Here is a 113,033-nt window from a genome sequence, read left to right as displayed (position 1 = left end):
CCCAGTGCCTCGTCCGGCGGCCGGCCAAGTACCGCGCCTATCGTTCGGCTCGGGTGACCATCGGCCGGGGGCTGAGCCCAGACCACACGCTTGCGTGTGTGCAATGGAAGCGCAGCTGATCGTTGCCCATGAGCGGGATGGACAGTGACCTGCTGCGGCATGACGCCCCCACCAGACTCAGTCTCTCGCGGCTGCTCGACGAGATGCTTGCAGACGAGCGAGGAGCCCAGGGTTGATAGGGCCATGAGCGAGTGATTCTCAGCGACGTTTTGTGGTTGGTTCGCTCCGCCGCCTGATGCGTACATCACTTGAGGAGTGGATTTCGGTCTCTCCTGTGGTGAAAGCCGCTTTGCCTAAGCGCGAACCAAAGGAACATTTCTGGTTAGATGTGGCCGACCAAATTCCTCACTTTGAGCCAGAATCCTACATTGTCAGGGAAATAGTAAGGCTGGAACCTCGACCGCAGAGGTTGCGCAGCGACGGAGGCAAGATGTCTCCCCCCCGCGCCGTCAAGACATCCTCTGGCGCGCCCCAAAAAGCCAAGCTTCCTCAGCTCCATGAGAATGAATTCCTGCTTGGCAAGATTCCGAGCTGAGCGGCTTTCACTCAAGCCGCATAGTGGCTATCAAAGTGCCATGTAGACGATTGAATAGGGTTAGCGAAAACATAAGCTCAGCACCGGTTTTTACGACGCATGGGGCAACCCGAAATCTGAAACGCGGTTGCCCCATGGATCCCTAGGGTGTCTGTCTAACCTGGCGAGAGACGGCAGCCTCTCATCCGGATTTACCGTTAGCGAGGCGGCTGAATGAGGGCGACGTAGGTGCAGAGAAGGGTGATGAGGATGCTCGTGATGGTGATTGTGTTGGCGTAACTGGAGAGGAATGCTTCCATGTTGGTTTTTCGGTAAGGGCACCTTGAAGATTGCCTAGGTTAAAAAACCTTTTCAAGCTCACGATGAGGCCTGGGCTAGAACATTACCGGCCCGAAAGCAGACGCTTTGAAGCGCGGGTTTGAAGCTTCGAATGAGCGACCTGATATTCCGAACCCCTAGCTATGAGGCGTTCAGAGCGAGTGAGTCAGTCGCATCAATTTCGAAAAATTCGCATTTATTTCGAAAACCTACAGCTACCCCCCACCAGCGCCGGGCCGGACGCGGAGTGGTGGGGGTGGCGAAATGGGCGCTGCGGCCAACTGCTCAGCGGGGCATGCCCGCTGACCGATTGGATAGCCGCTACCTCCAGCGCCTCGTGCTCGTCCAGCGGCGGCAGCAGCCCGGGCAGGCGGCTGGCGAGCAAGGTCTTGCCGGTGCCCGGAGGCCCCGTAAACAGCAGGTTGTGCGCCCCGGCTGCAGCCAGCAGCAGTGCACGTTTGGCGGCCAGTTGCCCTTGCACCTCGCTAAGGTCCGGGTAGGGCTGTTGGTGCAGGATCAGGCCGTTGGCGGCATAGGGGGCGAGTGGCACCTGGCCGTTCAGGTGGGCGACCAGCTCCAGCAAGTGCCCGACGGCATACACCACCAAGCCGCCGGCCAGGCTGGCTTCCTCGGCATTCTCCCGGGGCACCACCAGCGCCCGGCCTGCTTCGCGTGCCGCCAGTGCCGCGGGCAACACACCCTGCACCGGGCGCAACTTGCCAGACAGCGCCAGTTCGCCCAGGCATTCGAACTCGGTGAGGGTGGCGCTGGGTACTTGGCCGTCGGCAGCAAGGATGCCCAGGGCAATGGCCAGGTCATAGCGCCCACCGTCCTTGGGCAGGTCGGCGGGGGCGAGGTTCTGGGTAATGCGCCGCTGCGGGTAGTTCAGCCCGGAGTTGACGATGGCGCTGCGCACCCGGTCCTTGCTTTCCTTGACCGTGGTTTCCGGCAGGCCGACCAGGGTGAGATGAGGCAGGCCATTGGCCAGGTGGGTTTCGACGCTGACCGGCGGTGCCTGCACGCCCACCTGGGCGCGGCTGTGGACGAGGGCTAGGGACATGGACGCTCCGTTGTCGCTGAAGAGGGCCGCTTCCTGCGGCTGTGCAAGCATAGCGAGGGCGGCCCGGGCTAGGGCGAGAAGTGTGCGTCGTGGTTTTTCAGAGTAGGGGTTCGGCGCCTGCAAGGCGCGCTAGAAGAGCAGCAGCGCAGGGTCTGCGCTGGGGGGCTGCGGTCACTTATCCTGCGGGTCTGGATTGAACCGTGCTTCTAGCTCGGCTACCTGTTTTTCCAGGGCTTCGAGGCGCGCACGGGTACGTGCCAGCACGACCATTTGGCTGTCGAATTCTTCGCGGCTGACCAGGTCCAGTTTGCTGAAGGCACCCTGCATCAGCACCTTGAACTGGCTTTCCAGTTCGGCGCGAGGCTGGGCAGTATCGCCGCTAAATAGGCGCGAGGCCTGGTCGCTCAGGGCGTCGAGAAGGGCTTTGGGCGCGAGCATTGGGCTGTCCACTGAGGCTAAGAATGGCCGGCAGTGTAGCACGCACATAGGTGCATTCGAGCCGAGCGCTGGCGCCTACCTCTGCACATTTTTCGAGCAGCGCGCCAGCGCGGTGCGCACCGAAATTGTGCATGTTTTCCATGCTGGCGACTGGCCAATCCCGACTAATTCACATAACTCGCTGTTTTTCGGAGCTTAACCGGAACTGGCAAGGTTTCTGCAAAGACCAGTACGAGCCATGCACTGATGCAGTTCCTTGTGACCAGGCAGTGCGCACGCGGAGCCGGATGCCGACGACGCGTTACAAAGCCAAGCGCTGCGCTTAGACTTGAGACGGGTTTGTTTTCCTGGGGCAAGTCCACCAAATCGGGAGAGAGTTTCATGAAGCTAGTCACAGCCATCATCAAGCCGTTCAAGCTGGACGACGTGCGCGAGTCGCTGTCGGAAATCGGCGTGCAGGGCATCACCGTCACCGAAGTCAAAGGATTCGGTCGGCAGAAGGGCCACACCGAGCTGTATCGCGGTGCTGAATACGTGGTCGATTTCCTGCCCAAGGTGAAGATCGATGTCGCCATCGACGACAAGGACCTTGATCGGGTAATCGAAGCCATCACCAAGGCAGCCAACACCGGCAAGATCGGTGACGGCAAGATCTTCGTGGTGAATCTGGAGCAGGCGATCCGTATCCGTACCGGCGAAACCGATACTGACGCGATCTAAGCAGTAAAAAAGCCTCACCAAACCCAACGCCCCAGGAGAAAACAACATGACTCTGCGTAAGATCGCAGGGCTAGGAGCCCTATTGTCCCTCGTAATGCCCGGGCTCGCCCTGGCTGAGGAAGCAGCTGCCCCAGCGCTGAACTCCGGCGACACCGCCTGGATGCTGACCGCAACGGCGCTGGTGCTGTTCATGACCATCCCGGGCCTGGCCCTGTTCTATGGCGGCATGGTGCGTTCCAAGAACGTGCTGTCGGTGATGATGCAGTGCTTTGCTATCACCGGCCTGATGAGCATTCTGTGGGTCGTCTACGGCTACAGCATGGCCTTCGATACCACGGGTATGGAAAAAGGCGTGCTCAACCTCAATTCGTTCGTCGGTGGTTTTTCCAAGGCATTCCTCAGCGGCGTCACGCCGGGGAACCTGACCTCGGCCACCGCACTGTTCCCTGAAGCGGTATTCATCACCTTCCAGATGACCTTCGCCATCATCACCCCGGCGCTGATCGTTGGTGCCTTCGCCGAGCGCATGAAGTTCTCCGCGATGCTGGTGTTCATGGGCATCTGGTTCACCCTGGTGTATGCGCCGATCGCCCACATGGTGTGGAGCGGTGACGGCGCGTTGATGTGGGACTGGGGCGTGCTGGACTTCGCTGGCGGCACCGTGGTGCACATCAACGCCGGTATTGCAGGCCTGGTGTGCTGCCTGGTGCTGGGCAAGCGCAAGGGTTACCCGACCACCCCGATGGCCCCGCACAACCTGGGCTACACCCTGATGGGCGCAGCCATGCTGTGGATCGGCTGGTTTGGCTTCAACGCAGGCTCTGCCGCCGCCGCCAACGGCACTGCTGGCATGGCCATGCTGGTGACCCAGATCGCTACCGCCGCCGCTGCCTTGGGCTGGATGTTCGCCGAGTGGATCGGCCACGGTAAGCCGAGTGCGCTGGGCATTGCCTCGGGTGTGGTAGCCGGCCTGGTCGCCATCACCCCGGCTGCAGGCACTGTGGGCCCGATGGGCGCGCTGGTGATTGGTCTGTCCTCGGGCGTGATCTGCTACTTCTGCGCCACCAGCCTCAAGCGCAAGCTGGGCTATGACGACTCGCTGGACGCCTTCGGTGTACACGGCATCGGCGGTATCGTCGGCGCCATCCTCACCGGTGTGTTCGCAGCCCCGGCGCTGGGCGGCTTCGGTACTGTCACCGACATCGGCATGCAGGTTTGGATCCAAGCCAAAGGGGTAATCTTTACCGTGGTCTATACCGCCATCGTCACCTACGTGATCCTCAAGGTGCTGGATGTGGTTATGGGCCTGCGGGTCAACGACGAAGAAGAGTCGGTCGGCCTCGACCTGGCTCAGCACAACGAGCGCGGCTACAACCTGTAACTGCGACGCGGTAAAAACTTGCCCGGCTTGCCGGGCATTTTTTTTGCCAGTTTTTTAGCATTTCCTGCACTGCAAACGGTTTATCCGACACGTTCGCGACGTAGGTAGAAAACTTACAAGTCGTAAGGCGTTTATGGTGCTTTGCTTTTTCCACGGGCGCGCTAGAATGCGCGCCGAAGGGTGTTTGACGCGCAGTGCACACACTTCGCCAGCCTTTGCTAGGCTTGCCAATAGCGTGTGGCCAGCAGGGGCTAATGGATTTTTCAGGTCCTGCCAGGAGCAGGGCCTGCTGGGTGCCACCTCCCATCAGGAGCGCCGCCCCTAGGGCAGTGGCCTAACCCACGGCCAGTTGAATTTTCACTGGTGGCTGCCGGTCTACGGCTGCACTGGTCTATAACCAACCTGCTTTTCGCAAGTCATGAGGTAGAACATGAGCGACGACGATCTGGAAAACGACGACCTCGAAGTAGGCGACGAAGATGAGGCTGATGAGGGCCTCGAAGCCGCGGCTGACGACGGCGCCGAAGACGCTGGCGATGACGACAGCAGCCCGGCACCCACTGCCAAGGGCAAATCCAAGGCGGCTGTCTCGGTAGACGAGATGCCGAGCATGGAAGCCAAGCAGAAAGAGCGTGATGCCCTGGCCAAGGCGATGGAAGAATTCCTTTCTCGCGGTGGCAAGGTGCAGGAAGTCGAGGCCAACGTGGTCGCTGACCCGCCCAAGAAGCCGGACAACAAGTACGGCAGCCGCCCTATCTGAGTGGCTGATCGCAAAAAGCCCGCCGTCGCTGCGGGCTTTTTTGTGGGCGTCAGGAAATAAGAGATATTTCCCACAAGAAAGGAGGGCGCATCTGATGGATCTTATTTGCGCCGCCAGGCAAGCATCACGCTTCCATTTTGCAGAACCGCCTGGGTTCCCCTTGATAGCCATGATGATCATTTGGCATCGCGATCTGTCATTCATCGCTATGGCGAGTTACGGGCTATCGCGCAACGGTACTTCGAGGGGGAGGACAAGTGGCAGATCAGTGGAAAGTCTTGGCACTGGCAACCCGTCCTTCCTTTTGAAACCTATGAACACCGAGAAAAGAAATGATGTCCTCGGGACGAAAAGCAGAGGGTTGGGTATTGCGGTTTTGGGGAGGGCTGGATGTCCTTTATCTATTGCTCTACATCGTAGGTAGTATCGGCGTGGACATTTCCCGGTGGTTACGGACTTGCAGAACATGCTGGGCATTTGGAGCGAGCACTACAACCCGTGGTTGATGTTCGGTTTGATTGTGATTTCAGAGTTCATCAAAGGGGGCACGTTGATATGGTCCCCGCGTCGCCAAAGCATGCATCGAAGGTTTGCTGGAAGTTGAGCAAGGCTGCCCACCATCCCTGAAGCGTTTTGTGTGGCCTGTACCGGCCTATTCGCGGGTAAACCCGCTCCCACAGGGACCGCGCAGGGCCTGAGAGCAGCGGTGAGTCTGTGGGAGCGGGCATGCCCGCGAATGGGCCGCAAAGCGGCCCCTGTCAGCGCCAGCGCGCGAGGATGTCGGGCAACTGCGACAGGCGCTGGATCTCGGCATCAGGCGCCTGTTCGCCTAGCCACGCCTTGCCCTGCGGGTTGAACCACACCGCGCGCAGCCCGGCGCGCTGGGCGCCGGCAATGTCATCGCCTGGGTGATCACCGATGTGCACCGCCGCGCTGGCGTCCACATCGCCACGGCGCAGGGCTTCCAGGAACGGCGCCGGGTCTGGCTTGCCGATACCGAGGTCCTCAGCACACAGGGCAAAGCGGAAGTAGTCCGCCAGCCCAAGGCGGCTTACATCGGCATTGCCATTGGTGACTACACCCAGGGTGTAGCGATGGCGCAGGATCTCCAGCACCGGCTGCACCTCGGGGAAAATCTCCACCTGGTGGCGGGCGTGCAGGAACACTTCAAAACCTTCGTTGGCGAGTTCTTGCGCCTGTTTCTCGCTGTAACCGACTTCTTCAAGGGCATGGAACAGCACCCGCCGGCGCAGGGCGCTGATACGGTGCTTGAGGCCGGGCTCGGCCTGCACCAGGCGCTCCCGGATGGCGAACAGGTGCTCCACTGGCACGCCACCAAGGATCGGGGCGTTGGCTTCGAGCCAGTCGCGCAATACGACTTCCGCGCTGGCAATCACCGGCGCGGTGTCCCACAGGGTGTCGTCGAGGTCGAAGGTGATCAGCTTGATGCTCATGAGTCTGTGCCTTTGCTGCGTTTGGCCCGAGGGTGGGCGCTGTCGTACACCGCGGCCAGGTGCTGGAAGTCCAGGTGGGTGTAGATTTGCGTGGTGCTGATGTCGGCATGGCCGAGCATCTCTTGCACCGCACGCAGGTCCTGGGACGATTCCAGCACATGGCTGGCGAAGGAATGGCGAAGCATGTGTGGGTGCAGGTGCTGGCCCAGTTCGCGCTCGCCGGCCGCCTTAACCCGTTGCTGAACGGCCCTTGGGCTGATGCGGTTGCCTTGGCGGGTGATGAACACCGCGCGATCGCGCGGGTTGCCCGTGCCGCGCAGGCGGTACCAGGCCTGCAGCGCCTCGCGCGCCTTGCGGCCAACCGGCAGCACGCGCGCCTTGCCGCCCTTGCCCAGCACCTGCACCAGGCCGGCGGCGAGGTCGAGGTGATCGAGGTCGAGGTTGGTCAGTTCGGAAAGGCGCAAGCCGGACGAATAGAACAGTTCGAGGATGGCCTGGTCACGGCGTGCGATGAACTCGTCGTCGACGCCGCCATCGAGCAGCTGCAGGGCGCGGTCGGTGTCCAGTACCTTGGGCAGCCGGCGTTCGCCTTTGGGTGGGCTCAGGCCGCTGGCCGGGTCGTGCTGACACAGGCCTTCACGGTTGAGGTAGCGGTACAGGCCGCGCACCGCCGACAGTAACCGCGCCAGGCTGCGCGCCGACTGGCCATGGTGATGCTGGCGGGCGATCAGCTGGCGCAACTGCTGGATTTGCAGCGCCTGCCAGCCGGCGATGCCATGTTCGTTGCAGTAGGCGACGACCTTGGCGAGGTCGCGACGGTAGCCCAGCAGGGTGTGCTCGGACACCTGGCGCTCGTTGCGCAGGTGGGCGCAATAAGCCTCCAGCTGGCGTTCCATCAGCGTACCGAGCGTAGGGTCTGGGTAACGCGTGGCACAACACGGCCGAGTACTTCGGCGATGTAGCCGAGGAACAGGGTGCCGACGCTGCTTTTGTAGTGTTGCGGGTCACGGCTACCGATCGCCAGCACCCCATGCAGGCCCTGGTATTCCAAGGTAGCCACGGCGCTGGAGCCCACTTCCCGGCGTTGTTCTTCGCCGAACAGGAAGGCCAATTCGTGTTCGCGCAGGTTGCCACTGACCGTTTTGCCGCCGCCCAGCAGGGCGCCGATGGCTTGCTGGGCTTCGGCGTTGCTGACCCAGCGCCCAACCGGTGCGACGTTGTCGCCGAACAGAATCAGGCTGACGAAGGGCACCTGGAATTCCTGGCGCAGGCTGTCTTCGACCGCCATCACCACTTCTTCCAGGCTGCCGGCATCGAGCAGGTCGAGGATCAGCCGGCGGGTCTTGTCGAACAGCCGGTCGTTGTCACGCGCTACGTCCATCAATTGCGACAGGCGATGGCGCATCTCGATGTTGCGGTCGCGTAGCAGCTTGAGCTGGCGCTCCACCAACGACACGCTGTCGCCACGCTGGTGTGGGATGTGCTGTTCGACCAGCAGTTCGTCGTGCTCGGCAAAGAAGGTGGGGTGGGCGCGCAGGTAGGCGACTACCGCCTCGGCATCGAGGTCAGCGGACTGCTGGGGTACAACGTTGGGCTGATCGGTCATGGCGGTTACTCGTTTAGAGACGAACCTGTCCTTCGTAGACGCGTACGGCCGGGCCGGTCATCAGCACGGGCTTGCCGGGGCCGGCCCATTCGATGTGCAGGCGGCCACCGGGCAGGTCGAGGGACACCGGGGAGTCCATCCAGCCTTGGCTGATCGCTGCCACGGCGGCGGCGCAGGCGCCGGTGCCACAGGCCTGGGTTTCGCCGGCGCCGCGTTCCCACACGCGCAGGTTGGCGCGGTGGCGGTCGATGACCTGCAGGAAGCCGGCATTCACCCGCTGCGGGAAGCGTGGGTGGTTTTCGATTTTCGGGCCCAGCTCATGCACGGGGGCGCTACGCACGTCGTCGACACGCAGCACGGCATGCGGGTTACCCATGGACAAGGCGGCAATCGAATGCACTTGGCCGTCGACTTCCAGGGGGTAGCTCAGCGCCTGCTCGGCGGCGACGAAGGGGATATCGGCAGGGATGAAGCGCGGTGGGCCCATGTCGACACTGATCTGGCCGTCGTTCTGCACGTCCAGCTCGATGATACCGCTCTTGGTTTCCACGCGGATGCGCTTTTTCGCGGTCAGGCGCTTGTCCAGTACGAAGCGGGCGAAGCAGCGCGCACCGTTGCCGCATTGCTCGACCTCGGAACCGTCGGCATTGAAGATGCGATAGCGGAAGTCCACTTCTGGGTTGTTCGGCGCCTCGACGATCAGCAACTGGTCGAAGCCAATGCCAGTGTGGCGGTCACCCCATTGCTTGGCGTGCTTGGGCTGGATGTGCGCGTGCTGGCTGACCAGGTCGAGGACCATGAAGTCGTTGCCCAGCCCATGCATCTTGGTAAAACGCAGTAGCATGGGCTTACTCCGGCAGCAGGCTTTCGCCAGCGTACAGTTCGGCGATGGTCTCGCGGCGGCGTACTTCGAAGGCCTGGTCGCCGTCGACCAGGATTTCAGCGCAACGACCACGGGTGTTGTAGTTGGAACTCATGACAAAACCATAGGCGCCTGCGGACTGGACGGCCAGCAGGTCACCTTCGGCCAGGTTCAGCACGCGGTCCTTGGCGAGGAAGTCGCCGGTCTCGCAGATAGGGCCGACCAGGTCGTAGGCACGGCCTTCACCTTCACGCGGGGTGACCGCGCTGACGCCCATCCAGGCCTGGTACAGGGCCGGGCGGATCAGGTCGTTCATCGCCGCATCGATGATGGCGAAGTCTTTGTGTTCGGTGTGTTTGAGGTATTCCACGCGGGTTAGCAACACGCCAGCGTTAGCCACGATGTAGCGGCCTGGCTCGAACACCAGGGCCAGCTCACGGTCGCCGACGCGCTCGCGGATGGCCTTGATGTAGTCGGCCACCAGCGGCGGCTCCTCATCGCGATAACGCACGCCGACACCGCCACCCAGGTCGAGGTGGCGTAGGTAGATACCGCATTCGGCCAGGCGGTCGACCAGCACTAGCAGGCGGTCGAGGGCGTCGAGGAACGGCTCGACGGTGGTCAGTTGCGAACCGATGTGGCAGTCGACACCGACCACTTCCAGGTTTGGCAGCTGCGCGGCGCGCACGTAGATGGCCTCGGCGTCGGCGATGGCGATGCCGAACTTGTTTTCTTTAAGGCCTGTGGAGATGTACGGATGGGTGCCGGCGTCGACGTCCGGGTTGACCCGCAGCGACACCGGGGCAACCTTGCCCATCTCGGCGGCCACCACTTGCAGGCGCTCCAGCTCGTCGGTGGATTCGACATTGAAGCAGTGCACGCCGACTTCCAGGGCGCGGCGCATGTCGTCGCGGGTTTTGCCGACGCCGGAGAACACCACGCGGTCGGCACGGCCACCTGCGGCCAGCACGCGTTCCAGCTCACCGCCGGAGACAATATCGAAACCTGCGCCCAGGCGCGCCAGCACGTTCAGGACGGCCAAGTTGGAGTTGGCCTTGACCGCGAAGCACACCAAGTGCTCGGCGCCTTGCAGGGCGTCGGTGTAGCTGCGGTACTGGGCCTCGATATGGGCGCGCGAATACACGTAGGTGGGGGTGCCGTAGCGCTCGGCAATGGCCGACAGGGCTACGCCTTCCGCGAACAGCTCGCCGCCGCGGTAGTCGAAAGCGTTCATCTGAATTCCTTACTGCTCTGGCGTCTGCTCGGGCTGGATAGGCTGCTCTTCTTGCGGCTGTACGGCCGGAGCGTGCTGGTGCTGATGCGATTTGTGGCTGCCTTTGCCATCCTTGCCGTCTTCCGGAAGGTACAGAGGGCCTTTCTGACCGCAGGCCGATACGAGGCAGGCAACAGCGACCAGCGCCGCGAGCGAGGAAATCAGGCGCTTCATGGGTGAAATCCTTTGAAATATGCAGTATTGCGCCCGAGTATACCGAGCGACCGGCGGCTTGCCTATGCAAGGGCCGGTCCGCCGGGCGGGGGGCGAAAGCCGCAAGCTTCAAGGTTCAAGCGGCAAGAAAAAGCTGTCGGGTGTACGCTGAGCTTTTTCTAGTTGCTTGCAGCTTGGGGCTTGCAGCTTGCAGCTGGCGCTTTGCGCCCGTATCTTGCCCGGCTTGCCTGTAACGCAGCCAATTTTGAGGTTCCTGTAATGAGTTTGAGTGAAGCGCGTTTCCATGATCTGGTCGACGCGACCCAACAGGCCCTGGAAGACCTGTTCGACGAGAGCGGCATGGACCTGGACATGGAGAACTCCGCTGGCGTCCTCACTGTCAAGTTCGAAGGCGGCGCTCAGCTGATCTTCAGTCGCCAGGAGCCGCTGCGCCAGCTGTGGCTGGCCGACCGTTCCGGTGGCTTCCACTTCGACTACGACGAAGAAAGCGGCAAGTGGGTGTGCGAGAAGAGCGACGAGCTGCTGGGCGAAATGCTCGAACGTATCGTGTGGGAGCGAGCCGGCGAGAAGCTGGACTTCGACGAGATCTGACATGAGCAGCGCCCAGGCCCGGCCACCCAAACCGCTTTACAGCAACGTCAGCCCCGCCGTGCCATCGCCATGCATTAGCGTTTGCCGGCTGGACGACCAGCGCGTCTGCACCGGCTGCCACAGGCATGTAGAGCACATTCGCGAATGGCGTGCAGCCGATGACGAGCGGCGCCGGCAGATTTGCCGCGAAGCCCAGGCCCTGCGCGAGCAGCGCTAAGGCACACTGAGCGCAGGGGCTTGAGTATTTGCCCGGCTGTGGTAGTGTCGGGTTCTGCGTCGGTGACGCCATAGCCTTCTCAAACCCCGCCCTTGGGCGGGGTTTTGCTTTATTTGTACATTGAAAATTACCATTTCAAAGGAGCCTGACTGGACCATGAGCACCAAGCCTTCCCTCATCCTCACCCGATTGGACGTACAGCGTCTGGAGCGTCTGATCGACAGCCTCGACGAGAGTACGCCGGGTGTGCTCGCCCTGCAGGACGAGCTGGACCGCGCCGAGCAGGTGGTCGGTCACGAGGAAGTGCCGGCGGGTGTGGTGACCATGAACTCGCGCGTGCATTGCCGTGAGGAAGCCAGCGGCAAGGATTATCACCTGACCCTGGTGTACCCGAAGGATGCCGGGCCGGAAGGCAACGTCTCGATCCTGGCGCCGATTGGTTGTGCGTTGCTTGGGCTGTCGGTGGGCGAACAGATCGACTGGCCGGCACCGGGGGGCAAGACCCTCAAGTTGAAGCTGCTGGAAGTCGAGTACCAACCGGAAGCGGCGGGCGATTTCGACCTGTAACCCGGGGGCGGCTTGGCGGCCCTTGTGGGAGCGGGTTCACCCGCGAAGAAGGCAACGCGGTGTATGGCACCGGCTCCGCCGGTGTTCGCGGGTGAACCCGCTCCCACAGGTACCGCGCTGGCCTCTGGCCCTGGTTAATCCTTCGGAGCGGCCCCGGTCATTCGCTCAGAACCTGCTCCAACCCCTCATTCAGCGCCTGCTCAAGCTCCCGCTTGTAGCGCAGGTACACCTGCGTCGACCCCGACTGGTCATCCAGCATCTCGGACAAATCCAGGTCAGTGATGTAGCACCGGTAGTGCCTGTCACCGCGCCGCTGCCCAATGATCTGCCGAGCCACCACCGCATACAGCTGATCGCCATGCTCCAGCTCGGAAAACTCCTGGTGGTCGCAGTACAGCGTCACATGCGCAGCACCCGCCACCCCGGCCTGGATAATGGCCTGCACCTCGTAGTAAGCCTGGTCGCTGCCTTCGAACGGGGCCGGACGCGGCTCGGTGCTGCGCGCCTTGCCTGGGCCGGAAGGCAGCAGTTGTGTGTAGTGGATGTCCAGCGAAGCTGGCTGCAGGGTGTCCAGCGGCAGCCGGGCATCGCGGCGCATCACCACCGAATGCAGAAAGCGCTGTAGCGGCATCAGCAGGTGGGCTTCGTCGTGCAGCGGCAGGCGCTGTTGCCACAGGGCGTTGTATTCATCCAGTACATACAGCTCGGCCCAACTGCCTTGCAGGCGATAGAACACCTGGATGCACGCCGGCCGGCCTTGTTCCAGCACCAGGCGCAGGTCGTGGTCCAGCAGGGCGTTGGCATCCAGGTACAACGGGCTATAGGCGCTGCGTTCTTCGCCCAGGTAAGCCACTAGCGCCTCGTGCTCGGCCAAGCTTGTCAGGCCGACATGCCCGGGCAGAAGCTCCAGCACATGGGTGTGCTGGGCCACCTGCAGCAGGTAGCGATGGTTCAGGCCCTGGTCCAGCAGCAACTGCACGGTGTCGAAAATTTCCTCCACGCGCTGGCCGATGGCCTGGGCGCGGCTCTGGCAGAAGCAACGCACCCGTACCCTCGGCCGGTGGCCGCGCAGCACGGGGCTGTTAAGGAAGTCGCGCAGGCAGCGCACCAGCGCGTGCTCGCCGTCATAGCGCTGGACCAGCACCTCGTTCCAGCTGTTGAGGTTGACCTGGTCCAGGGTCAGCACCAGGTTCTCGCGTACGCCCGCATAGCTCAACGAGTCGGTGCGCTCGGTCGTCATCAGGATGTTCAGGTCACGGTGGTGGCGCAACGGGTCGATGGCGACGTTGACCAGCAGCAGCACTTCGTCGGCAACACTCGGTTGTAGCAGGCGCACTTCGCTGACGGTCGGCAAGGGCAGGGGGATGCTCTGTTGCAGGCAGCCCAGCAGGTTGAACAGTTCGAACTCACTGAGGTCACTGACGCCGGGGTGCAGTGCCAGCCGCGTGCTGTTGTCGATAACCCCATTGCGGTGGGCCCAGGTCAGCAGTTCGAGTAGCTCGCGGCAGCGTTTCAGTGGGCTGAAGTGCTCCACTTCATGGGGGCCCAGGTTGCCGGTGTACAGCTCCCACTGGTAGCTGCCGGGTTCCTTGCGATTGAACGCCTGGGCCAGGGTCAGGGTGCCTTCGGCCAAGTCTGGGGCGATGCCGGGGTTGATTACCTCGACCTTGCCGGCGCGGCGCTCGAAGGCCGCGTACAGGCGCCGGCCCAGCACATTGAGGTCGCGCTGGTCGGCGCGGCTGCTGGCGTTTTGGGTGCGGGCGAACTGGCTGAGGAAGCGATAACTGTGGTTCAACTCGGCCACCAGTTCGCGGCGCTCGACGGCAACTTGCTGCACTTTCCATTGGCTGCGGCTGTCCAGCAGCGCCAACTGGTGCTCGTCCCAGCCCCATTCGTCGGCCAGGCGCTGCAGCAGCCGGCGTTGCCAGCCATTGGCCCGGCTTGGGTCGCTGAGTTTCTTGTTCACCTTCAGGTACAGGCTGCGCCGTACCAGCTCCAGGCGCGCGGGTTCGCCCCGCTGCAGCAGGTAGCGTTCGATGCGCCGGTACACCATGACATAGGGGTCCAGCTCGTCGAGGTCGAGTTGGCCTGCGAATACTGCTTGTTTGTAGTCCAGGCTCAGGCAGCGCACGGCGGGGTGTTCACTGGCGTAGGCCTCGGTCAGCAGCAGCTTGAGCAGCGACTTGTAGGGCGAATCGATGCCTTTGAACAGTTGCCACAAACCGGCGCCGACGAACTCGCCGGGTGGAATGTGCGCCAGGTTGCCAAGGTCGAGGGCGTCCTGGCTACGGATGAAACGCTTGGCCAGCAGGGTCTGGGTGTACGCGTGGTACTGGTGTTCCTGGTAGACCGGCACCAGCCACCACAGGGGTGTGCGCCCTGCCAGCCAGATAGTGGTGCGGTAGAACTCGTCCAGCAGTAGGTAATGCTGGGTGGTGCCGCAATCGTCAGAGCCGAGTTGGCCTGCGCGTTGGCCTTGGGCGAAGCCTTGCGTGTCGATCAGAAAAAAATGCGCCTCGGCCCCCAGGCTGGCCGCCCAAACCTCCAACAGCTGGCACTTGCGGCGCAGTTCGTCGAGCAGTTGCTCGGGCAAGCCGGGTGCATGGCACACCCAAAGGTCCATGTCGCTGTGCTCAGCCTGGGCCAGCGAGCCCAAGCTACCCATCAGAAACAGGCCGTGGATCGGCCTAGGTGGGTTGCCGTGGCGGGCCTTATAGGTGAACGAACGGGCCAGGCGCTGGGCCTCCACCACCCGTTCGCTGCTCGGCTCGAAACCCGATACACCGGCAGGGGTACTGCCAGAAACGTAGCCCGGCAATAGCGGGTGGTTTACATGAAACAGCAGCGGTAGCAACGTCAGCACCTGTTGTTGGCGCGTCGACAGGCCCTCCAGCGCCCGTTGCAACCGGCCCTGGTTAAGCCGCAGGAAACGCGCACGCAATGTCGCCAGGACCTTGCGGTCGATGCCTTCGTCCAGGTCAGGGCGGATTTCGTGGGGGTGGTTCATTGCGCACTCGGGTGGGCCAGTGGAGCTGTGGCGAGTTTAGCCTGAGTGTTGCGGTCGGATAAGCGGTAATTGCGAGATTGGCGCCATTTTCCCAACGCGCCTTGGCGGCTGCTCCAGCTTTGGCGGCACTTGAGGCATGATGGGCGCATTGAATGGATGACGAGGTTTCCGATGCGTGTGTGGATCGATGCCGACGCCTGCCCCAAGGCGGCCAAGGATCTGATCGTCAAGTTCGCCCTCAAGCGCAAGTTCGAGGTGGTGATGGTGGCGGGCCAGGCGGTGGCCAAACCGGCGTTCGCGATCGTGCGCCTGATTGTGGTGCCCAGCGGCATGGACGCGGCCGACGATTACCTGGTGGAGCACGCTGTGCCCGGCGAGCTGGTGATCTGCAGTGATGTGCCGTTGGCCGATCGCCTGGTGAAAAAGGGTGTGGCGGCGCTGGACCCGCGCGGGCGCGAGTTCGACGCGCGCAACATGGGGGACCGGCTGGCGGCGCGCAACCTGTTTACCGAGCTGCGCGAGCAGGGCCAAGTGGGGGGAGGGCAGGCGCCGTATGGTGAGCGCGATAAACAGGCGTTTGCCAATGCGCTGGACCGGATCATTTCGCGCCTGTCCAAACCTTGAACTGCCTCAGCAGCAGACGCTCCCACATCGACCCCACCAGATTTTGGCGGTGATGTAGGGCTGAGGCTTATTCGTGCGTCAGCTCCAGCACCCGGTCGACCAGTTTATAGATGCCGCCAGCCGCTTCACTGATCGACTTGGCCTCCATGTACGCCGGGGTAGTCACCAGCTTGCGCTGAGGGTCTTCGACAATATCGTGCACATCGCACTCTTCATGGGTGCCACCCATTTTCTCCACGGCTGCCGCGGTGCCGGCGTCAGTACCAATGGTGCACACCACGCCTGGCCCGTAGATTTTCGCCGCCAGTGCTGGCGAGATGCAGATCAGGCCCACCGGCTTGCAGGCGTCGGCAAAGGCTTCGGCCAGGGCCAGCACGTCCGGGTTGACGCTGCAGTTGGCACCTTCCACGGCAAAGTTGGACAGGTTCTTCGCCGCCCCGAAACCGCCCGGCACGATCAGCGCATCGAAGTCTTCGGCCTTGGCTTCACGGATATCCTTGACCTCGCCGCGCGCAATGCGCGCCGATTCCACCAGGACATTGCGCGACTCGGGCATTTCCTCGCCGGTCAGGTGGTTGATCACATGCATCTGCGCAATGTTTGGCGCGAAGCACTGTACCTGCGCACCACGCTGGTCGAGGCGCAGCAGGGTGATCACGCTTTCGTGGATTTCGGCGCCGTCATACACGCCACAGCCGGAAAGAATCACCGCTACTTTTTTTGTCATGCTAGTTGCTCCAGTTTCGAGGCGTTAAATGTCCTCTAGTTTGGCAGATGTCGCCATAGGGATTGCCGCGGGTGCGGCCTAATCTTGGTGGATATTGCCTGAGGTCATGCCCATGGACCTGATACTGCTGGCCGTACCGTTCTTCTTTGTGCTGATTGGCGTGGAGCTGCTGGCCGACCGTGTGCGTGGCCAGCGCAACTTCACCTTGGCCGACTCGATCAACAGCCTGAGCACCGGCGCGCTGTCGACCAGCACCGGGCTGCTGACCAAAGGGGTTGGGCTGGTAACCTATACCTTGGCGTTCGAGCACCTGGCGCTGTTGCGCCTGCCGCCGCAGGCGTGGTGGGTGTGGGCGCTGGCCTTTGTGCTGTACGACTTCTGCTATTACTGGCTGCACCGCCTTGGCCACGAGCGCAACGTGTTGTGGGCCGCGCACTCGGTGCATCACCAGAGCGAGGAGTACAACCTCACCACCGCGCTGCGCCAGACCAGCAGCGGGTTCATTTTCTCGTGGCTGTTTTACTTGCCGCTGGCACTGCTGGGCGTGCCGCCACTGGTATTCATCACAGTGGCATCGCTCAACCTGCTTTACCAATTCTGGGTGCATACCCGGCACATCCCCAAGCTGGGCTGGCTCGAGTGGGTGTTGATCACGCCATCCAACCATCGCGTCCACCATGCGCAAAATCCTGCCTACTTGGATCGCAACTACGGCGGCGTGTTCATTCTCTGGGACTGCCTGTTCGGCACTTTTAAAGAAGAAGACCCAGCCGAGCCGGTGGTGTTCGGCGTGACCACACCGTTAGCCAGTTGGAACCCGCTGTGGGCCAACCTGCAGTTTTATGCCCAGCTCTGGCACGATGCCCGGCGTGCCACCAGCCTGTGGGACAAGCTGCGCATTTGGTTCATGCCCACGGGCTGGCGCCCAGCCGATGTGGCAGCACGCTACCCGCAGGCCAAGCAGGACCTGGCGCTGTTTCGCAAGTTCGAGGTTGCCCTGGGCCGCGCGCAGCAGGTTTACGTGGCGGCGCAATTCGTGGTTTACGTGGCACTGGGCAGCTATTTGATGGACGTGGCCGAGCGTGTGCCAACAGCTGCGTTGGTGCTCGGTTGGTCGCTGATGGCATTTGGTTTGTTGGTACTGGGGGCGTTGCTGGAGAATCGGCCCTGGGCCGCGCGCTTGGAGCTGGCGCGGCTGCTGTTGAATGCACCGGCACTGTACCTGGCCGGCGCACTGGGCTTAGTGACGGTCGCGGCGCTGGCCTGGTTCCTGCTCGTGGCTTACAGCCTGCTCAGCCTCTTGGGCCTGAGCCTGGTCCGCCGCCTTGCGCTCCGCGCGCAGGGTACGGAAGCGCCGCCGCAGCCACAGCAGGCCGCCCAGCGCCAACAGGCCGCCGAGCACCCATAGCTCGTAACGCTTCACGTTGCCCAGCAGGCCTTCGAGAATGGCGCCGAAGTGGTACGCGGCCGCGCCCAGGGCGACAGCCCAGACGGCTGCGCCGATACCGTTCAGCAACAAGTAGCGGCGTGGCGGATAGCCCGACAGGCCGATGGCGACTGGCATGACCGTGCGCAGGCCATAGACGAAACGGAAACTCAGCACCCAGATATCAGGGTGGCGACGGATGTGGTCCAGCGCCCGGTCACCCATCGCTTGCCAGCGTGGCCTGCGTGCGAGGATCTTGCGCCCATGGCGGCGCCCCATGAAGTACCACAGCTGGTCGCCAGCGTAGCTGCCTAGAAATGCCACCAGGCATACCAGCTTGATGTCCATGTAACCGCGAAACGCAAGGAAACCCGCAAGCACCAGGATGGTCTCGCCTTCAAAGAAGGTGCCTAGAAAAAGGGCAAAGTAGCCGAAATCCTGCAGGAATTGTTGAAGCATTTTCTGAGGTGCTGGCGAAATGAACGCGCAGCCTACCCCTTCGCGCGCATTCGGGAAAGTGTCCAAATGTGTCTCGACGTGAACAATTCCTACGCGGACAATGCCGGAAGGCACGCGCCATAGCTTGCCCCTGCGTGTAACACAGGCGTCATAATGGGCGCTTATCTTGCCGCTCAATAGATGATAGGGCGTTAACGTCCTCAGGAACGCCAGATGAATAATGAAGTGCTAACACCTGTCGCGATCAAGGATGCTCAGGAACTCCCCGAGGAGATGGTACAGACCCCGCCAGACTTGCCGCCGGCACCCCTGCCTGCCGCGGAGCCGGTGGTCGAGCCTGTGGCTCCGGCGCCTGCGCCGGCCCCGGCTATCGCCGTCCCCGGCCTGGACGACAGCAGCCTGTACATTCATCGCGAACTCTCGCAGCTGCAGTTCAACATCCGTGTGCTGGAACAGGCACTGGACGAGAGCTACCCGCTGCTTGAACGTCTCAAGTTCCTGTTGATCTTCTCCAGCAACCTCGACGAGTTCTTCGAGATCCGCGTAGCCGGCCTGAAGAAGCAGATCAATTTCGCCCGTGAACAGGCCGGTGCCGACGGCCTGCAGCCGCACCAGGCGCTGGCGCGCATCAGCGAACTGGTGCACACCGAAGTGGAGCGCCAGTACGCGATCCTCAACGACGTGCTGCTGCCAGAGCTGGAAAAGCACCGCATCCGCTTTATCCGCCGCCGTCACTGGACGCCCAAGCTCAAGACCTGGGTGCGCCGCTACTTCCGCGACGAAATCGCCCCGATCATCACCCCGATCGGCCTCGACCCGACCCACCCGTTCCCGCTGCTGGTGAACAAGAGCCTCAACTTCATCGTCGAGCTCGAGGGTGTCGACGCCTTTGGCCGTGACTCTGGCCTGGCGATCATCCCGGCCCCGCGCCTACTGCCGCGCGTTATCCGCGTACCGGAAGAAGTGGGTGGCCCGGGTGCTAACTACGTGTTCCTGTCGTCGATGATCCACGCACACGCCGACGACCTGTTCCAGGGCATGAAGGTAAAGGGCTGTTACCAGTTCCGCCTTACCCGTAACGCTGACCTGGCGCTGGACTCCGAAGAGGTCGACGACCTGGCCCGGGCTCTGCGCGGTGAGTTGTTCTCACGCCGCTACGGCGACGCCGTGCGCCTGGAAGTGGCCGACACCTGCCCGAAACACCTGTCGGACTACCTGCTCAAGCAGTTCAGCCTCAGCGAAAGCGAGTTGTACCAGGTCAATGGCCCGGTCAACCTCACCCGCCTGTTCAGCATCACCGGCCTGGACAGCCACCCCGAGCTGCAATACACGCCGTTCACCCCGGCCATCCCCAAGCTGCTGGTGAACGCCGACAACATCTTCAGTGTGATCAGCAAGCAGGACATCCTGCTGATGCACCCGTTCGAGTCTTTCACGCCAGTGGTCGACCTGCTGCGCCAGGCCGCCAAAGACCCGCATGTACTTGCCGTGCGCCAGACCTTGTACCGCTCCGGGGCCAACTCGGAAATCGTCGATGCCCTGGTGGACGCGGCGCGTAACGGCAAGGAGGTCACTGCGGTGATCGAGCTGCGTGCACGCTTTGACGAAGAGTCCAACCTGCAGATGGCCAGCCGCCTGCAAGCCGCTGGTGCGGTAGTGATCTACGGCGTGGTCGGCTTCAAGACCCACGCCAAGATGATGCTGATCCTGCGCCGCGAGCAGGGCGAGATCGTGCGCTATGCGCACCTAGGCACGGGTAACTACCACGCGGGTAACGCTCGCCTGTACACCGACTACAGCCTGCTGACCTCCGACGACGCCCTCACCGAGGATGTCGGCAAGCTGTTCAGCCAGCTGATCGGCATGGGCAAGACCCTGCGCATGAAAAAGTTACTGCACGCGCCGTTCACCCTGAAGAAGGGCATGCTCGACATGATCGCGCGGGAAACCCAGTTCGCCCTCGAAGGCAAGCCGGCGCACATCATCGCCAAGTTCAACTCGCTGACCGACGCCAAGGTTATCAAGGCGCTGTACAAGGCCAGCCAGTCGGGCGTGAAAATCGACCTGGTAGTGCGTGGCATGTGCTGCCTGCGCCCAGGTATTCCGGGGGTTTCACACAACATCCAGGTGCGTTCGATCATCGGCCGCTTCCTTGAACACACGCGGGTGTTCTACTTCCTCAATGGCGGCGAAGAGCAGATCTACCTGTCCAGTGCCGACTGGATGGAACGCAACCTCGACAAGCGCGTCGAGACCTGCTTCCCGGTAGAAGGCAAAAAACTGTTGCTGCGGGTAAAGAAAGAGCTGGAAAGCTACCTGACCGACAACACCCACGCCTGGACCCTGCAGCCAGACGGGCGGTATGTGCGTAGCACGCCGACCGGCAACCAGAACCCGCGCAGTGCCCAGGCGACCCTGCTGGAGCGCCTGAGCAACCCGGTCCTCAACGTACGCTGAGGACGAAGCCGACCCGGGCCAGCCACTCCGCCTCGTTGGCGAAGTCGGCCTGGGTCAGCTGGTTCTGCTCCAGCCAGCCCTCAGGAAACGCCACATCGAGGCTGTGATCGGCAGCCTTCAGTTCTACCTTCGGCATTTGCTGGTTGCCACGGATGTGGTGGAACAGGATGGCAAAGCGCAGCAGTACGCACAGGCGCATCAGCTTGACCCCTTCCTCACCCAGTTCGGCGTACTTGTCCTTGGGGATGTTGCGGCGGTGGCCGCGCACCAGCAAGGCCATCATCTGCTGGTCCTCGCGGGAGAAGCCCGACAGGTCGGAGTGCTCGATCAGGTAGGCGCCGTGCTTGTGGTAGTGGTAGTGGGCGATATCCAGGCCGATTTCGTGCACCTTCGCCGCCCAGCCCAGCAGATCGCGCCAGTTACCGTCTTTCAGGTCCCATGCGTCGGCCACTTGGTCAAAGGCGTGCAGTGCCTTGCGCTCGACCCGTGCGGCCTGGCCGTGGTCCACGTGGTAGCGCTCCATCAGCGAATTCAGGGTGCGTTCGCGCACGTCCTCGTGGTGGTGGCGGCCCAGCAGGTCGAACAGCACACCTTCGCGCAGGGCGCCGTCGCAGTGGTCCATGCGCTGCAGTTCCAGGGCATCGAAGATTGCTTCGAGAATTGCCAGGCCCGCCGGGAAGATGGTACGGCGGTCGGGTTTGATGCCGTCGAAGTCGATCTTGTCGACCTCGCCCAGTTTGAACAGTTTGCGCTTGACCCACGCCAGGCCTTCGGCGTTGACCTCGCCATTACCCAGGCCGCCGGCCTTGATGGCCGCGCCAATGGCGCGGATGGTGCCGGACGAGCCGATGGCTTCATCCCAGGTCAGGCGGTGCAGGGCATTTTCGATGCTCATCAGCTCCAGGCGCGCAGCGGTGTAGGCCTGGGCGTAGCGGGCTGGGGTGATCTTGCCATCGCGGAAGTAGCGCTGGGTGAAGCTGACGCAGCCCATCTGCAAGCTTTCGCGCAACAGCGGCTCGAAGCGTTGGCCAATAATGAACTCGGTACTGCCGCCGCCGATGTCGGCGACCAGGCGCTTGCCGGCGGTGTCGGCCAGGGTGTGCGACACGCCCAGGTAGATCAGGCGGGCTTCTTCACGGCCGGAGATCACCTCCACCGGGTGGCCAAGGATGGCTTCGGCGCGCTGGATGAATTCGTTGCGGTTGCGCGCCTCACGCAGGGCGTTGGTGCCGACGATGCGCACGGCGCCAGCAGGCATGCCGTTGATCAGCTGGGAAAAGCGCTTGAGGCAGTCCAAGCCTCGTTCCATGGCTTCTTCGCTGAGCATGCGCTCTTCGTCGATGCCGGCGGCCAGCTGAACCTTCTCGCCGAGCCGCTCGAGGATGCGGATTTCGGTATGGTGGGCCTTGGCCACGACCATGTGGAAACTGTTGGAGCCAAGGTCGATGGCGGCGATCAGAGACAGGTTCTTCGCGATGGTATGCGGCATTCTGTGTGTTCTCGGTCGTTAACCCGGCAATCGTGCCACGATACTTGGCTGTCGCCAACGAGCGTCACGCCGGGCTTTGATGCAAGGCAATGTGCCACTCGATGCTATGACACTTGTGTGACAGTTTCGATTCGCGGCGTCTTGCACAACTATAGTTACACTCAATCGTCCGCGGCTTCCTGTAGGAGACCGGTGCGGCTATGATGGGCAACGTTTTTTATTGCTTACGACCTTGGAGATTTCCATGAGCGACAAAATCAAACACGTCACCGACGCCAGCTTCGAAGCCGAAGTACTGCAGGCTCAAGGCCCGGTACTGGTTGACTACTGGGCTGAATGGTGCGGCCCATGCAAGATGATCGCTCCGGTTCTGGACGACATCGCTGCTACCTACGAGGGCAAACTGACCGTCGCCAAGCTGAACATCGACGAGAACCAGGAAACCCCGGCCAAGCACGGCGTGCGTGGTATCCCGACGCTGATGCTGTTCAAGAACGGCAACGTCGAAGCCACCAAGGTCGGCGCCCTGTCCAAATCGCAGCTGGCCGCGTTCCTCGACGCTCACCTGTGATACGAAAAGCCCCGCTGATGCGGGGTTTTTTTTGGCCCCAAGGTGCTGTCGGGCCGGGTTTGGTTGCCGATTCGATGGTAAACCCACGGCCGCCTTTGCGGGTAAACCGGTGCTCACAAGGCACAATTTACCCCGTCAAAACCACTAGACGCAGAAAAAAGCAAGTGTTACATTCGGCCTCGCACTGCTTCTCCAGTGCCCTCTACATGCCGTCGCCGAAGCATCCCTAATTCGAATCAGTACGCGATCTTGTCGCCATCTAGCGGCGCGGCCTCATTAAGCCAGAGCTTAATTCTCCCTTCTTACATGATTACGTCACTCCCCTTATGAACCTGACTGAACTCAAGCAAAAGCCGATTACCGATCTTTTGGAAATGGCCGAACAGATGGGCATCGAAAACATGGCCCGTTCGCGCAAACAGGACGTTATTTTCGCCCTGCTGAAGAAGCACGCGAAAAGCGGCGAAGAGATCTCGGGTGACGGCGTGCTGGAGATTCTCCAGGATGGTTTCGGTTTCCTGCGTTCGGCTGATGCGTCCTACCTGGCCGGCCCTGACGATATCTACGTCTCGCCCAGCCAAATCCGCCGTTTCAACCTGCGTACCGGCGACACCATCGTCGGCAAGATCCGCCCACCGAAGGAAGGGGAGCGTTACTTCGCCCTGCTGAAGGTCGATACCATCAACTTCGACCGCCCAGAAAACGCGAAGAACAAGATCCTGTTCGAAAACCTGACGCCGCTGTTCCCCAACAAGCGCCTGAAGATGGAAGCCGGTAACGGCTCCACCGAAGACCTGACCGGCCGCGTCATCGACCTGTGCGCCCCGATCGGCAAAGGCCAGCGTGGCCTGATCGTCGCCCCGCCGAAAGCGGGTAAAACGATCATGCTGCAGAACATCGCGGCCAACATTACCCGTAACAACCCCGAGTGCCACCTGATCGTCCTGCTGATCGACGAGCGCCCGGAAGAAGTGACCGAAATGCAGCGCACCGTGCGCGGCGAAGTGGTTGCTTCCACCTTCGACGAGCCACCAACCCGCCACGTGCAGGTTGCCGAGATGGTGATCGAGAAGGCCAAGCGCCTGGTCGAGCACAAGAAGGACGTGGTCATCCTGCTGGACTCCATCACCCGTCTGGCGCGTGCCTACAACACCGTGATCCCTAGTTCCGGCAAAGTGCTGACCGGTGGTGTCGACGCCCACGCTCTGGAGAAGCCAAAGCGCTTCTTCGGTGCCGCGCGTAACATCGAAGAAGGCGGTTCGCTGACCATCATCGCCACCGCGCTGGTCGAAACCGGCTCGAAGATGGACGAAGTGATCTACGAAGAGTTCAAGGGCACCGGTAACATGGAGCTGCCGCTGGACCGCCGTATCGCCGAGAAGCGTGTGTTCCCGGCCATCAACATCAACCGTTCCGGTACCCGCCGCGAAGAGCTGCTGACCGCCGACGACGAACTGCAGCGCATGTGGATCCTGCGCAAGCTGCTGCACCCGATGGACGAAATTGCTGCCATCGAATTCCTGGTCGACAAGCTTAAACAGACCAAGACCAACGACGAGTTCTTCCTGTCGATGAAGCGCAAGTAAGCGTTTCAGGCTGGGATTGATTGGGGCTGCTTCGCGCCCCTTCGCGGGCAAGCCCGCTCCTACGTAGGAGCGGGCTTGCCCGCGAAGGGGCGCGAAGCGGCCCCAATGCATTTTCACCCCCAAACAAAGCCCGAACGGCGCTACACTCTGCACCCCCGACCGATACGGCCAACACGAGGCTCCTGCATGCAGTATCGCGACTTGCGCGACTTCATCCGTGGCCTGGAACAGCGCGGCGAGCTCAAGCGCATCCAGGTTCCGATCTCCCCCGTCCTGGAAATGACCGAGGTCTGCGACCGCACCCTGCGTGCCAAGGGCCCTGCATTGCTGTTCGAAAAACCCACCGGCTTCGACATCCCAGTGCTGGGCAACCTGTTCGGCACTCCGGAGCGTGTGGCCATGGGCATGGGCGCCGAGTCGGTCGATGAACTGCGCGAAATCGGCAAGTTGCTGGCCTTCCTCAAGGAGCCCGAGCCGCCGAAAGGCCTGAAAGATGCCTGGTCAAAGCTGCCGATCTTCAAGAAAGTCGTGTCGATGGCGCCGAAAGTGGTCAAGGACGCGGTGTGCCAGGAAGTGGTAGTCGAGGGTGACGATGTCGACCTCGGGACGCTGCCGATCCAGCATTGCTGGCCAGGCGACGTGGCGCCGCTGATCACCTGGGGCCTCACCGTCACCCGCGGCCCGAACAAGGACCGCCAGAACCTGGGCATCTACCGCCAGCAGGTGATCGGCCGCAACAAGGTCATCATGCGCTGGCTCAGCCACCGTGGCGGCGCCCTGGACTACCGCGAGTGGTGCGAGAAGAACCCCGGCCAGCCGTTCCCGGTCGCCGTGGCCTTGGGCGCCGACCCGGCGACCATCCTCGGTGCCGTGACCCCCGTGCCGGACACCCTTTCCGAGTACGCCTTTGCCGGCCTGCTGCGGGGCAACCGCACCGAGCTGGTCAAGTGCCGTGGCAGCAACCTGCAAGTACCGGCCACCGCCGAGATCATTCTCGAAGGTGTGATCCACCCGGGTGAAATGGCCCCGGAAGGCCCTTACGGCGACCACACTGGCTACTACAACGAAGTCGACAGCTTCCCGGTGTTCACCGTAGAGCGCATCACTCACCGGCAAAAGCCGATCTACCACAGCACCTACACTGGCCGGCCGCCAGATGAGCCGGCGATTCTCGGCGTGGCGCTGAACGAAGTGTTCGTGCCGATCCTGCAAAAGCAGTTCCCGGAAATTACCGACTTCTACCTGCCGCCGGAAGGTTGCTCGTACCGCATGGCGGTGGTGACCATGAAGAAGCAGTACCCAGGCCACGCCAAGCGCGTGATGTTGGGGGTGTGGTCGTTCCTGCGACAGTTCATGTACACCAAGTTCGTTATTGTTACCGACGACGATATCAACGCCCGCGACTGGAACGACGTGATCTGGGCCATTACCACGCGCATGGACCCCAAGCGTGATACGGTGATGATCGACAACACCCCGATCGATTACCTGGACTTCGCGTCGCCGGTATCGGGGCTGGGGTCGAAGATGGGCCTGGATGCCACGCACAAGTGGCCGGGCGAGACTACACGCGAATGGGGGCGGGTCATCGTCAAGGACGAAGCCGTCACCCGGCGTATCGATGAGCTGTGGGATCAGTTGGGAATAGATTGATGCAGGTAACGTTGCAGCCGTCCGGGGCAGTGCTGGCGCTCGAACCCGGGGAACGGATCCTGGATGGAGCGCGTCGGCTGGGCTATGACTGCCCGAACAGCTGCCGCAATGGCAATTGCCATGTCTGTGCCGCGTTGTTGGTCGAAGGCCGGGTACGCCAGGACGGCCAAGTCCGCGACCACGGCGAGCTGTTCACCTGCATTGCCGAACCACTGGAGGACTGTGTGTTGCTCTGGGATGGTGTGCTGGCACTGGGCGAACTGCCGGTACGCAAGCTGGCCTGCAGTGTCAGTGAGTGCGTCGAGGTGGGTGGTGACGTCTGGCGCGTGCGTTTGCGCGCGCCGGCCGGCAAGCCGTTGCGCTACCACGCCGGCCAATACCTGATGATCGAACGCCAGGGCGGTAAGCAAGCGGCCTTCTCGCTGGCTTCCGCACCGCATGGCGGGCGCGAGTTGGAGCTGCATGTGCTAGCGCGTGAGCCTAGCGCGTTGCAATTGATTGACCAGCTGCAGCGCGACCGCCTGGCGCGCATAGAAATGCCGTTCGGCGATACTCACCTGGCCGAGCTGCCCGACGGCCCGTTGGTGTTGATCGCTGCCGGCACTGGCATGGGCCAGATGCACAGCCTGGTTGAGCATTGCCGGGCGCAGGGCTTCAAGCACCCGGTACACCTGTACTGGGGCGTACGCCGTCCCGAGGACTTCTACCAAATCGAACACTGGGACGAATGGCAGCGCCTGCCCAACCTGTTCCTGCACCAGGTGGTCAGCGACTTGTGCGGCTGGGAAGGCCGTTGCGGCATGCTGCACGAGGCGGTTTGCGAGGACATCGCCAACCTCAACAGCGTGCATGTGTATGCCAGTGGCTCGCCGAACATGATCTATGCCACCCTCGATGCCTTGGTCGAAGCTGGCATGGATGCGCATCGCATGCGTGCGGATGTGTTTGCCTACGCGCCACGCGGTTAATAACCGAAGTTTGAAATTGTGGGTATAAGGCGGTAATTGTTACCGCCTTGGCTAATAACTTTCACCGTGGTTGAAACAGTATTTCCCAGTCGTCGGAGCCGCGCATGAAACTCTGTCGCCAGGGCTTGAGTATTCCTGCATTTCTGTCCTATGGTTACTGCAAGCGCCCCTGGTACACAGGCCTTGGGCCTTTTCGTAATCGAATCTCGCTACATCCGTAGTTCACAGGGATAATGGCGGCAGCTTATGTCGGCACTTGAAAGTATGTCCTGGGAAGTTTCATATCCTCCGACACTCGACTTCGGTCAGCAACATACGCGGGACCAGTTATTCAATTCCATGAAGACGACCATGTCGCGCCATCTAGGCGGGCCGGTGTGGCTGTTCGCCTATGGTTCTTTGATTTGGCGGCCGGAGTGCAACTCCGTGGAGCGTCAACGTGCGCGCGTACATGGTTACCACCGTGGTTTGTACTTGTGGTCGCATGAACACCGCGGCACTCCGGAAACGCCCGGCCTGGTGTTCGGCCTGGACCGCGGTGGCTCCTGCAGCGGCTTTGCCTACCGGCTGGATGACAGCAACCTGGACGACTCGCTGATGGCCCTGTGGCAACGCGAGATGCCGTACCCGGCGTACCGGCCGCACTGGCTTAGTTGCCGGCTAGGCGATGGCAGCAAGGTGCAGGCCCTGGGCTTTGTGCTGGAGCGGCATCTGCCGTGCTATGCCGGGAACCTGCCAGATACCTTGCTTAGCCAGATATTGGCCAGTGCCAAGGGCCGCTATGGCACCACGCGCGACTATGTCGAACAGACCTTGAATGCCTTGCGCAGCCATCAGATGCCAGACCGCAACCTGGAGGCGCGATTTCGCCGTTGCCATAACCTGCGAGAAGTCTGATCAGCCTGCAACGGCCCCTTCGCGGGCACGCCCGCGAAGAGGCCGGAACTGTCTTACCTGGCCAGCACCACCAACTTCCCCACAGCCTGCCGTTGCCCCAGCCTCTCAATGGCCGCCCCCGCCTCAGCCAGTGGATAAGTCTGCGACACCAGCGGTTTCAACTTCCCCTCGGCATGCCAGGCAAACAGCTGACTGAAGTTGGCCGCATTGTCCTGGGGCTGACGCTGCGCAAACGCCCCCCAGAACACCCCCAGCACCGCCGCGCCCTTGAGCAACACCAGGTTGGCGGCCAGTTGCGGGATAGTCCCGCTGGCAAAGCCGACCACCAGCAACCGGCCATTCCAAGCCAACCCGCGAACTGCCTGTTCAAACAGCCCACCACCCACCGGGTCGTAGATCACGTCCACGCCCTGGCCGCCGCTCAGGCGCTTGATCTCATCGCGCAGGCTGGCCTGGCTGTAGTCGATCAGTTCATCCGCGCCGGCGGCCTTGGCTACGGCCAGTTTTTCGGCACTGCTGGCGGCCGCGATCACCCGCGCGCCCATGGCCTTGCCAATTTCCACCGCCGCCAGGCCGACCCCACCGGACGCACCCAGTACCAGCAGGGTCTCGCCTGCCTGCAGCTGGCCGCGTTGGCGCAGGGCATGCATTGAGGTGCCATAGGCCATGCCGAAGGCTGCCGCCGTGGTGAAGTCCATGCTCGCGGGGATTGGCAGCACGTTGTAGAACGGCACTGCTACCTGCTCAGCGAACGCCCCCCAGCCCGTCAGCGCCATGACCCGGTCGCCCACCTTGAAGGCACCGGCCTTTTCACCGACCGCGGCCACCACCCCTGCCGCCTCGCCGCCGGGGGAGAACGGTAAGGGTGGCTGGAACTGGTACTTGCCTTCGATGATCAGGGTGTCGGGGAAGTTGACACCGGCAGCTCGCACATCCAGCAGGATCTCATTGGTCTTTGGTACCGGGCTGGCTACCTCTTCCAGCACTAGGTCGTGCGCCGGGCCCAGGGTTTTGCACAACACAGCTTTCATCGGGCTATTCCTTTGCGGGTAGTGGCCGATAAGTGTAGGAGGGCCGCCTGTCCGGTCAACGAGCATGGCCCACCCTGATGGGCCGGCATAAGCCCGGGCTTGGGTTTGAGCGGTGTGCTGGTTAAGCTGGCGCCAATTGTATTGAGGAGCGAATTCGTGAAAGCGTGGATCTTGATGGTACTGGCGCTGTTGCTGCCGGCTGCGGCCATGGCCGAGGAAGCCAAGGAAGGGGCGCCCAAGGTTGCCTACATCAGCCTGAGCCCGCCCTTTGTCGGCAACTATGCCCTCGACGGCGGCCCGCGGCTGCGCGTGTACAAGGCCGACGTGGCGCTGCGCGTGACCGGCGATGAAGCCGCCAAAGCGGTGCAGCACCACGAACCGTTGATCCGTAACCAGCTGGTGGCGTTGTTCACCCAGCAAACGGTAGACAGCATGAGCAATGTCGAGGCCAAGGAACATCTTCGCCAAGAGGCGCTCAAGCAGGTGCAGCAGGTAATGGAAGCAGAAGAGGGCAAGCCGATCGTTGAAGACCTGCTGTTCAACAACCTGATCGTGCAGTGACCGGCAAGCCGGCTCTCGCAGGTGCGGCCAATCCGGACTGCGGCACGATCCCTGTGGGACTAGAGCCTTGTTCAGGACGCCAGGCTACGGCGAAACCGGGCCAGGGCCACGCTGAAGAACACCAGGCCGATCACGGCCAGCGCCAGGATATCCGGCCACACCACCGTCCACCCGGCATCACGGAACAGGATCGCTGCGCCAAGGCTGACGAAGTGCGTCGACGGCGACCCCTGCATTACCCACTGCAGCCACTGCGGCATGCTGTCCAGCGGTGTGCTGCCGCCGGACAGCAACAGCATCGGGATAATCACCGGGATCGCCAGCAGGCCGAACTGCGGCGTCGAGCGCGCCAGGGTGGCAAGGAAGATGCCCAGTGCGGTGCTGGCGAACAGGTACAGCGCAGTCACCGCCAGGAACAGCCCCATAGAACCAGACAGCGGCACACCCAGCGCGCCCTTGACCACCACCACCAGCGAAATCCAGGTGCAGATCACTACCACCAGCGCGTTGCTGGCGATTTTCGCCAGCATGATTTCCAGGGCGGTCAGTGGCAGTACCAGCAGGTGGTCAAGGGTGCCATGCTCGCGTTCGCGCAGTAGCGCGGTGCCGGTGAGGATGATCGCCAGGATGGTGATGTTGTTGACGATCTGGATCACCGCCAGGAACCAGCCACCTTCCAGGTTGGGATTGAACAAGGCCTTGGCATTGATCGCTACAGGGCTTTGGGTGTTCGTCCGCTGGCTGTAATCGAGTAGCTCGCGCTCGAAGATGCGGCCGATGTAGCCGGCGCCCATGAACGCTTGGCTCATGGCTGTGGCGTCGACGTTTATTTGCAGCTCGGGCGAGCGCCCGCCCAGCAAGTCGCTTTGGAAGTTCACCGGCACATTGATCACGAAGGTGTACTGGCCGCTGTCCATGGCCTGGTCCAGGCGCTCTGAGGCCAGTGGCACGGCGGGCTGGAACTCGGGCGGTTGCAAAGCTTCGCTTAGCTTGCGTGAAAGCAGGCTGTGGTCTTCGTCCACCACCGCGACGCTGGCGTTGTGCACGCCAATCACCGAGCCCGCTGCCGGCATGTAGATCGCCACGCTGAAGGCATACAGCAGGAACAACAGCAGCACGCTGTCGTGGCGCAGGCTGGTCAGCTCTTTAAGGCCCAGGCGCAGGGTGTGGTTCAGGCGCGACATGTCAGGCCTCCTGCTTCTTCAGCATGGCCAGGCTGAGGCCGGTGAATACCACAAAGAAGCTCAGCAGGATCAGGCATTGCGGCCACAGTTCGCGCAGGCCCAGCGCCTTGGTAAACGTGCCGACCGCGATGTCGAGGAAGTAGCCTGCCGGGAACAGCTGGCCCATTACTGCTGCCGCGCCGTCCAGCGACGAGCGTGGCACGATCAGCCCGGAAAACTGGATGGTCGGCAGGCTGGTGATGATCATGGTGCCCAGGATCGCCGCGATCTGGGTACGGGTGAAGGCCGAAATCAGCAGGCCCAGGCTGGTGGTCGCCAGTAGGTACGCGACGCCACCACAGGCCAGGGCCAGCACGCTGCCCTTGAGCGGCACGGCGAACAGCCAGCGGTTCATCGCCAACAGCAGCGCCAGGTTGACTAGGCTCACGGCCAGGTAGGGCATCTGCTTACCGAGCAGGAACTCCAGGCGGGTGAGGGGCGTGGCGTAGAAGTTGGTGATGGAGCCGAGCTCTTTCTCGCGGACGATGCCCAGCGCGGTGAGCATGGCCGGTATGAAGGCCAGGATCAGCGCCATCACCCCCGGGCCGATGGCGTTCACGCTGACTACGTCCTGGTTGTAGCGGAAACGGGTTTCCAGGCGCACCAGGTCCTGGCGTGGCTGCGGCTGTTGGCTGAGCGCTGCCAGGTGCTCGAGGTTGGCCTGGTGTACCGCTTCCACATAGTTGCGGCTGGTTTCCGCCCGGAACGGCATGCCGCCGTCGAGCCAGGCGGCCACCACCGGCTGGCGCCCGGCGTAAAGATCGCGGCCAAAGCCGGGCGGAATCTCCAACGCCAGTTTGATTTCCGAGCGTTGCAGGCGCTGGTGCATTTCACGGGTATCGCGGATGGGCGCTTGTTCGGCGAAATAGCGCGAGCCGCGGAAGGCTTCGAGGTAGGCCCGGCTTTGCGGGCTCTGGTCCTGGTCGTGCACGGCGAAGGCGAGGTTTTCTACATCCAGCGAAATGCCGTAGCCGAAGATCACCATCATGAACATCGCGCCCAGCAGGGCGAAGGCCAGGCGCACCTTGTCGCGCAGTAGCTCCTTGCCCTCGCGGCTGGCTACCGCCAGCAGACGACGCAGGCTGAAACCCTGGCGCAGCGCCGGTGCAGGCGTGGTGGCTTGCTCCAGCACGGTGTTGGCCGTGGCTTGTGGTGCCAGCTCCTGGGCTTGTTCCAGGCAGCGCACGAACGCGTCTTCCAGGGTGTCGCACTGGTACTGGCGCTGCAGTGCACTGGGTGTGTCGCAGGCCAGTACCCGGCCGGCGTGCATCAGCGAGATGCGGTCGCAGCGCTGGGCTTCGTTCATGAAGTGGGTGGAGAGGAAAATCGTCACGCCCTGCTCGCGTGACAGCTCCACCAGCAGCCGCCAGAAGTCGTCGCGGGCGGCCGGGTCGACGCCGGAGGTGGGTTCGTCGAGGATCAGCACTTCAGGGCGGTGCAACACCGCCACCGCCAGCGAGAGGCGCTGGCGCAGGCCGAGGGGCAGGGCGCCGGACGGTTGATCGGCGATTGCGCCCAGGTCGAAGCGTTGGATCAGCTCATCGATGCGCTGGGCGCTCTCGGCCTGGGGCAGGTCGAACAGCCGGCCGTGCAGGGCCAGGTTCTGCCGGGTGCTGAGTTCGCCATACAGCGAAAAACTCTGCGACATGAAGCCGACCCGCTTGCGCGTGGCCAGGTCGCTGGCATCCACCGGGCGGCCGAGCAAGCTGGCGTTGCCCTCGCTGGCCGGCATCAGGCCGGTGAGCACTTTCATGGTGGTGGTCTTGCCGCAGCCGTTGGAGCCGAGGAAGCCGAAGATCTCGCCGCGGCCAATGGCGAAACTGACCTTGTTTACCGCTGTGAAGTCGCCAAAGCGCAGGGTCAGGTCGTGGGCCTCGATGGCGACCGGGCCGTCAGTGGCCGGGCGCGGCGGAATACTTAGCGGCTGGTGTTCAGCCTTGCCTGCGCCCTGGTAATGGGTGAAGGCATCGTCCAGCTTGCCGCTGGGGGTGACCGCAGCCAACTCGCGGCTGGGGCCAGCGGCCAAAAGGCGACCGCCATCGAGCATCAGGCAATGCTCGAACTGTTCGGCTTCTTCCATGTAGGCAGTGGCCACCAGCAGGGTCAGTTGCGGGCGTTGCGCGCGAACCTGCTCGACCAGCTCCCAGAAGCGTCGCCGTGATAGCGGGTCGACGCCAGTGGTCGGTTCGTCGAGGATTAGCAGGTCTGGCTCGTGGATCAGTGCACAGCACAGCCCCAGCTTCTGCTTCATGCCGCCCGACAGCTTGCCCGCTGGGCGTTCGGCAAAGCGCTGCAGGTCGGTGGCCTGCAGCAGGTTGGCCATGCGCTGCTCGCACTCGCGGCGGCCCAGGCCGAACAGGGTGGCGAAAAAGCGGATGTTCTCGCTGATCGACAGCTCCGGGTACAGGTTGTTGCCCAGCCCCTGCGGCATGAATGCCACTTTCGGGTACAGCGCCGCGCGATGGCGTCGCTGGCGGATGGAGCCACCCAACACTTGCAGTTCACCCTGTTGCAGGCGCTTGACGCCGGCGATAAGCCCCAGCAGAGTCGATTTACCTGCCCCGTCAGGGCCGATCAGCGCGCAGCGGGTGCCCGCCGGTAGGCTGAAGCCGAGGGGATGCAAGGCCACCAGGTCGCCATAGCGGTGGCTGATGCCCTCGGCCAGCAGTGCCGGGGCGTTCATTGCAGGTTAGCCGGCCAGTCCACCTCAGCCGTGCGTACGTAGCCGGCACCTGGCATGCCCGGTTTGGCCTGCGGTACGGCGCTCGGGTCGGTCAGGCGCAGCTTGACCCGGAACACCAGCTTTTGCCGCTCGTCACGGGTTTCTACCTGCTTGGGCGTGAACTGGGCCTTGGCCGCGACAAACGCTACCTTTGCCGGCAGCGCCCGCTCGGGCAGGGCGTCGAGCACGATGCGCGCTTGGTCGCCCACCGTTAGCTGGCCGCTGGTGGAGGCTGGCAGGTAGAGGTTCATGTATTGGTCGCTGGGGTCGATCAGCATCAATACCCGGCCCCCGGCTCCCAGCACTTCACCGGGTTCGGCCAGGCGCAGCTGGATGATGCCGTTTATCGGCGCGCGCAAGCTGCTGTCGTCGATCTCGCTGGTAAGCTGGGCCACCTGGGCCTCGGCGGCACCGATGGCGGCCTTGATTGCCGCTAGCTGAGCACGGGCGGCGACCACGGCGGCGTTGGCTGTGTCAAAGCGCGCCTGCTGCTGATCGAGCAACTGCTGGCTGGCGTATTTGCGTTGGAAAATCTCGCGTACGCGCTTGAGTTCCTGGCTGGCAAGTAGCAGTTCGCTCTGGCGCAATTGTACGCTGGCCTGCGCGGCAGCGTAGTTTTCGCGGGCGCGCAGTACCTCGGCTTCGGCCTGGCTGCGCTGGGCTTCCATGGTGCGGGTGTCGATACGTGCCAGCAATTGGCCGCGGGTGACCTTGTCACCCTCATCGACCAGCACTTCAGCCAGGCGCCCGGGGATTTTGCTGGCGATTTGCACTTCGGTGGCTTCGAGGCGGCCGTTGCCCATGCTCAGGCCTTCGGGCAACTGATCGTGCAGCGACTTCCAGTACCCTAGCCCACCGGCGGCCGCTAGCAGGGCGATCAGCGCGGTGGCGAAGATTCTGGGGGCGTATCGGTTCATCGTTCTGCATCCTTGCGGTCGTGCACACTGCATCATGGCCTGCGGCCATGTGTGGCGTGTTGATATCGGTCAAATCGATGACTGGGTCTGCTTTGCAGCCCATCGCCGGCAAGCCAGCTCCCCCAGGGACAGCACATGGCTGCCGGCCGCAGGGCGGCCCCATTGGTTTATGACCTTAGCCGCAGTTTCAACGCAACGCGACAATCACTGCCCATTGCTCTGGCGTCACCGGCATCACCGACAGGCGGCTGCCCTTTTGCACCAACGGCAGTTCAGCCAGGCCGGCCTGCTGTTTCAACTGGCCCAGTTCCAGCACCCGTGGCAGGGTCTGTACATGGGCCACATCCACCGCGCTCCATGGGTTCTTGTCGACCGTGGCCTTGGCGTCGTAGTAATGGCTTTGCGGGTCCAGCGCGGTTGGGTCCGGGTACGCCGCGCGGGTGATGCGGGCAATGCCGGCGATGCCCGGTTGCGGGCAGCTGGAGTGATAGAAGAAGAACTCATCGCCAACGCTCATGGCCCGCAGAAAATTGCGAGCCTGGTAGTTGCGCACGCCGTCCCAGCGCGCTTCGCCGAGCCGGCCGAGGGCTTCGATGGAGAGCTCGTCAGGCTCGGATTTCATCAGCCAGTAGGCCATGGATGCTGCTCCTGAAAAGGTTTGAAATAACCTGTTGCACGAAACCGACAGCCGGTTGGCGTCAAGGTTTGCTTGCAGACGCAGGTTGTCGGAAAATGCGCCCCGTTTAAAATGCGATGCTCCGGCGGTGCTCACAAAATCGCCGAGCTTGAACAGTTTGCCTGGGGGGCAATCTTCGATGAATCAACGTAAAAAGCCGGATCTGCTGTGGATCCTGGTGTTTATTTTTGGCTTGGGTGTGGTTACTACCGGTTATGCGCAAGGGTTCCTGGAGCGCAAGCAGGATAACGCCTACCAGCTGCCGGTCGACGCCAGCCAGCCACAACGTTGATGCCCCCACTGGCGCCGTTCAACGCGGCGCCAGGTACCAGCCACGGTCCGAGACCGTCCCTTGCAGCGGTACATCCCAACTGGCCTGAGCCAGCCGCTCGACCTTCTGGCATTCATGTGCCAGCCCCAGCAGCAACGGTTTTTTCCAGGTCTTACGACGTCCCTGGTAGGCCAGGCTGCGATCATAGAAACCACCGCCCATTCCCAGGCGCCCGCCCACTTCGTCGAAACCGACCAGCGGTAACAGGATCAGGTCCAGCGACCAGATCGGGCGCTGGCGCTTGCGCTCGGTGACCGGCTCGGGAATGCGAAAGCGGTTGGGTTTGAGCTTCTCGCCCTGCTCGAAGCGCTGGAACACCATGCGCGTGCGCGGCCAGGCATGCAGCACCGGCAGGTAGGTGTGTTTGCCACGGCGCTGGGCTTCACGCAGCAGCAGGCAAGGGTCGATTTCGCCATCGTTGGGCAGGTACAAAGCAATGTGTCGGGCGCGGCGGAACAATGGGTGCTGCGCCAGCTGGCGGTACAGGCCAAGGGTAGCCTGGCGTTGCTGGGCAGGGGTAAGGGCGCGGCGGGCATTGCGGAGCTGGCGACGAAGCTGGGGGCGGGTGAGCGGCACGGTGTCGGTCATGGCACGGGCGATCCCAGGTGTGCTGGCAAACAGCGTAGGCCAAAACGAAATGCCCGCCGGGGAGGGCGGGCAAGAATTCAGGCTCCCCGATAAGACCGCTATCGGTGTAGCCCTTGAACCCGAAAGTTCAAGGTGGAGATTGCAGGGGGCGTTAAGGCTTTCCGTCGGGCGGACATGCACACCGGCCCCAGCGTGCAACCCCCGTGGTTGTGCGTATCGGCTCAGGGACATAACCGACTGGCGCATCCCCCAGGGAGTGGCGCCAGTATACCAATCTCAACTGATTTTGGTATCCGTGTCGTCGGACAAAGCTTTATCCACACGATCCAGCAGGTCGCGCACCTGTTCGCGGTTGGTGCCGCTGACCGGGGCTTGGGCGCGATCTTCCTGGCGGTGCAGCATCTCGTGGGTAATGTTCAATGCCGCCATGACCGCGATGCGGTCGGCGCCAATCACCTTGCCGCTGCTACGGATCTCGCGCATCTTGCTGTCCAGGTAACGCGCGGCGCTGACCAGGTTGTTGCGCTCTTCCGGCGGGCAGATGATCGAGTATTCTTTGTCGAGGATCTGCACGGTGACGCTATTGCTTGAACTCATGAGTCTTGCTCCAGAGCCTTGAGGCGTAAGATCATCGACTCGACCTTGCGCTTGGCGATCTCGTTCTTTTCGATGAGGTGGGCGCGCTCTTCGCGCCAGGATCGTTCCTGAGCTACTAGGAGTGCATTTTGCCGTTTTAGTTGCTCGATGCGTTCGATCAGCAACTCGAATCGGCTCATCAGTGCCTGCAGGTCGTTCTCTTGCGTGGGTTGCACTCGATTCGCTCCATCGTTGACTCACCTTGCGATGATGCCTCGCCCAAGGCCGCGACGGCCAGTGCCGATGGTCTTGGCGCGCCTGGCGGTGCTAGGATACAAGGTCTCCATTCTAGTCATTGCGCCGTCTGGCGCCTAGCAGCCCATGCCCAATACCCAATCGCCCTACATCGCTTTCGCCATGCTGCTTTCCAGCAATGGCCACCCTGTTACCCCCGCCGAACTGCACGGCCTATTGATCGGCCGCAGCTGCGCCGGCGCTGGTTTCGATGCCGAAGGCTGGCTGGCTGACGCCGCTCAGCTGCTGGAAACCGAACCCGGTGACACCGTACGCAACGCCCTGGTCGGCCTGCAGGAAATGGTCAAGGGCGAGCTGACCAGCGACGACATGGCTATCGTCCTGCTGCTGCCTTCCGACGACGCCGCTTTGACCGATCGCGCCACCGCGCTGGGCCAGTGGTGTCAGGGCTTCATTACCGGTTTCGGCCTGAACGCCGGTGGCAAGGACCTGTCTGACGAGGCCAAGGAAGTGTTGCAGGACCTGGTGGCCATTTCCCAGGTTCAGGAAGCCCTCGAAGAGTCCGAGGATGGTGAGAGCGACTACATGGAAGTCACGGAATACCTGCGTGTGGCGCCCCTGCTGCTGTTCTCCGAGCTGGCCAAGCCGGCCGCCCCCGCGCCCAAGCCATCGCTGCACTGATCAACCGGGGGTAGCCTGCCCATGAGCCACATTCCCAAGGCCGAGTATGCCCGTCGGCGCAAGGCGCTGATGGCGCAGATGGTCCCCAACAGCATCGCCATCCTGCCCGCCGCTGCGGTTGCCATCCGCAACCGCGACGTCGAGCACGTGTACCGCCAGGACAGCGACTTCCAGTACCTCAGTGGCTTCCCTGAGCCGGAGGCGGTGATTGCGCTGATCCCGGGGCGTGAGCATGGCGAATACGTGCTGTTCTGCCGTGAACGCAACCCCGAGCGCGAACTGTGGGACGGCCTGCGGGCCGGCCAGGAAGGTGCGGTGCGCGATTTCGGCGCCGACGATGCCTTCCCCATCACCGACATCGACGAGATTCTGCCCGGCCTGATCGAGGGCCGCGAGCGGGTCTACAGTGCCATGGGTAGCAACCCCGAGTTCGACCGCCGGCTGATGGACTGGATCAACGTGATCCGCTCCAAGGCGCGCCTGGGGGCTCAGCCGCCGAACGAGTTCGTTGCGCTGGATCATCTGCTGCACGACATGCGCCTGTATAAATCGGCTGCGGAAGTGAAGGTGATGCGCGCCGCCGCAAGCATTTCGGCGCGGGCCCACGTGCGGGCCATGCAGGCCTGCCGGGCCGGGCTGCACGAATACAGCCTGGAAGCCGAGCTGGACTACGAGTTCCGCAAGGGTGGGGCGAAGATGCCAGCCTACGGCTCGATCGTCGCGGCTGGGCGTAATGGCTGCATCTTGCACTACCAGCAGAATGACGCCCCGCTCAAGGATGGTGACCTGGTACTGATCGACGCCGGCTGCGAGATCGACTGCTACGCCAGCGACATCACCCGTACCTTCCCGGTCAGCGGGCGGTTTTCGCCCGAACAGAAGGCCATCTACGAGCTGGTGCTCAAGGCGCAGGCGGCGGCGTTTGCCGAAATCGCCCCCGGCAAGCACTGGAACCATGCCCACGAGGCGACCGTAAAGGTTATCACCGAGGGCCTGGTGGAGCTGGGCTTGCTGACCGGTGAGGTGCAGGCGTTGATCGACAGCGAGGCCTACCGTGCTTTCTACATGCACCGTGCCGGGCATTGGCTGGGCATGGATGTGCATGATGTGGGCGATTACAAGGTGGGCGGCGAGTGGCGGGTGCTTGAGCCCGGCATGGCGCTGACCGTCGAACCGGGCATCTACATCGGTGCCGACAATCAGGCCGTAGCCAAAAAGTGGCGCGGCATTGGTGTAAGGATCGAGGACGACGTGGTAGTGACCAGGCAAGGTTGTGAAATCCTCACTTCGGGCGTGCCGCGCACGGTCGCCGAGATCGAGGCGCTGATGCAGGCCGCCCGCAAGGACGCGGCATGAATCGGGTGAACCTGGCGATCATCGGCGGCGGCCTGGTGGGTGCCAGCTTGGCCTTGGCCCTGCAGGCCGGGGCCAAGGCACGTGGCTGGAAGATCCTGCTGATCGAGCCGTTCGCCCCCGGCGACAGCTTCCAGCCCAGCTACGATGCGCGCTCGTCGGCGTTGTCGTTCGGTACCCAGCAAATCTATCAGCAATTGGGCCTGTGGCAGGCCATTGGCCGCCGCGCCGAGCCGATCCGGCAAATTCACGTGTCCGACCGCGGCCGCTTCGGCAGCACCCGCCTGGATGCAATGGAAGAAGGCGTGCCAGCGCTGGGCTACGTGGTGGAAAACGCCTGGCTGGGCCAATGCCTGTGGCAAGGGCTGGACAGCGAGGTGGTGAGCTGGCGCTGCCCGGCAGAAGTGGCCTCGATGCAGGCGATCGAAGGCGGCTACCGCCTGCTGCTGAACGACGACACCGCATTGGAATGTGACCTGGCGGTATTGGCTGACGGTGGCCGCTCTGGCCTGCGCGAACAGCTGGGCATCCATGTGCGCCACACGCCTTACCAACAGAGCGCATTGATCGCCAATATCACCCCGGGTGAGGCTCACGGTGGTCAGGCCTTCGAGCGTTTCACCGAAGAAGGCCCCATGGCCTTGCTACCGCTGCCGGAAAACCGCTGTGCACTGGTTTGGACTCGCCAGGGCATGGACGCGCGGCGCCTGGCCGATATCGACGAGCGCAATTTCCTCCGCGAGTTGCAGGGCGTGTTCGGCTACCGCCTGGGCGCCTTGCGCCAGGTCGGCGCGCGCCACCTCTACCCGTTGTCATTGATCGAGGCCCAAGAGCAGGTACGGCCGCACCTGGTGGTGCTGGGCAACGCCGCGCACAGCCTGCACCCTATCGCCGGCCAGGGCTTCAACCTGTCGCTGCGTGACGTGCAGGCGCTGGCCGAGGCGCTGCTGGCCGGCCCGCAGCAGCCTGGCGACCTGACCACGCTGCAGGCCTACCACCAACGCCAGCGCCTGGACCAGGCCCTGACCATCGGTTTTTCCGATCAGGTCACCCGCCTGTTTGGCAGCAGCCAGCCGTTGCTGGCCGCTGGGCGTAACCTGGGCCTGCTCGGCCTTGATCTGCTGCCACCGGCCAAAAGCTGGTTTGCCCGGCAGGCCATGGGCCTGGGCACTCGCCCCGATCCGCGGGGGCGCGCATGAGTGATGACTCGCGCCGGCTAGCGCGCCGGGCGCGCCTGTTGCGCTGGCGGCTGAACCTGTTCCCGCCGTACTTCGGTGCCGGTATCCGCGTGCAGCACATCAGCCCAGACCTGCGCAGCGTCAAGGTGGCGATGAAGCTGACCCGCTGGAACCGTAACTACGTTGGCACCCAGTGCGGCGGTAGCCTGTATGCGATGGTCGACCCGTTCTACATGCTGCTGCTGATCGAGCAGCTGGGGCGTGACTACATCGTCTGGGACAAGGCCGCCAACATCGATTTCATTTCGCCGGGCAAAGGCCCGGTGTATGCCGAACTCCACGTCGATGACGCGCTGCTGGACGACATTCGCCAGCAGACCGCCACCGGCAAGAAGTGCCTGCCGCGGTTGCAGGTCGATATCCGCGACGGGGCTGGCGAACTGGTGGCGCGGGTCGATAAAACTCTATATGTGCGGCTTAAGCCGCAAGCGAGGCTGGCGTAAAGCATGGAAATGCGCGCAGATCTGTTGATTGTCGGTGCCGGTATGGTCGGTAGCGCCCTGGCCCTGGCGTTACGCCACAGCGGCCTGCAAATCCTCTTGCTCGACGGTGGCCCGCTGTCGGTCAAACCGTTCGATGCTCAGGCCCCGTTCGAGCCGCGCGTCAGCGCGTTGTCGGCGGCCAGCCAGCGTATCCTTGAGCGCCTTGGCGCTTGGGACGGTATTGCCCAGCGGCGTGCCACACCGTACTCGCACATGCACGTGTGGGATGGCAGCGGCACCGGCCAGATCCACTTTTCGGCTGCCAGCGTGCATGCTCAGGTGCTCGGCCACATCGTCGAGAACCGAGTGGTGCAGGACGGCCTGCTGGAGCGCCTGCATGACAGCGATATTGGCCTGCTGCCCAACGCGCGGCTGGAACAGCTGCGCCGCTCGGGTGACGAATGGCTGCTGACCCTGGCCGATGGCCGCCAACTGCGTGCGCCACTGGTGATCGCGGCCGATGGCGCCAACTCGGCGGTGCGGCGCCTGGCCGGTTGCGCAACCCGTGAGTGGGACTACCTGCACCATGCCATCGTCACCAGCGTGCGCTGCAGCGCCGGGCACCAGGCTACGGCCTGGCAGCGGTTTACCGATGAAGGGCCGTTGGCGTTCCTGCCGTTGAGCCGCGATGGCCAGCAGGATTGGTGCTCGATCGTTTGGTCGACCACGCCGGAACATGCCGAGCAGTTGATGGCGCTGGATGAAACGACCTTCCTGAAAGCCCTGCAGCGGGCGTTCGAGGGCCGCCTGGGGGAGGTGCTGCAGGCCGACCCGCGGATGTGCGTGCCGCTGCGTCAGCGCCATGCCAAGCGCTATGTGGATGAAGGCCTGGCGTTGATTGGCGATGCCGCGCACACCATTCACCCGTTGGCTGGGCAGGGCGTGAACTTGGGCTTTCTCGATGCCGCAGTACTGGCCGAAGTGTTGGTCAATGCCTGCGAGCGTGGCGAGCGGCTGGCGGATGTGAAGGTGCTGAGCCGTTACGAGCGGCGGCGCATGCCGCACAACTTGGCACTGATGGCCGCGATGGAAGGGTTCGAGCGGTTGTTCCAGGCCAACCCGTTGCCGTTGCGCTGGTTGCGTAACAGCGGATTGAAGCTGGTGGAGCAAATGCCGGAGGCCAAGGCACTGTTTGTGCGGCAGGCACTGGGTTTGAGTGGTGACCTGCCCGAATTGGCCAGAACTTGAGATTGCTGGGGCTGCTGCACAGCCCCCTTTGCAACATCCAGTAACGGCTAGGTAGATGAGTCGGAAAATGGGATTCACTACCATTCGCACCTCTCATATGATCCGAGGAGTGCTTTCCATGTTGCCACGCAAGCCCCTACTGGCCGCCCTGGCCCTGACCCTGTTCGGCGGCACCGCCCAGGCGGCGGATGAAGTGGTGGTGTACTCCTCGCGCATCGACGAGCTGATCAAGCCCGTGTTCGATGCCTATACCGCCAAGACTGGGGTCAAGATCAAGTTCATCACCGACAAGGAAGCCCCGCTGATGCAGCGCATCAAGGCCGAGGGCGACAACGGTGTGGCTGACCTGCTGCTGACTGTCGATGCCGGCAACCTGTGGCAGGCCGAGCAAATGGGCATCCTGCAGCCGATCAAGTCCGACGTCATCGACCAGAACATCCCGCCGCAGTACCGCGCTTCGTCCCATGACTGGACCGGCCTGAGCCTGCGCGCCCGCACCATCATCTACTCCACCGAGCGGGTCAAACCGGCGGAACTGAGCACCTACGAAGCTCTGGCTGACAAACAGTGGGAAGGCCGCCTGTGCCTGCGTACCGCGAAGAAGGTGTACAACCAGTCGCTGACCGCCACCCTGATCGAGACCCACGGCGAAGCGAAAACCGAGCAAATCGTCAAAGGTTGGGTCAACAACCTGTCCACTGACGTGTTCTCCGACGACAACGCCGTCATCCAGGCCATCGAGGCCGGCCAGTGCGACGTGGGCGTGGTCAACACCTACTATTACGGGCGCCTGCATAACCAGAACCCGAAAATGCCGGTGAAGATTTTCTGGCCCAACCAGGCTGACCGCGGCGTGCATGTGAACCTGTCGGGTATCGGCCTGACCAAACACGCGCCACACCCGGAGGCGGCGATAAAGCTGGTGGAGTGGATGACCGGCGAAGAGGCGCAGAAGCTGTTCGCCGACATCAACCAGGAGTTCCCGGCCAACCCCAAGGTCAAGCCATCGGACGAAGTGGCGGCGTGGGGCAGCTTCAAGGCTGACAGCATTGCGGTGGAAATCGCCGGCAAGCGCCAGGCTGAAGCCATTCGCTTGATGGATCGGGCTGGCTGGAACTAAGCGCCAAGCTTTATCCTTTCGGGGCCTGCAAGGGCCCTTTCGCGGCGGTTCGGCGTTCCGATGAACCTGCTTCTACAGGAATTGCACAGGGTTCAGCATTGTGCGGTCCCTATGGGAGCGGGTTTACCCGCAAACGACCGCGCAGCGGTCGCCATCGCACTTGAGATTTCAAACTTGCCCCACACCCCCCAACGCCGCTGGTACCTCCCGGTCTCCCTGATCGCCGCCCTGGTGCTGCTGCCCCTGAGCGTCCTGCTGTTGTCTTGGCAATCGATCGACTTGCAGATCTGGTCGCACCTGCTCGACACCCAGATGAGCCGCCTGCTGGGTAATACCTTGGCCTTGGTGGTGGGTGTGGGCATTGGCGTCACCGTGCTCGGCGTCAGCCTGGCCTGGCTCACCAGCCTCTGCGAGTTCCCTGGCCGGCGCTGGCTAGACTGGGCGCTGATGCTGCCGTTCGCCATCCCCGCCTACGTGCTGGCGTTCGTCTTCGTCGGCCTGCTGGACTTCGCCGGCCCGGTGCAAAGCGTGCTGCGCGAGGTGTTTGGGCCCATGCGCCTGCCTCGCGTGCGCTCCACCGGTGGGGTGATCACCGTGCTGGTGCTGGTGTTCTACCCCTATGTCTACCTGTTGGCGCGCACGGCCTTCCTGGCCCAGGGCAAGGGCCTGATGGAAGCGGCGCGGGTGTTGGGGCTGTCACCCCTGCAGGCGTTCTGGCGCGTGGCCCTGCCGATGGCGCGGCCCGCCATTGGTGCCGGCATCGCCCTGGCCCTGATGGAAACCCTGGCCGATTTTGGCGCCGTGGCGGTGTTCAACTTCGATACCTTCACCACTGCCATCTACAAGACCTGGTACGGCTTCTTCAGCCTGTCCAGCGCGGCCCAGTTGGCCAGCCTGCTGTTATTGGCGGTGATGCTGGTGCTGTACGGCGAGCGCCGTGCCCGCGGGGCCAGCCGCAGTGGCCACGAGCGGCCACGAGGGCAGGCGCTGTACCACCTGCGCGGGGCCAAGGCATGGCTGGCCAGTGGCTGGTGCTTGTTGGTGTTCGCCTGCGCTTTCGTCATCCCGCTGCTGCAATTGCTGGCGTGGTTTTGGCAGCGTGGCAGGCATGACCTGGACGAACGTTATATCGGCCTGGTGCTGCACACCCTGTACTTGGGCGGCATGGCAGCGCTGGTCACGGTCTGCGTGGCGCTGCTGCTGGCCTTTGCCCGGCGCCAGGCGCCCACGGGCGGTATCCGCACCGGGGTGGGCCTGGCCAACCTGGGCTATGCCTTGCCCGGTTCGGTGCTGGCCGTGTCGATCATGCTGGCCTTCAGCTACCTCGATAACCAGCTGGTCATCCCGCTGTCCAGCTGGCTGGGCGGTGCAGGCAAGCCGCTGCTGCTGGGCAGCCTTGCCGCCTTGCTGCTGGCCTACCTGGTGCGTTTTATCGCGGTGGCTTACGGGCCACTGGAGAGCAGCCTGGAGCGCGTTCGCCCGTCGCTGCCCGAGGCATCCCGTAGCCTGGGCGTCAGCGGCGTAGGTTTGTTTTTCAAGGTATATCTGCCGCTGCTGGTGCCTGGCGCCCTCAGCGCCGCCTTGTTGGTGTTTGTCGACGTGCTCAAGGAAATGCCGGCCACCTTGCTGATGCGCCCGTTTGGCTGGGACACCTTGGCAGTGCGGGTGTTCGAGATGACCAGCGAAGGTGAGTGGGCGCGTGCCTCGCTGCCGGCACTAAGCCTGGTATTGGTCGGTTTGCTGCCAGTCATCGGCTTGATCCGCCGTTCGGCTCGTCGACCCGGTCACAGTTACTGAGGATGCCAGCTTGCGACCTTGCGGCTACAATGCGCGGCATTCGCGCGGCGGGTGTTAGTAACAAGAAAAGCTGACGACCCAACGTCATCGACCGCCGCCGCTTCGCCACGCCCGGAAGGAGAAACCCATGGGACAGCGCACGCTTTTGTATGACCTGCACTTGGCGCTAGGCGCCAAGACGGTCGATTTTGGTGGCTGGGACATGCCCCTGCACTATGGCTCGCAGGTCGAGGAGCACCATCAGGTACGCAGCGACTGCGGCGTTTTCGATGTTTCCCACATGACCGTGATCGATGTTGACGGCACAGATGCCACCGTTTGGCTACAGCGCTTGCTGGCTAACGACGTGGCCCGCCTCGACGATGCCGGCAAGGCGCTGTACAGCCCTTTGCTGCACGAACAGGGCGGGGTGATCGACGACCTGATCGTGTACCGCACGGAAACCGGTTACCGCCTGGTCACCAACGCCGCCACCCGGGCCAAGGTGCTCGACTGGCTGCAAGTGCAGCGTGGCGGTTTTGCCGTGGGCTTCCAGCACCGCAATGACCTGGCCATCCTTGCCATCCAAGGGCCACACGCCCGCGAAAAAGTCGCCGCCTTGCTCAGCCCCTCGCGCGCCGCGCTGGTCCGTGAACTGCGCCCGTTCGAAGGCATTGCCGAAGGCGATTGGTTCATTGCCCGCACCGGTTATACCGGTGAAGACGGCCTGGAGATCATCATCCCCGGCGATCAGGCCGTGGCCTTCTTCAACGACCTGGTCGGCGCCGGCATCGCCCCCAGCGGCCTCGGCGCCCGCGACACCCTGCGCCTGGAAGCCGGCATGAACCTATACGGCCAGGACATCGACGAAACCCACACCCCGCTCACCTCCAACCTGGGCTGGAGCATTGCTTGGGAGCCGGCCGAGCGCGACTTCATCGGCCGCGCCAGCCTGTTGGCGGAAATCGAGCAAGGTGTGCAGGAAAAACTGGTCGGCCTGGTGCTGGAAGAGCGCGGTGTGCTGCGCGCCCATCAGGTGGTCCGTGTTGCCGGGATTGGCGAAGGGGAGATCACCAGTGGTAGTTTCTCGCCTACGCTGAGCAAGTCCATTGCCCTTGCACGCGTGCCCATGGCCACCGCCGACCGGGCCGAGGTGGAAATCCGCGGCAAGTGGTACCCGGTGCGGGTGGTCAAACCGACCTTCGTGCGCCACGGCAAGATCCTGATCTGAACAATTATTAACCGGCGGGCGTACCGCTGAGCCAATCGAGGAATTCAAGACATGAGCAATATCCCCGCCGACCTGCGTTTTGCCGAAAGCCATGAATGGGCCCGCCTGGAAGCCGACGGCACCGTGACCGTGGGTATCAGCGACCACGCCCAGCAAGCCCTGGGTGACGTGGTGTTCGTCGAGTTGGCCGAAGTCGGCAAGGTATTCGAAGCTGGCGAAGCTGCTGGCGTGGTCGAGTCGGTCAAGGCCGCTTCGGACATCTACGCCCCGGTTGCTGGCGAAGTGATTGCGGTCAACGAAGAGCTGGCTGACAGCCCGGAGTTGCTCAACGAACAACCTTACGAGTCGTGGATCTTCAAGCTGAAGCCAAGCAACCCGGCCGAGCTGGACAAGCTGCTGGATGCTGCTGGTTACGCCGCCGCGATCGGCGAGTAAGACCGCGTCGCCTGCTTTGCGGCTAAAGCCGCTCCTACAGGTACTGCACTGAATTCGAAGCGGGTGCAGTACCTGTAGGAGCGGCTTTAGCCGCGAAGAGGCCGGACCTGCAAGCAACTTTCCCCGCAGAATCGGCAATCCCTTCCTAGACTTGTAAGTCTCCATGAGAGCTGGTCGAGGAAGAGAGCGTCGTCATGTCCCAGTCGCCATCCCTGCATCAACTGCAAGAGCTCAACCCATTCCTGCGCCGCCACCTCGGCCCCGATGCCGCAGAGCAGCAGGCCATGCTCAATGCGCTGGGCGTCGCCAGCCGCAGTGCGCTGATCGAGCAAACCGTACCGCCAGACATCCGCCTCAATCGCCCCCTCGACCTGCCAGCGGCGCTGGACGAACAGGCCGCCTTGGCCAAACTGGCCGGCTACGCCCAGCAGAACCAGGTTTGGACCAGCCTGATCGGCATGGGCTACCACGGCACCATTACCCCCACGGTCATCCTGCGCAACGTGCTGGAAAACCCCGGCTGGTACACCGCCTATACGCCTTATCAGCCCGAAATTGCCCAAGGCCGGCTGGAGGCGCTGCTGAATTTTCAGCAAATGGTCATCGACCTCACCGGGCTGGCCCTGGCCAATGCCTCGCTACTTGACGAAGCCACCGCCGCTGCCGAGGCCATGGCCTTGGCCAAGCGGGTAGCGCGCAACAAGAGCAATGCTTTCTTCGCCGACGAGCACTGCCACCCGCAGACCCTGTCGGTGCTGAAGACCCGCGCCGAGGGTTTTGGCTTCGAACTGATCGTCGATTCTGTGGATAACCTGGCCAAACACAGCGTGTTCGGTGCCTTGCTGCAGTACCCCGATACCCACGGCGAGGTGCGCGACCTGCGCCCGCTGATCGACCATTTGCACAGCCAGCAGGCCTTGGCCTGTGTGGCCGCCGACCTGCTCAGCCTGGTGGTGCTGACGCCGCCCGGGGAGCTGGGCGCCGATGTGGTACTGGGGTCGACCCAGCGTTTTGGCGTGCCAATGGGCTATGGTGGCCCTCACGCGGCCTATTTCGCCTGCCGCGATGACTACAAGCGGGCCATGCCGGGGCGCATCATTGGCGTGTCACGCGATGCCCGCGGCAACACTGCCCTGCGCATGGCCCTGCAAACGCGCGAGCAACATATCCGCCGAGAGAAGGCCAACTCCAACATCTGCACGGCCCAGGTGCTGCTGGCCAACATTGCCGGCTTTTACGCGGTGTACCACGGTCCCGAAGGCCTGCAACGCATTGCCCAGCGCGTGCATCGGTTGACCTTCATTCTGGCCGCCGCCCTTGAAGCCAAGGGCATCCCGCGCCTCAACCAGCATTTTTTCGACACACTTACCGTGGATGTCGGTGGTGCCCAGGCGGCCATTATCGAAAGCGCCGAAGCCGCGCAGATCAACTTGCGCATCCTCGGCCGCGGGCACCTAGGCGTTAGCCTGGACGAGACCTGTTCGGAGCACACGGTGCTGCGCCTGTTGGATATTTTCCTGGGGGTGGACCACGGCTTGGATATCGCCACACTCGACCAGTTGGCCCTGCCCGAAGGCATCCCCGCCAGCCTGGTGCGGCGCACGCCATTCCTCGCCCACCCGGTGTTCAACCTGCACCACAGCGAAACCGAGATGCTGCGCTACCTAAAACAGCTGGAGAACAAAGACCTGGCGCTGAACCAGTCGATGATCCCGCTGGGCTCGTGCACCATGAAGCTCAACGCTACCAGTGAGATGATCCCCATTACCTGGCCCGGCTTTGCCCAGTTGCACCCGTTTGCCCCGGCGGCCCAGGCCACGGGGTACAAGGCAATGATTGACGAGTTGGAACACTGGCTGTGCGCGATTACCGGCTTCGATGCCATTTGCATGCAGCCCAACTCCGGTGCCCAGGGTGAGTACGCCGGCCTGATGGCTATTACCCGCTACCACCGCAGCCGCCACCAGCCGCAGCGTACGCTGTGCCTGATCCCATCGTCGGCCCACGGCACCAACCCAGCGTCGGCGCAAATGGCCGGCATGGAAGTGGTAATCGTCGACTGCGATGACGATGGCAACGTTGACCTGGCCGACCTCAAGGTCAAGGCTCACGCAGCCGGGGAGCGTTTGTCGTGCCTGATGATCACTTACCCCTCGACCCACGGCGTGTACGAGGAGGGAATTCGCGAAATCTGCGAAGTGGTCCACCTGCACGGTGGCCAAGTGTACATGGATGGCGCCAACCTCAATGCCCAGGTGGGCTTGGCGCGCCCGGCGGATATTGGCGCCGATGTTTCTCACATGAATCTGCACAAAACCTTCTGTATCCCCCACGGCGGTGGCGGCCCGGGCATGGGCCCGATTGGCATTCGCGCTCACCTCAAACCGTTCGTCGCCAGCCACCCGGTGGTGCCGGTACCCGGCCTGGACCCTAACAACAGTGCCGTGAGTGCTGCGCCCTGGGGCAGTGCAAGCATTTTGCCGATCAGCTGGATGTACATCGCCATGATGGGCCCGCAGCTGGCCGATGCCAGTGAAGTGGCGATCCTTTCGGCCAATTACCTGGCCAGCCAGCTGGGCGTCGCGTTCCCAGTGCTCTACCGCGGGCGCAATCAGCGCGTGGCGCATGAGTGCATCCTTGACCTACGGCCGCTGAAAGCACTGACGGGCATTAGCGAAGAGGACGTGGCCAAGCGCCTGATGGACTATGGCTTCCATGCGCCGACCATGTCGTTCCCGGTGCCGGGCACGCTGATGGTCGAGCCGACCGAGAGTGAGTCGAAGGCCGAGTTGGACCGGTTTGTCGAGGCGATGCTGGCCATTCGGGCGGAAATTGGCGAAGTGCAGGAGGGCAATTGGCCTGCGGAGAACAACCCGCTCAAACATGCGCCACATACCCTGGCCGATGTGCTGGCGGTGTGGGACAGGCCCTACAGCCTGGAGCAGGCGGTAGCGCCCAGTGCTCATGTGCGTCAGCACAAGTACTGGCCAGCGGTGAACCGGGTCGACAACGTGTATGGGGACAGGAACCTGTTCTGTGCGTGTGTGCCGCTGGAGGCGTATCGCTGAGATCAGTGCTGGACTCTTCGCGGGCATGCCCGCGAAGCAGGCGACGCGGTTACTCGGCTACTGCATTCTTGGCCAGGATGGCATTGGCCAGCTCCATGTCGGAAGCCTGCATCCCCGGGTTCTCCGCGCGCGCCTGGCGAATCGCCGCTTCCAGGAACGGCCCGCGGATCGCACCTTCGCTGGCCACGAAGCTGCCGGCGTCATCCTGCGCCGCCATTACCAGCTTGTGATCCCCTGAGGTCAGGTAGCTCGATGCCGTGGTAGCACCGGTAGTCATCACGTTACGCCAGAAGGTATCGGCCATGGCCGAGCCAATAGGCAACGACAGCAAGGCAGCGGCGGCGATGGCAGTTTTGAGACGCATGTTGAAACACCTCGAAGGGTGAGGGTTGAAGATGCGCGGTTGGATCTTTTCTAGTAGGGCAAGTTCCTTGAATACAAAGGACTTTTCGTCAGCTACAGACGCGCAGCACTTCCTCGGCACGGGTCTGCCCGCAGGCCACTTTGGCTTCGCCGCAACGGCGCAGGTCTACCAGGCCATCGGCCAGTGCCTGGCGCCGTAAATCGTTCAGGTCGGCGTTCGGCCCTATCGATGCACGCAAGCTTTCGCTGGGCGTGAGCAGTTCGAACAACCCGGTGCGCCCATGAAACCCAGTGCCGCGACACGTTCGGCAAATGGCTGATGTATTTGCCTGGCAGTCCGGGCAGAGGGTGCGAACCAGGCGCTGGGCCATGACCCCAACCAACGTCGCCTTGATCAAGTAATCGGCCACACCCAGTTCCTGCAGGCGGGTAATCGCCGCGCAGGCGTCGTTGGTGTGCAAGGTCGACAGCACCAAGTGCCCGGTCAGCGCAGCCTGTACCGCCACCAAGGCGGTTTCACGGTCACGAATTTCACCGATCATGATGATATCCGGGTCCTGGCGCAGCATGGCCCGTACACCATTGGCGAAACCCAGGTCCAGGGCGGGTTGTACCTGCAGCTGGTTGAAGGCCGGCTCCAGGCGTTCGATCGGGTCCTCGATGGTGCATAGGTTGACCTGCGGCGTTGCCAGCAACTTGAGGCTGGCGTAAAGCGTGCTGGTTTTGCCGGAACCGGTGGGGCCGGTGACCAGGATGATGCCCTGGCGCAGGCGCAGCAGGCCTTGCCATTGAGCCAATTGTGGCCCCTCCAGGCCGAGCCGGTCGAAGCCGTTTTGCAACTGTTGCGGGTCAAACAGGCGCAGCACCAGTTTCTCGCCAAATGGCGTTGGCAGGGTCGATAGCCGCAATTCCACTTCGCTTCCACCTGGCAGGCGGCTTTGCAGGCGGCCATCCTGCGGCCGGCGTTTTTCCGCGACATCCATGCGGCTCAGGTGCTTCAAGCGGCTGATCAGCGCCAAGGTGACCCCAGCAGGGAAGCTATAGACGGTGTGTAGCAGGCCGTCGATACGGTAGCGCAGTTGGCCCTGCTCGCGGCGGGGCTCCAAGTGGATATCACTGGCGCGCTGATCGATAGCGTACTGCAGCAGCCAATCGACGATATGCACGATGTGCGCGTCGTCCGCACTGGCCTCAGGCTGGTGTTTGCTCAACGCCAGCAAGTGTTCGATTTCGCCCAGGTTGGCCGACTGCTGGTATTGCGCGCCCTTTACCGACTGGGCAAGGCGGTATAACGACTGGCCTGACTGGCGGATTTGCAAGGGGCTGGCCAGCACACGGCGGATCGGCCGGCCCAAGCTGCGGGCCAGGTCCGCTTGCCAGTCATCCTGATAGGGCTGGGCGCTGGCGACGGTGACGCTGGAAGCGTCGGCCGCCACGATGAGGATGCCATGGCGTTGGGCGAAGGCCGCAGACATCAGGCCGCTGGTTTGTGGCAGATCCAGTTGCATCGGGTCGATACGCAGGTAGGGTTGGCCGACTTTGTTGGCCAGCCATGGGCACAGGTGGTCCAGGTCGAGGGGCTGGCCGGGGTGTTGGCGGTCTTCAAGGCCGCAGGCAGCTATTTGTTCAAGCGGGTGGGCGCCGGGCTGGGTAGCGGCGTGCTCAAGTATTCGCAGGGTGTCGTTGGCGTGCAGGTGGTTGTCGGCGAGCAGGTTTTGCAGCACGCGCTTGAGGTCGAGTGCCGGGTTGTCTGGGGTGTGCATGGTTGGCGTCCGTGCCTGATAGGGGAGTGCTGATCAAGCCTAGCCGGGCTGGGAAAGGGTATAGGCGGTGAACGGTTTCGGGATTTTGCCGTGCCTGTGCGGGCGATGGGGCCGATAAATGGTTACACCACCGCCAGCTCTACCCGCTGCAGGTTGGTCAGGCTTACCTCGCCGACACACACCAAGTTGCGCAGTTTTTGCGCAATAACTTCGGCCCGGTGCCAGCTCAGGCCGCCGATGCCTACCTCGATATCCAGCCAGTCATGTTGCTGGCTGACCTGCACGCTGTGTGGGGTCAGAAACTGCAAGGCGAAAAGGTTGAGCACCCGGCACAGGCTGTCAGGCTCGGCCTCGGCTTGCAGGCGATAGTGCACGGTGCTGTGGGCGTTGTTGGCGGCCCAGGCGTCGGTACGGGGCTGTGCGTTCATGCTGGTCTCCGCAAAATATGGGAGAAATTTTTGCACGTTGGTGAGGGCATTTTTTCGCTATTATTTGAGGGTTTCGCGCTACTGGCGAATTAGCCTATTCAAATAATGCTGCTTTGGAGAAACAAAAATGCAAAGCGAGCTGGACGCCTACGACCGTCGTATTCTCGAATTGCTGCAAGAAGACGCTTCGCTGTCCAGCGCACAGATTGCCGAGCGCGTGGGGCTGTCGCAGTCGCCGTGCTGGCGGCGTATCCAGCGCTTGAAGGAGGAAGGGGTCATTCGCGGGCAGGTAACCTTGCTGGACCGCAAGAAGGTTGGCTTGAACACGCAGATTTTTGCCGAGGTGAAGCTGAACGCCCATGGCCGCTCCAACTTCACCGAGTTCACCGAGGCGATCCGCGGGTTCCCAGAGGTACTGGAGTGCTACGTGCTGATGGGATCGGTGGATTTTTTACTGCGTATCGTCACGTCGGACATCGAGGCTTATGAGCGGTTCTTCTTCGAAAAACTGTCGAACGTGCCGGGTATCCAGGAAGTGAATTCGATTGTGGCGCTCTCGGAAATCAAGTCCACCACTAGCCTGCCGCTGTCGCGGTGAGGCTGTTCGCGGGTTCGCCCGCTCCCACAGGATTACCACCGACCTCAAGCCCTGTGGTGTACCGGTGGGAGCATGCGACGCGCTATCAAGCCCTGAGCAGGTGCTTCCAGCCGCGGCTCTGATCCACTGCCCGAGCCTGCTCGATACGCGCTTCCAGCACTTCATCGCTGATGGGCTGTTCGGCCAGCTCATGCAGCTTCTTCAGGTCGCCGTACAGGCGGTCCATCTGTGGCGCTTCGAGCACTTGGCGGGCATGGTGCAACCAGGCCAGCAGCTGTTCGATACGCGGCAGTTGCTCGGCCAGGTCTTCCGGGCGCTGGGTGTACAGCGGCAGTTTCAGTGCCAGGCCTTCTTCGCCCAGCAGGTGCGCCAGCCAGCTGGCCAGTTGCGCCTTGCCCTGACGCTCGCCACGGCCCTTGCGCTCTGCGGTCCAGGCACGGGCCAGCAGCCAGCGTGAGGTTTCCAGCGAGAACTGGCCCCAACGCACGTCTTCCAGCTCTTCGGCGAATTGCTCGGGGGCGGCGCGGCGGATGTCTTCGTCATCGTTACCGGCCTGCACCAGCGGGCGCCAGTCTTCGAGCAAGGCATCGAGGCTGCTGCGCAGGTCGCGAGTGGCGGCGCGTGGCGCGGCCTGGCCCAGGCTGGCGGTGAGGGCGCGCAGCTCGCTCAGGCACTCGACCCAATCTTGCAGCAGGCGCCAATGGCCGTTGTGGCGGTACTGCTCAGCCAGGCGCTGGCTGCTGCCCAACAGTTGCCAGGCCAGTGCGGCGTAGGCGTCATCCACGGCCATTTCGGCTTCCAGCTCGGTGTGCGGCAGGCCCAACTCGTAGCTGTCCGGCTCCAGCAGGCGGTAGCCACGCTCGGCTTTGCTGATGTCGCAAGGCATCAGCGGCAAGCTGGCGGCCAGTTCGGCGGCCAGTTCCAGCAGTGCCTGCGGCTCACCTTCGCGCAGTTCCAGTTCCAGCTCGCAGATTTCTTCCTTGCGCTTGCCGGCGATCACGAAGCCTTGGTCTAGCGCCGCCTCGATCACCACCTTGCTCTTGCCACGGCCCCAGGCGATTTCAGCGAATTCACGGGTGAAGTCGGTGGTGAACAGCGGCTTGATGGTCTTTTTGTCCAGGTCGGCCAGTTGCTCGGGCCAGCAGGTGGCGTCGAGCTTTTTCAGGTCGAGCTTGACCTTGTCCAGCTGCCATTCGTGCTCGTTACGCTCGGAAAGCCCGGCCACGCTGGTGCCGCGGCACTTGAGGGTCTGGATGATGGCCTCGCCGTCGCGGCGCAGGCGCAGCGCGACGCGGGCGGCAGACAGCTCGCGCTCGGGGGTGTCGAAGTACTGGTTGGTCAGTTCGCGGGTCTGCCAGCCGGACTTGTTGCGCTTTTTCAGCAGAGGGTGCTCGCGCAGGGCGGCAAGGGTCTCGCGGCTGGCGCGGAGCTTGAGTTCGGTTTCTTTGTGCATCACAGGCTCGAAGGAGGGGGCGTGGTTGCCAAGGAGTTTACAGGAGTCGGCTGTCGACTGTTGGATCGTGGTGGCTTCTTCGCGGGGCAAGCCCACGAAGAAGCCACCACGGTTGCCCTGCGAACGAATGGCATTGCTATGATGGGCAACGCTTCCAAGGAGTACGCGCATGCCGTTGCCGACGCTGAAAGACCAGTTCGCCGCTTTGATCGCCGCGCCTTCGGTCAGTTGCACCCAGCCTGCGCTGGACCAATCCAACCGCCAGGTCATCGACCTGTTGGCCGGCTGGCTGGGCGACCTTGGCTTCAAGTGCGACATCCAGCAGGTCAGCCCCGGCAAATTCAACTTGCTGGCCAGCCGCGGCACGGGCCCAGGCGGCCTGGTGCTTGCCGGGCACAGCGACACCGTGCCCTATGACGAACAGTTGTGGGCCAGCGACCCGCTGAAGCTGACCGAGGCCGATGGCCGCTGGGTCGGCTTGGGGAGCTGCGACATGAAGGGCTTCTTCGCGCTGGTCATCGAAGCGGTCATCCCGCTGCTGGAGCACGACTTCAAGCAGCCATTGCTGATTCTTGCCACCTGCGACGAAGAAAGCTCCATGTCCGGCGCCCGTGCCTTGGCCGAGGCCGGCCAACCGCTTGGCAGGGCCGCGGTGATTGGCGAGCCCACCGGGCTGCGGCCGATTCGTATGCACAAGGGCATCCTCATGGACCGCATTGATATCCTCGGGCGCAGTGGCCATTCCTCAGACCCAAGCCTGGGCCGTAGCGCCATGGAGGCGATGCACGCGGTGATGGGCGAACTGATGGGCCTGCGCCAGCAATGGCAGCAACGCTACCGCAACCCGCAATTCAGCGTGCCGACCCCGACCATGAACTTTGGCTGCATCCACGGCGGTGACAACCCCAACCGCATCTGCGGCCAATGTGCCCTGGAATTCGACCTGCGCCCGCTGCCAGGTATGGATGTGGAGCAGCTGCGCGCGGCTATCCGCGACAAGCTGGTGCCCGTGGCAGAGCGCTTCGAGGTGCGCATCGATTATGCGCCGCTGTTCCCAGAGGTGCCGCCATTCGAGCAAGCTGCCGACGCCGAACTGGTGCAAGTGGCAGAGCGCCTGAGCGGTCATCGCGCCGAAGCGGTGGCGTTCGGCACCGAAGCGCCTTATCTTCAGCAACTGGGCTGTCAGACCATCGTGCTGGGCCCTGGCGACATCGCCTGTGCCCACCAGCCCGGCGAATACCTTGAAATGTCACGAATCGAGCCTACCGTGCGTCTATTGCGTGACCTGATCCGGCACTATTGCCTGCACTAAACGTCAATCGAACTGATTCGTTCCTGCCTAGAGGAGACCGCGCGTGACCGCAAGCCTGTTCCGACGATGATCCTGAACGCCCCCTGTATCGCCGTTCTCCGTCCACTTATCCACAGGCCCTGTCATGCCCGATTACGTCAACTGGTTGCGTCATGCATCCCCGTACATCAATGCCCATCGCGACTGCACCTTCGTGGTCATGCTCCCAGGCGATGGGGTTGAACACCCTAATTTCGGCAACATCGTCCACGACCTGGTGCTGCTGCACAGCCTCGGCGTGCGCCTGGTGCTGGTGCATGGTTCGCGCCCGCAGATCGAAAGCCGCTTGGCTGACCGCGGCCTGACCCCGCACTACCACCATGGCCTGCGCATCACCGATGCCGCCACCCTGGACTGCGTGATCGATGCCGTCGGCGCCTTGCGCCTGGCCATCGAGGCGCGCCTGTCGATGGACATTGCCGCTTCGCCGATGCAGGGCTCGCGCCTGCGCGTAGCGTCCGGCAACTTGGTCACGGCGCGGCCGATCGGCGTGCTGGAAGGGGTGGACTACCATCACACCGGCGAGGTGCGCCGGGTCGACCGCAAGGGCATCAGCCGCCTGCTCGACGAGCGTTCCATCGTGCTGTTGTCGCCGCTGGGCTACTCGCCCACGGGTGAAATTTTTAACCTGGCCTGTGAAGACGTGGCCACCCGTGCCGCCATCGAGTTGGGCGCCGACAAGCTGCTGCTGTTCGGTGCCGAGCCAGGCCTGCTGGACGAAAGCGGCAAGCTGGTGCGTGAGCTGCGCCCACAGCAGGTTGCCCCGCATTTGCAGCGCCTGGGCAGTGATTACCAGGGCGAGCTGCTGGACGCCGCGGCCGAGGCCTGCAAGGGCGGAGTGGCGCGCAGCCATATCGTCAGCTATGCCGAGGACGGCGCCTTGCTGACCGAGCTGTTCACCCGTGGCGGTGGCGGCACGCTGGTGTCGCAGGAGCAGTTCGAAGTGGTGCGCGAGGCAACCATCGAGGATGTGGGTGGCCTGCTGGAGCTGATCAGCCCGCTGGAAGAGCAGGGCATTCTGGTGCGTCGTTCGCGCGAAGTCCTGGAGCGGGAGATCGAGCAGTTCAGCGTGGTGGAGCGCGAAGGCATGATCATCGCCTGTGCGGCGCTGTACCCGATTGCCGACTCCGAAGCCGGGGAGCTAGCGTGTCTGGCGGTGAACCCGGAGTACCGCCATGGCGGGCGCGGGGACGAGTTGCTGGAGCGTATCGAAAGCCGGGCGCGGCAGATGGGCTTGAATACCCTGTTCGTGCTTACCACGCGTACGGCGCATTGGTTCCGTGAACGCGGGTTTGCGCCGAGTGGAGTGGAGCGGCTGCCAGCGGCGCGGGCTTCGCTGTACAACTACCAGCGCAATTCGAAGATTTTCGAGAAATCCCTGTAAGCCTGTACCGGCCTCTTCGCGGGTAAACCCGCTCCTACAGGATTCTCACCGGGCCTGAGCCTTCCGAAGGACCTGTAGGAGCGGGTTTACCCGCGAAGCAGGCGACGCGGTGCAGAATGAAAAACGCCGCCCTAGTGGGCGGCGTTTTTGCTTACACGGTATGCAGATACCAGTTGTACTCGAGGTCGGAGATCGAGTGTTCGAACTCCTCCAGCTCGCTCTCCTTGCACGCGACAAAGATATCGATGTACTTCGGATCGATGTACTTGTTCAGGATTTCGCTGTCGTCCAGCTCGCGCAGTGCATCGCGCAGGTTGTTCGGCAGGCTCTGCTCCAGCTGCTCGTACGAGTTGCCTTCAATCGGCTCACCTGGCTCGACCTTGTTGGTCAGGCCATGGTGCACGCCGGCCAGCACAGCGGCCATCATCAGGTACGGGTTGGCGTCGGCACCTGCCACGCGGTGTTCGAGGCGCACGGCGTCCGGCGAGCCGGTCGGTACGCGCAGGGCTACGGTGCGGTTGTCCAGGCCCCAGCTTGGCGCGTTCGGTACGTAGAACTGTGCGCCAAAACGGCGGTACGAGTTGACGTTCGGGCACAGGAACGCCATGGACGCAGGCAGGGTCTCGAGCACACCGCCGACAGCGTGACGTAATGCGGCGTTCTGCTCGGGATCCTCGCTGGTGAAGATGTTGTTGCCATCTTTGTCCAGCACGGAAATGTGTACATGCAGGCCGTTACCTGCCTGGCCCGGGTAGGGCTTGGCCATGAAGGTGGTGTCCATTTCATGGTCGTAGGCGATGTTCTTGATCAACCGCTTGAGCAGTACCGCGTAGTCGCAGGCCTTGAGCGGGTCTGGCACGTGGTGCAGGTTGACTTCGAACTGCGCCGGGGCGCTTTCCTTGACGATGGCGTCGGCCGGGATGCCTTGTTCCTTGGCGCCTTCCAGGATGTCCTGCAGGCAGTCGGCATATTCGTCGAGGTCGTCGATCAGGTACACCTGGGTCGACTGCGGGCGCTTGCCCGAGATTGGCGAGCGCGGCGGCTGTGGGCGGCCGTTCACGTTCTCCTGGTCGATCAGGTAGAACTCCAGCTCGAACGCGGCGCAGATGGTCAGGCCCATTTCGTCGAACTTGCTCACCACCTGACGCAGTACTTCACGAGGGTCGGCGAAGAATGGTTCGCCTTCGATCTCGTGCATGGTCATCAGTAGCTGGGCAGTGGGGCGCTTTTGCCACGGTTCGTTACAGAGTGTGTCGGGGATTGGATAGCAGATACGGTCAGCATCGCCGATGTCCAGGCCAAGGCCGGTGCTTTCGACAGTGGAACCGTTGATATCCAGGGCGAAGAGGGAGGCCGGCAGATTGATGCCTTTCTCGTAAACCTTGTGGAGGCTGGTGCGCTCAATGCGCTTGCCACGCACCACACCATTCATATCTGCAATCAGAAGGTCAACGTAGAGAACCTCAGGATGTTCCTTAAGGAACGCGTTCGCTTCGTTAAGCTGAACGGCACGCGGGGGTACCGACATGATGCAACACCTTTGTTGTTAAAAATATCAATCAAGGGGGGCTTGCAGGACCAGTCAACCGAAAAGCCATACTGATGTCAAGCCAACTCCATGATGCCCTGAAATGGCACATCTACGGCAGATTTGCTGCATATCGGGGCGTGCCATTATCCGCTATTTACGCTGGAAAGGGTGATCTGAAGCATGCCGTGTTTTATTTTTTACGCAGGAGTTGTGTAAAAAAATGAACAAGGCTAAGCTCGGTCTCAACCCAGAACACAATAATACGAGGGTCACATGGTCCGCTTGCCGCGACCTGAAAGCACTGTCTGTACAGTGCCATCGGGTACCTCCGCCGTTTTTGCAAGCTTCGTCAATGGCGTGGCCACCCTGGCCGCAATAATTGACGTTTGGCGTTTCCGGACCCGCCCTCGTAGCGGTTTACCGCCCTTCGTTTCGTCTTCCTGCCTTTCGAACTCATTACGGACACAGCTGATTTCAGTGTATCCACTGTGGCTCTGCGCGGGGGTTTTTGCTTTAGCAATGTACTCCATCCAGAATCAGTGCGCGGACCACCTTACCTCCTGAGGTATTTATGAGTAACAACCTCGACCAGCTCACCGATTGGTTGAAAGAGCACAAGATCACCGAAGTCGAATGCATGATCAGTGACCTGACCGGCATCACGCGCGGCAAGATTTCGCCTACCAACAAGTTTATCGCCGAAAAAGGCATGCGCCTGCCTGAAAGCGTGCTGCTGCAGACCGTGACCGGCGACTACGTCGACGACGACATCTATTACGAACTGCTCGACCCGGCGGACATCGACATGATCTGCCGCCCCGACGAAAACGCCGTGTTCCTGGTACCGTGGGCCATCGAGCCAACCGCCCAGGTGATCCACGACACCTACGACAAGAAGGGCAACCCGGTCGAACTGTCGCCGCGCAACGTGCTGAAAAAAGTACTCCAGCTCTACGCCGACAAGGGCTGGCAGCCGATCGTCGCGCCCGAGATGGAGTTCTACCTGACCAAGCGTAGCGAAGACCCGGACTTCCCACTGCAGCCGCCGGTAGGCCGCTCGGGCCGCCCAGAAACCGGCCGCCAGTCGTTCTCGATCGAGGCCGCCAACGAATTCGACCCGCTGTTCGAAGATGTTTACGACTGGTGCGAACTGCAGCAACTGGACCTCGACACGCTGATCCACGAAGACGGCACGGCGCAGATGGAGATCAACTTCCGTCACGGTAACGCCCTGCACTTGGCCGACCAGATCCTGGTGTTCAAGCGCACCATGCGCGAGGCCGCGCTCAAGCACAACGTGGCCGCCACCTTCATGGCCAAGCCCATGACCGGCGAGCCGGGCAGTGCCATGCACCTGCACCAGAGCGTGGTCGATGTGGCCACTGGCAAAAACATCTTCAGCAACGACGACGGCAGCATGAGCGAGCTGTTCCTGCACCACATCGGTGGCCTGCAGAAGTTCATCCCCGAGGCGCTGCCGCTGTTCGCCCCCAACGTCAACTCGTTCCGCCGCTTCCTGCCTGACACTTCAGCGCCGGTGAACGTGGAGTGGGGTGAAGAAAACCGCACCGTCGGCCTGCGCGTGCCGGACGCTGGCCCGCAAAGCCGCCGGGTCGAGAACCGCCTGCCGGGCGCCGACGCCAACCCTTACCTGGCCATTGCCGCCAGCCTGCTGTGTGGCTACATCGGCATGGTCGAAGGCATCGAAGCCAGTGCGCCAGTTCAGGGCCGTGGCTACGAACGCCGCAACCTGCGCCTGCCTCTGACCATCGAAGATGCCCTGGAACGTATGGAAAACAGCCATTCGTTGGTGCAGTACCTGGGCAAGAAATTCATTACCGGCTACGTCGCCACCAAGCGCGCCGAGCACGAAAATTTCAAACGCGTCATCAGTTCCTGGGAGCGTGAGTTCCTGCTGTTCGCTGTCTGATCAACCCTGGTGCCGCAGGAGCGCGGCTGTCGAATAACGGAGAAGCACATGAGCGTCAAAAAGCCGCAAACCCGTGAATGGCAAACCCTGAGCGGGGAGCATCATCTCGCGCCTTTCAGTGACTACAAGCAACTGAAGGAGAAGGGGCCGCGCATCATCACCAAGGCCCAGGGTGTGCATTTGTGGGACAGCGAGGGGCACAAGATCCTCGACGGCATGGCCGGCCTGTGGTGCGTGGCGGTGGGGTATGGCCGTGAAGAACTGGTGCAGGCGGCAGAGAAGCAAATGCGTGAACTGCCGTACTACAACCTGTTCTTCCAGACCGCCCACCCGCCTGCGCTGGAGCTGGCCAAGGCAATCGCCGACGTGGCGCCGCAAGGCATGACCCATGTGTTCTTCACTGGCTCCGGCTCCGAAGGTAACGACACCGTGCTGCGCATGGTGCGCCATTACTGGGCGCTGAAAGGCAAGCCACAGAAGCAGACCATTATTGGCCGCATCAACGGTTACCACGGCTCCACCGTGGCCGGTGCCAGCCTGGGCGGCATGAGCGGCATGCACGAGCAGGGCGGCCTGCCGATTCCGGGCATCGTGCATATTCCGCAGCCGTACTGGTTTGGCGAAGGCGGCGACATGACCCCGGATGACTTCGGTGTGTGGGCGGCTGAGCAACTGGAGCAGAAAATTCTCGAAGTCGGCGAAGACAACGTTGCCGCCTTTATCGCCGAGCCGATCCAGGGCGCTGGCGGCGTGATCATCCCGCCGGACACCTACTGGCCGAAGGTGAAAGAGATCCTCGCCAAGTACGACATCCTGTTCGTCGCCGACGAAGTGATCTGCGGTTTCGGCCGCACCGGCGAGTGGTTCGGCTCCGACTACTACGACCTCAAGCCCGACCTGATGACCATCGCCAAGGGCCTGACCTCCGGTTACATCCCCATGGGCGGTGTAATCGTGCGTGACACCGTGGCCCAGGTACTCAGTGAAGGCGGCGACTTCAACCATGGCTTCACCTACTCCGGCCACCCGGTGGCGGCTGCGGTAGGCCTGGAAAACCTGCGCCTTCTGCGCGACGAAAAAATCGTCGAGAAGGCGCGCACTGAAGCGGCACCGTATTTGCAGAAGCGTTTGCGTGAGCTGCAGGACCACCCGCTGGTGGGCGAGGTACGCGGCCTGGGCCTGCTCGGCGCGATCGAGCTGGTCAAGGACAAGGCCACCCGCAGCCGTTACGAAGGCAAGGGCGTGGGCATGATCTGCCGCACCTTCTGCTTCGAAAATGGCCTGATCATGCGTGCGGTAGGTGACACCATGATCATCGCGCCGCCGCTGGTCATCAGCCATGCAGAGATCGACGAGTTGGTGGAAAAGGCGCGCAAATGCCTCGATTTGACGCTCGAAGCGATTCGTTGACAGTTTGCTAGGCTAGCGATGTGACATTAAGTGGTTACAAGGGTCTGCTTTCCTTGAAACAGGGCCTTGTAACTTGCCAGACTAGCGACTGTTTCAGTCGCCGCGCGCTCTGCACCGTAGGTCCTGGCTGCTGGACAGTTGCTAAATAAAAATTCTGGAGCATTACGCATGAATAAAATGGGCAAGACGTTGCTGGCCGCCGCCCTGATGGGTGCCATGGCCTCCGCTGTTCAGGCTGAAGACAAAGTGTTGAACGTCTACAACTGGTCGGACTACATCGCTCCGGACACCATCGCCAAGTTCGAGAAGCAGACCGGTATCAAGGTCAAGTACGACGTCTTCGACAGCAACGAAACCCTTGAAGCCAAGCTGCTGGCGGGCAAGTCGGGCTACGACATCGTGGTGCCGTCCAACAACTTCCTGGCCAAGCAGATCAAGGCTGGCGTGTACGAAGAACTGGACCGTTCCAAGCTGCCGAACTGGAAAAACCTCGACCCGGACCTGCTCAAAGCCGTTGGCGATGCCAGCGACAAGGACAACAAGCACGCTTTCCCGTACATGTGGGGCTCGATCGGCATCGGCTATAACCCTGAGAAGGTCAAGGCCGCGCTGGGCGTGGACAAGATCGACTCGTGGGATGCGGTGTTCAAACCCGAGAACATTGCCAAACTCAAGAGCTGCGGTGTGAGCTTCCTGGATGCCCCGACCGAAATGCTGCCGGCCGCGCTGCACTACCTGGGCCTGCCGAGCAACAGCACCAAGAAAGAAGACTTGAAGGCCGCCGAGGACCTGTTCCTCAAGATTCGTCCTTCGATCACCTACTTCCACTCGTCCAAGTACATCGGTGACATGGCCAACGGCAACATCTGCGTGGCCGTCGGTTATTCGGGTGACCTGGAGCAGTCCAAGGCCCGCGCCCACGAAGCTGGCGACAAGGTCAAAGTGGACTACGTCATTCCGAAGGAAGGTGCCGGTACCTTCTACGACATGGTCGCCATCCCTAAGGATGCCGAGCACAAAGACGCTGCCTACCAGTTCATGGACTTCCTGATGCAGCCAGAAATCATGGCTGAAATCACCAATGCCGTGCGCTTCCCGAACGGCAACCAGGCGGCCACTGCGTTCGTTGACAAAGACATCACCAGCGACCCGAGCATCTACCCGCCAGCCGAAGTGAAGAAGCAGCTGTACGCAATCGCTGCGCCTGACGCTTCTGTGCAGCGTGTGATCACCCGTAGCTGGACCAAGATCAAATCGGGCAAGTAAGCCCGATGCAGCAGCTCTGGGCCGGTGTTTCCCGGCCCAGAGCCAGTGAAAGGCAATTGATGATTGCGGCATCGAAGCTGCGAAGGTAAGTTGCGCGCCGGTTTTGCGTGTGCGGCGGCATTGTCGCTACCCAGGCACTGATTGTGAGGAGCACCCACTTGTCTATTTCTGTATTCCGCAAGGCCTTGATGGCTGGCGCGGGCCTGACGCTGGCATGCAGCGTCCAAGCGGCGCCTACGGTGCACTTCTACAACTGGTCCGACTACATCGGCCCGACCACACTCGCGGACTTCGAGAAAACCACGGGCATCAAGCCCGTGCAGGACGTGTTCGACTCCAATGAAACCCTGGAAGGCAAGCTGCTGGCCGGTAACACCGGCTATGACGTGGTAGTGCCGTCCAACCATTTCCTCGGCAAGCAGATCAAAGCGGGCGCATTCCAGAAGCTCGACAAGCACCTGCTGCCCAACTATGCCAACCTCGACCCGGCGCTGATGAAGCGCCTGGAAAAGAACGACCCAGGCAACCAGTACGCCGTGCCTTACCTATGGGGCACCAACGGCATCGGTTACAACGTCGACAAGGTGAAGGCCGCGCTGGGCGTCGACACCATCGATTCCTGGGCCGTGCTGTTCGAACCCGAGAATATGAAGAAGCTCTCCAAGTGCGGTGTGGCCTTCCTCGACTCGGCGGACGAAATGCTCCCGGCAGTGCTCAACTACATGGGCCTCAACCCCAACAGCACCGACCCCAAGGATTACGCCAAGGCCGAGCAGAAGTTGCTGGCGGTACGCCCGTACGTGACTTACTTCCACTCGTCCAAATACATCACCGACCTGGCCAACGGCGACATCTGCGTCGCGGCAGGTTTTTCGGGTGATGTGTTCCAGGCCAAGGCCCGCGCTATCGAGGCGAAGAAGGGCGTGAACCTGGCCTACGCCATTCCCAAGGAAGGCGGCAACCTCTGGTTCGACGTGCTGGCGATCCCCGCGGACGCCAAGAATGTCAAAGAGGCGCATGCCTTCATCAACTATTTGCTGAAGCCTGAGGCTATCGCCCAGGTCAGTGATTACGTCGGTTACGCCAACCCGAACCCCAAGGCTGGCGACCTGATGGACCAGGCCGTGAGGACTGACGCCGCGGTTTACCCACCGCAGGAAGTGCTGGACAAGATGTTCGTGAATTCAGAGTTGCCACCCAAAGTGCAACGGCTGATGACCCGTAGCTGGACCAAGGTCAAGTCGGGCAAGTAAAAATCCAGACCCGCTGCGGCACCTGCAGGGCAGGCCACGCGGGCACAAAAATCTTGTTGGGAGTTTCACTCATGGCAGTTGCCTCCGGTGCCTATAAAAAAGCCCTCGAGGGTGGCCAGCAACCCAAGCAGGTGCTGGTCAAGATCGACCGGGTTACGAAAAAGTTCGACGAAACGGTAGCCGTGGACGATGTGTCCCTGGAAATCCGCAAGGGCGAGATCTTCGCCCTGCTGGGTGGCTCCGGTTCTGGCAAGTCCACCTTGCTGCGTATGCTGGCCGGCTTCGAACGCCCCACAGAAGGGCGGATTTTGCTCGATGGCGTCGACATCACCGACATGCCGCCCTACGAGCGGCCGATCAATATGATGTTCCAGTCCTACGCGCTGTTCCCGCACATGACCGTGGCGCAGAACATCGCCTTTGGCCTGCAGCAGGACAAGCTGCCCAAGGCAGACATCGACGCCCGCGTGGCCGAGATGCTCAAACTGGTGCACATGACTCAGTACGCCAAGCGCAAGCCACACCAGTTGTCTGGTGGCCAACGCCAGCGCGTGGCCCTGGCCCGCTCCCTGGCCAAGCGCCCCAAGCTGCTGCTGCTCGACGAGCCGATGGGCGCACTGGACAAGAAACTGCGTTCGCAGATGCAGCTTGAGCTGGTGGAGATCATCGAGCGCGTGGGTGTGACCTGCGTGATGGTGACCCACGACCAGGAAGAGGCCATGACCATGGCCCAGCGCATCGCCATCATGCACCTGGGTTGGATCGCCCAGATTGGCTCGCCTGTGGATATCTACGAGACCCCCACCAGCCGCCTGGTGTGCGAGTTCATCGGCAACGTCAACCTGTTCGAAGGTGAAGTGGTCGACGATGCCGAAGGCCACGCGATCATTGCCAGCCCGGAGCTGGAGCGCAAAATCTACGTCGGCCACGGCATCACTACGTCGGTAGAAGACAAGCACATCACCTACGCACTGCGCCCGGAAAAAATGCTGGTCACCACCCAGCAACCAACCTGCGAGCACAACTGGTCGCGCGGCAAGGTGCACGACATCGCCTACCTGGGTGGCCACTCGGTGTTCTACGTCGAGCTGCCGAGCGGCAAGGTCGTGCAGTCGTTCGTCGCCAACGCCGAGCGTCAGGGCACACGGCCTACCTGGGGCGATGAAGTGTACGTGTGGTGGGAAGACGACAGCGGCGTGGTACTGCGGTCATGAAACTGCGCAAGCTCAAGCGAGCCTTCCAGCGCCTGACCCCGCAAGGGCGGCATGTGGTGATCGGCGTGCCGTTCATCTGGCTGTTCCTGTTCTTCATGCTGCCGTTCTTCATCGTGCTGAAAATCAGCTTTGCCGAAGCTGATGTGGCGATCCCGCCGTACACCGAGATCTACAGCTACGTCGAAGACAAGATTCAGCTGGTGCTGAACCTGGCCAACTACGGCCTGTTGACCGAGGACGAGCTGTACCTCTCGGCCTACTTGGGTTCATTGAAGATGGCCTTCTTCAGCACCTTGCTGTGCCTGCTGATCGGCTTCCCGATGGCCTACGCCATCGCCAACGCCAAGAAGGAGACCCAAACGGTCTTGCTGTTGCTGATCATGATGCCGACCTGGACCGCGATCCTGATTCGGGTCTACGCCTGGATGGGTATTCTGAGTAACAACGGCCTGCTTAATGGCTTCTTGCTGTGGACTGGGTTGATCGACCAGCCGCTGCAAATCCTCAACACCAACCTGGCGGTGTACATCGGCGTGGTTTATTCGTACCTGCCGTTCATGATCCTGCCGTTGTTCGCCAACTTGGTGAAGCACGACCCGAGCCTGCTTGAAGCGGCTTCGGACCTGGGGTCGAGCACCTTCAACAGCTTTTGGAAGATCACCGTACCGCTGTCGAAAAACGGCATCATCGCCGGCTGCATGCTGGTGTTCATCCCGGTGGTGGGCGAGTTCGTGATTCCTGAGCTGCTTGGCGGCCCGGAAACCCTGATGATCGGTAAAGTGCTGTGGCAAGAGTTCTTCAACAACCGTGACTGGCCGGTGGCATCCGCCTTGGCGGTGGTGATGCTGGCGATCCTGATTGTGCCGATCCTGCTGTTCAACCGTAGCCAGGCTAAAGAGATGGAGGGCCGCGCATGAAACGCTTCAGTTTCTCCAAGCTGATGCTGGTGCTCGGCTTGCTGTTCATCTACCTGCCGATGCTGATCTTGGTGATCTACTCGTTCAACGCCTCCAAGCTGGTAACGGTATGGGGTGGTTGGTCGATCAAGTGGTACGTCGGCTTGCTCGACAACACCCAGCTGATGGGTTCGGTAATGCGCTCGCTGGAAATCGCCTGCTACACAGCGGTAGCGGCGGTGGCGCTGGGTACGCTGGCGGCTTTCGTGCTGACCCGGGTTACCCGTTTCAAGGGCCGCACGCTGTTCGGTGGCCTGGTCACCGCGCCGCTGGTGATGCCCGAGGTGATTACCGGCCTGTCGCTGTTGCTGCTGTTCGTAGCCATGGCGCAGATGATCGGCTGGCCGCAGGAGCGTGGCATTGTCACCATCTGGATCGCCCACACCACGTTCTGTGCAGCATATGTGGCAGTAGTGGTGTCGGCTCGCCTGCGTGAGCTGGACCTGTCTATCGAGGAAGCGGCGATGGACCTGGGTGCCAAGCCGTGGAAGGTGTTCTTCCTGATCACCATCCCGATGATCGCGCCGTCGCTGGCGGCGGGCGGCATGATGTCGTTCGCGCTGTCGCTGGACGACCTGGTACTGGCCAGCTTCGTCTCCGGCCCGGGTTCGACCACCTTGCCGATGGAAGTGTTCTCGGCGGTACGGTTGGGTGTGAAGCCTGAGATCAACGCTGTCGCCAGTTTGATTCTGCTGTCGGTGTCGCTGGTGACCTTCTTTGTCTGGTACTTCAGCCGCCGCGCTGAAGAGCATCGTCGCAAGGCGATTCAGCAGGCCATCGAAGAGGGGGCGGCGGCGAATGCCTCGCAGCCACAGGTCAAGCGCCCGACGCAGGTGGCTGCGTCGGCCTGACCCGGCCCTTTCGCGGGTGAACCCGCTCCCACAGGAATATCACTGCCTCGGGCCTGTGTTGATCCCTGTGGGAGCGGGTTTACCCGCGAATGCCTCAACTCTGATTTAAAGCCAGACTGCATCCCAGTGTGGATAGTCCCTTACACGGTTGACCAGTCCAGCCCGCAAGGGGTTGGCAACGATGTACCTGGCGACATGCACCATGCTTTCCTCCCGCCTTAAAGCCCGGTCCTGATACCCAGACTGCCATACCGGATCATGCTCAACCCCCGCCTGATGCAAAACCAGACTGGACCTGGACTTGAACCTGCGCGTCAAGGTGCCCAGCGTCGTGCCTTTCAACTCGATCAGCCAATGCAGATGGTCCGGCATCAGTACCCAAGCCAGTGACCGGCAGGCATGTTCCTCATCCGACTGGCGCAGTTGGTGTATGACCAGTCGGGCATGGTGGAAGTCATGGAACAGTGGCTTGCGCTGGTGGGTGACTGTGGTGAGCAGATAGAGCCTGCCAAGCTCTGAATAGCGACCACGGCGGAGTAGATGGGATTGGGCCTTAGGCATTGATTCTTCCTTGAAAAAGATGACCTCTCCAAGGTAGTGGTTGTGATGCAGGCATCGTGCAGTGGATGGTTTCTGGATATGGCAGAGGCTAGTGTGTGACTGTGCCGGCCCTTTCGCGGGTGAACCCGCTCCCACAGGTATTGCGCAACCCCTGAAGTCTGCACATGACCCTGTGGGAGCGGGTTCACCCGTGAAAGGGCTGCACAGGCGCCGAAAATGCCAGCTTGATTCCCGTCAGTGCCGTTTATCCAACCCTGAACTACGCTGACAGTCGCATCCCACGAATCATTTGCGCGCAAGCAAGGAGCCTGCATGACGTTGATGGGTCCGCTGTTGGTTGTTTGCCTGGGGCTGGTGTCGCTGCTGTCAGGCTGTAGCAAGGAAGAACAGACCGAGCAGCTGCCTCGGGTTGGCGTGCAACAGGTATCTCCGACCGATTTCGCTGCCAGGGTCACCCTGACCGGCGATGTGCAGGCGCGGGTGCAGACCGACCTGTCGTTCCGGGTGGGCGGCAAGATCATTTCGCGCAGCGTCGATGTCGGCGACCACGTCAAGGCCAACCAGGTGCTCGCGCGCCTGGACCCGAAAGACTTGCAGAACAACGTCGACTCGGCCAAGGCAGAGGTGTTTGCTGCGCAGGCGCGGGTCACCCAGACCAGCGCTGCCTTCGTGCGCCAGCAAAAGCTGCTGCCCAAGGGCTACACCAGCCAAAGCGAATACGATTCTGCCGAAGCTGCACTGCGCAGCAACCAGAGCGCGCTCAAGGCTGCCCAGGCACAACTGGCCAATGCCAACGAGCAACTGAGCTACACCGCACTGGTCTCCGAGGCGGATGGGGTCATCACCGAGCGCCAGGCCGAGGTCGGCCAAGTAGTGCAGGCGACCATGCCAATTTTCAGCCTGGCCACAGACGGCGACCGTGATGCCGTGTTCAACGTCTACGAATCGCTGCTGGTGGCCCCACCCAGCGATGCCGGGGTGATCGTCAGCCTGCTGGATGACCCCAAAATCCAGGCCCGGGGCTTCGTACGCGAGATCACCCCAACCGTGTCGGCACAAAGCGGCACGGTGCAGGTCAAGGTAGGGCTCAAAGACGTGCCGCCTGGGATGCAATTGGGCGCCCCGGTGACCGCCACCACCAATGCCCAGGGCCGCCCGAGCATCGAACTACCGTGGTCGGCGCTGACCAAGGCTCTGCATGAACCTGCCGTGTGGGTAGTAGGCGAGGGCGACAAGGTGGAGCTGCGCAAGGTCGAGGTCACCCGTTACCTCACCGGCAAGATCGTCATCGCCAGTGGCCTGAAGGGCGGCGAAACTGTGGTCGTCAACGGGGGGCAGTTGCTGCACCCTGGAATGCAGGTAGAGAAAATCGACGGCAAGGCCCCAGGGAGTAAGCTATGAAGCCTCTGCTGCTGTTGATCTCCACCGGTATGCTGCTGAGCGCCTGTAGCAGCGAAGAGAAAGCTCCCGAGCCAGTTCGCCCGGTCCTGTCGGTAACGGTGGAACCGCAGGTGCAAGCGCAACTCGGGCGCTTTGCTGGCAGTATCCAGGCGCGCTTCGAGAGCACCCTGGGCTTTCGCGTTTCTGGGCGTATCGCCCGGCGCTGGCTGGATGTGGGCGCTCAGGTGAAGCCGGGTGACACCCTGGCCACCCTCGACCCGACCGACCAGCAAAACCAGTTGCGCGCCGCCGAAGGCGACCTGGCCAAGGTGCAGGCGCAGTGGATCAACGCCCAGGCGGATGCCCGCCGCCAGCAACAGTTGTACGACCGTGGCGTAGGTGCCCAGGCCCAGCTGGATATTGCCCAAACCAACCTGAAAACCACCAGTGCGGCCTTGGAGCAGGCGCGTTCTGCGCTTAGCCAGGCCCGCGACCAGCTTGACTACAGCACTCTGCGCAGCGACCACGCCGCAGTGATTACCGACTGGAAAGCCGAAGCCGGGCAAACCGTTACCGCTGGCCAGGCCGTGGTGACCCTGGCCCGGCCTGATGTGAAGGAAGCGGTGATCGACCTACCGATCGGCCTGGCCGAGCAGCTGAGCAAAGGCCTGACCTTCACCGTTGCTTCGCAACTCGACCCCACCATCAACACCACCGCTAGCCTGCGCGAACTGGAGCCCCAGGCCGACGCCACCACCCGCACCCGTCGCGCCCGCCTGACCCTGGCCAGCACGCCCGCAGCTTTCCACCTGGGCACTGCCATCAGCGTGACCTTGAGCTCGGCAGTGACGCCCCGTAGCGAACTGCCCCTGAGCGCATTGCTTGAGCGCGATGGCAAGACCCAGGTGTGGGTGATCGACCCACAACAGAAAACCGTGGCCACCCGTGACGTGGCCCTGATCGCTCGCACCGACGAGAGCATCGTCCTGACTTCGGGCGTACAGCCCGGCGAGCGGGTAGTGACCGCGGGCGTGAACAGCCTCAAGCCTGGCCAGAAGGTCACCTTCGACGAGGATGCGCAATGAAAGGAAGCTTCAACCTGTCCGAGTGGGCACTCAAGCATCAATCGTTCGTCTGGTACCTGATGTTCGTTGGTTTGCTAATGGGGATCTTCTCCTACTTCAACCTGGGCCGTGAGGAAGACCCCTCGTTCACCATCAAAACCATGGTGATCCAGACCCGTTGGCCCGGCGCGACCCAGGACGAAACCCTGTACCAGGTCACCGACCGCATCGAGAAAAAGCTCGAAGAGCTCGACTCGCTCGACTACACCAAAAGCTACACCCGCCCCGGTGAGTCCACGGTTTATGTGTACCTGCGCGATACCACGAAGGCCAAGGACATCCCGGAAATCTGGTACCAGGTGCGCAAGAAGATCCAGGATATCCGCGGCCAGTTCCCCCAGGGCATTCAGGGGCCAGCCTTCAACGACGAGTTTGGCGACGTATTCGGCTCGATCTACGCCTTTACCTCCGACGGGCTGACCCTGCGCCAGCTACGCGACTACGTTGAACAAGCCCGCGCCGAAGTGCGCGATGTGCCCAACATCGGCAAGATCGAGCTGGTCGGTACTCAGGACGAAGTGCTTTACCTCAACTTCTCCACGCGCAAGCTGGCAGCCTTGGGCATCGACCAGCGTCAGGTAATGCAGGCCCTGCAATCGCAGAACGCGGTGACCCCGGCCGGGGTCATCGAGGCAGGCCCCGAGCGCATCTCGGTGCGCACCACCGGCCAGTTCGCCTCGGAGAAGGACCTGCAAACCGTCAACCTGAAAATCAACGACCGCTTCTTCCGCCTGGCTGATATTGCCAACATCGAGCGTGGCTACGTCGACCCGCCAGCGCCGATGTTCCGCTTCAACGGCCAGACGGCCATCGGCCTGGCTATTGGCATGAAGGCCGGCGGCAACATGCAGGTATTCGGTGCGGCACTGAAAAAGAAAATGGACAGCGTGATCACCGACTTGCCGGTCGGGGTGGGCGTGCACACCGTTTCCGACCAGGCAGTGGTCGTCAAGCAGGCGGTCGGCGGCTTTACCGGCGCGTTGTTCGAAGCGGTGGTGATCGTGCTGGCGGTGAGCTTCGTCAGCCTTGGCGTGCGCGCTGGGTTGGTGGTGGCCTGCTCGATCCCATTGGTGCTGGCGATGGTCTTCGTGTTCATGGAGTACAGCGGTATCACCATGCAGCGCATTTCGTTGGGCGCATTGATCATCGCCCTCGGCCTGCTGGTGGATGATGCGATGATCACCGTGGAGGTCATGGTCACACGTTTGGAAATGGGCGAAAGCAAGGAGCAGGCAGCGACGTTCGCCTACACCTCAACAGCATTCCCCATGCTCACCGGCACCTTGGTGACCGTGGCCGGTTTCGTGCCCATCGGGCTCAATGCCAGTTCGGCGGGTGAGTATACCTACACCTTGTTCGCCGTCATCGCTGTGGCGCTGATCGTGTCGTGGGTGGTGGCAGTGTTCTTCGCGCCTGTGCTGGGCGTACACATTCTGAACAGCAAGGTCAAAGCCCATGAAGCAGAAACCGGCCGGGTAGGGCGAGCGTTCGAACACGGCCTGTTGTGGTGCATGCGCAACCGCTGGTTGACCATTATCGGCACGGTGCTGCTGTTTGCCTTGGCGATTTTCTGCGAGCGCTTCGTACAGAACCAGTTCTTCCCGTCTTCGGACCGCCCGGAAATTCTCGTTGACCTCAACCTGCCACAAAACGCTTCGATCGAAGAAACGCGCAAGGTTGTCGACCGGTTGGAGGCAAGGATCAAGGACGACCCAGACCTGGTGCACTGGAGCAGCTACATCGGCCAGGGCGCAATTCGCTTCTACCTGCCTTTGGACCAGCAGTTGCAAAACCCTTACTACGCCCAGTTGGTAATCGTCAGTAAAGGCTTCGAAGAGCGCCAGGGCATGATGGACCGGCTGCAGAAGCTGCTGCGTGAAGAGTTTGTCGGCATCGGTACCAACGTCCAGTCGCTGGAGATGGGCCCGCCGGTAGGGCGGCCGATCCAGTATCGGGTCAGCGGCGCCAATATCGACCAGGTGCGCCAGCATGCCATCGAGTTGGCCACCTTGCTCGACCAGAACGAGCACATCGGCGAGATGATTTACGACTGGAACGAGCCTGGTAAGGTTCTGCGTGTCGAAATCGCCCAGGACAAGGCCCGCCAGTTGGGGTTGTCATCCGAAGACGTAGCCAATGTGATGAACAGCATCGTCAGCGGCGTGCAGATTACCCAGGTTAACGACAATATCTACCTGGTTAACGTGGTTGCGCGCGCCGATGACAGCGAACGCGGCTCGCCTGACACCCTGCAGAACCTGCAGATTCTGACCCCCAATGGCACCTCGATCCCGCTGCTGTCGTTCGCCACCGTGCGATACGAGCTGGAGCAACCGCTGGTGTGGCGCCGTGACCGCAAGCCGACCATCACCATCAAGGCCTCGGTCAACGGCGACATCCAGCCCACCGACCTGGTGGCGCAGCTGAAACCGAAGATCGACGAGTTCGCCAGCAAGCTGCCAGTGGGCTTTGAAGTGGCCACCGGCGGTACGGTGGAGGAGAGCGCCAAGGCCCAGGGGCCGATACGCAAAGTGCTGCCGCTGATGCTGTTCCTCATGGCAACTTTCCTGATGATCCAGCTGCACAGCGTGCAGAAGCTGTTCCTGGTGGTCAGCGTGGCGCCGCTGGGCTTGATCGGTGTGGTGCTGGCGCTGGTGCCCACGGGTACGCCGATGGGCTTCGTGGCGATTCTCGGCATCCTTGCGCTGGCGGGCATCATCATTCGTAACTCGGTAATCCTGGTAACCCAGATCGACGAATTCGTCGCGCAAGGTTTTTCGCAGTGGGATGCGGTGGTAGAAGCAACCAACCACCGGCGCCGGCCAATTTTGCTAACGGCGGCGGCAGCGAGCCTGGGCATGGTGCCGATTGCCCGCGAGGTGTTCTGGGGGCCGATGGCCTACGCCATGATTGGCGGGATCATCGTCGCGACCCTGCTGACCTTGCTGTTCCTGCCCGCCTTGTATGTGGCTTGGTACAAGATCCGCGAGCCACAGAAACAACCCTGAAGGCCAACACGGCCCGTTGTAGGAGCGGGTTTACCCGCGAATGCGGTGGTGAATCCACTAATGCATTCGCGGGTAAACCCGCTCCTACAAACGGTCGCGTGGCCAGTTATAAAATTGGTTATATAAACATTCTTAAACAGTATTTTTAAGAATAACCCCGCCTCACTACTATTGCCCTCAAGCCAGGCAATAAATCCCCTTCAAACCCCTGCCCGGCATCTCACTCCAAGGAGAACGAGCATGAGTGCATCGCTGCGTAGCATCGACGGTCAGGACGAAGCCACCATTTTGCGTGAAATCCAGAGCGCCTTGCGCGACCTGCGTTTCGGTGCGGTGGAGATCACTGTGCACAACGCTCAGGTCGTCCAGATCGAGCGCAAGGAGAAGTTCCGCCTGCAACAGCCAGGCAACAAGGCCGGCTGATCGCGCCACCCATTCAAAATTAGAAAAATGCCAATCGGGAGCTTCACCATGTCCATCCGCCGTTATGCGCTCGCCGCTCTGGCCAGTGCTGTTTTTGCCGGTTCTGCCATCGCCAAGGACTACGAACTGCTGAACGTGTCCTACGACCCGACCCGTGAGCTGTACCAGCAGTACAACGCCGAGTTCATCAAGCACTGGCAGCAGGCCCACCCGGGCGACAAGGTGAAGATCCAGCAATCCCACGGCGGCTCGGGCAAACAAGCCCGGGCGGTGATCGATGGCCTGCGCGCCGACGTGGTGACCCTGGCCCTGGCAGGTGATATCGACGAAGTCGCCAAGCTCGGCAAGACCCTGCCGGACAACTGGCAGACCCGCCTGCCGGACGCCAGCACGCCGTACACCTCGACCATCGTGTTCCTGGTGCGCAAGGGCAACCCGAAAGGCATCAAGGACTGGGGTGACCTGATCAAGAAGGACGTGTCGGTCATCACTCCCAACCCAAAAACCTCAGGCGGTGCCCGCTGGAACTTCCTGGCCGCTTGGGCCTATGGCCTGAAAGCCGGTGGTAGTGAAGACAAGGCCAAAGCCTACGTGCAGGAGCTGTTCAAGCACGTGCCGGTGCTGGATACCGGCGCCCGTGGCTCGACTATCACCTTCGTCAACAACGGCCAGGGCGACGTGCTGCTGGCCTGGGAAAACGAAGCCTTCCTGGCGCTGAAGGAAGACGGTGGCGCTGACAAGTTCGACATCGTCGTGCCGTCGCTGTCGATCCTGGCCGAACCGCCAGTGGCGGTGGTGGACAAAAACGCCGAGAAGAAGGGCAATACCGAGATTGCCACTGAATACCTCAAGCACCTGTACAGCCCGGCCGGGCAGAAGATTGCCGCCGAGAACTTCTACCGCCCGCGTGACGAGAAAGTTGCTGCGGAGTTCGGCAAGCAGTTCCCCAAACTTGACCTGGTGACCATCGACAAGGACTTTGGTGGCTGGAAGACTGCGCAACCGAAATTCTTCAACGATGGCGGTGTGTTCGACCAGATCTATCAGGCACAGTAAGGGCCAAGGAAAAGCGGGGCCGCTATGCGGCCCATCGCAGGCAAGCCAGCTCCCGCAGGATTACCACAGCCCCCACGGCTGCGCGGTCTCTGTAGGCGCTGGCTTGCCTGCGATGGGCTGCAAAGCAGCCCCAGGATTCAGAAGCTTGCACCAGCCTGGGTTTTTTCCGGGCCAAGTGCATTGAACCAGGGATATATATGTCACGTCGCATCTCCCCCGTCATACCCGGCTTCGGGCTGACGCTGGGCTACACCTTGGTGTACCTCAGCCTGATTGTGCTGATACCGCTGGCGGCTATGTTCATCCATGCCTCGCAGCTGACCTTCGAGCAGTTCTGGAACATCATCAGTGCGCCGCGGGTACTCGCCGCGCTCAAGCTGAGTTTCGGCACCGCCCTGTTCGCCGCCATCATCAACGGTGTGATCGGTACCCTGTTGGCCTGGGTACTGGTGCGCTACACCTTCCCCGGGCGCAAGATCATCGATGCGATGATCGACCTGCCGTTTGCCCTGCCCACCGCCGTTGCCGGTATTGCCTTGACTGCCCTGTACGCGCCTGCCGGCTGGGTTGGCCAGTTCGCCAGTGGCTTGGGTTTCAAGATTGCTTACACCCCGCTGGGCATCACCTTGGCCTTGACCTTCGTCACCCTGCCGTTCGTGGTGCGCACGGTGCAACCGGTACTGGCCGATATCCCCCGCGAAGTGGAGGAAGCCGCTGCCTGCCTGGGCGCCAAGCCGTTGCAGGTGTTCCGCCATGTGCTGGCACCAGCGCTGCTGCCGGCCTGGCTCACCGGTTTCGCCCTGGCCTTCGCCCGCGGGGTGGGTGAGTATGGCTCGGTCATCTTCATTGCCGGCAACATGCCGATGAAGACCGAGATCCTGCCGCTGTTGATCATGGTCAAGCTCGACCAGTACGACTACACCGGCGCGACCGCTATCGGCGTGCTGATGCTGGTGGTTTCCTTCATCCTGCTGCTGCTGATCAACCTGTTGCAGCGCCGTATCGAAACCCCTTGAAGGAGGCCGGCATGTCCAGTTCATCCCTGAATGCAACCGCCGCCGCCAACGCCGCCCGCCGTGGCAGCAGCACTGCGCGGCGTATCCTGATTGGCCTTGGCTGGCTGGTGTTTGCACTGTTCCTGCTGCTGCCGCTGGTGATCGTGGTGTCGCAGGCGCTGAAGAACGGCTTTGGCACGTTCTTCGAGGCTATCTTCGAGCCCGACGCACTGTCGGCACTGAAGCTGACCCTGCTTGCCGTGGTTATCTCGGTGCCGCTGAACCTGGTGTTTGGTGTCAGCGCGGCCTGGTGCGTGAGCAAGTACACCTTCCGTGGCAAAAGTATCCTGGTCACCCTGATCGACCTGCCGTTCTCGGTGTCGCCGGTGATTGCCGGCCTGGTCTATGTGCTGATGTTCGGTGCGCAAGGCCTGTTTGGGCCGTGGCTGCAGGACCACGACATCCAGATCGTGTTCGCCCTGCCGGGCATCGTCCTGGCGACCATCTTCGTCACCGTACCGTTCGTGGCCCGTGAACTGATCCCGCTGATGCAAGAGCAGGGCACGCAGGAAGAGGAGGCCGCGCGCCTGCTTGGCGCCAATGGGTGGCAGATGTTCTGGCACGTAACCCTGCCGAACATTAAATGGGGCCTGATCTATGGCGTGGTGCTGTGCACCGCGCGGGCCATGGGCGAGTTTGGCGCGGTGTCGGTGGTGTCGGGCCACATTCGTGGCGTGACCAATACCTTGCCGCTGCATGTGGAGATCCTCTACAACGAGTACAACCACGTCGCGGCCTTCAGCGTGGCCAGCCTGCTGCTGATCCTGGCGCTCTTCATCCTGCTGCTCAAGCAGTGGAGCGAGAACCGTATTAACCGCCTGCGCCACAGCGCCGCGGAGGAATGACTCATGTCGATCGAAGTTCGTAACGTCAGCAAGCGCTTCAACAGCTTCCAGGCCCTGGACAACATCAACCTAGACATCAACAGCGGCGAGCTGGTGGCCTTGCTCGGCCCGTCCGGCTGCGGCAAGACCACCTTGCTGCGCATCATCGCCGGCCTGGAAACCCCGGACCAAGGCAATATTGTGTTCCATGGCGAGGACGTTTCTGGCCATGACGTGCGTGACCGCAACGTCGGTTTCGTGTTCCAGCACTACGCACTGTTCCGCCACATGAGTGTGTTCGATAACGTCGCCTTCGGCCTGCGCATGAAGCCCAAGGGCGAGCGCCCGAGCGAGAGTAAAATCGCCGAGAAGGTGCATGAGCTGCTGAACATGGTGCAGCTGGATTGGCTGTCCGACCGTTACCCAGAACAATTGTCTGGCGGCCAGCGCCAACGTATCGCCCTGGCCCGTGCCTTGGCGGTGGAGCCTAAGGTGCTGCTGCTGGACGAGCCGTTCGGTGCGCTGGATGCCAAGGTGCGCAAGGAGCTGCGCCGCTGGCTGGCGCGGCTGCACGAGGACATCAACCTGACCTCGGTGTTCGTTACCCACGACCAGGAAGAAGCCATGGAAGTGGCAGACCGAATCGTGGTGATGAACAAAGGTGTGATCGAGCAGATCGGCTCGCCTGGTGAGGTGTACGAGCAGCCGGCCAACGATTTCGTCTACCACTTCCTGGGCGACTCCAACCGCCTGGCCCTGAGCGAAGGGCACCACGTGCTGTTCCGCCCGCACGAAGTATCGCTGTCACGGCATGAGACCGAAGGCCACCATGCAGCCGAGGTGCGCGATATCCGGCCATTGGGCGCGACCACGCGGGTGACGTTGAAGGTGGAAGGGCAGAGTGAGCTGATCGAGGCCGAGGTGGTCAAGGACCATGACAGCCTGACCGGGCTGGCGCGGGGGGAGACGCTGTTCTTCCGGCCGAAGGTTTGGCAGAAGGTGGCGGATATCTGAGCCGCCTTTGCTGATGAAGAGCCCGGGGTTGGTCCCGGGCTTTTTTATGCCTGAGAGATTGCCGGGGCTGCATTGCAGCCCCGGCAATCTCATGCCTTGCGCGAATATTTTGCATGCCCGCAAGGCATCGGTTTAATAACGGCCCGTTACAGCCCGCGAAATCCGCGGCCTTGCCACAATTCAATAAAATTTATATTCAATTAAGTTCTAGTCATAATTTTAAACATTACTTTAAGGGATAAGCCCCTGGGCCCGATGATTCAGCCACACACCTGAATCAAGAACCCCCAGGAGTTTGATCAATGGGTAATGTCCAGTCGGCCGTCAGGGCCTACGACCAGCCATGGCGCTCGGCCCCGGGCGACCTGGTCGAGCTTGGACGCACGCTTCGCCTGCCACTGGGCCAACTGCGCCTCCAACGCACGCCGGTCAGCGGCCTCAAGCGCCGCGACAAGCTGGTGCTGGGCCTGCTGGTGCTGGCCCTGCATGGCGCCGCCGCGTACTGGCTCAGCCAGGCGCCAACGCCCGAACTGCCGGTGGTGCCACCACAAGTGCCGCCCATGACCATCGAGTTCGCCGCGCCTGCACCGCCAGTGGTCGAGCCGCCGCCACCCGCCCCAGCGCCGCCCGTGGTCCAGCCGCCACCACCACCGGTTGTCGACGAGCTGGCCGCCAAGCCCAAACCTAAGCCCAAACTCGTACCCAAGCCGGTGGTCAAGCAAGCGCCAAAACCCCAGCCCAAGCCGGTCGAAGCACCGCCGCCAGCCCCTGTGGCCGCCCCGGCACCGCCTGCGCCCGCGCCACCCGCGCCGGCCCCGATAACCCCGGCATCGGCCAACGCTGCGTACCTGAAGAACCCGGCACCGGACTACCCACAGATGGCCCAACGCCGTGGCTGGGAGGGCACCGTGCTGTTGCGCGTCGAGGTACTGCCCAGCGGCAAGCCTGGGCAGATCCAGGTGCAGAAGAGCAGTGGCCGCGATGCCCTCGATGCCGCCGCGCTGGCCGCGGTCAAGCGCTGGAGCTTCGTGCCTGCCAAGCAGGGCGACGTGGCCCAGACCGGCTGGGTCAGCGTGCCGATCGATTTCAAGCTTCGCTAACTTTTCACAGAACACAGGAAGACACCCTCATGAGCCTGCTGGCATCCCCCCTAGAATCCGTTGAAAGCGCAGTCATCTGGCTGCTGGTTGGTTTCTCTGTCGTCACCTGGGGCCTGGCCCTGGTCAAGGTGGTGCAGTTCGTGCGGCTGAAAAACCAGGACAAGCGGTTCCACCAGCAGTTCTGGGCGGCCTCCAGCCTGGACTCAGCTGCAGAGCTTAGCCATGAGCTGCCGGGCCCGGCCGCCCGGGTTGCCCAGGCCGGCTACGCAGCCATCGCGGTCGGCGATACCCAGGCCAATGACCTGAGCCATGCCATCAACCACCAGGACCGCCTGGAGCGCGCCCTGCGCCAGCAGATCGTGCGGGAGCGACGCTCATTGGAAACCGGCCTGGCAGTGGTTGCCAGTATCGGCAGCACCTCGCCCTTCATCGGCCTGTTCGGCACCGTGTGGGGCATCATGGAAGCGCTCAAGGGCATCAGTGCGGCCGGCTCCGCCAGCCTGGAAACGGTAGCCGGGCCGATCGGCGCGGCGCTGGTAGCCACCGGTGTGGGTATCGCCGTCGCGGTACCGGCAGTGCTGGTTTACAACTACTTCCTGCGTCGTCTCAAGCTCACCGCCGCCGACCTTGATGACTTTGCCCACGACTTCTACAGCCTGGCGCAGAAGAGTGCCTTCCGCGTACTGCTGCACCCGGCCGTGCACAAGGCCCAGGCCGGTTTCACCCAACCTGTGAAAGAGGCGTCCTGACATGGCCTTTTCGACCCAGGATAGCGACGAAGTCCTCAGTGAAATCAACGTCACGCCGTTGGTGGACGTCATGTTGGTGCTGCTGGTGGTGTTCATCGTCACCGCACCGCTGCTGACCAATGCCATCCCCATCAACTTGCCCAAGACCGAGGCCGTGGCGCCGGTGGAGCAGAAGGACCCGCTGGTGGTCAGCATCGATGGTGATGGCAAGCTGTTCATCAACAAGGACCCGATTCAGCCCGAGTTGTTGGAAACCAACCTCAAGGCCGCAAAGGACAAGGACGCGAATGTGCGCGTGCAGTTGCAGGCCGACGACGGGGTGAATTACGGCGAAGTGGCGCGGGCCATGGCGGCCATCGAACGGGCGGGGATCAGCAAACTGGCGGTGATTACCGCACGCTGACATACGGTCCATCCTCTTCAGGCAAGTGACTCTCGCAAGTGCGTAGGGGCCATATCTCTTGGCAGGGAATGGCCCTTTTTTTTGGAGCTGCTAGTTTGCAGCTTATTGCGTAATGTTATTAATAAATAGCTTCTTATTCCTTTACCAATATAACTCCCTCCCTATACTGGTCTCCAAGCACGCAAACTTAGTGGAGGCGTCCCCATGCGCAATGAGTCGATTCGTTACCTGATTGTGCCGGGCTGGCAAGGATCGCCAGACAACCATTGGCAAAGTCACTGGCAGCGCACCCTGCCCAACAGCGCGCGCGTCGAGCAGCACGACTGGCTGACCCCGCAACGCCAGGATTGGGTGCAGGCGCTGGAACAGGCGGTTGCCGCCGAGCGCTCACCAGTGATTCTGATTGCCCACAGCCTGGGCTGCATCACCGTCGCCCATTGGGCCGCGCAGGCCAGCCCGGCCTTATTGCAGCAAGTGCGTGGCGCGCTGCTGGTGGCGCCGGCGGATGTCGAGCGGCCCAATTGCGCGCCAGCCCTGCGCAATTTCGCACCGATCCCGACTCAGCCACTGCCGTTCCCCAGCCAGGTGGTCAGCTCGGACAACGACCCGGCCGTGAGCGTGCCACGGGCGCTGTACCTGGCCCAGGCCTGGGGTGCCGAGGCAGGGCTGCTAAGCAACGCCGGGCACATTAATGTCAAGTCTGGGCATGAGCGCTGGGAGCAAGGCTTCGCCTACCTGTATCGCTTGCAGAGCCGGGTCGAACAGCGCGCACTGCGCCGCGCCTGATCGCCCCTACTGTTTACCTTTTGCCTGACGCCCGGCCCATGAAGGCCTAGGGCGGGAGCACGTAATGACTGTTCATAACCCGTTTGGCCAGCCGCTGCTGACTTTTCCCGAACTGGACAAGAGCCCGCTAAGCATCCGTGCCAAGGCCCTGGTGTTCATCGACCCGCGTTCGCAGCAGCTGCGTGAAGACCTCGAACGCCTGGCGCCGCAACCTTTGCCGGTGCTGATCCGTGGCGAAACCGGCACCGGCAAGGAACTGCTGGCACGGCAGATCCACCGCGCCAGTGACCGCGGCGGGTTGTTCGTGTCGGTCAATTGCGCGGCCATCAGCCCCACTTATGCCGATGCTGAGCTGTTTGGCTACAGCGCCGGTAGCCATGGCGGCACGGCCAGCAGCCGCGCCGGCTGGTTCGGTTCGGCCAACGGCGGCACGCTGTACCTGGACGAGATCGCCGACCTGCCTTTGGCCATCCAAGGCAAACTGCTGGCGGCCCTGGAAAACCGTGAGGTCACCCGGGTGGGCGCACAGCAGCCGCAGCCCGTGGATGTGCGCCTGGTAGCCGCCACCAGTATCGACCTGGCACGGGTGGTACGTGCGGGGCGCTTCAACGAGCGCTTGTACCAGTACTTGCGCGAAGGCGCGCTGGCGCTGCCGCCATTGCGTGAGCGGCCGGGCGATATCCTGCCGTTGGCCGAGTACTTCGTGGGCATCTACAGCGTGCGCCTACAGCGGGCTGTGCCGCTGGTGAGCGAGGCGGCGCAGCAGGTGCTGGAGGCACACGCCTGGCCCGGCAACACCCGTGAACTGGAAAACGTCATCCACTTCGCCTTGCTGGTCAATGACGGCGACGAAATCCTGCCGGCTGACCTCGACCTGCTCAACCCCGCGCGTTAGCCAGCGCTCATAAGCAAAGTGGCTGATGGCAATTTATTTTTGGCATAAGCAGCTAAGTAAAAGATATTGTTCCGGAATAAAAAAACTCGGTATCGTCCGTTTCACGCCCACTGATGAACCGGTTGGGCAGCCGATTCGCCATCGTCGATGGCCCAGATTCAGAACAAGGACCACCATGAAGAAGACCCTGCTGACCACTGCCCTGGCCGCTGCCCTGTCGTTCTCCGGCTTGGCTGCCGCTGCCGAGAAACTGGTGGTTGCTGCCACGCCGGTACCGCACGCTGAAATTCTCGAACTGATCAAGCCAACCCTGGCCAAGGAAGGCGTAGACCTGCAGATCAAGGTCTTCACCGACTACGTTCAGCCAAACGTTCAGGTTGACCAGAAGCGCCTGGACGCCAACTACTTCCAGACCCTGCCTTACCTGCAGAACTTCAACGAAGGCAAGGGTACCCACCTGGAAACCGTGGTCGGCGTGCACGTCGAACCCTTCGGCGGTTACTCGAAGAAGGTCAAGGCCCTGAGCGAGCTGAAAGAAGGCGCCACCGTTGCCATCCCTAACGAGGGCAGCAACAGCGGCCGCGCCCTGCTGTTGCTGCAGAAGGCAGGCCTGATCACTCTGAAGGACCCGAAAAACGCCCTGGCCACGCCCAAGGACATCGCCGAGAACCCGAAAAAGCTGAAGTTCCGCGAGCTTGAGTCGGCCATGCTGCCGCGCGTGCTGGACCAAGTCGACCTGGATATGATCAACACCAACTACGCCCTGGAAGCCGGCTTGAACCCGGCCAAGGATGCGCTGGTGATCGAAGGCGCCGACTCGCCGTACGTGAACTTCCTGGTTGCCCGCCCGGACAACAAGGACAGTGAAGCCATCCAGAAACTGGCTAAGGCGCTGACCAGCCCGGAAGTTAAAGAGTTCATCGCCAAGAAGTACCAGGGTGCTGTACTGCCGGCGTTCTGATCCGCTTGTAGTGATGGAAAAACGCCGACGCATAGGTGTCGGCGTCTTTGTTTCTGCCCACAGTTACCTGCGGGCAGGCCCGCAAACACCGACGTAGCCGGTGCCATCCACCGCGTCGCCTGCGTCGCGGGCACGCACGCTCCCACAGGGTTTTGCATACGCCGATCAATATGGGCGCTGGCTTGCCGCCGATGGTCTGCAAGGCAGCCCCGGCAGTCTCAAGAGTTACGCGGCAACCAGTTCAGCAGAAAATCATTCACCACCCGCGGGTTCTCCAGGCTGGAGATATGCCCGGCAAATGGAATCTGCGCCGCCAGGCAACCAATGATCCGCGCCATTTCATTGGACTCTTCCGGCGGCCGCGGAATGTCCTGGTCGCCGCACATCAGGATGGTTCTCTCGCTTGGCAGCTGCTTGAGTTGCTCCAGCAGGTCGCGTCGTCCGAAGATTATCCGCCCCATGGGATCGAGGCTCTCGCGAATGGTTTGCGCACTGCTTGCCGTTAGTTGGGCACGAAACCGCTCGCGGATTTCCGGCACGGTCTGGCCGCCTGCGTGGAAAAAAATAGGCACGATGATGTCGAGCAGCGGATCGCTGAATTCGCCGGCTGCGCTGGCGGCATCCAGCAAGGCGAAGTATTTGAGCCGGGTCTCCTCCGGCTCGGCGCCCAGGTAAGTGTCCATAAGCACCAGGCGGTCAATTCGATCAGGGTGGGCAGCAGCCAGCGGTGCCCCCCACATACCGCCTACCGACAGCCCGACCAGGTGGCACTTGGTAATGTCCAGGGCGTCCAGCAACGCCAGGTGCTGGCGGACTAGGCTGTGCATGTCGATGGTCATGGCTGGCGGAGCATCGGAGCCGCCGTGGCCCCACAGCTCGGGCACGATGACGCGGAAGTGTTGCGACAGGGCGTCGATCTGCGGCTGCCACATCTCGGCGGACCATAGGTAGCTATGGCCGAGCAGGACCGGGAAGCCTTGGCCCTGGTCTATGTAGCTCATGCGCGCGCCGTCGATTTCGATGAAGTGTCTTTGCATTGAATGGGGTCTCGGTTGAGAGGGCTGCAGGGTATTTGAAAATGCAGGAGGCCGCTTTGCGGCCCATTCGCAGCACCAGGCTGTTCCTGCAGAAGAGTGAACTCAGGTAGGAGCAGCCTTGTGCTGCGAATGGGCTGCGAAGCAGCCCCTTACGGCCTTGGCACTAATCGCAAGGTACTCTGCGCCGGAATCACCCCCATCGGCACCTTCTGGTACTGCCCCTCCACATATCCCTCGGCCTGGTCGGCATAATGCCTGTCGAACGGCACGCCACTCTGCCCGACCGGGTTGATGGTCAGCGCCTGCCCGGCATCGGCAAAGTCGACCAGCCGCCGCGTCGACGGCCCATAGGTCACCGGCCATGGCGCCGGGCCGATCTTCGCCGAAAGGTTGTTCGGCACTTCATGAGTACCGGGCGCAGCGAACGGCCCAACGTTGAACAGCAGGTTCAGCGGCTTTTTCACCCCAAGCGGATGGTTGTGGGTCAGGGTATGGGCCTTGCCCCATTGCCAGCTGGCCGGGTCACTGCCCAGGGTGTTGCGCAGGTGCTTCAAGCTGTTCTGCCAGGCCATGCGTACGATGGCGGTACGGTCGGTGCGCTGGTTGGCGCCCCGTGTGGTCCACCAGGGCGAATCGGCGTCCGCGGCCAGTCGCGGCAAGGCGGCGTCGATGACGCGGGTGTTGATCAGCACCGGGAACCAGGTGTCGCCCAGTTCGTCGTGCAGCGCTGCGAACCCCAGCTCGTAGAGGAACTGGTTGAACAGCGTGGCGCTGGTCGAGTCCAGCGGGTAGTCGCCGCCCCAGGCCGCCAGTTGCTCGACCAGCTCTTTCTCTTCGTCTCCTTCCGCCACTGTGCGCAGCGTTGCCAGCAGCGGTGCCAGTGTGCGCGGGCCGTAATCGCTGGCAGTGTCCAGCTGCAGCGCCTGGCTATTCTGGGTATTCCATTTCACCTCGGGGTTGGCCAGCTGGCGGTCGAGCTGGCGGCCACGGTCGGGCAGGTTGTAGTAGCCCGGTACCGGCACCCCTGCCGGCGGCTGGTAGTTGGCCGAGACGATATAGCCCCGCGCCGGGTTCTCCTGCTGTGGGTTGACGCTGAACGGGTAGAAACCGAGCTTGTCGGCCTGCGCGCTGGCACCGTCGAGGATGAACGCCGGGTCGACGCCGTCGGGGCGGATTGGCAATTGCGCCGCCGCCCACCAGCCGATATCGCCACGGGCATTGGCCCAGACGAAGTTCAGCCCCGGCGCATGGACCTTGGCTGCGGCCTCACGCATCTTGCCCAAGGTTTCGGCGCGGTTTAGCTGGTAGAAACCGTCGAGGATCGGGTTTTCGGTTTCCAGGAATGCCCACCACATGGCGATTGGCGTGGGCCCGGCGGTGGCGCCCAGCACGTCGTTGACGATCGGGCCGTGTGGTGAGCGGCGCAAGGTGAGGGTGACCGGCGCTTCGCCTTTGATGGCGATCTGCTGCTCGGTCTTTTCCAGCGCCTGCCATTTGCCATCGACCATGACCTGGTTGGCATCGGCGGGGTTGCTGCGCTCGGCGATCAGGTCGACATCGTCGTTTTGAAACATGGTCAGGCTCCAGCCGAAGTCACGGTTGTGACCGAGCAGGGCGAACGGGTTGAGCGCCTGGAAGTAGCCGTACAGGTTGAAGCCTGGCGCCGCTAGCTCAGCCTCGTACCACACCGCCGGCACCGCGAAGCTGATGTGCGGGTCGCCGGCCAGCAACGGTTTGCCACTGCGGGTGCGGCTACCCGCGACCGCCCAGGCATTGCTACCTTCGAACTGCGGGATGCCGGCTTCGGCCAGCGCTGCGTGGCTGAGCCGGGCGAGAGCCTCCAGGCTGCGCCAATCGGCAGCGGCCAGCGGCGTGCTCAGTGCCCCCGCGGGCTGCCAGCCAAGGTCGAAGATATTCAGGTAGTCAGGGCCCAGTTGGTCGCGGATGTAGGTAAGCGCCGGCTCGGTGCGGAACGCGGCGGCAAAACTGTAGGCCAAGTAACCGGCGATGCTCAGGGTATCTTCAGTGGTGAATGGCCGCGGGGTGATACCGAGCAGGTCGAACTCCATGGGCTTGGGATGGCTGGCCTGCCAGCTGTTGACCCCATCGAGGTACGCTTGCAGGGCCTGCGATGCAGGTGATTGCGGGTCCTGACGCTTGGCCATCAGGGCGGCCTGCTCGCGAATGCGCAGGCTGCGGAACAGGGTATCGGTGGGCAGCAGCTTGTCGCCCAGTACCTCGGCCAGCTCACCGCGGGCCAGGCGGCGCATGATCTCCATCTGGAACAGCCGGTCCTGGGCATGTACGTAGCCCAGGGCGCGGTACAGGTCCGGCTCGTTTTGCGCCTGCAAATGCGGCACGCCACGGGCGTCGTAGCGCACGCTGACTGGCGCTTGCAGCCCGGCCATGGCCACCTCGCCCTCGCGTTGCGGCAGCTTGCCTTGCACGTACCAGTAACCTGCGCCGGCGGCTACGGCAACGACTAGGGCCAACAGGGTGAGGCTGCGCTTCATGCAGGCTCCTTGAGCGTTCAAGCGAAAAATGTGGTCCGATCATGGGCGGATTCGCGAACAGAGCATAGCCCCCAAGGAGGAGTTTCCATGTCCCTCAGCGAAAAACAGAAAATGCTTACAGGCCAGCTCTACCACGCTGGCTGCCCCGAGTTGCAGGCCGAGCAGATTGCCAACAAGCACTGGATGCACCGTTACAACAGCAGCGTCGAATTGCTCAACGACGCTCGACATGGGCTGTTGGCAGAGCACTTTGGCCTGGTTGGCGAAGGCGCCGTGATTCGCCCACCGTTCTATTGCGACTATGGCTACAACATCAGTGTCGGTCGCAATACCTTCATGAACTTCAACTGCGTGATTCTGGATGTGGCGCCGGTGCATATCGGCGACGACTGCCAGATCGGCCCCAACGTGCAGATCTACGCCGCTGACCATCCGCTCGACGCCGAGGTGCGGCGCAGTGGGCTGGAGAGCGGACGGCCGGTGATCATTGGCAACAACGTTTGGATTGGTGGCGCGGCGGTCATCCTGCCAGGGGTGACCATTGGCGACAACGCCGTGGTGGGGGCTGGTAGTGTGGTCACCCGTGACGTGCCGGCAGGGGCGGTGGTGGTGGGCAACCCTGCGCGGGTGCGTGGTTGATATTAAAAGCCCTGCGGTGTTGGCTGCAGGGCTTTGGGTCAGGCGGGTTTGAAGCCGGGTTTGCCGTTGGCGGCGCGCCATGCTCTGATGCGTTCTAGGACGCCGTTGGGGCTGTCTTCCGATCCAGGTGGCGGATAGCAGATAACATCCAGACCATCGGGGTGTTCTGTGATCTTCTCGAAATGAAAAACAACCTTGTCTCTAAGCTGTTCCAGTTCGACGCCATGAAGTCCTGTGCGATTTTCAAAAAGTACCGAAACCAGCACAAGAAACTCATCCTCTGTGTAATCCTCCAGTTTGTCCTTGAAAATCATGGATTGCTCCCTTTGTGTTCGTTGATGTGGACCTTGGGAGTCATGAGGACCAGATTATCCAAGTCATACACGGCCCCGCCTTCAGCTATCTCATGCTTATGATGTATCTCTAGTTTTATCCGTTTACCTACCCGATCTTCTTTCCGCGAGTAGGGCGCAATCCCATTCTCCATATTCTGAATGTCCACACGAGTCAGGTGCTGCCTGAAGACTTCATCTGCAACAATTTCCTTCCAGATCGCCTCTCGAAGCCTATCGAACCGTGTATAACGCCGCCCTTTCAGGCGTTCCGCGATTCTTGCAGGAATCGGCGCACCCGCAGCAGTGGTGGCTGCATCCAGAACCCTGTCAGGTGTAACAACGCCATTGCCACTCGCAACCCCCGGCAAATTCCGCGGGCTGCGCAACATCACATAGATCGGCGCCAGCCCCGAGTCCGCCGGGAAGATGATGACGTAGTCGTCGATCTGCAGGTCGGGCAGTTCGGGGAACGTACGGATATCCGGTTCCGGCGGGACGATGATAGGGCCCGGCAGGTGCTTCTGCAGGTCCTCGACGATAGGGGAACCGGGGATGACGGTGCCGTTCTCGCCGGTGACGGACAGCGTCGAGGGCGGCGTCGCCGGGTGCCACAGCAGCGTCGCGCTACCCAGGCCTTCGGCGGTAAACCTGTACGCGCCTTGGGCGGCGTCCCACTGCGCCTGGCGTACACGCACGTCGCGCAGAATGCCGCTGCCATCTGTGGCCGCCAGGTACACTTCGGTCTGCGTACCCTGAGGGACAGCATCCATCCGCAACGGCAGCTCAAGCGTCTGGCCAGCTTTGCGGTTTGCTTCGAGGGTAAGGTCCGCGCCGGGACTCATCAGGGCGAGCGGGACAGTCACCCCCATGCGTTCGCCATCGCCCAGACGAGCTGAATACAGCATCAGAGGAACATACCTAGCGACAGCCAGGACCCCCCCGGTGAGCAGGCGTTGGGCGGCTTTGCCGAGTGCCTCGGCAAAGTCGACCCAGACCGGTTCGAAATGGGCCATGCCACCGCGTGAGGTCGCCAGAATGAGCGGGTGGTGGATGCTGGCTACCCAGGCGTTGAACGTTACGGGTGTGTTGCCAGGGGTTTGGCCTGATAAGGCGGCCAGCGACGTCTGCTCATCGAAAGCGCTGGCGGCGGTATGATCGGCTTGTGCCAGCAGCTGCATCAGCGCTGCAGCATCAGTGGTTGATGATTGGGTGTAAGCGGCGACCTGGGCTTGTAGCTGAGCCTGCACATCGAACAATGTTGCCCTGAGGCCTTCGGAGGCACCTGGCGCGCTGTACTGGATGGCGGTATCGATCCAGACAGCTTGCGCCGCCAAGTGGTCTCGACCCCGTTGCACGCCGGCGTAGGACACTGCCAATTGCCCGCGCGCCTTGAGCAGGTCCGAAGTTTCCCGCTCCAGCTCGCGGCTATGTTCGAGTGCTGCTGGCGGGGCAATGCTTTCTTGCGGGTGGCGCCCGAAGGCCGTCAGCATTGCTTGCAGCGTGCTGCTGGCTTGCAGGAACGCTTGGCTGGCTGTGCCCAGTTGAGCAAGTGCCTGATGGTACTGTTGAAGCGTCCGGTCAATGTCCTGATCATGACCTTCCCTTGCCCTGAGTGCAGACAAGGTGCTCTGCAGTTGTTGTTGGCGCTGGGCCAACTCGCCGGTCACCTGCTCCAGGTACTTCACGTCGAACGCCGCCCGGTAGGCATCGAGCCAAGCTTGCTGAGGGTCTGCCGGGGCGTTCGGTTTTCGGGCTACGGCCAGGAATTCATGAAGGTTGCGATTTACCGGGTCACCGCCGAAGAAGCTGTAAGCCTGGTCACGGGTTGCTTGCAGGCGTGCAGCGAACAATGCCTGAAGCTCGTTGACGGCAGCGATGGTGCGCTCGTTCGCCTGGACTTCGCCAAGGCCATCCAGCGAGCCCGCTTGATCACGTATGGCCTGATCGAGGTCTTGTTGTAGCGTGGCCAGGCGTTGTTCATGCGCCTTGTGCACGCCTGCCTTGTCGTTTTCGGTCTGTACGATCAGGTCGATATCCAGGCGCCCAGGCTCGAAAACGGATACCAGTTGAAACGATGCGCCGGGATGGGTGCCCCAAAGATGGGGGCCGACGGGAAGGCGGGTGCTGTCTACATAGCTATTGGGAAGCTCGGTGGGACCTTGTGACATACAGTTTCTCCATTGATCTGTATGCCGCTACGGTAAAAAACCTCCCTCGTGCTGAAGCTGTAGATATCTATTGTGTACCTGCTATCTACCAGGGGCAGTAACACCCTATGGCCAAGGTATTGGTGGCCTGTACGGGCCGGCCTTCCAGCAAGGCCTTGATGATGGGCTCGATGAAGCTGTTGCTGGCATTGCACACCGCCCCTTCGCTGTACGGGCCGAAGTAGGCCAGGTGGCCTTGGCGGTCCCAGATGGCCACGGCCGGGGAGGCGGGCAGGTGTTCGCTGCCGGGTAGGCTGGCGAGTGGCTCGAGGGTGCTGAGGTTGGCCGGCAACTGGCCGTGGCTGCCGGGCCTTTGCAGCACGTGGAAGCTCACGCCCTGGCTGGCGAACTGGCTGACCAGGTCGCCCAGGTGCTGCTGGTTGCCGACGTTGCACGGGCAGGCCGGGTCCCAGAAGTGCACCACGCGGATCGGGCCGGGGCCGGCCAGTTCAGGAGGCAGTTGCAGCTGGCTACCGTCGAACAGCGTGGTTTGGTTGTCGAACGGGCGCAGGTAGCGGGCCTGGAAGGTGGTGTAGGCCTGCCAAAGCAGAGTGGCGCAGAGCAGCAGGGCGATTGCCGTGAGCAACGGTTTGATAATCCGGTTCTTCATGAAGTTTCCGCGGTCCCCTGTAGGTGCGGTGCTGGTGGCTAGAAGGTGAGCAAGCTTGCCATGGGGCTGGCCAGAGCTGAAGATTCCAGATCAATACTTGCGTCAATGTGGATGTACCCGATGCCCCTTGCCTTTCACCCCGAACGCTTGCGCGCCAGCCTGGCGCCATTCACCGCACGCCAGCCGCTGTCGGCGCAAGCGCAGGACTACCAGCGCTTTTATGGCCTGAACCTACCCGCACACAGCTGGTTAGGCCGTTTTCAGGCGGCGGGGTTCGAGCTGGTCGGGCAAGCCTGGCTACCTGAGCAGCCCAGCGCGACGCTGTTCTTGCTGCACGGCTACTACGACCACATGGGCCTGTACCGGCATGTGATCGAATGGGCGCTCAAGCAGGGTTTTGCGGTGATCAGCTGCGACCTGCCCGGCCACGGCCTGTCCAGCGGCGAGCGGGCCAGCATCAGTGATTTCGCGGTGTACCAGCAGGTGTTGGAGGCCTTGTTCGAGCAGGCGCGCACGCTGCAGCTGCCGCGCCCGTGGCACCTGTGCGGGCAAAGCACGGGCGGCGCCATCGCCGTGGACCACCTGCTGCACCAGGGCGCCCGCAGCCCCATCGACGGCCAGGTCATCCTGTTGGCGCCGCTGGTGCGGCCTTGTTCCTGGCGCTGGTCGAAGTTGAGCTATCGGGTGTTGCGCCACTTCGTCAACGGCATTGAACGGCGTTTCAGCGAGAACACCAACGACCCGGCCTTCCTGCCGTTCCTGGAAGCTGACCCGTTGCAGCCGCGCCGCCTGCCCACCGCCTGGGTGGGCGCCTTGATCGCCTGGGTCAAACGCATCGAGGCCGCACCGACCAGTACGCGGCGGCCATTGATCGTACAGGGGGAGGCCGATGGCACAGTGGACTGGCCCTACAACCTCGAAGTGCTCAAGGCCAAGTTCGCCGAGCCGCAGATTTTGCTGCTGCCCGAAGCTCGCCACCACTTGGCCAACGAGCTGCCGGGCATTCGCCAGCGCTACTTCGACTTCATCGACCAGCGCCTGGGCTGATCACTTCAGGTCGTTGCTGCTCTGGCCAACCGCCAGGCCTGCGCGAACGGCGGCCAGGGCGGCCTGGTAGTACGCCTTGCCGTCGGCTGACTCGGCAAAGGTGGCGAACTGTTCCAGCTCGGCATCGCTCAGGTCGCGGTAGACGTACAGCAAGGTGTTGTTGAGGTCTTCGCCGATCTGGCTCATCAGGCGCTGGCGCTGGCCGTCGAGCAGGCCTTGGGCCTGGCCGCCGCCAAACAGGCCGGGGATCATCGAGCTGAGGCTGTCGGCAGCCACGCCAGCGATGGCCAGGCTGACTTCGGCACCCGCCTCACGCGCCGGCAGGGCCTGGGCCAAGTGGCCGATGACCAGCAGGCGGTCGTCGCTGGCCTGGATTTTCGGCAGGCCCTTGGCATTCTTGGCCAGCTCATCTTTGCGCGTGGCTTTGAGTTCGGCGGCCACCACTTTGCGCCCCAGCGGCGACTGGAAGAACGCCAGTGCCGGTGCCGGGTTGGCCAGCGCCGCGCGCAGTTTCGCCTGGGCACGCCGATCCACCGCCTGGGCCTGGAAGCGCTGGTTGCTGTTGTTGACTAGCGCCTGGTACACGGCGGGTGGCAAACTGTTGCGGTAGCGTTCCTGGGCGGCGCTCAGGGCATCGTTGAAATGGGCGCGCTGGTCGGGCCAGCCGGCGGCCTTGTACAGTTGATCCAGGTTGTCTGCCCAGACAGGCATAGTGCAGATCATCAGCAGAATCAGGGAAAACAGACGGCGCATTCAGGACTCCTGTCGGCAGGTGGCTATTGTCCTTGGCCCGGCGCCATTTTGTCGAGACACCCGCGTATTTCTCGGCCAAGTGGCGCTGTGCGAGTGCCTGGCTAATGGATATGATGCGCGCCATGCACATCTCCCCTGAACACCCGATGCTTGCGGCCGTCGTCGACGATCTGGCCACCCATGGCTGGTCCCAGCAGGCGCTCTTTCTGCCTGCCGACTTGGTGCGCGCGCTGGCGGCCGAATGCCGGCGCCGCGATGCCGAAGGCGAACTCAACCCCGCCGGTGTTGGGCGCGGTGATGCCCAGGAGGTGCGCGAGGCCATCCGCGGCGACCAGATCCAGTGGATCGACCCTGGCCAAGCCGAGGCGTGCGACCAGTACCTGACGGCCATGGACCACTTGCGTCAGGCCATCAACCAGGGCCTGTTCCTTGGCCTGGAAGACTTCGAGTGCCATTTTGCCCTGTACCCGCCCGGCGCGTTCTACCGGCGGCACCTTGACCGTTTCCGCGATGACGATCGACGCATGGTCTCGGCAGTGCTGTACCTCAACGAAGGCTGGCAGCCAGAAGATGGCGGGCAATTACGTATGTTCCTCGCCGATGAAGAGGTGCATGACGTGCAGCCGGTGGCGGGCTGCTTGGTGGTATTCCTGTCCGGCGAGGTACCCCATGAAGTGCTGCCGGCTGGGCGGGAGCGGCTGTCGTTGACCGGCTGGTTCCGGCGCCGTGGCAATGACCCGTTCTGACCTGCCCAAGGTGCTGGTCAGCGCCTGCCTACTGGGGCAGCCGGTGCGCTATGACGGCCGCGCCAGTGGCCACCCCGACCTGTTGCAGCAGTGGCAGGCCGAAGGGCGCGTGGTGCCGTTGTGCCCGGAGGTAGCCGGCGGTTTACCGACCCCGCGCCCGCCAGCGGAGATCCCCGGCGGGCAGGGCGGTGAGGTGCTTGATGGCGGTGCGCAGGTGATTACCCTGACGGGCGAAGATGTCAGTGCCGAGTTTCTGGCCGGTGCGCAGCGGGCGATGGAGCTGGTGCGCCAGCATGGTATTGGCGTGGCGGTGCTGAAGTCGGGCAGCCCTTCATGTGGCAACCGGTTGACCTATGACGGCACGTTCAGTGGCGTGAAGGTGGCGGGGGAAGGGGTGACCACGGCGTTGCTGCGGCGGGCGGGCGTGCAGGTGTTCAGCGAGCTGGAGCTGGACGCCGCGCAGCGGGCGCTGGCTGGGCTTTCAGCTTAAGCCTGTGCTGGCCCTTTCGCGGGCAAGCCCGCTCCTACAGCAACCGCACACATCCGGACAGTTGCTCTGCTCTTGTAGGAGCGGGCTTGCCCGCGAAGAGGCCGGTACAGACAACCCGATCACTACTGCCCGGTCGCAGTCTCGGGCACACCCTTGAACCACTTTTGTTCAAGCTCGGCAGTCCGCCCGCTGTCCTTGAGCCGCTGCAGCGCATTGTTCACGGCACTCTCGAACGCCGGGTTGTCCTTCTGGAACGGTATCACCAGCTGCTTCTTGCCAAACGGCAGGCTCACATCGAGCGGGCCGTCACCCTTGGGTGATTCATTCGACGGGGTCAGTGCGATGTCGTACTTGCCACTCTCGACGCCGGGCAATACCTCTGCCGCGGTGGCTTCGATGAACTCGGCGCGCAAGTCCAGCTCCCTGGCCAGGTCCTGGCCGAACTCGATGTCGAAACCGGTCAGATGGTCATCTTGCTTGAAGGCGAACGGTGAATTGTCAGGCTGCACAGCAATGCGCAGTTCGCCCCGGTCGGCAATTTCGTCTATCAGCTCCGCCTGAGCCAATGGACTGATCAGTACTGCCAGCAGCACACCTATGGTCGAACGCATGAATGCCCCTTTTCTTCTAGCAGATGAATAACTTTCGCCACGGCTTTCTTCCTCGCCGTGATCGAGCGCAGCCTATGACCTTGAAGCCTCGGCATTGTTTAACCCTGACGGAAATATTTCTGTCAGGCAATGTGAACACCTTCGCGAATATTTCAACTAAGGTGAAACACCGCCGCTGCTGGAGTAGCGGCGGCGGTTAATAAGTGAATCACAGGAGAAGTGAATGAACAGCCTATTTTTGCGTGCTGCCGTTGCTGGTCTGCTGATGGGGACGTCGGTGCTTGCCAGTGCCGCAGATGCCCTGAAGAGCCAGGAGCCGCCCAAGGAGGCCAAGGTCTTCATCGTTTCCCCCGCCGATGGCGCCACGGTCGACAAGACCTTCACCGTCAAGTTCGGCATCGAGGGCATGGCGCTCAAGCCTGCGGGTGATCACACCCCGCACACCGGGCACCACCATCTGTTGGTGGATGTGGACAAAGAGCCAGTGGCTGACATGCCGTTGCCGTCCAGTTTGATGCCTCAGGCCGGTACTGCACTGCCGGATGGGCCGCAAGTGCTGCACTTCGGCAAGGCGCAGACTGAAACCAGCATCACCCTCACCCCGGGCAAGCACACCTTGCAGTTGATACTGGGTGACCAGTTCCACGTGCCGTTCAAGCCGAGCGTCGTGTCGCAGAAAATCACGGTTGAAGTGAAATAAAAAAAGGGAGGCCACCAGGGCCTCCCTTTTTCATGGTGCCAGCGAACTTAGAACAGAACGCGGGAACGGATAGTGCCCTTGACCTGTTGCAGCTTCTCTTGCGCCAGGTCCGAGTACTGGGCGTCAACGTCGATCACCACGTAACCGACTTTCTCGTTGGTCTGCAGGAACTGACCGGAGATGTTGATGCCGTTTTCGGCGAAGACCTTGTTGATCTCGCTGAGCACGCCAGGGATGTTTTCGTGGATGTGCAGCAAACGGTGCTTGCCTGGGTGCGCCGGCAGGGCCACTTCCGGGAAGTTGACCGAGGACACGGAAGTACCGTTGTCGCTGTACTTGACCAGCTTCTCGGCCACTTCCAGGCCGATGTTGGCTTGGGCTTCGGCGGTGGAACCACCGATGTGCGGGGTCAGGATCACGTTGTCCAGGCCACGCAGCGGGCTTTCGAACTCTTCGTCGTTGGAGCGCGGCTCGACCGGGAACACGTCGATGGCGGCGCCGATCAGGTGCTTATCCTTGATCGCGGCGGCCAGGTGGTCCAGTTCGACCACGGTGCCACGGGCGGCGTTGATCAGGATCGAGCCCTTCTTCATCGCACGGATTTCTTTCTCGCCGATCATCCACTGGGTGGACGGCAGTTCAGGCACGTGCAGCGAGACGATGTCGGCCAGGCCCAGCAGTTCGTTCAGGCTGGTGACCTGCACGGCGTTGCCCAGTGGCAGCTTGGTCAGCGGGTCGAAGAAGTACACCTGCATGCCCAGGTTTTCGGCCAGGACCGACAGCTGGGTGCCGATCGAGCCGTAACCGACGATACCCAGCTTCTTGCCGCGGATTTCGAAGGAGTTGGCCGCGCTCTTGATCCAGCCACCACGGTGGCAGGAAGCGTTTTTCTCGGGGATGCCGCGCAGCAGCAAAATGGCCTCGGCCAGTACCAGCTCGGCCACCGAACGGGTGTTGGAGTAAGGTGCGTTGAATACGGCGATGCCGCGCTCGCGGGCAGCTTCCAGGTCAACCTGGTTGGTGCCGATGCAGAAGCAGCCAACGGCGACCAGTTTCTTGGCGCAGTCGAAGATCTCTTCGGTCAGCTGGGTGCGCGAACGGATGCCGATGAAGTGGGCATCAGCGATCTTTTCCTTCAGCTCGGCTTCCGGCAGCGAACCAGTGAGGTATTCGATGTTGGTGTAGCCGGCGGCCTTGAGGGTATCGACCGCGTTCTGGTGCACACCTTCAAGAAGAAGGAACCGGATCTTGCTCTTGTCGAGAGAAGTCTTGCTCATCTGCGTAAACCTGTATCCCGGAGAAAAAATGGCGAGGGGTGATGCCAGGCGCCAGGGCAGCCTTAGCATGAACAGCGGGAGGGCTATGCTAGCATACGCGACACAATCTGAGCTTATCCCGACAGGTGAAGAGTGCTCAGGGTGACTATGAATAAGTCGAGAGTTCCAGCGATGACCCACCCCGCTGTTATTGAAGAACTGATGACCCTCGTCGACCCTGGCAAGGTCCTGACCGACGCGGCTTCCCTCGAAGCCTATGGTAAGGACTGGACCAAGCATTACCCGCCGGCGCCCAGTGCCATCGTTTTGCCCAAGACGGTAGAGCAGGTACAGGCGATTGTCCGCTGGGCCAATACGCACAAGGTGGCGCTGGTGCCGTCTGGCGGGCGTACTGGGCTTTCCGCCGGCGCGGTGGCGGCCAATGGTGAGGTGGTGGTCGCCTTCGACGCCATGAACCAAATTCTCGACTTCAATGCCTTCGACCACACCGTGGTCTGCCAGCCTGGGGTAATCACCCGGCAGCTGCAAGCTTACGCCGAAGAACAGGGCCTGTATTACCCCGTGGACTTCGCTTCCAGTGGCTCCAGCCAGATTGGTGGCAACATCGGTACCAATGCCGGTGGCATCAAAGTGATTCGCTATGGCATGACCCGTAACTGGGTGGCTGGGCTGAAAGTGGTCACTGGCAAGGGCGAGTTGCTTGAACTGAACAAGGGCCTGATCAAGAACGCCACCGGCTACGACCTGCGCCAGCTGTTCATCGGCGCCGAAGGCACCCTGGGCTTCGTGGTCGAAGCCACCATGCGCCTGGACCGCGCACCGCGCAACCTCACTGCCATGGTGCTGGGCACAGCGGACTTCGACTCGATCATGCCGGTGCTGCATGCCTTCCAGGGCAAGCTGGACCTGACCGCCTTCGAGTTTTTCTCCGACAAGGGTCTAGCCAAGATCCTGGCGCGTGGCGACGTGCCGGCGCCGTTCGACACCGCCTGCCCGTTTTACGCACTGCTGGAGTTCGAGGCCAGCACCGAGGAGGTGGCCAACGAGGCCTTGGCCACCTTCGAGCATTGCGTGGAGCAGGGCTGGGTGCTGGACGGCGTGATGAGCCAGAGCGAAACCCAGCTGAAAAACCTATGGAAGCTACGCGAGTACCTGTCGGAAACCATTTCGCACTGGACCCCGTACAAGAACGACATTTCCGTCACCGTGTCGAAAGTGCCGGCGTTCCTGCGCGATATCGATGCCATCGTCGCCGAGCATTACCCGCATTACGAAGTGGTGTGGTACGGCCACATCGGCGACGGCAACCTGCACCTGAACATCCTCAAGCCCGAGCACATGAGCAAGGACGACTTCTTTGCCTCGTGCACCAAGGTCAACAAGTGGGTGTTCGAGATCGTCGAGCGCTACAACGGCTCGATTTCCGCCGAGCATGGTGTGGGCATGACCAAACGCGACTACTTGGGCTACAGCCGCTCAGCCCAAGAAATCGCCTGCATGAAGGCAATAAAGGCCGTCTTCGACCCTAACGGCATCATGAATCCGGGTAAGATCTTCGCACCTGATTAAAAAGCAGTAGCCAGAGGAGTCGGCCATGAGTTACCAGCACCAGTACGTAGACGGCACGCGCATTCACTTCCCGTTGGGCAAGGTAGTGTGCATTGGCCGTAACTATGCCGAGCATGCCAAGGAACTGGACAACCCCATCCCCAGCGAGCCGCTGCTGTTCATCAAACCGGGCAGCTGCGTGGTACCGGCTGAAGGTGGCTTCAAGATCCCGACCGAGCGCGGTTCGGTGCACTATGAGGCCGAAATTGCGGTGCTGCTGGGCAAACCGCTGTCGACTCATCCAACCGAGGAAGAGGTGCTGGACGCGATTTCCGGTTATGCCCCGGCGCTGGACCTGACCCTTCGCGACGTGCAGGCCAAGCTGAAAGAGAAGGGCCTGCCGTGGGAGTTGGCCAAGTGCTTTGATGGCGCCTGCGTGCTGCCGCCGTTCGTGTCGGCTGGCAGCTTCGAGGATGTGACCGACATCCCGGTGCGGCTGACTGTCAACGGCGAAGTGCGCCAGGACGGCAACAGCGCGATGATGCTCAACCCGATCGTGCCAATGATCCAGCACATGGCCGCGCATTTTTCGCTGCAGGCGGGGGATGTGATCCTTACCGGCACCCCAGCGGGTGTGGGGCCGTTCAATGTCGGTGATGAGCTGGTGTTGGAATTGCCGGGTGTAAGCCGCTTCGAAAGCCGGGTGCTCTGAGCCACAACCGGGTTGCCTTCTTCGCGGGCGTGCCCGCGAAGAGGCCGGCCCTGTTTACCGATTTTTTCACACCCAATGCGGATAATGCGCGTACCTACGCCCCTATCTCCAGGACCCCCGCATGCCATCACCCTCCAGCGCCCCGCTAACTTCCAAGCGTCGTTTCTATCTGCGCTGGCCCTTCGGCCTGGCCGTTGCAGCGGTGATCGGCTATGGCTTGGCCATGGCCATGCACTGGGATGACCGCGGCGCGCTGTGGGTCAAGGAAAGCTTCGAAAGCACCGCCGAACGCAGCGAGAGCGTATGGCTGCCGGACTACCAGGTCGACATCGACGCCAAGCCGCTGCCGGGTATGGAAGATGACGAAGCCTCCGACGTGGCCTTCAACCCACGTACGCGGACCCTGTTCGCGGTCATGGGCAAGCACCCGATCCTGGTCGAGCTGAACCTGGATGGCGATGTGCTGCGCAAGATCCCGCTCAACGGCTGGAACAACCCGGAAGGCGTCGCCGTACTGGAAGACGGTTACCTGGCAATTACCGACGAGCGCCTGCACGACCTGACCTTGGTCAAAGTGGATGCCCAAACGGCCTCACTCAACCACGATGACTTCAAAAGTTACGACCTGGGCCAATCGGTGAAGAGCAACAAGGGCTTCGAAGCGGTAGCCTGGGACCCGCTGCACCAGCGCATGGTGATCGGGGAAGAACGCCCGCCTAAGCTGTATACCTGGAATACCGATGGCCGCAGCCCGCTTGCCGGCGAAAAGCAGCCGCTGCCCAGCGATGAACTGGACCTGCGCAATCTCTCGGCGTTGGGCGTAGACCCGCGCACCGGCCACCTGCTGGTGCTGTCGGCCGACTCCAACATGCTGCTGGAGCTGGACGAGCAAGGCCAACAAGTCAGCTTCATGACCTTGCTCGGCGGCTTCAATGGCCTGGAACACACCATCCCGCGGGCCGAAGGCGTCGCCATGGACGATAAGGGCAACCTGTACATGGTCAGCGAGCCGGCACTGTTCTATCGCTTCAAAAAGAACTGACAGCATTCTCAGACTTGCCCGACGCTGACATTAAGCTTTGCTTCAGCCGTTAATGGTTAGATTCGCCACCCCCATGTCGAGTCTGCTTTCATGCGTCGTTTTGTTCGCCTGTCGTTTGTCCTGGCCGTTTGCGGCCTACTCCTGCTCGGTTGGGCCGGGCAGGAGTTCCGCCTGTTCGAGCGTGGCTGGTTCAACCTCAAGGCCTGGTGGCAGCCCGCCGAGCAAAGCATCGGCCTGCACCGCTACCAGGTAGTGCTGGAGGCGCAGCCGGTCGAAGGGCTGGATGACGACCTGTCGGCACTGACCTACGACCCCGAGCGCAAGACCCTGTTCACCGTCACCAATGCCCGCTCGGAGCTGATTGAGTTGTCGCTGGACGGGCGCATCCTGCGTCGGGTGCCGCTGACCGGCTTCGGCGACCCGGAAGCTGTGGAGTATGTCGGGCCGAACAGCTATGTGATCACCGACGAGCGTCAGCAGCGGCTGATTCGCGTGCGCCTGGCGGACGACACCCTGTTCCTCGACGCCGGCGATGCCGAGCAACTGACCTTGGGCATCGGCCTGAACGGCAATAAAGGCTTTGAGGGGCTGGCTTACGATTCGGCGGGCAAGCGCCTGTTCGTGGCCAAGGAGCGCGACCCCATGTTGATCTACGAGGTGCATGGCTTCCCGCATGACAACCCGGAGCTGCCCTATGCGGTGCACGTGGTACAAGACCGCAAACGCGATTCACGGCTGTTTGTGCGGGACCTGTCGAGCTTGCAGTTCGATGAGCGCAGCGGGCACCTGCTGGCGCTATCGGACGAGTCACGGCTGGTGCTGGAGCTGGATGTGGAGGGCAGGCCGCTGAGCACCATGGCGTTGCGCAAGGGATTTCAGGGCTTACAGGCGACGGTGCCGCAGGCGGAGGGGATTGCGATGGACGAGGCGGGGACTATCTACCTGGTCAGTGAGCCGAACCTGTTCTATGTGTTCAAGCAGCCGGCAGATTGATTGCCTGTGAGGGCCTTATCGCCGGCAAGCCAGCCCCCCAAGTACCCCACAGATTTCAGACCCTGTGCGGTCCTTGAGGGCGCTGGCTTGCCGGCGAAGAGGCCCTGACAAGCAGCACAATACAGAAGAAGGTTATTCGGCCTTCAGGGTTTTCACGCCTTCCGAAGTACCCAGCAGCAGCAGATCCGCCGGCCGCGCCGCGAACAGGCCGTTGGTGACCACGCCAACGATGGCGTTGATCTGCGCTTCCAGCTCAACCGGGTTGGTGATCTGCAGGTTGTACACGTCGAGGATCACGTTGCCGTTGTCGGTGACCACGCCTTCGCGGTACACCGGGTCGCCGCCCAGCTTGACCAGCTGGCGTGCCACGTGGCTGCGGGCCATCGGGATCACTTCGACCGGCAGCGGGAAGGCGCCCAGCACCGGCACCAGCTTGCTGGCGTCGGCGATGCAGATGAAGGTCTTGGCCACGGCCGCGACGATTTTCTCGCGGGTCAGGGCCGCGCCGCCGCCTTTGATCAGGTTCAGGTGCGCGTCGCTCTCGTCGGCGCCGTCCACGTAGAACTCCAGCTCGCTGACGCTGTTCAGCTCATAGACCGGGATACCGTGGCCCTTCAGGCGCTGCGCAGTGGCTTCGGAGCTGGCGACCGCGCCGTCGAAGGCGGTCTTGTGCTGAGCCAGGGCGTCGATGAAGAAGTTGGCGGTCGAACCGGTACCGACGCCGACGACGCTCTTTTCATCCAGCTTGGGCAGAATGAAGTCGACAGCGGCCTGGGCGACGGCCTGTTTGAGTTGGTCCTGGGTCATGCGGGCTCCGGAAGGGGCAGGGCGGTTTCAAAGTTGCCTAGTATAACGGCTCAGGCGGCTTTGCTGTGGTCGCCCGACGTAGCGCTGGGGTAGACTCGCAGCCCTCGTCCCGCGGCCCAGTGATGCATTCCCGATGCTCGAACAGTACGTCAAGAAGATCCTCACCTCGCGCGTCTATGACGTTGCCGTCGAAACTCCGCTGCAGAGCGCCGGGCAGCTGAGCAAGCGCCTGGGCAACCAGGTTCTGCTCAAGCGCGAGGACCTGCAGCCGGTGTTCTCGTTCAAAATTCGCGGGGCTTACAACAAGTTGGCGCAGTTGAGCCCAGAAGAACTGGCCCGTGGCGTGGTCACCGCTTCGGCCGGCAACCATGCCCAGGGGCTGGCCCTTGCTGCGCGTGAAATGGGCATCAAGGCCACTATCGTGATGCCCAAGACCACCCCGGAGATCAAAATCGAAGGCGTGCGCTCGCGCGGTGGCAAGGTGGTACTGCATGGTGACTCGTTCCCCGAGGCGCTGGCCTATTCGCTGAAATTGGTCGATGAAAAGGGCTTCGTCTACGTCCACCCTTACGACGACCCGCACACCATCGCCGGGCAGGGCACCGTGGCCATGGAAATCCTGCGCCAGCACCCAGGCCAGTTGGATGCGATTTTCGTACCCGTGGGCGGTGGCGGCCTGATCGCTGGCATTGCTGCCTACGTGAAGTACCTGCGCCCGGACATCAAGGTGATCGGCGTCGAGCCGGACGATTCCAACTGCCTGCAGGCGGCCATGGCGGCGGGCGAGCGCGTGGTGCTGCCACAGGTGGGGCTGTTTGCCGACGGCGTGGCGGTGGCGCAGATCGGCCAGCACACCTTCGATATTTGCCGCCACCATGTGGATGAAGTGGTTACCGTCAGCACCGACGAGATTTGCGCAGCTATCAAGGATATTTACGACGATACCCGCTCGATCACCGAACCTGCCGGTGCCTTGGGTGTGGCGGGCATCAAGAAGTACGTCGAGCTGTACGGCGTCACCGGGCAGACGCTGGTGGCGATCGATTCCGGCGCCAACGTCAACTTCGATCGCCTGCGCCATGTGGCCGAGCGTGCCGAACTGGGCGAAAAGCGCGAAGCCATCATCGCCGTGACCATTCCCGAGCGCCCGGGCAGCTTCAAGGCCTTCTGCGAGGCCATTGGCAAGCGCCAGATCACCGAATTCAACTACCGCAAGCACACCTCCGATGAGGCGCACATCTTTGTCGGCGTGCAGACCCACCCGGAAAACGACCCCCGGGCAGGGCTGGTGCAGCAACTGGCCGAGCAGGGCTTCCCGGTTACCGACCTGACCGACAACGAACTGGCCAAGCTGCATATTCGCCACATGGTCGGCGGCCATTCGGCGGGTGCCAGTGACGAGATGGTGCTGCGCTTCGAATTCCCCGAACGGCCGGGGGCGCTGTTCAACTTCCTCAACAAGCTGGGCGGGCGTTGGAACATTTCGATGTTCCACTACCGCAACCATGGCGCCGCTGACGGGCGCGTGGTGGCAGGGCTGCAAGTGCCGGAAGACGAGCGCCACCTGGTGCCGGCGGCGCTGGCCAAGATCGGCTACCCGTACTGGGACGAGACTGAAAACCCGGCTTACAAGCTGTTTTTGGGCTGAGCGGCTAAGCTGGGGCTGATGGGCTGCTTAAGGACAACCGAGACATGGAACACCTGACCACCGTCAAAACCCTGCACATTATCGCCACCGCACTCCTGCTGCTGGGCGCGCTGGGCCTGGCGATCTGGACCGTGCGCGCCAGACGTCGGGGCGATGACGAGGCCTACGCCAAGTTACTGCGCCGGCCGCTGGTGTTCGTCTGGCTGGTGATGGGCTTGAGCCTGGTGAGCATGCCGTTCACCGGCTGGTGGCTGGTGCACCTGGTGGGCTGGCCGCTGGGGCAGACCTGGGTGCTGGCGTCCAGTGTCATCTACACGCTCGGCGCGTTTGCCGTGTGGTGGCTGCTGGTGCGGCTGAGCCGGCTGCGCAAGGCTGAGGTGGTGGGGTTGCGCTTTACCCTGGCACTGGCAGTGTTCAGTGGGGTTTGCTTCCTGTCCATCGCGGGGCTCATGGGGGCCAAGCCAGTCTGATATTCCTCGGTTGCCTGTGCCGGCCTCTTCGTGGGTGAACCCGCGCCTACAAAGATCACACCGGCTGTTGTAGGAGCGGGTTCACCCGCGAAGAGGCCGGCACAGGAAAACCTCAATCCCGCAACGAAACCACCGGCCACCCACGCTTCTCGGCCTCCGCCCGCAGGTTCGGGTCCGGGTCTACCGCCACCGCATGCGTCACCCGCTGCAGCAACGGCAGATCATTCATCGAGTCGCTATAGAAGTAGCTGTCTTCAAGATCAAAGCCGTTCTCCAGCATCCAGCGTTCCAGTCGCGTCACCTTGCCTTCACGAAAACACGGTATATCGGTACTACGCCCGGTATAGCGGCCATCGCGCATCTCGCATTCGGTCGCTAGCAACACCCGCACCCCCAGGCGCCGGGCAATCGGTGCGGTGACGAAGCGGTTGGTGGCGGTGATGATCAGCAGCTGGTCGCCCGCTTCGCGGTGCTGCTGCAGCAAGGCCAGGGCCTTGGGCAGGAGGATCGGCTCGATGCAGTCGCGCATGAAGTCGCGGTGCCATTCGTCAAGCTTGGCCAGGGGCGTTGCCGCAAGGATTTCCATGGAAAAGGCCAGGTAGGCCTGCAGGTCCAGGGTGCCGTTGAGGTAGTCCTGGTAGAAGCCATCGTTGCGCTGCTTGTAGGCAACCGGGTCGAGGATGCCGCGCTCGCACAGGTAGTCCCCCCAGGCATGGTCGCTGTCGCCACCGAGGAGGGTATTGTCCAGGTCGAATAAAGCCAGGCGCATTGCGGTCACTCGCATCAGCCACAAGGTAGGCCCGCAGAATACGGAGTTTTCACGCTGCTGCACATAAGCTTGGCGGGCGCGTTGCTGCGCTCGCAAGCTTTGTGGAACAATGCGGTGACATGCGTTTGCGAGGTTGCTGCCGTGATCGACCCGGATGGTTTTCGCCCCAATGTCGGCATCATTCTTACCAATGATGCCGGGCAGGTGCTATGGGCTCGACGGATCAACCAGGATGCCTGGCAATTCCCCCAGGGTGGCATCAACCCTGACGAGACGCCGGAAGATGCCCTGTACCGCGAGCTGAACGAAGAAGTTGGCCTTGAACGCGATGATGTGGAAATTCTTGCCTGCACCCGTGGCTGGTTGCGTTATCGTTTACCCCAGCGCCTGGTACGTACGCATAGCCAGCCGCTGTGCATCGGCCAGAAGCAGAAGTGGTTCCTGCTGCGTCTGGTCAGTAACGAACAACGGGTGCGGATGGACCTGACTGGCAAACCGGAATTCGACGGCTGGCGCTGGGTCAGCTATTGGTATCCGCTGGGCCAGGTTGTGACATTCAAGCGCGAGGTCTACCGACGCGCCCTGAAAGAGCTAGCACCGCGTCTGCTGACGCGCGACTGACGACGGAGTTCGACCCCGAGCCATGCTCAATACGCTGCGCAAGATCGTCCAGGAAGTAAACTCCGCCAAAGATCTCAAGTCGGCGTTGGGGATCATTGTCTTGCGCGTGAAGGAGGCCATGGGCAGTCAGGTCTGCTCGGTCTACCTGCTCGACCCGGAAACCAACCGCTTCGTGCTGATGGCCACCGAAGGCCTGAACAAGCGTTCCATTGGCAAGGTCAGCATGGCCCCCAACGAAGGCCTGGTCGGCCTGGTAGGTACCCGGGAAGAGCCGCTGAACCTGGAAAACGCCGCCGACCACCCGCGTTACCGCTACTTTGCCGAAACCGGCGAAGAAAAATTCGCCTCCTTCCTGGGTGCACCGATCATTCACCACCGCCGCGTGGTCGGGGTGTTGGTCATCCAGCAGAAGGAGCGCCGCCAGTTCGACGAGGGTGAAGAGGCCTTCCTGGTCACCATGAGTGCCCAGCTCGCCGGGGTTATCGCCCACGCCGAGGCGACCGGTTCGATCCGTGGCCTGGGCCGGCAGGGCAAGGGTATCCAGGAAGCGCGCTTCGTTGGCGTACCGGGTTCGCCTGGCGCCGCCGTGGGGCGCGCCGTGGTGATGCTGCCACCGGCCGACCTGGAAGTGGTGCCGGACAAGGCAGTCGATGACATCGACGCCGAACTCAAACTGTTCCAGAACGCCCTTGAAGGCGTGCGCGATGACATGCGCAAGCTGTCGGCCAAGCTGGCCACCCAGCTGCGACCGGAAGAGCGCGCGTTGTTCGACGTGTACCTGATGATGCTTGAAGATGCGGCTCTGGGGGGGGAGGTGACCGAGGTCATCAAGACCGGCCAGTGGGCCCAGGGCGCCCTGCGCCAAGTGGTGGGCGAGCACGTCAACCGCTTCGAGCTGATGGACGATGACTACCTGCGCGAGCGCGCCTCCGACGTCAAAGACCTGGGCCGGCGCCTACTGGCTTATCTGCAGGAAGCCCGATCGCAGTCGCTGGTGTATGCCGACAACACCATCCTGGTCAGTGAAGAGCTGACCCCGGCGATGCTCGGCGAAGTGCCGGAGGGCAAGCTGGTCGGCTTGGTTTCGGTGCTGGGCTCGGGTAACTCCCATGTCGCCATCCTGGCCCGTGCCATGGGCATCCCCACGGTGATGGGCCTGGTCGACCTGCCGTATTCCAAGGTCGACGGCATCGAGATGATCGTCGACGGCTACAAGGGTGAAGTATTCACCAACCCCAGCGACGTATTACGCAAGCAATACAGCGAAGTGGTTGAAGAAGAACGCCAGCTGGCCCAGGGCCTCGATGCCCTGCGCGAACTGCCGTGCGTCACCCCGGACGGTCACCGCATGCCGCTGTGGGTCAACACCGGCCTGCTCGCCGACGTCGCCCGCGCTCAGCAGCGTGGGGCTGAAGGGGTAGGGCTGTATCGCACCGAAGTGCCGTTCATGATTCAGCAGCGCTTCCCCAGCGAGAAGGAGCAGCTGGCGATTTATCGCGAGCAACTTGCTTCGTTCCATCCGCTACCAGTGACCATGCGTACCCTGGACATCGGTGGCGACAAGGCGCTGTCGTACTTCCCGATCAAGGAAGAGAACCCGTTCCTTGGCTGGCGCGGCATCCGCGTCACCCTTGACCACCCGGAAATCTTCCTGGTGCAGACCCGGGCCATGCTCAAGGCCAGCGAGGGCCTGAACAACCTGCGTATCCTGCTGCCGATGATTTCCGGCATCCACGAGCTGGAGGAGGCGCTGCACCTGATTCACCGCGCCTGGGGCGAGGTGCGTGACGAAGGCACCGATGTGCCGATGCCGCCGGTGGGCGTGATGGTAGAAATTCCTGCGGCGGTGTACCAGACCAAGGAGCTGGCGCGGCAGGTGGACTTCCTGTCGGTCGGCTCCAACGACCTGACCCAGTACCTGCTGGCGGTAGACCGCAACAATCCACGGGTTGCCGACCTCTACGACTACCTGCACCCGGCGGTACTGCAGGCGCTGAATACGGTGGTGCGCGATGCCCACGGTGAAGGCAAGCCGGTGAGTATTTGTGGGGAGATGGCCGGTGACCCGGCAGCGGCGATCCTGCTGATGGCGATGGGCTTCGACAGCCTGTCGATGAACGCCACCAACCTGCCGAAGGTGAAGTGGATGCTGCGCCAGGTGAACATGAGCAAGGCCAAGGAACTGCTGGTCGAGGCCTTGAGCCATGACAACCCGCAGGTTATCCACAGCTCGCTGCAGCTGGCGCTGAAGAACCTTGGGTTGGCGCGGATGATCGGGCCAGGGGCCAATAAAACCTTGTGAGGTTGATGCTGCCTGCCCCGGCCTATTCGCGGGTAAACCCGCTCCTAGAGTTCAATTGCGCGCCGCCTGTAGGAGCGGGTTTAACCGGGAAGAGGCCCGCACAGGAAACATCAAATGATCAGACCAGTAGTTCAACTTCCCCTAGATGCCCTCCAAAAGGCCCGAAACTGCGCTCAACCAGGCGCCTTTTCCCCTGATCATCGGCAATTAGCACCGTACTCGCACGCGTCCCGTAATTCTGGCTGGCAATAAACACACTCGACAATAGCTTCTCGGTAGCCACCCCCACGCCCGTCTCCGGCAGATCACCATCTGCCGCAGGCTCGCCATCGGCCAGTAACGCCAACAGCCGCTGCGGCGCTGGCGTGTCGAGCAACCCGGCCAAGCCACTACGCGCCTTTACCAGCTTCGGCCACGGCGTATCCAGCCCAGCATTGGACAACCCATAAACCCCAGTAGTCAGCAGGCGCGGCGTGCCTTCCCGAGCATTCAGGTAACCCAGCTGCCGGCCATCACCCACCAGCAGGTTGAACCCCGAATACTGCCCAACGCGGCTGGCCACCTGCCCCAGATAAGCCTCGACCCCCAGCTCACCCTGCAGATACGCCGCTACCAGTTCACCCCGCGAGCGCGCCCCCTGCGCTTGGCCGGGGTCACGGATATTGGTCAGCGCCGCAAAGCGCCCCTGTGGGCCCACCCCCAGCCAAGTACCACCGGCTTCCAGGTCACGCCCCGCATACACCCCAGGCGCATCCTCCCAGCCCGCCAGGGGCAGGGCAGGGCGGGCATAGAACTCGTCGCGGTTGGCCGCCACGATCAGCGGCAGGGCATGCCCCGGCCGCCAAGCGAATACAATCAGGCACATCGGTTGGGCCTCTGTGTTTTTTGCCACTTTACCCACAGCGGTGGGGCTGATCCATCCTGACACAGACTTCACTAGAGCCTCGAACCCAGCTTCCGTTACCATGCCGCATTGTTTTTTCGGGGAAGACGAATGGAATTCGTGCTCTATTTGCTGTTGGGTGCCTGTGCCGGTGTGCTGGCCGGGCTGTTCGGCGTGGGCGGTGGCATCATCATCGTGCCGGTGCTGGTGTTCAGCTTCACCCTGCAGGGCTTCGACGCCTCGGTGCTGACCCACCTGGCGGTCGGGACGTCGCTGGCAACCATCGTCTTCACCTCGATCAACGCCGTGCTCGAGCACCACCGCAAGGGCGCGGTGCAGTGGCCGGTCTTCGCCTGGATGACCATTGGCATCCTCCTGGGTGCTGGAGTCGGCGCCAAAACCGCCTCGCTGATCCAAGGCCCGCTGCTGCAAAAAATCATCGGCGTGTTCGCCCTGGTCATCGCCGCGCAGATGGCCCTGGACCTCAAACCCAAGGCCAGCCGTGGCATCCCAGGTAAACCCGCGCTGGTTGGTGCCGGTGGCGTGATTGGCTGGGCCTCGGCCATTTTTGGCATCGGCGGCGGCTCGCTGACCGTGCCATTCCTGACCTGGCGCAGCCTGCCCATGCAACAGGCGGTGGCCACGTCCTCGGCCTGTGGCCTGCCGATTGCGTTGGCCAGTGCCCTGAGCTTCATGCTACTGGGCTGGCACGAGGAGCACCTGCCGCCTCATAGCCTCGGTTACGTGTACCTGCCGGCGCTGGTCGGCATTGCCGTGACCAGCATGTTTTTTGCCCGTTTCGGCGCACGCCTGGCGCACAAGTTGGCGCCACGCTTGTTGAAACGCCTGTTCGCAGCCCTGTTGTTCTGTGTTGGCCTCAGCTTTTTGATTTGAATCGAGAGGAAGTTCCATGCTGCCTTACCCGCAGATAGACCCCGTGGCCGTGGCCATCGGGCCGCTGAAAATCCATTGGTACGGCCTGATGTACCTGATCGGCATCGGCGGCGCCTGGCTGCTGGCCTCGCGCCGGCTGAACCGCTTCGACCCTACTTGGAGCCGCGAAAAGCTCTCCGACCTGGTGTTCTGGTTGTCGATGGGGGTAATTGTCGGCGGGCGCCTGGGTTATGTGTTGTTCTACGACCTGCACGCCTACCTGGCCAACCCGACGCTGATCTTCGAGGTGTGGAAGGGTGGCATGTCGTTCCATGGCGGCTTCATCGGCGTGATGTTGGCGGCCTTGTGGTTCGGCAAGCGCAATAACAAGTCGTTCTTTGAATTGATGGACTTCGTCGCCCCGCTGGTACCGATTGGCCTGGGCGCAGGGCGCATCGGCAACTTCATCAATGCCGAGTTGTGGGGCAAGGCCACCGACGTGCCATGGGCGATGGTCTTCCCGCCGTTCAGCGACCCGGCGCAGCTGCCGCGTCACCCGTCGCAGCTGTACCAATTCGCCCTTGAAGGTGTGGCATTATTCCTCATCCTTTGGCTGTACTCGCGCAAGCCGCGCCCGACCATGGCCGTTTCCGGTATGTTCGCGCTGTTCTACGGCATTTTCCGCTTCATCGTGGAATTCGTGCGCGTGCCCGACGCCCAGCTCGGCTACATTGCCTTCGGCTGGTTGACCATGGGTCAGTTGCTGTGTGTGCCGATGATCGTCGGCGGCATTTTCCTGATCTGGTTGGCCTACAACCGTAAACCGACGGCCAAAGCCGCAGTTTGATTTCCACGGCAGGGGTGATCCCCTGCCGTTCTTGTTACAGGTAAGCCATGAAACAGTATTTAGACCTGGTCCGCGACGTTATCGACAACGGCACGCTGCAGGGCAACCGCACCGGCATCCGCACCATCAGCCTGCCAGGCGCCATGCTGCGTTTCGACTTGCAGAAGGGCTTTCCGGCCATCACCACGCGCAAGCTGGCGTTCAAGTCGGCGATCGGTGAAATGGTCGGTTTCCTGCGTGGCGTGAAGAACGCCGGTGAATTCCGCGAGCTGGGCTGCAAGGTCTGGGACCAGAACGCCAACGAAAACGCCCAGTGGCTGGCCAACCCGTTCCGCCAGGGCCATGACGACCTGGGCGAAATTTACGGCGTGCAGTGGCGCCAGTGGCCGGGCTACAAGCGCGTCCCGCTGAGCAACCCGGCGGCCATCGAAATGGCCGAAAAAGCGGGCTTCCGCCGTATCGCCCAGGACGAGGAAGACGGTGTCGCCTTCGTCATCCTGTACAAGGCCATCGACCAGGTGCGCCAGTGCCTGGACACCATCGCCAACGATCCGGGCAGCCGCCGTATCCTGTTCCACGGCTGGAACTGCGCCCAGCTGGACGAAATGGCCCTGCCGCCTTGCCACCTGCTGTACCAGTTCCACCCGAATGTAGAGACCAGGGAAATTTCCCTGACCCTCTATATCCGCTCCAACGACCTGGGCCTGGGCACGCCGTTCAACCTCACCGAAGGCGCGGCGCTGTTGTCGCTGTTCGGCCGCCTGACCGGCTACACCCCGCGCTGGTTCACCTACTTCATCGGCGATGCCCATGTGTATGAAAACCACCTGGACATGCTCAACGAGCAGCTCAAGCGTGAGCCGCTGGAAGCGCCGAAGCTGGTGATCAGTGACCGCGTGCCGGCGTTTGCCGAGACGGGCAAGTACGAGCCGGAGTGGCTGGAGAAGATCGAGCCGAGTGATTTCTGGCTGGAAGGGTATGAGCACCATGCGCCGATGACAGCGCCGATGGCGGTGTGACTGTTCTTTATTGCCTGATCTGGCCTATTTGCGGGTGAACCCGCTCCTACAGGGAATGCGCTGACTGTGGGAGCGCCTCGCATGCTTGGGGCTTAGTGCCCGTGGCTTCGCCCCACATGTGAATGCTCGGTTTCCGGCACCGATACCGCCCCATTCGTCTCCAGTTGCTGCAAGATCGCGCACTCCGCCCCTTGCGCATTGCAACGTTGCCGCAGCTCCACTAGCTGTTGTTGCAACGCCATCAACCCATCAATCCGCGCCTGCACATGCTCGATATGCTCGTCGATCAGCGCATTAACGCTGCCGCATGAGTCATCTGGGCTGTCGCGCAGGCGTAGCAGGCTACGGATTTCGTCCAGGGTCATGTCCAAGGTGCGGCAGTTGCGGATGAAGGTCAGCCGCTCGACATGGGCCTGGGTGTACAGCCGGTAGTTGCCCTCGCTGCGCGCCGGCTGCGGCAACAGCTGTTCACGCTCGTAGTAACGGATGGTTTCCACGGCGCAGTCGGTGGCTTTGGCCAGTTCTCCGATTTTCATCACGCAATCTCCAACAAGTGGCTTGACCCTATAGTGGCTACAGGGTGTTCACTTGGCAACAGGCTCAAATTAAGGATGACCCCATGTACCAGCCTGTCAGCCACGAACATAAGCACGATGACCACGGCCACAGCTGCTGTGGCAGTGCCACTGCGCCCGCATTGGTGCAACTGAGCGAGAAGGCCAGCAGCCACGCCCAGTTCAGCCGTTTCCGCATCGACGCCATGGACTGCCCCACTGAGCAGACCCTGATCCAGGACAAGCTGGGCAAGCTGGCCGGTATCGAGCAGCTGGAGTTCAACCTGATCAACCGCGTGCTCGGCGTGCGCCACACCCTGGGCGGTACTGCGGAGATCGAGCAGGCTATTGGCAGCCTGGGCATGAAAGCCGAGCCGCTTGGCGCTGAAGACGACGGCACGGCCAGCGTGCCACCACCAACCCAGCCCCGTTGGTGGCCACTGGCACTGTCCGGTTTTGCAGCGATCGCGGCCGAAATCGTGCACTTTGCCGGGTTGGCCCCGGAATGGCTGGTGGCGGCGCTGGCGCTGGCAGCAATCCTCGGTTGTGGCTTAGGTACCTACAAGAAGGGTTGGATTGCCCTGAAAAACCGCAACCTCAACATCAACGCGCTGATGAGCATTGCCGTGACCGGCGCCGTGCTGATCGGCCAGTGGCCGGAAGCGGCCATGGTGATGGTGCTGTTCACCGTCGCCGAACTGATCGAAGCCCGCTCGCTGGACCGTGCGCGCAATGCCATCGGCGGCCTGATGCAGCTCACCCCAGACATGGCAACCGTGCGCCAGGCCGATGGCCAGTGGCGTGATACAGACGTGCGCGAGGTGGCCATCGGTGCCTTGGTGCGGGTACGCCCCGGTGAGCGCATTGGCTTGGACGGTGAAGTGACCAGTGGGCAGTCCAGCGTCGATCAGGCGCCGATCACCGGCGAAAGCCTGCCTGTGGAGAAAGCGGTAGGCGACAAGTTGTTTGCCGGTACCATCAACCAGGCGGGGGCGCTGGAGTTTCGCGTCACTGCGGCTGCCGGGCAATCGACCCTGGCGCGGATCATCAAGGCCGTCGAGGAAGCGCAAGGCGCGCGGGCGCCTACCCAGCGTTTCGTCGACCACTTCGCACGCATCTACACCCCGGTGGTGTTCGCCATTGCCCTGGCCGTGGCGGTGATACCGCCACTGTTCATGGCCGGCGCCTGGTTCGATTGGGTCTACCGGGCCCTCGTGCTGCTGGTGGTGGCCTGCCCCTGCGCCCTGGTGATCTCGACCCCGGTAACCATTGTCAGCGGCCTGGCCGCCGCTGCGCGCAAAGGCATCCTGATCAAGGGCGGCGTGTACCTGGAAGGCGGCCGCCAGCTGGACTTCCTGGCGTTGGACAAGACCGGCACCATCACCCATGGCAAGCCGGTGCAGACCGACGCCAAGGTACTGCAGCCGCTGTTCGAGGGGCGCGCGCAAGCCCTGGCTGCCAGCCTGGGCGAGCGTTCGGACCACCCGGTTTCGCGGGCGATTGCCCAATTTGGCAAGGCGCAAGGCCTGGCCTTGAGCGAGGTCGACGACTTCACGGCCCTGGCCGGGCGAGGTGTGCGCGGCACCGTTGAGGGCGAGGTCTACCACTTGGGCAACCACCGTTTGGTCGAGGAGCTGGGGCTGTGCTCGCCGGCGTTGGAGGCCCAGTTGGATGCGCTGGAGCGTCAGGGTAAGACGGTGGTATTGCTGCTTGACCGCTCTGGCCCCTTGGCGCTGTTCGCCGTGGCCGACACAGTCAAGGACAGCAGCCGCCAGGCCATCGCCGAGCTGCATGAGTTAGGTATCAAGACTGTCATGCTGACGGGTGACAATCCACATACAGCCCAGGCCATCGCCGCGGTGGTGGGTATTGACCGCGCCGAAGGCAACCTGCTGCCTGCCGACAAGCTCAACAGCATCGAAGCCCTGTACGCCCAGGGCCATCGGGTGGGTATGGTCGGTGATGGCATCAACGATGCCCCGGCACTGGCCCGTGCCGAGATTGGCTTTGCCATGGCGGCGGCCGGTACCGACACGGCCATCGAGACCGCCGATGTAGCGCTGATGGACGATGACTTGCGAAAAATCCCGGCCTTCGTCAGGCTGTCGCGCCAAAGTGCGGCGATCCTCATGCAGAACATCGTTCTGGCCTTGGGCATCAAAGCGATATTCCTGGCGATCACCTTTGCGGGCATGGCCACCATGTGGATGGCGGTGTTCGCCGACATGGGTGTAAGCCTGCTGGTGGTGTTCAACGGCTTGCGCCTGTTGCGCAAATAAAGGACGTGCATGCTGAGTTCGGAGCTGAAAGCCTTCTACATGGTGGCCCGCCTGGGCAGCATCACCTTGGCGGCGAAGAAGCTCGGGCTCAGCCAGCCCACGGTGACCACGCAGATTCGCAACCTGGAAAGCCAGTACGCGGTGGAGCTGTTCTACCGTGGCGGGCGGCGCCTGGTATTGAGTGAAGAGGGCGTGCGCCTGCTACCGATGGTCAAGGCGCTGTTGCAACAGGAAGCGGACATCGAGTTCGAGCTGCGCAACAGCGGTCAGGCCCAGGGC

General features: G+C 62.4%; 103 protein-coding genes, 1 other RNA gene and 3 pseudogenes (1 of these 107 only partly in view). 68 read left to right on the top strand and 39 right to left on the bottom strand.

The features are described from left to right. Window positions 1-1,121: 1,121 nt before the first annotated feature. Window positions 1,122-1,973, bottom strand: a pseudogene (locus DV532_RS24350) (YifB family Mg chelatase-like AAA ATPase); the annotation flags it as partial. 171 nt (window positions 1,974-2,144) lie between these two features. Further along, window positions 2,145-2,411, bottom strand: a complete 267-nt coding sequence (locus tag DV532_RS24345) for an accessory factor UbiK family protein (protein ID WP_056794106.1) — start codon at window positions 2,409-2,411, stop codon at window positions 2,145-2,147. A gap of 381 nt (window positions 2,412-2,792) precedes the next feature. Here DV532_RS24345 and glnK point away from each other — a divergent pair, with 381 nt between their 5' ends. The 3 genes from glnK (at window position 2,793) to sutA (ending at window position 5,272) form a co-directional block, all read left to right on the top strand. Next, complete coding sequence (gene glnK, locus DV532_RS24340; protein WP_002555808.1) at window positions 2,793-3,131, top strand: P-II family nitrogen regulator; 339 nt, start codon at window positions 2,793-2,795, stop codon at window positions 3,129-3,131. 46 nt (window positions 3,132-3,177) lie between these two features. After that, window positions 3,178-4,512, top strand: a complete 1,335-nt coding sequence (locus DV532_RS24335) for an ammonium transporter (protein ID WP_056794108.1) — start codon at window positions 3,178-3,180, stop codon at window positions 4,510-4,512. Window positions 4,513-4,942: 430 nt separating this feature from the next. Next, the gene (gene sutA / locus DV532_RS24330; RefSeq protein ID WP_056794110.1) at window positions 4,943-5,272 is read left to right on the top strand and encodes a transcriptional regulator SutA; all 330 of its coding nucleotides are present in this window, start codon (window positions 4,943-4,945) and stop codon (window positions 5,270-5,272) included. Window positions 5,273-6,030: 758 nt separating this feature from the next. On the opposite strand, the gene DV532_RS24320 is transcribed toward sutA, so the two are convergent. The 6 genes from DV532_RS24320 to DV532_RS24295 are packed head-to-tail and all read right to left on the bottom strand — an operon-like array spanning window position 6,031 to window position 10,641. After that, complete coding sequence (locus DV532_RS24320) at window positions 6,031-6,726, bottom strand: HAD family hydrolase (RefSeq protein WP_056794112.1); 696 nt, start codon at window positions 6,724-6,726, stop codon at window positions 6,031-6,033. After that, window positions 6,723-7,622: a tyrosine recombinase XerC gene (gene xerC, locus DV532_RS24315; protein ID WP_056794114.1), complete on the bottom strand. Its 900-nt coding sequence runs from the start codon at window positions 7,620-7,622 to the stop codon at window positions 6,723-6,725. Before xerC ends, DV532_RS24320 begins: the two co-directional genes overlap by 4 nt. Beyond that, window positions 7,622-8,332, bottom strand: coding sequence for a DUF484 family protein (locus DV532_RS24310; protein ID WP_056794115.1), 711 nt, complete (start codon window positions 8,330-8,332; stop codon window positions 7,622-7,624). The genes xerC and DV532_RS24310 overlap by 1 nt, the downstream gene beginning before the upstream one ends. Window positions 8,333-8,345: 13 nt before the next feature. Continuing rightward, a complete protein-coding gene (gene dapF, locus DV532_RS24305) occupies window positions 8,346-9,176 on the bottom strand; it encodes a diaminopimelate epimerase (protein WP_056794117.1) in 831 nt (276 codons plus the stop codon). A 4-nt stretch (window positions 9,177-9,180) separates the two neighbouring features. Next, on the bottom strand, window positions 9,181-10,428 hold the full coding sequence (gene lysA / locus DV532_RS24300) for a diaminopimelate decarboxylase (protein WP_056794118.1): 1,248 nt from the start codon (window positions 10,426-10,428) through the stop codon (window positions 9,181-9,183). A gap of 9 nt (window positions 10,429-10,437) precedes the next feature. Then, on the bottom strand, window positions 10,438-10,641 hold the full coding sequence (locus DV532_RS24295) for a lipoprotein (RefSeq protein ID WP_056794120.1): 204 nt from the start codon (window positions 10,639-10,641) through the stop codon (window positions 10,438-10,440). Between the two features lie 258 nt (window positions 10,642-10,899). Here DV532_RS24295 and cyaY point away from each other — a divergent pair, with 258 nt between their 5' ends. The 3 genes and pseudogenes from cyaY to rnk all read left to right on the top strand — a co-directional run bounded on the left by cyaY (window position 10,900) and on the right by rnk (window position 12,016). After that, the gene (gene cyaY / locus DV532_RS24290) at window positions 10,900-11,232 is read left to right on the top strand and encodes an iron donor protein CyaY (protein ID WP_056794122.1); all 333 of its coding nucleotides are present in this window, start codon (window positions 10,900-10,902) and stop codon (window positions 11,230-11,232) included. 1 nt (window position 11,233) lies between these two features. Then, window positions 11,234-11,459, top strand: a pseudogene (locus DV532_RS24285) (DUF1289 domain-containing protein). Between the two features lie 146 nt (window positions 11,460-11,605). Continuing rightward, window positions 11,606-12,016 (top strand): nucleoside diphosphate kinase regulator, encoded by a 411-nt coding sequence (rnk, locus tag DV532_RS24280; protein WP_056794125.1) that lies wholly within the window; start codon window positions 11,606-11,608, stop codon window positions 12,014-12,016. A 157-nt stretch (window positions 12,017-12,173) separates the two neighbouring features. On the opposite strand, the gene DV532_RS24275 is transcribed toward rnk, so the two are convergent. Next, window positions 12,174-15,023, bottom strand: coding sequence for a class I adenylate cyclase (locus DV532_RS24275; RefSeq protein WP_056794127.1), 2,850 nt, complete (start codon window positions 15,021-15,023; stop codon window positions 12,174-12,176). A gap of 171 nt (window positions 15,024-15,194) precedes the next feature. On the opposite strand from DV532_RS24275, the gene DV532_RS24270 reads away from it, so the two are divergent. Then, window positions 15,195-15,647, top strand: coding sequence for a YaiI/YqxD family protein (locus tag DV532_RS24270; protein ID WP_056794128.1), 453 nt, complete (start codon window positions 15,195-15,197; stop codon window positions 15,645-15,647). A 67-nt stretch (window positions 15,648-15,714) separates the two neighbouring features. Here the strand turns inward: DV532_RS24270 and elbB are convergent, their stop codons facing one another. Continuing rightward, the gene (gene elbB, locus DV532_RS24265) at window positions 15,715-16,374 is read right to left on the bottom strand and encodes an isoprenoid biosynthesis glyoxalase ElbB (protein WP_056794130.1); all 660 of its coding nucleotides are present in this window, start codon (window positions 16,372-16,374) and stop codon (window positions 15,715-15,717) included. Window positions 16,375-16,480: 106 nt separating this feature from the next. Here elbB and DV532_RS31000 point away from each other — a divergent pair. Then, window positions 16,481-17,113: pseudogene (locus DV532_RS31000) on the top strand (sterol desaturase family protein); the annotation flags it as partial. A 501-nt stretch (window positions 17,114-17,614) separates the two neighbouring features. On the opposite strand, the gene DV532_RS24255 reads toward DV532_RS31000, so the two are convergent. Next, the gene (locus tag DV532_RS24255) at window positions 17,615-18,259 is read right to left on the bottom strand and encodes a DedA family protein (RefSeq protein WP_082476727.1); all 645 of its coding nucleotides are present in this window, start codon (window positions 18,257-18,259) and stop codon (window positions 17,615-17,617) included. Window positions 18,260-18,472: 213 nt separating this feature from the next. On the opposite strand from DV532_RS24255, the gene ppk1 reads away from it, so the two are divergent. After that, window positions 18,473-20,716, top strand: a complete 2,244-nt coding sequence (ppk1, locus tag DV532_RS24250; protein ID WP_056794133.1) for a polyphosphate kinase 1 — start codon at window positions 18,473-18,475, stop codon at window positions 20,714-20,716. Here ppk1 and ppx read toward each other — a convergent pair. Beyond that, on the bottom strand, window positions 20,703-22,205 hold the full coding sequence (ppx, locus tag DV532_RS24245; RefSeq protein WP_056794135.1) for an exopolyphosphatase: 1,503 nt from the start codon (window positions 22,203-22,205) through the stop codon (window positions 20,703-20,705). The two genes, ppk1 and ppx, sit on opposite strands and share 14 nt — an antisense overlap. A 244-nt stretch (window positions 22,206-22,449) precedes the next feature. On the opposite strand from ppx, the gene trxA reads away from it, so the two are divergent. The 5 genes from trxA (at window position 22,450) to DV532_RS24220 (ending at window position 27,880) form a co-directional block, all read left to right on the top strand. After that, entirely contained in the window at window positions 22,450-22,776 is a 327-nt protein-coding gene (gene trxA, locus DV532_RS24240) for a thioredoxin TrxA (RefSeq protein WP_056794137.1), read from the top strand. 326 nt (window positions 22,777-23,102) lie between these two features. After that, a complete protein-coding gene (gene rho / locus DV532_RS24235) occupies window positions 23,103-24,362 on the top strand; it encodes a transcription termination factor Rho (protein ID WP_003253661.1) in 1,260 nt (419 codons plus the stop codon). Between the two features lie 186 nt (window positions 24,363-24,548). After that, window positions 24,549-26,015 carry a 4-hydroxy-3-polyprenylbenzoate decarboxylase gene (ubiD, locus tag DV532_RS24230; protein ID WP_056794138.1) on the top strand — a complete coding sequence of 489 codons (1,467 nt, stop codon included), beginning with the start codon at window positions 24,549-24,551 and terminating at the stop codon, window positions 26,013-26,015. Further along, the gene (locus DV532_RS24225) at window positions 26,015-26,983 is read left to right on the top strand and encodes a CDP-6-deoxy-delta-3,4-glucoseen reductase (RefSeq protein WP_056794140.1); all 969 of its coding nucleotides are present in this window, start codon (window positions 26,015-26,017) and stop codon (window positions 26,981-26,983) included. Before ubiD ends, DV532_RS24225 begins: the two co-directional genes overlap by 1 nt. Before the next feature lie 246 nt (window positions 26,984-27,229). Next, window positions 27,230-27,880, top strand: a complete 651-nt coding sequence (locus DV532_RS24220; RefSeq protein ID WP_056794142.1) for a gamma-glutamylcyclotransferase — start codon at window positions 27,230-27,232, stop codon at window positions 27,878-27,880. A 53-nt stretch (window positions 27,881-27,933) separates the two neighbouring features. Here the strand turns inward: DV532_RS24220 and DV532_RS24215 are convergent, their stop codons facing one another. Next, window positions 27,934-28,911, bottom strand: coding sequence for an NADPH:quinone oxidoreductase family protein (locus DV532_RS24215; protein ID WP_056794143.1), 978 nt, complete (start codon window positions 28,909-28,911; stop codon window positions 27,934-27,936). A gap of 156 nt (window positions 28,912-29,067) precedes the next feature. Between DV532_RS24215 and DV532_RS24210 the strand changes: the two genes are divergently transcribed. Continuing rightward, entirely contained in the window at window positions 29,068-29,472 is a 405-nt protein-coding gene (locus DV532_RS24210; protein WP_056794145.1) for a flagellar basal body-associated protein FliL, read from the top strand. Window positions 29,473-29,543: 71 nt separating this feature from the next. Here DV532_RS24210 and DV532_RS24205 read toward each other — a convergent pair whose 3' ends face one another. The 4 genes from DV532_RS24205 to DV532_RS24190 all read right to left on the bottom strand — a co-directional run bounded on the left by DV532_RS24205 (window position 29,544) and on the right by DV532_RS24190 (window position 34,971). Further along, on the bottom strand, window positions 29,544-30,656 hold the full coding sequence (locus DV532_RS24205) for an ABC transporter permease (protein ID WP_056794146.1): 1,113 nt from the start codon (window positions 30,654-30,656) through the stop codon (window positions 29,544-29,546). 1 nt (window position 30,657) lies between these two features. Continuing rightward, window positions 30,658-33,378, bottom strand: a complete 2,721-nt coding sequence (gene rbbA / locus DV532_RS24200; RefSeq protein ID WP_056794148.1) for a ribosome-associated ATPase/putative transporter RbbA — start codon at window positions 33,376-33,378, stop codon at window positions 30,658-30,660. After that, window positions 33,375-34,334, bottom strand: coding sequence for an HlyD family secretion protein (locus DV532_RS24195; RefSeq protein ID WP_056794149.1), 960 nt, complete (start codon window positions 34,332-34,334; stop codon window positions 33,375-33,377). Before DV532_RS24195 ends, rbbA begins: the two co-directional genes overlap by 4 nt. 187 nt (window positions 34,335-34,521) lie before the next feature. Next, the gene (locus tag DV532_RS24190; protein ID WP_056794151.1) at window positions 34,522-34,971 is read right to left on the bottom strand and encodes an EVE domain-containing protein; all 450 of its coding nucleotides are present in this window, start codon (window positions 34,969-34,971) and stop codon (window positions 34,522-34,524) included. 178 nt (window positions 34,972-35,149) lie between these two features. Between DV532_RS24190 and DV532_RS30450 the strand changes: the two genes are divergently transcribed. Continuing rightward, window positions 35,150-35,302, top strand: a complete 153-nt coding sequence (locus tag DV532_RS30450) for a hypothetical protein (protein ID WP_162948980.1) — start codon at window positions 35,150-35,152, stop codon at window positions 35,300-35,302. An 18-nt stretch (window positions 35,303-35,320) separates the two neighbouring features. Here DV532_RS30450 and DV532_RS24185 read toward each other — a convergent pair whose 3' ends face one another. The 4 genes from DV532_RS24185 to DV532_RS24170 all read right to left on the bottom strand — a co-directional run bounded on the left by DV532_RS24185 (window position 35,321) and on the right by DV532_RS24170 (window position 36,705). Beyond that, window positions 35,321-35,929 carry a 5-formyltetrahydrofolate cyclo-ligase gene (locus DV532_RS24185; RefSeq protein ID WP_056794153.1) on the bottom strand — a complete coding sequence of 203 codons (609 nt, stop codon included), beginning with the start codon at window positions 35,927-35,929 and terminating at the stop codon, window positions 35,321-35,323. A gap of 79 nt (window positions 35,930-36,008) precedes the next feature. After that, window positions 36,009-36,188, bottom strand: a non-coding RNA gene (gene ssrS / locus DV532_RS24180) — 6S RNA. 17 nt (window positions 36,189-36,205) lie between these two features. Further along, window positions 36,206-36,526 (bottom strand): cell division protein ZapA, encoded by a 321-nt coding sequence (locus tag DV532_RS24175; protein ID WP_056794155.1) that lies wholly within the window; start codon window positions 36,524-36,526, stop codon window positions 36,206-36,208. Continuing rightward, window positions 36,523-36,705 (bottom strand): TIGR02449 family protein, encoded by a 183-nt coding sequence (locus DV532_RS24170; RefSeq protein ID WP_056796600.1) that lies wholly within the window; start codon window positions 36,703-36,705, stop codon window positions 36,523-36,525. Before DV532_RS24170 ends, DV532_RS24175 begins: the two co-directional genes overlap by 4 nt. A 181-nt stretch (window positions 36,706-36,886) precedes the next feature. Between DV532_RS24170 and DV532_RS24165 the strand changes: the two genes are divergently transcribed. The 10 genes from DV532_RS24165 (at window position 36,887) to gcvP (ending at window position 49,332) form a co-directional block, all read left to right on the top strand. Next, window positions 36,887-37,441 (top strand): YecA family protein, encoded by a 555-nt coding sequence (locus DV532_RS24165; RefSeq protein ID WP_056794158.1) that lies wholly within the window; start codon window positions 36,887-36,889, stop codon window positions 37,439-37,441. Window positions 37,442-37,462: 21 nt separating this feature from the next. Continuing rightward, window positions 37,463-38,797, top strand: a complete 1,335-nt coding sequence (gene pepP / locus DV532_RS24160; protein WP_056794160.1) for a Xaa-Pro aminopeptidase — start codon at window positions 37,463-37,465, stop codon at window positions 38,795-38,797. After that, entirely contained in the window at window positions 38,794-39,993 is a 1,200-nt protein-coding gene (gene ubiH / locus DV532_RS24155; protein WP_056794162.1) for a 2-octaprenyl-6-methoxyphenyl hydroxylase, read from the top strand. The genes pepP and ubiH overlap by 4 nt, the downstream gene beginning before the upstream one ends. Further along, on the top strand, window positions 39,990-40,475 hold the full coding sequence (locus tag DV532_RS24150; protein ID WP_056794164.1) for a DUF4442 domain-containing protein: 486 nt from the start codon (window positions 39,990-39,992) through the stop codon (window positions 40,473-40,475). Before ubiH ends, DV532_RS24150 begins: the two co-directional genes overlap by 4 nt. 9 nt (window positions 40,476-40,484) lie before the next feature. Continuing rightward, window positions 40,485-41,702, top strand: coding sequence for a 2-octaprenyl-3-methyl-6-methoxy-1,4-benzoquinol hydroxylase (locus tag DV532_RS24145; RefSeq protein WP_162948985.1), 1,218 nt, complete (start codon window positions 40,485-40,487; stop codon window positions 41,700-41,702). 118 nt (window positions 41,703-41,820) lie between these two features. Then, window positions 41,821-42,822 carry an extracellular solute-binding protein gene (locus DV532_RS24140; RefSeq protein WP_056794168.1) on the top strand — a complete coding sequence of 334 codons (1,002 nt, stop codon included), beginning with the start codon at window positions 41,821-41,823 and terminating at the stop codon, window positions 42,820-42,822. Between the two features lie 174 nt (window positions 42,823-42,996). Beyond that, window positions 42,997-44,619, top strand: a complete 1,623-nt coding sequence (locus DV532_RS24135; protein ID WP_056796603.1) for an iron ABC transporter permease — start codon at window positions 42,997-42,999, stop codon at window positions 44,617-44,619. A 127-nt stretch (window positions 44,620-44,746) separates the two neighbouring features. Next, entirely contained in the window at window positions 44,747-45,829 is a 1,083-nt protein-coding gene (gcvT, locus tag DV532_RS24130) for a glycine cleavage system aminomethyltransferase GcvT (protein WP_056794170.1), read from the top strand. Between the two features lie 51 nt (window positions 45,830-45,880). Next, window positions 45,881-46,264, top strand: a complete 384-nt coding sequence (gcvH, locus tag DV532_RS24125; RefSeq protein ID WP_056794172.1) for a glycine cleavage system protein GcvH — start codon at window positions 45,881-45,883, stop codon at window positions 46,262-46,264. 194 nt (window positions 46,265-46,458) lie between these two features. Further along, window positions 46,459-49,332, top strand: coding sequence for an aminomethyl-transferring glycine dehydrogenase (gcvP, locus tag DV532_RS24120; protein WP_056794173.1), 2,874 nt, complete (start codon window positions 46,459-46,461; stop codon window positions 49,330-49,332). A 49-nt stretch (window positions 49,333-49,381) separates the two neighbouring features. Here gcvP and DV532_RS24115 read toward each other — a convergent pair whose 3' ends face one another. From DV532_RS24115 to DV532_RS24105, 3 genes are all read right to left on the bottom strand, one after another. Beyond that, a complete protein-coding gene (locus DV532_RS24115; RefSeq protein WP_056794176.1) occupies window positions 49,382-49,696 on the bottom strand; it encodes a DUF2388 domain-containing protein in 315 nt (104 codons plus the stop codon). Between the two features lie 88 nt (window positions 49,697-49,784). Further along, window positions 49,785-51,458, bottom strand: coding sequence for a GspE/PulE family protein (locus DV532_RS24110; RefSeq protein WP_056794178.1), 1,674 nt, complete (start codon window positions 51,456-51,458; stop codon window positions 49,785-49,787). Between the two features lie 122 nt (window positions 51,459-51,580). After that, complete coding sequence (locus DV532_RS24105; RefSeq protein WP_056794180.1) at window positions 51,581-51,886, bottom strand: hypothetical protein; 306 nt, start codon at window positions 51,884-51,886, stop codon at window positions 51,581-51,583. 127 nt (window positions 51,887-52,013) lie between these two features. On the opposite strand from DV532_RS24105, the gene DV532_RS24100 reads away from it, so the two are divergent. Next, complete coding sequence (locus DV532_RS24100; RefSeq protein ID WP_056794182.1) at window positions 52,014-52,484, top strand: Lrp/AsnC family transcriptional regulator; 471 nt, start codon at window positions 52,014-52,016, stop codon at window positions 52,482-52,484. 85 nt (window positions 52,485-52,569) lie between these two features. Here DV532_RS24100 and DV532_RS24095 read toward each other — a convergent pair whose 3' ends face one another. Next, window positions 52,570-53,937, bottom strand: a complete 1,368-nt coding sequence (locus tag DV532_RS24095; protein WP_056796606.1) for a CYTH domain-containing protein — start codon at window positions 53,935-53,937, stop codon at window positions 52,570-52,572. Between the two features lie 169 nt (window positions 53,938-54,106). On the opposite strand from DV532_RS24095, the gene argE reads away from it, so the two are divergent. Together argE and argA are read left to right on the top strand one after the other, a co-directional pair. Beyond that, window positions 54,107-55,249, top strand: coding sequence for an acetylornithine deacetylase (argE, locus tag DV532_RS24090; protein ID WP_056794184.1), 1,143 nt, complete (start codon window positions 54,107-54,109; stop codon window positions 55,247-55,249). Window positions 55,250-55,373: 124 nt separating this feature from the next. After that, window positions 55,374-56,672 (top strand): amino-acid N-acetyltransferase, encoded by a 1,299-nt coding sequence (argA, locus tag DV532_RS24085; protein WP_056794185.1) that lies wholly within the window; start codon window positions 55,374-55,376, stop codon window positions 56,670-56,672. Between the two features lie 151 nt (window positions 56,673-56,823). On the opposite strand, the gene DV532_RS24080 is transcribed toward argA, so the two are convergent. Continuing rightward, window positions 56,824-58,200 (bottom strand): glutamine synthetase family protein, encoded by a 1,377-nt coding sequence (locus tag DV532_RS24080; protein ID WP_056794187.1) that lies wholly within the window; start codon window positions 58,198-58,200, stop codon window positions 56,824-56,826. A 574-nt stretch (window positions 58,201-58,774) separates the two neighbouring features. On the opposite strand from DV532_RS24080, the gene DV532_RS24070 reads away from it, so the two are divergent. From DV532_RS24070 to DV532_RS24040, 7 genes are all read left to right on the top strand, one after another. Then, entirely contained in the window at window positions 58,775-60,133 is a 1,359-nt protein-coding gene (locus tag DV532_RS24070; RefSeq protein ID WP_056794191.1) for a glutamine synthetase family protein, read from the top strand. 48 nt (window positions 60,134-60,181) lie between these two features. Continuing rightward, a complete protein-coding gene (locus DV532_RS24065; protein WP_056794193.1) occupies window positions 60,182-61,543 on the top strand; it encodes an aspartate aminotransferase family protein in 1,362 nt (453 codons plus the stop codon). Window positions 61,544-61,711: 168 nt separating this feature from the next. Continuing rightward, window positions 61,712-62,809 carry a polyamine ABC transporter substrate-binding protein gene (locus tag DV532_RS24060; RefSeq protein WP_056794195.1) on the top strand — a complete coding sequence of 366 codons (1,098 nt, stop codon included), beginning with the start codon at window positions 61,712-61,714 and terminating at the stop codon, window positions 62,807-62,809. 158 nt (window positions 62,810-62,967) lie between these two features. After that, the gene (locus DV532_RS24055) at window positions 62,968-64,062 is read left to right on the top strand and encodes a polyamine ABC transporter substrate-binding protein (RefSeq protein ID WP_056794197.1); all 1,095 of its coding nucleotides are present in this window, start codon (window positions 62,968-62,970) and stop codon (window positions 64,060-64,062) included. A gap of 71 nt (window positions 64,063-64,133) precedes the next feature. Further along, a complete protein-coding gene (gene potA, locus DV532_RS24050) occupies window positions 64,134-65,276 on the top strand; it encodes a polyamine ABC transporter ATP-binding protein (protein WP_056794199.1) in 1,143 nt (380 codons plus the stop codon). Continuing rightward, window positions 65,273-66,193 carry an ABC transporter permease subunit gene (locus DV532_RS24045; RefSeq protein ID WP_016712587.1) on the top strand — a complete coding sequence of 307 codons (921 nt, stop codon included), beginning with the start codon at window positions 65,273-65,275 and terminating at the stop codon, window positions 66,191-66,193. The genes potA and DV532_RS24045 overlap by 4 nt, the downstream gene beginning before the upstream one ends. Then, window positions 66,190-67,083, top strand: a complete 894-nt coding sequence (locus tag DV532_RS24040) for an ABC transporter permease subunit (RefSeq protein ID WP_056794202.1) — start codon at window positions 66,190-66,192, stop codon at window positions 67,081-67,083. Before DV532_RS24045 ends, DV532_RS24040 begins: the two co-directional genes overlap by 4 nt. Before the next feature lie 105 nt (window positions 67,084-67,188). On the opposite strand, the gene DV532_RS24035 is transcribed toward DV532_RS24040, so the two are convergent. After that, window positions 67,189-67,521, bottom strand: a complete 333-nt coding sequence (locus DV532_RS24035; RefSeq protein ID WP_236707473.1) for a transposase — start codon at window positions 67,519-67,521, stop codon at window positions 67,189-67,191. A 435-nt stretch (window positions 67,522-67,956) separates the two neighbouring features. Here DV532_RS24035 and DV532_RS24030 point away from each other — a divergent pair, with 435 nt between their 5' ends. The 14 genes from DV532_RS24030 (at window position 67,957) to DV532_RS23965 (ending at window position 82,422) form a co-directional block, all read left to right on the top strand. Beyond that, window positions 67,957-69,045, top strand: coding sequence for an efflux RND transporter periplasmic adaptor subunit (locus tag DV532_RS24030; RefSeq protein ID WP_056794205.1), 1,089 nt, complete (start codon window positions 67,957-67,959; stop codon window positions 69,043-69,045). Then, on the top strand, window positions 69,042-70,109 hold the full coding sequence (locus DV532_RS24025) for an efflux RND transporter periplasmic adaptor subunit (protein ID WP_056794208.1): 1,068 nt from the start codon (window positions 69,042-69,044) through the stop codon (window positions 70,107-70,109). Before DV532_RS24030 ends, DV532_RS24025 begins: the two co-directional genes overlap by 4 nt. Continuing rightward, window positions 70,106-73,156 carry an efflux RND transporter permease subunit gene (locus DV532_RS24020; protein WP_056794210.1) on the top strand — a complete coding sequence of 1,017 codons (3,051 nt, stop codon included), beginning with the start codon at window positions 70,106-70,108 and terminating at the stop codon, window positions 73,154-73,156. Before DV532_RS24025 ends, DV532_RS24020 begins: the two co-directional genes overlap by 4 nt. 240 nt (window positions 73,157-73,396) lie before the next feature. Continuing rightward, window positions 73,397-73,579 (top strand): sulfur starvation response protein OscA, encoded by a 183-nt coding sequence (gene oscA / locus DV532_RS24015; protein ID WP_016712582.1) that lies wholly within the window; start codon window positions 73,397-73,399, stop codon window positions 73,577-73,579. 48 nt (window positions 73,580-73,627) lie between these two features. Continuing rightward, the gene (locus DV532_RS24010; RefSeq protein ID WP_056794211.1) at window positions 73,628-74,635 is read left to right on the top strand and encodes a sulfate ABC transporter substrate-binding protein; all 1,008 of its coding nucleotides are present in this window, start codon (window positions 73,628-73,630) and stop codon (window positions 74,633-74,635) included. Window positions 74,636-74,832: 197 nt separating this feature from the next. Continuing rightward, a complete protein-coding gene (cysT, locus tag DV532_RS24005) occupies window positions 74,833-75,651 on the top strand; it encodes a sulfate ABC transporter permease subunit CysT (RefSeq protein WP_056794213.1) in 819 nt (272 codons plus the stop codon). Between the two features lie 11 nt (window positions 75,652-75,662). After that, entirely contained in the window at window positions 75,663-76,535 is an 873-nt protein-coding gene (cysW, locus tag DV532_RS24000) for a sulfate ABC transporter permease subunit CysW (RefSeq protein WP_056794216.1), read from the top strand. A gap of 3 nt (window positions 76,536-76,538) precedes the next feature. Continuing rightward, window positions 76,539-77,528, top strand: a complete 990-nt coding sequence (locus DV532_RS23995; RefSeq protein WP_019098644.1) for a sulfate/molybdate ABC transporter ATP-binding protein — start codon at window positions 76,539-76,541, stop codon at window positions 77,526-77,528. A gap of 302 nt (window positions 77,529-77,830) precedes the next feature. Then, entirely contained in the window at window positions 77,831-78,628 is a 798-nt protein-coding gene (locus DV532_RS23990; protein ID WP_056794217.1) for an energy transducer TonB, read from the top strand. 29 nt (window positions 78,629-78,657) lie between these two features. Then, window positions 78,658-79,377, top strand: coding sequence for a MotA/TolQ/ExbB proton channel family protein (locus tag DV532_RS23985; protein WP_056794219.1), 720 nt, complete (start codon window positions 78,658-78,660; stop codon window positions 79,375-79,377). Between the two features lies 1 nt (window position 79,378). Next, window positions 79,379-79,780: a biopolymer transporter ExbD gene (locus tag DV532_RS23980; protein WP_056794221.1), complete on the top strand. Its 402-nt coding sequence runs from the start codon at window positions 79,379-79,381 to the stop codon at window positions 79,778-79,780. A gap of 204 nt (window positions 79,781-79,984) precedes the next feature. After that, window positions 79,985-80,566 (top strand): alpha/beta hydrolase, encoded by a 582-nt coding sequence (locus DV532_RS23975; RefSeq protein ID WP_056794223.1) that lies wholly within the window; start codon window positions 79,985-79,987, stop codon window positions 80,564-80,566. Window positions 80,567-80,630: 64 nt separating this feature from the next. After that, window positions 80,631-81,461 carry a sigma 54-interacting transcriptional regulator gene (locus DV532_RS23970; protein ID WP_056794224.1) on the top strand — a complete coding sequence of 277 codons (831 nt, stop codon included), beginning with the start codon at window positions 80,631-80,633 and terminating at the stop codon, window positions 81,459-81,461. Window positions 81,462-81,636: 175 nt separating this feature from the next. Continuing rightward, a complete protein-coding gene (locus DV532_RS23965) occupies window positions 81,637-82,422 on the top strand; it encodes a MetQ/NlpA family ABC transporter substrate-binding protein (protein WP_019439108.1) in 786 nt (261 codons plus the stop codon). Between the two features lie 218 nt (window positions 82,423-82,640). On the opposite strand, the gene DV532_RS23960 is transcribed toward DV532_RS23965, so the two are convergent. Beyond that, window positions 82,641-83,459, bottom strand: a complete 819-nt coding sequence (locus tag DV532_RS23960; protein WP_056794226.1) for an alpha/beta fold hydrolase — start codon at window positions 83,457-83,459, stop codon at window positions 82,641-82,643. 149 nt (window positions 83,460-83,608) lie between these two features. Next, window positions 83,609-85,972 carry a penicillin acylase family protein gene (locus tag DV532_RS23955; protein WP_056794229.1) on the bottom strand — a complete coding sequence of 788 codons (2,364 nt, stop codon included), beginning with the start codon at window positions 85,970-85,972 and terminating at the stop codon, window positions 83,609-83,611. 87 nt (window positions 85,973-86,059) lie between these two features. Here DV532_RS23955 and DV532_RS23950 point away from each other — a divergent pair, with 87 nt between their 5' ends. Continuing rightward, on the top strand, window positions 86,060-86,611 hold the full coding sequence (locus DV532_RS23950) for a sugar O-acetyltransferase (protein WP_056794231.1): 552 nt from the start codon (window positions 86,060-86,062) through the stop codon (window positions 86,609-86,611). 38 nt (window positions 86,612-86,649) lie between these two features. Here the strand turns inward: DV532_RS23950 and DV532_RS23945 are convergent, their stop codons facing one another. From DV532_RS23945 to DV532_RS23935, 3 genes are all read right to left on the bottom strand, one after another. Further along, window positions 86,650-86,925, bottom strand: coding sequence for a bacteriocin immunity protein (locus DV532_RS23945; RefSeq protein ID WP_056794233.1), 276 nt, complete (start codon window positions 86,923-86,925; stop codon window positions 86,650-86,652). Beyond that, complete coding sequence (locus DV532_RS23940) at window positions 86,922-89,114, bottom strand: S-type pyocin domain-containing protein (protein ID WP_056794235.1); 2,193 nt, start codon at window positions 89,112-89,114, stop codon at window positions 86,922-86,924. The genes DV532_RS23945 and DV532_RS23940 overlap by 4 nt, the downstream gene beginning before the upstream one ends. An 85-nt stretch (window positions 89,115-89,199) precedes the next feature. Then, the gene (locus DV532_RS23935) at window positions 89,200-89,763 is read right to left on the bottom strand and encodes a DUF6436 domain-containing protein (RefSeq protein ID WP_056794237.1); all 564 of its coding nucleotides are present in this window, start codon (window positions 89,761-89,763) and stop codon (window positions 89,200-89,202) included. A gap of 120 nt (window positions 89,764-89,883) precedes the next feature. On the opposite strand from DV532_RS23935, the gene DV532_RS23930 reads away from it, so the two are divergent. Further along, window positions 89,884-90,810, top strand: coding sequence for an alpha/beta hydrolase (locus tag DV532_RS23930; RefSeq protein WP_056794239.1), 927 nt, complete (start codon window positions 89,884-89,886; stop codon window positions 90,808-90,810). Here DV532_RS23930 and DV532_RS23925 read toward each other — a convergent pair whose 3' ends face one another. After that, on the bottom strand, window positions 90,811-91,563 hold the full coding sequence (locus DV532_RS23925) for a DUF2059 domain-containing protein (protein ID WP_056794241.1): 753 nt from the start codon (window positions 91,561-91,563) through the stop codon (window positions 90,811-90,813). Between the two features lie 110 nt (window positions 91,564-91,673). On the opposite strand from DV532_RS23925, the gene DV532_RS23920 reads away from it, so the two are divergent. Beyond that, window positions 91,674-92,309 (top strand): 2OG-Fe(II) oxygenase, encoded by a 636-nt coding sequence (locus DV532_RS23920; protein ID WP_082476728.1) that lies wholly within the window; start codon window positions 91,674-91,676, stop codon window positions 92,307-92,309. Then, window positions 92,296-92,799 carry a DUF523 domain-containing protein gene (locus tag DV532_RS23915; RefSeq protein ID WP_056794243.1) on the top strand — a complete coding sequence of 168 codons (504 nt, stop codon included), beginning with the start codon at window positions 92,296-92,298 and terminating at the stop codon, window positions 92,797-92,799. The genes DV532_RS23920 and DV532_RS23915 overlap by 14 nt, the downstream gene beginning before the upstream one ends. 122 nt (window positions 92,800-92,921) lie before the next feature. Here the strand turns inward: DV532_RS23915 and DV532_RS23910 are convergent, their stop codons facing one another. Next, the gene (locus tag DV532_RS23910) at window positions 92,922-93,410 is read right to left on the bottom strand and encodes an ABC transporter substrate-binding protein (RefSeq protein WP_056794245.1); all 489 of its coding nucleotides are present in this window, start codon (window positions 93,408-93,410) and stop codon (window positions 92,922-92,924) included. Between the two features lie 223 nt (window positions 93,411-93,633). Here DV532_RS23910 and DV532_RS23905 point away from each other — a divergent pair, with 223 nt between their 5' ends. Beyond that, window positions 93,634-94,110: a DUF4399 domain-containing protein gene (locus tag DV532_RS23905; protein WP_056794247.1), complete on the top strand. Its 477-nt coding sequence runs from the start codon at window positions 93,634-93,636 to the stop codon at window positions 94,108-94,110. 47 nt (window positions 94,111-94,157) lie between these two features. Here DV532_RS23905 and serA read toward each other — a convergent pair whose 3' ends face one another. Further along, window positions 94,158-95,387, bottom strand: coding sequence for a phosphoglycerate dehydrogenase (serA, locus tag DV532_RS23900; protein WP_056794249.1), 1,230 nt, complete (start codon window positions 95,385-95,387; stop codon window positions 94,158-94,160). Window positions 95,388-95,558: 171 nt separating this feature from the next. On the opposite strand from serA, the gene DV532_RS23895 reads away from it, so the two are divergent. From DV532_RS23895 to DV532_RS23880, 4 genes are all read left to right on the top strand, one after another. Further along, window positions 95,559-96,956 (top strand): FAD-binding oxidoreductase, encoded by a 1,398-nt coding sequence (locus DV532_RS23895; protein ID WP_056794252.1) that lies wholly within the window; start codon window positions 95,559-95,561, stop codon window positions 96,954-96,956. A gap of 25 nt (window positions 96,957-96,981) precedes the next feature. Further along, complete coding sequence (locus DV532_RS23890) at window positions 96,982-97,647, top strand: fumarylacetoacetate hydrolase family protein (RefSeq protein WP_056794253.1); 666 nt, start codon at window positions 96,982-96,984, stop codon at window positions 97,645-97,647. A gap of 121 nt (window positions 97,648-97,768) precedes the next feature. After that, complete coding sequence (locus DV532_RS23885; protein WP_056794255.1) at window positions 97,769-98,689, top strand: SdiA-regulated domain-containing protein; 921 nt, start codon at window positions 97,769-97,771, stop codon at window positions 98,687-98,689. Between the two features lie 90 nt (window positions 98,690-98,779). Next, a complete protein-coding gene (locus DV532_RS23880; RefSeq protein ID WP_056794257.1) occupies window positions 98,780-99,682 on the top strand; it encodes an SdiA-regulated domain-containing protein in 903 nt (300 codons plus the stop codon). Between the two features lie 132 nt (window positions 99,683-99,814). Here DV532_RS23880 and rpiA read toward each other — a convergent pair whose 3' ends face one another. After that, entirely contained in the window at window positions 99,815-100,489 is a 675-nt protein-coding gene (gene rpiA, locus DV532_RS23875; RefSeq protein ID WP_056794259.1) for a ribose-5-phosphate isomerase RpiA, read from the bottom strand. A 133-nt stretch (window positions 100,490-100,622) separates the two neighbouring features. Between rpiA and ilvA the strand changes: the two genes are divergently transcribed. Together ilvA and DV532_RS23865 are read left to right on the top strand one after the other, a co-directional pair. After that, window positions 100,623-102,137 carry a threonine ammonia-lyase, biosynthetic gene (gene ilvA, locus DV532_RS23870; RefSeq protein WP_056794261.1) on the top strand — a complete coding sequence of 505 codons (1,515 nt, stop codon included), beginning with the start codon at window positions 100,623-100,625 and terminating at the stop codon, window positions 102,135-102,137. Between the two features lie 44 nt (window positions 102,138-102,181). Beyond that, window positions 102,182-102,607: a DUF2269 domain-containing protein gene (locus DV532_RS23865; protein WP_056794264.1), complete on the top strand. Its 426-nt coding sequence runs from the start codon at window positions 102,182-102,184 to the stop codon at window positions 102,605-102,607. Between the two features lie 112 nt (window positions 102,608-102,719). Here DV532_RS23865 and DV532_RS23860 read toward each other — a convergent pair whose 3' ends face one another. Further along, window positions 102,720-103,376 carry an HAD family phosphatase gene (locus tag DV532_RS23860; RefSeq protein ID WP_056796611.1) on the bottom strand — a complete coding sequence of 219 codons (657 nt, stop codon included), beginning with the start codon at window positions 103,374-103,376 and terminating at the stop codon, window positions 102,720-102,722. 141 nt (window positions 103,377-103,517) lie between these two features. Here DV532_RS23860 and DV532_RS23855 point away from each other — a divergent pair, with 141 nt between their 5' ends. Continuing rightward, window positions 103,518-103,997, top strand: a complete 480-nt coding sequence (locus DV532_RS23855; protein ID WP_003249017.1) for an RNA pyrophosphohydrolase — start codon at window positions 103,518-103,520, stop codon at window positions 103,995-103,997. 22 nt (window positions 103,998-104,019) lie between these two features. Next, a complete protein-coding gene (gene ptsP, locus DV532_RS23850) occupies window positions 104,020-106,299 on the top strand; it encodes a phosphoenolpyruvate--protein phosphotransferase (protein WP_056794266.1) in 2,280 nt (759 codons plus the stop codon). A 118-nt stretch (window positions 106,300-106,417) separates the two neighbouring features. Here the strand turns inward: ptsP and DV532_RS23845 are convergent, their stop codons facing one another. After that, window positions 106,418-107,164, bottom strand: coding sequence for an NRDE family protein (locus DV532_RS23845; RefSeq protein ID WP_056794268.1), 747 nt, complete (start codon window positions 107,162-107,164; stop codon window positions 106,418-106,420). A gap of 129 nt (window positions 107,165-107,293) precedes the next feature. On the opposite strand from DV532_RS23845, the gene DV532_RS23840 reads away from it, so the two are divergent. From DV532_RS23840 to DV532_RS23830, 3 genes are read left to right on the top strand one after another with little or no spacing between them, the layout of a single operon-like run. Then, window positions 107,294-108,076: a sulfite exporter TauE/SafE family protein gene (locus DV532_RS23840; RefSeq protein WP_056794270.1), complete on the top strand. Its 783-nt coding sequence runs from the start codon at window positions 107,294-107,296 to the stop codon at window positions 108,074-108,076. A gap of 16 nt (window positions 108,077-108,092) precedes the next feature. Beyond that, entirely contained in the window at window positions 108,093-108,902 is an 810-nt protein-coding gene (lgt, locus tag DV532_RS23835) for a prolipoprotein diacylglyceryl transferase (RefSeq protein WP_056794271.1), read from the top strand. A 47-nt stretch (window positions 108,903-108,949) separates the two neighbouring features. Then, a complete protein-coding gene (locus DV532_RS23830; RefSeq protein ID WP_056794273.1) occupies window positions 108,950-109,921 on the top strand; it encodes a thymidylate synthase in 972 nt (323 codons plus the stop codon). A 92-nt stretch (window positions 109,922-110,013) separates the two neighbouring features. Here DV532_RS23830 and cadR read toward each other — a convergent pair whose 3' ends face one another. After that, on the bottom strand, window positions 110,014-110,457 hold the full coding sequence (cadR, locus tag DV532_RS23825; protein WP_056794275.1) for a cadmium resistance transcriptional regulator CadR: 444 nt from the start codon (window positions 110,455-110,457) through the stop codon (window positions 110,014-110,016). Between the two features lie 83 nt (window positions 110,458-110,540). Here cadR and DV532_RS23820 point away from each other — a divergent pair, with 83 nt between their 5' ends. Together DV532_RS23820 and DV532_RS23815 are read left to right on the top strand one after the other, a co-directional pair. Next, window positions 110,541-112,754, top strand: coding sequence for a heavy metal translocating P-type ATPase (locus DV532_RS23820; protein WP_056794277.1), 2,214 nt, complete (start codon window positions 110,541-110,543; stop codon window positions 112,752-112,754). 9 nt (window positions 112,755-112,763) lie between these two features. Beyond that, a protein-coding gene (locus DV532_RS23815) for a LysR family transcriptional regulator (RefSeq protein ID WP_056794279.1) crosses the window boundary here: on the top strand, window positions 112,764-113,033 show its beginning. The gene runs 600 nt beyond the window's last position; only the first 270 of its 870 coding nucleotides appear in the window; the start codon lies at window positions 112,764-112,766; its stop codon lies beyond the right edge, outside the window.

The organism is Pseudomonas sp. Leaf58, from assembly GCF_003627215.1.
Lineage (GTDB): Bacteria > Pseudomonadota > Gammaproteobacteria > Pseudomonadales > Pseudomonadaceae > Aquipseudomonas.
This window is presented reverse-complemented; position numbering and strand designations above follow the sequence as displayed.

Bases quoted from the DNA above. Each gene is read 5' to 3' on its own strand.
- DV532_RS24345 (WP_056794106.1), bottom strand. From the start codon at position 2,411: ATGCTCGCGCCCAAAGCCCTTCTCGACGCCCTGAGCGACCAGGCCTCG.
- glnK (WP_002555808.1), top strand. From the start codon at position 2,793: ATGAAGCTAGTCACAGCCATCATCAAGCCGTTCAAGCTGGACGACGTG.
- DV532_RS24335 (WP_056794108.1), top strand. From the start codon at position 3,178: ATGACTCTGCGTAAGATCGCAGGGCTAGGAGCCCTATTGTCCCTCGTA.
- sutA (WP_056794110.1), top strand. From the start codon at position 4,943: ATGAGCGACGACGATCTGGAAAACGACGACCTCGAAGTAGGCGACGAA.
- DV532_RS24320 (WP_056794112.1), bottom strand. From the start codon at position 6,726: ATGAGCATCAAGCTGATCACCTTCGACCTCGACGACACCCTGTGGGAC.
- xerC (WP_056794114.1), bottom strand. From the start codon at position 7,622: ATGGAACGCCAGCTGGAGGCTTATTGCGCCCACCTGCGCAACGAGCGC.
- DV532_RS24310 (WP_056794115.1), bottom strand. From the start codon at position 8,332: ATGACCGATCAGCCCAACGTTGTACCCCAGCAGTCCGCTGACCTCGAT.
- dapF (WP_056794117.1), bottom strand. From the start codon at position 9,176: ATGCTACTGCGTTTTACCAAGATGCATGGGCTGGGCAACGACTTCATG.
- lysA (WP_056794118.1), bottom strand. From the start codon at position 10,428: ATGAACGCTTTCGACTACCGCGGCGGCGAGCTGTTCGCGGAAGGCGTA.
- DV532_RS24295 (WP_056794120.1), bottom strand. From the start codon at position 10,641: ATGAAGCGCCTGATTTCCTCGCTCGCGGCGCTGGTCGCTGTTGCCTGC.
- cyaY (WP_056794122.1), top strand. From the start codon at position 10,900: ATGAGTTTGAGTGAAGCGCGTTTCCATGATCTGGTCGACGCGACCCAA.
- rnk (WP_056794125.1), top strand. From the start codon at position 11,606: ATGAGCACCAAGCCTTCCCTCATCCTCACCCGATTGGACGTACAGCGT.
- DV532_RS24275 (WP_056794127.1), bottom strand. From the start codon at position 15,023: ATGAACCACCCCCACGAAATCCGCCCTGACCTGGACGAAGGCATCGAC.
- DV532_RS24270 (WP_056794128.1), top strand. From the start codon at position 15,195: ATGCGTGTGTGGATCGATGCCGACGCCTGCCCCAAGGCGGCCAAGGAT.
- elbB (WP_056794130.1), bottom strand. From the start codon at position 16,374: ATGACAAAAAAAGTAGCGGTGATTCTTTCCGGCTGTGGCGTGTATGAC.
- DV532_RS24255 (WP_082476727.1), bottom strand. From the start codon at position 18,259: ATGCTTCAACAATTCCTGCAGGATTTCGGCTACTTTGCCCTTTTTCTA.
- ppk1 (WP_056794133.1), top strand. From the start codon at position 18,473: ATGAATAATGAAGTGCTAACACCTGTCGCGATCAAGGATGCTCAGGAA.
- ppx (WP_056794135.1), bottom strand. From the start codon at position 22,205: ATGCCGCATACCATCGCGAAGAACCTGTCTCTGATCGCCGCCATCGAC.
- trxA (WP_056794137.1), top strand. From the start codon at position 22,450: ATGAGCGACAAAATCAAACACGTCACCGACGCCAGCTTCGAAGCCGAA.
- rho (WP_003253661.1), top strand. From the start codon at position 23,103: ATGAACCTGACTGAACTCAAGCAAAAGCCGATTACCGATCTTTTGGAA.
- ubiD (WP_056794138.1), top strand. From the start codon at position 24,549: ATGCAGTATCGCGACTTGCGCGACTTCATCCGTGGCCTGGAACAGCGC.
- DV532_RS24225 (WP_056794140.1), top strand. From the start codon at position 26,015: ATGCAGGTAACGTTGCAGCCGTCCGGGGCAGTGCTGGCGCTCGAACCC.
- DV532_RS24220 (WP_056794142.1), top strand. From the start codon at position 27,230: ATGTCGGCACTTGAAAGTATGTCCTGGGAAGTTTCATATCCTCCGACA.
- DV532_RS24215 (WP_056794143.1), bottom strand. From the start codon at position 28,911: ATGAAAGCTGTGTTGTGCAAAACCCTGGGCCCGGCGCACGACCTAGTG.
- DV532_RS24205 (WP_056794146.1), bottom strand. From the start codon at position 30,656: ATGTCGCGCCTGAACCACACCCTGCGCCTGGGCCTTAAAGAGCTGACC.
- rbbA (WP_056794148.1), bottom strand. From the start codon at position 33,378: ATGAACGCCCCGGCACTGCTGGCCGAGGGCATCAGCCACCGCTATGGC.
- DV532_RS24195 (WP_056794149.1), bottom strand. From the start codon at position 34,334: ATGAACCGATACGCCCCCAGAATCTTCGCCACCGCGCTGATCGCCCTG.
- DV532_RS24190 (WP_056794151.1), bottom strand. From the start codon at position 34,971: ATGGCCTACTGGCTGATGAAATCCGAGCCTGACGAGCTCTCCATCGAA.
- DV532_RS30450 (WP_162948980.1), top strand. From the start codon at position 35,150: ATGAATCAACGTAAAAAGCCGGATCTGCTGTGGATCCTGGTGTTTATT.
- DV532_RS24185 (WP_056794153.1), bottom strand. From the start codon at position 35,929: ATGACCGACACCGTGCCGCTCACCCGCCCCCAGCTTCGTCGCCAGCTC.
- DV532_RS24175 (WP_056794155.1), bottom strand. From the start codon at position 36,526: ATGAGTTCAAGCAATAGCGTCACCGTGCAGATCCTCGACAAAGAATAC.
- DV532_RS24170 (WP_056796600.1), bottom strand. From the start codon at position 36,705: ATGAGCCGATTCGAGTTGCTGATCGAACGCATCGAGCAACTAAAACGG.
- DV532_RS24165 (WP_056794158.1), top strand. From the start codon at position 36,887: ATGCCCAATACCCAATCGCCCTACATCGCTTTCGCCATGCTGCTTTCC.
- pepP (WP_056794160.1), top strand. From the start codon at position 37,463: ATGAGCCACATTCCCAAGGCCGAGTATGCCCGTCGGCGCAAGGCGCTG.
- ubiH (WP_056794162.1), top strand. From the start codon at position 38,794: ATGAATCGGGTGAACCTGGCGATCATCGGCGGCGGCCTGGTGGGTGCC.
- DV532_RS24150 (WP_056794164.1), top strand. From the start codon at position 39,990: ATGAGTGATGACTCGCGCCGGCTAGCGCGCCGGGCGCGCCTGTTGCGC.
- DV532_RS24145 (WP_162948985.1), top strand. From the start codon at position 40,485: ATGCGCGCAGATCTGTTGATTGTCGGTGCCGGTATGGTCGGTAGCGCC.
- DV532_RS24140 (WP_056794168.1), top strand. From the start codon at position 41,821: ATGTTGCCACGCAAGCCCCTACTGGCCGCCCTGGCCCTGACCCTGTTC.
- gcvT (WP_056794170.1), top strand. From the start codon at position 44,747: ATGGGACAGCGCACGCTTTTGTATGACCTGCACTTGGCGCTAGGCGCC.
- gcvH (WP_056794172.1), top strand. From the start codon at position 45,881: ATGAGCAATATCCCCGCCGACCTGCGTTTTGCCGAAAGCCATGAATGG.
- gcvP (WP_056794173.1), top strand. From the start codon at position 46,459: ATGTCCCAGTCGCCATCCCTGCATCAACTGCAAGAGCTCAACCCATTC.
- DV532_RS24115 (WP_056794176.1), bottom strand. From the start codon at position 49,696: ATGCGTCTCAAAACTGCCATCGCCGCCGCTGCCTTGCTGTCGTTGCCT.
- DV532_RS24110 (WP_056794178.1), bottom strand. From the start codon at position 51,458: ATGCACACCCCAGACAACCCGGCACTCGACCTCAAGCGCGTGCTGCAA.
- DV532_RS24105 (WP_056794180.1), bottom strand. From the start codon at position 51,886: ATGAACGCACAGCCCCGTACCGACGCCTGGGCCGCCAACAACGCCCAC.
- DV532_RS24100 (WP_056794182.1), top strand. From the start codon at position 52,014: ATGCAAAGCGAGCTGGACGCCTACGACCGTCGTATTCTCGAATTGCTG.
- DV532_RS24095 (WP_056796606.1), bottom strand. From the start codon at position 53,937: ATGCACAAAGAAACCGAACTCAAGCTCCGCGCCAGCCGCGAGACCCTT.
- argE (WP_056794184.1), top strand. From the start codon at position 54,107: ATGCCGTTGCCGACGCTGAAAGACCAGTTCGCCGCTTTGATCGCCGCG.
- argA (WP_056794185.1), top strand. From the start codon at position 55,374: ATGCCCGATTACGTCAACTGGTTGCGTCATGCATCCCCGTACATCAAT.
- DV532_RS24080 (WP_056794187.1), bottom strand. From the start codon at position 58,200: ATGTCGGTACCCCCGCGTGCCGTTCAGCTTAACGAAGCGAACGCGTTC.
- DV532_RS24070 (WP_056794191.1), top strand. From the start codon at position 58,775: ATGAGTAACAACCTCGACCAGCTCACCGATTGGTTGAAAGAGCACAAG.
- DV532_RS24065 (WP_056794193.1), top strand. From the start codon at position 60,182: ATGAGCGTCAAAAAGCCGCAAACCCGTGAATGGCAAACCCTGAGCGGG.
- DV532_RS24060 (WP_056794195.1), top strand. From the start codon at position 61,712: ATGAATAAAATGGGCAAGACGTTGCTGGCCGCCGCCCTGATGGGTGCC.
- potA (WP_056794199.1), top strand. From the start codon at position 64,134: ATGGCAGTTGCCTCCGGTGCCTATAAAAAAGCCCTCGAGGGTGGCCAG.
- DV532_RS24045 (WP_016712587.1), top strand. From the start codon at position 65,273: ATGAAACTGCGCAAGCTCAAGCGAGCCTTCCAGCGCCTGACCCCGCAA.
- DV532_RS24040 (WP_056794202.1), top strand. From the start codon at position 66,190: ATGAAACGCTTCAGTTTCTCCAAGCTGATGCTGGTGCTCGGCTTGCTG.
- DV532_RS24030 (WP_056794205.1), top strand. From the start codon at position 67,957: ATGACGTTGATGGGTCCGCTGTTGGTTGTTTGCCTGGGGCTGGTGTCG.
- DV532_RS24025 (WP_056794208.1), top strand. From the start codon at position 69,042: ATGAAGCCTCTGCTGCTGTTGATCTCCACCGGTATGCTGCTGAGCGCC.
- DV532_RS24020 (WP_056794210.1), top strand. From the start codon at position 70,106: ATGAAAGGAAGCTTCAACCTGTCCGAGTGGGCACTCAAGCATCAATCG.
- oscA (WP_016712582.1), top strand. From the start codon at position 73,397: ATGAGTGCATCGCTGCGTAGCATCGACGGTCAGGACGAAGCCACCATT.
- DV532_RS24010 (WP_056794211.1), top strand. From the start codon at position 73,628: ATGTCCATCCGCCGTTATGCGCTCGCCGCTCTGGCCAGTGCTGTTTTT.
- cysT (WP_056794213.1), top strand. From the start codon at position 74,833: ATGTCACGTCGCATCTCCCCCGTCATACCCGGCTTCGGGCTGACGCTG.
- cysW (WP_056794216.1), top strand. From the start codon at position 75,663: ATGTCCAGTTCATCCCTGAATGCAACCGCCGCCGCCAACGCCGCCCGC.
- DV532_RS23995 (WP_019098644.1), top strand. From the start codon at position 76,539: ATGTCGATCGAAGTTCGTAACGTCAGCAAGCGCTTCAACAGCTTCCAG.
- DV532_RS23990 (WP_056794217.1), top strand. From the start codon at position 77,831: ATGGGTAATGTCCAGTCGGCCGTCAGGGCCTACGACCAGCCATGGCGC.
- DV532_RS23985 (WP_056794219.1), top strand. From the start codon at position 78,658: ATGAGCCTGCTGGCATCCCCCCTAGAATCCGTTGAAAGCGCAGTCATC.
- DV532_RS23980 (WP_056794221.1), top strand. From the start codon at position 79,379: ATGGCCTTTTCGACCCAGGATAGCGACGAAGTCCTCAGTGAAATCAAC.
- DV532_RS23975 (WP_056794223.1), top strand. From the start codon at position 79,985: ATGCGCAATGAGTCGATTCGTTACCTGATTGTGCCGGGCTGGCAAGGA.
- DV532_RS23970 (WP_056794224.1), top strand. From the start codon at position 80,631: ATGACTGTTCATAACCCGTTTGGCCAGCCGCTGCTGACTTTTCCCGAA.
- DV532_RS23965 (WP_019439108.1), top strand. From the start codon at position 81,637: ATGAAGAAGACCCTGCTGACCACTGCCCTGGCCGCTGCCCTGTCGTTC.
- DV532_RS23960 (WP_056794226.1), bottom strand. From the start codon at position 83,459: ATGCAAAGACACTTCATCGAAATCGACGGCGCGCGCATGAGCTACATA.
- DV532_RS23955 (WP_056794229.1), bottom strand. From the start codon at position 85,972: ATGAAGCGCAGCCTCACCCTGTTGGCCCTAGTCGTTGCCGTAGCCGCC.
- DV532_RS23950 (WP_056794231.1), top strand. From the start codon at position 86,060: ATGTCCCTCAGCGAAAAACAGAAAATGCTTACAGGCCAGCTCTACCAC.
- DV532_RS23945 (WP_056794233.1), bottom strand. From the start codon at position 86,925: ATGATTTTCAAGGACAAACTGGAGGATTACACAGAGGATGAGTTTCTT.
- DV532_RS23940 (WP_056794235.1), bottom strand. From the start codon at position 89,114: ATGTCACAAGGTCCCACCGAGCTTCCCAATAGCTATGTAGACAGCACC.
- DV532_RS23935 (WP_056794237.1), bottom strand. From the start codon at position 89,763: ATGAAGAACCGGATTATCAAACCGTTGCTCACGGCAATCGCCCTGCTG.
- DV532_RS23930 (WP_056794239.1), top strand. From the start codon at position 89,884: ATGCCCCTTGCCTTTCACCCCGAACGCTTGCGCGCCAGCCTGGCGCCA.
- DV532_RS23925 (WP_056794241.1), bottom strand. From the start codon at position 91,563: ATGCGCCGTCTGTTTTCCCTGATTCTGCTGATGATCTGCACTATGCCT.
- DV532_RS23920 (WP_082476728.1), top strand. From the start codon at position 91,674: ATGATGCGCGCCATGCACATCTCCCCTGAACACCCGATGCTTGCGGCC.
- DV532_RS23915 (WP_056794243.1), top strand. From the start codon at position 92,296: ATGACCCGTTCTGACCTGCCCAAGGTGCTGGTCAGCGCCTGCCTACTG.
- DV532_RS23910 (WP_056794245.1), bottom strand. From the start codon at position 93,410: ATGCGTTCGACCATAGGTGTGCTGCTGGCAGTACTGATCAGTCCATTG.
- DV532_RS23905 (WP_056794247.1), top strand. From the start codon at position 93,634: ATGAACAGCCTATTTTTGCGTGCTGCCGTTGCTGGTCTGCTGATGGGG.
- serA (WP_056794249.1), bottom strand. From the start codon at position 95,387: ATGAGCAAGACTTCTCTCGACAAGAGCAAGATCCGGTTCCTTCTTCTT.
- DV532_RS23895 (WP_056794252.1), top strand. From the start codon at position 95,559: ATGACCCACCCCGCTGTTATTGAAGAACTGATGACCCTCGTCGACCCT.
- DV532_RS23890 (WP_056794253.1), top strand. From the start codon at position 96,982: ATGAGTTACCAGCACCAGTACGTAGACGGCACGCGCATTCACTTCCCG.
- DV532_RS23885 (WP_056794255.1), top strand. From the start codon at position 97,769: ATGCCATCACCCTCCAGCGCCCCGCTAACTTCCAAGCGTCGTTTCTAT.
- DV532_RS23880 (WP_056794257.1), top strand. From the start codon at position 98,780: ATGCGTCGTTTTGTTCGCCTGTCGTTTGTCCTGGCCGTTTGCGGCCTA.
- rpiA (WP_056794259.1), bottom strand. From the start codon at position 100,489: ATGACCCAGGACCAACTCAAACAGGCCGTCGCCCAGGCCGCTGTCGAC.
- ilvA (WP_056794261.1), top strand. From the start codon at position 100,623: ATGCTCGAACAGTACGTCAAGAAGATCCTCACCTCGCGCGTCTATGAC.
- DV532_RS23865 (WP_056794264.1), top strand. From the start codon at position 102,182: ATGGAACACCTGACCACCGTCAAAACCCTGCACATTATCGCCACCGCA.
- DV532_RS23860 (WP_056796611.1), bottom strand. From the start codon at position 103,376: ATGCGCCTGGCTTTATTCGACCTGGACAATACCCTCCTCGGTGGCGAC.
- ptsP (WP_056794266.1), top strand. From the start codon at position 104,020: ATGCTCAATACGCTGCGCAAGATCGTCCAGGAAGTAAACTCCGCCAAA.
- DV532_RS23845 (WP_056794268.1), bottom strand. From the start codon at position 107,164: ATGTGCCTGATTGTATTCGCTTGGCGGCCGGGGCATGCCCTGCCGCTG.
- DV532_RS23840 (WP_056794270.1), top strand. From the start codon at position 107,294: ATGGAATTCGTGCTCTATTTGCTGTTGGGTGCCTGTGCCGGTGTGCTG.
- lgt (WP_056794271.1), top strand. From the start codon at position 108,093: ATGCTGCCTTACCCGCAGATAGACCCCGTGGCCGTGGCCATCGGGCCG.
- DV532_RS23830 (WP_056794273.1), top strand. From the start codon at position 108,950: ATGAAACAGTATTTAGACCTGGTCCGCGACGTTATCGACAACGGCACG.
- cadR (WP_056794275.1), bottom strand. From the start codon at position 110,457: ATGAAAATCGGAGAACTGGCCAAAGCCACCGACTGCGCCGTGGAAACC.
- DV532_RS23820 (WP_056794277.1), top strand. From the start codon at position 110,541: ATGTACCAGCCTGTCAGCCACGAACATAAGCACGATGACCACGGCCAC.